102 protein-coding genes, 1 tRNA gene, 1 other RNA gene and 1 pseudogene (1 of these 105 cut by a window edge) are annotated in these 115,343 nt (G+C 65.4%); 34 read left to right on the forward strand and 71 right to left on the reverse strand.

From position 1 onward, the window contains the following. The 20 genes from trpA to fdxA form a co-directional block, all read right to left on the reverse strand. Positions 1 to 576, reverse strand: the 5' portion of a protein-coding gene (trpA, locus tag GH681_RS05200; protein ID WP_153160367.1) for a tryptophan synthase subunit alpha. 234 nt of this gene lie to the left of the window's left edge; the window shows 576 of its 810 coding nt (coding positions 1-576); it begins with the start codon at positions 574 to 576; its stop codon lies beyond the left edge, outside the window. A gap of 54 nt (positions 577 to 630) precedes the next feature. Beyond that, positions 631 to 1,842, reverse strand: coding sequence for a tryptophan synthase subunit beta (gene trpB, locus GH681_RS05205; RefSeq protein WP_153160368.1), 1,212 nt, complete (start codon positions 1,840 to 1,842; stop codon positions 631 to 633). Next, entirely contained in the window at positions 1,829 to 2,452 is a 624-nt protein-coding gene (locus GH681_RS05210) for a phosphoribosylanthranilate isomerase (RefSeq protein ID WP_153160369.1), read from the reverse strand. The genes trpB and GH681_RS05210 overlap by 14 nt, the downstream gene beginning before the upstream one ends. Before the next feature lie 2 nt (positions 2,453 to 2,454). Continuing rightward, positions 2,455 to 3,249 (reverse strand): tRNA pseudouridine(38-40) synthase TruA, encoded by a 795-nt coding sequence (gene truA, locus GH681_RS05215; RefSeq protein ID WP_153160370.1) that lies wholly within the window; start codon positions 3,247 to 3,249, stop codon positions 2,455 to 2,457. Beyond that, entirely contained in the window at positions 3,246 to 3,821 is a 576-nt protein-coding gene (locus GH681_RS05220; RefSeq protein ID WP_194271139.1) for a hypothetical protein, read from the reverse strand. Before GH681_RS05220 ends, truA begins: the two co-directional genes overlap by 4 nt. 81 nt (positions 3,822 to 3,902) lie before the next feature. Further along, entirely contained in the window at positions 3,903 to 6,809 is a 2,907-nt protein-coding gene (locus GH681_RS05225; protein WP_228111785.1) for a FimV/HubP family polar landmark protein, read from the reverse strand. 142 nt (positions 6,810 to 6,951) lie between these two features. After that, on the reverse strand, positions 6,952 to 8,076 hold the full coding sequence (asd, locus tag GH681_RS05230; RefSeq protein ID WP_153160372.1) for an aspartate-semialdehyde dehydrogenase: 1,125 nt from the start codon (positions 8,074 to 8,076) through the stop codon (positions 6,952 to 6,954). Positions 8,077 to 8,115: 39 nt separating this feature from the next. After that, entirely contained in the window at positions 8,116 to 9,177 is a 1,062-nt protein-coding gene (leuB, locus tag GH681_RS05235; RefSeq protein ID WP_153160373.1) for a 3-isopropylmalate dehydrogenase, read from the reverse strand. Positions 9,178 to 9,235: 58 nt separating this feature from the next. Beyond that, positions 9,236 to 9,874, reverse strand: coding sequence for a 3-isopropylmalate dehydratase small subunit (gene leuD / locus GH681_RS05240; protein ID WP_153160374.1), 639 nt, complete (start codon positions 9,872 to 9,874; stop codon positions 9,236 to 9,238). Continuing rightward, positions 9,875 to 9,997 carry an entericidin A/B family lipoprotein gene (locus GH681_RS05245; protein ID WP_153160375.1) on the reverse strand — a complete coding sequence of 41 codons (123 nt, stop codon included), beginning with the start codon at positions 9,995 to 9,997 and terminating at the stop codon, positions 9,875 to 9,877. A gap of 17 nt (positions 9,998 to 10,014) precedes the next feature. Next, the gene (gene leuC / locus GH681_RS05250) at positions 10,015 to 11,424 is read right to left on the reverse strand and encodes a 3-isopropylmalate dehydratase large subunit (protein WP_153160376.1); all 1,410 of its coding nucleotides are present in this window, start codon (positions 11,422 to 11,424) and stop codon (positions 10,015 to 10,017) included. A gap of 50 nt (positions 11,425 to 11,474) precedes the next feature. Beyond that, on the reverse strand, positions 11,475 to 12,317 hold the full coding sequence (locus GH681_RS05255) for a M48 family metallopeptidase (RefSeq protein WP_153160377.1): 843 nt from the start codon (positions 12,315 to 12,317) through the stop codon (positions 11,475 to 11,477). 28 nt (positions 12,318 to 12,345) lie between these two features. Continuing rightward, the gene (locus GH681_RS05260; RefSeq protein ID WP_153160378.1) at positions 12,346 to 13,491 is read right to left on the reverse strand and encodes an MFS transporter; all 1,146 of its coding nucleotides are present in this window, start codon (positions 13,489 to 13,491) and stop codon (positions 12,346 to 12,348) included. Positions 13,492 to 13,561: 70 nt separating this feature from the next. Next, the gene (locus tag GH681_RS05265; RefSeq protein ID WP_153160379.1) at positions 13,562 to 13,804 is read right to left on the reverse strand and encodes a YdcH family protein; all 243 of its coding nucleotides are present in this window, start codon (positions 13,802 to 13,804) and stop codon (positions 13,562 to 13,564) included. An 85-nt stretch (positions 13,805 to 13,889) separates the two neighbouring features. After that, positions 13,890 to 15,029: a chorismate synthase gene (aroC, locus tag GH681_RS05270; RefSeq protein WP_153160380.1), complete on the reverse strand. Its 1,140-nt coding sequence runs from the start codon at positions 15,027 to 15,029 to the stop codon at positions 13,890 to 13,892. 81 nt (positions 15,030 to 15,110) lie between these two features. Beyond that, positions 15,111 to 15,446 (reverse strand): acetolactate synthase small subunit, encoded by a 336-nt coding sequence (ilvN, locus tag GH681_RS05275; protein WP_153160381.1) that lies wholly within the window; start codon positions 15,444 to 15,446, stop codon positions 15,111 to 15,113. Positions 15,447 to 15,464: 18 nt separating this feature from the next. Beyond that, on the reverse strand, positions 15,465 to 17,129 hold the full coding sequence (gene ilvB / locus GH681_RS05280; RefSeq protein ID WP_153160382.1) for an acetolactate synthase large subunit: 1,665 nt from the start codon (positions 17,127 to 17,129) through the stop codon (positions 15,465 to 15,467). A 320-nt stretch (positions 17,130 to 17,449) separates the two neighbouring features. Then, on the reverse strand, positions 17,450 to 19,114 hold the full coding sequence (locus GH681_RS05285) for a long-chain-fatty-acid--CoA ligase (RefSeq protein WP_153160508.1): 1,665 nt from the start codon (positions 19,112 to 19,114) through the stop codon (positions 17,450 to 17,452). A gap of 220 nt (positions 19,115 to 19,334) precedes the next feature. Next, the gene (locus GH681_RS05290; protein ID WP_153160509.1) at positions 19,335 to 19,784 is read right to left on the reverse strand and encodes a CBS domain-containing protein; all 450 of its coding nucleotides are present in this window, start codon (positions 19,782 to 19,784) and stop codon (positions 19,335 to 19,337) included. 180 nt (positions 19,785 to 19,964) lie between these two features. Then, positions 19,965 to 20,288 (reverse strand): ferredoxin FdxA, encoded by a 324-nt coding sequence (fdxA, locus tag GH681_RS05295; RefSeq protein WP_153160383.1) that lies wholly within the window; start codon positions 20,286 to 20,288, stop codon positions 19,965 to 19,967. A 363-nt stretch (positions 20,289 to 20,651) separates the two neighbouring features. Here fdxA and trxA point away from each other — a divergent pair, with 363 nt between their 5' ends. Together trxA and rho are read left to right on the forward strand one after the other, a co-directional pair. Continuing rightward, positions 20,652 to 20,978: a thioredoxin TrxA gene (gene trxA, locus GH681_RS05300; protein WP_153160384.1), complete on the forward strand. Its 327-nt coding sequence runs from the start codon at positions 20,652 to 20,654 to the stop codon at positions 20,976 to 20,978. A gap of 168 nt (positions 20,979 to 21,146) precedes the next feature. After that, on the forward strand, positions 21,147 to 22,406 hold the full coding sequence (gene rho, locus GH681_RS05305; RefSeq protein ID WP_153160385.1) for a transcription termination factor Rho: 1,260 nt from the start codon (positions 21,147 to 21,149) through the stop codon (positions 22,404 to 22,406). Positions 22,407 to 22,500: 94 nt separating this feature from the next. Here the strand turns inward: rho and GH681_RS05310 are convergent, their stop codons facing one another. The 6 genes and pseudogenes from GH681_RS05310 to ccoN form a co-directional block, all read right to left on the reverse strand. Beyond that, positions 22,501 to 22,740, reverse strand: coding sequence for a hypothetical protein (locus GH681_RS05310; protein ID WP_153160386.1), 240 nt, complete (start codon positions 22,738 to 22,740; stop codon positions 22,501 to 22,503). A 106-nt stretch (positions 22,741 to 22,846) separates the two neighbouring features. After that, a complete protein-coding gene (locus GH681_RS05315) occupies positions 22,847 to 23,365 on the reverse strand; it encodes a FixH family protein (protein WP_153160387.1) in 519 nt (172 codons plus the stop codon). Between the two features lie 451 nt (positions 23,366 to 23,816). Beyond that, the gene (gene ccoP, locus GH681_RS05320) at positions 23,817 to 24,731 is read right to left on the reverse strand and encodes a cytochrome-c oxidase, cbb3-type subunit III (RefSeq protein WP_153160388.1); all 915 of its coding nucleotides are present in this window, start codon (positions 24,729 to 24,731) and stop codon (positions 23,817 to 23,819) included. Further along, entirely contained in the window at positions 24,724 to 24,915 is a 192-nt protein-coding gene (locus GH681_RS05325) for a cbb3-type cytochrome c oxidase subunit 3 (protein WP_153160389.1), read from the reverse strand. Before GH681_RS05325 ends, ccoP begins: the two co-directional genes overlap by 8 nt. A gap of 147 nt (positions 24,916 to 25,062) precedes the next feature. Next, a pseudogene (gene ccoO, locus GH681_RS05330) lies at positions 25,063 to 25,674 on the reverse strand (cytochrome-c oxidase, cbb3-type subunit II); the annotation flags it as partial. A gap of 18 nt (positions 25,675 to 25,692) precedes the next feature. Beyond that, positions 25,693 to 27,120 (reverse strand): cytochrome-c oxidase, cbb3-type subunit I, encoded by a 1,428-nt coding sequence (ccoN, locus tag GH681_RS05335; RefSeq protein WP_153160391.1) that lies wholly within the window; start codon positions 27,118 to 27,120, stop codon positions 25,693 to 25,695. A 360-nt stretch (positions 27,121 to 27,480) separates the two neighbouring features. Here ccoN and GH681_RS05340 point away from each other — a divergent pair, with 360 nt between their 5' ends. Further along, positions 27,481 to 28,389: a Tim44 domain-containing protein gene (locus GH681_RS05340; protein ID WP_153160392.1), complete on the forward strand. Its 909-nt coding sequence runs from the start codon at positions 27,481 to 27,483 to the stop codon at positions 28,387 to 28,389. A gap of 203 nt (positions 28,390 to 28,592) precedes the next feature. Here GH681_RS05340 and nhaR read toward each other — a convergent pair whose 3' ends face one another. Continuing rightward, positions 28,593 to 29,510 (reverse strand): transcriptional activator NhaR, encoded by a 918-nt coding sequence (gene nhaR / locus GH681_RS05345; protein ID WP_153160393.1) that lies wholly within the window; start codon positions 29,508 to 29,510, stop codon positions 28,593 to 28,595. 124 nt (positions 29,511 to 29,634) lie between these two features. On the opposite strand from nhaR, the gene GH681_RS05350 reads away from it, so the two are divergent. Further along, positions 29,635 to 29,958: a hypothetical protein gene (locus GH681_RS05350; protein ID WP_153160394.1), complete on the forward strand. Its 324-nt coding sequence runs from the start codon at positions 29,635 to 29,637 to the stop codon at positions 29,956 to 29,958. A 75-nt stretch (positions 29,959 to 30,033) separates the two neighbouring features. After that, entirely contained in the window at positions 30,034 to 31,638 is a 1,605-nt protein-coding gene (locus tag GH681_RS05355) for an NAD(P)/FAD-dependent oxidoreductase (protein WP_153160395.1), read from the forward strand. Between the two features lie 15 nt (positions 31,639 to 31,653). Here the strand turns inward: GH681_RS05355 and GH681_RS05360 are convergent, their stop codons facing one another. The 5 genes from GH681_RS05360 to GH681_RS05380 form a co-directional block, all read right to left on the reverse strand. Further along, on the reverse strand, positions 31,654 to 32,589 hold the full coding sequence (locus GH681_RS05360) for a hypothetical protein (RefSeq protein WP_153160396.1): 936 nt from the start codon (positions 32,587 to 32,589) through the stop codon (positions 31,654 to 31,656). A gap of 237 nt (positions 32,590 to 32,826) precedes the next feature. Further along, positions 32,827 to 34,380 (reverse strand): alkyl hydroperoxide reductase subunit F, encoded by a 1,554-nt coding sequence (gene ahpF / locus GH681_RS05365; protein WP_153160397.1) that lies wholly within the window; start codon positions 34,378 to 34,380, stop codon positions 32,827 to 32,829. Positions 34,381 to 34,529: 149 nt separating this feature from the next. Next, complete coding sequence (ahpC, locus tag GH681_RS05370; RefSeq protein ID WP_153160398.1) at positions 34,530 to 35,093, reverse strand: alkyl hydroperoxide reductase subunit C; 564 nt, start codon at positions 35,091 to 35,093, stop codon at positions 34,530 to 34,532. 133 nt (positions 35,094 to 35,226) lie between these two features. Then, on the reverse strand, positions 35,227 to 36,477 hold the full coding sequence (locus GH681_RS05375) for an ATP-binding protein (protein ID WP_153160399.1): 1,251 nt from the start codon (positions 36,475 to 36,477) through the stop codon (positions 35,227 to 35,229). Positions 36,478 to 36,547: 70 nt separating this feature from the next. After that, on the reverse strand, positions 36,548 to 39,922 hold the full coding sequence (locus GH681_RS05380) for a CHASE domain-containing protein (RefSeq protein ID WP_153160400.1): 3,375 nt from the start codon (positions 39,920 to 39,922) through the stop codon (positions 36,548 to 36,550). Positions 39,923 to 40,080: 158 nt separating this feature from the next. Here GH681_RS05380 and GH681_RS23930 point away from each other — a divergent pair, with 158 nt between their 5' ends. Then, positions 40,081 to 40,209, forward strand: a complete 129-nt coding sequence (locus tag GH681_RS23930; protein WP_255425179.1) for a hypothetical protein — start codon at positions 40,081 to 40,083, stop codon at positions 40,207 to 40,209. On the opposite strand, the gene thiC is transcribed toward GH681_RS23930, so the two are convergent. Next, on the reverse strand, positions 40,194 to 42,110 hold the full coding sequence (thiC, locus tag GH681_RS05385; protein WP_153160401.1) for a phosphomethylpyrimidine synthase ThiC: 1,917 nt from the start codon (positions 42,108 to 42,110) through the stop codon (positions 40,194 to 40,196). The genes GH681_RS23930 and thiC overlap by 16 nt on opposite strands. Before the next feature lie 343 nt (positions 42,111 to 42,453). On the opposite strand from thiC, the gene GH681_RS05390 reads away from it, so the two are divergent. The 3 genes from GH681_RS05390 (at position 42,454) to GH681_RS23585 (ending at position 46,136) form a co-directional block, all read left to right on the forward strand. Then, positions 42,454 to 43,590 (forward strand): porin, encoded by a 1,137-nt coding sequence (locus GH681_RS05390; protein WP_153160402.1) that lies wholly within the window; start codon positions 42,454 to 42,456, stop codon positions 43,588 to 43,590. Between the two features lie 98 nt (positions 43,591 to 43,688). After that, positions 43,689 to 45,353: a PQQ-binding-like beta-propeller repeat protein gene (locus tag GH681_RS05395; protein WP_153160403.1), complete on the forward strand. Its 1,665-nt coding sequence runs from the start codon at positions 43,689 to 43,691 to the stop codon at positions 45,351 to 45,353. Positions 45,354 to 45,458: 105 nt separating this feature from the next. Next, complete coding sequence (locus tag GH681_RS23585) at positions 45,459 to 46,136, forward strand: c-type cytochrome (protein WP_228111786.1); 678 nt, start codon at positions 45,459 to 45,461, stop codon at positions 46,134 to 46,136. Positions 46,137 to 46,202: 66 nt separating this feature from the next. Here GH681_RS23585 and GH681_RS05405 read toward each other — a convergent pair whose 3' ends face one another. Further along, entirely contained in the window at positions 46,203 to 48,215 is a 2,013-nt protein-coding gene (locus tag GH681_RS05405; protein WP_228111787.1) for a sigma-54-dependent Fis family transcriptional regulator, read from the reverse strand. Positions 48,216 to 48,590: 375 nt separating this feature from the next. Here GH681_RS05405 and GH681_RS05410 point away from each other — a divergent pair, with 375 nt between their 5' ends. The 7 genes from GH681_RS05410 to GH681_RS05440 all read left to right on the forward strand — a co-directional run bounded on the left by GH681_RS05410 (position 48,591) and on the right by GH681_RS05440 (position 54,913). Then, complete coding sequence (locus GH681_RS05410) at positions 48,591 to 49,649, forward strand: NAD(+)/NADH kinase (RefSeq protein ID WP_228111794.1); 1,059 nt, start codon at positions 48,591 to 48,593, stop codon at positions 49,647 to 49,649. A gap of 68 nt (positions 49,650 to 49,717) precedes the next feature. After that, entirely contained in the window at positions 49,718 to 50,692 is a 975-nt protein-coding gene (locus tag GH681_RS05415) for a thiamine pyrophosphate-dependent dehydrogenase E1 component subunit alpha (RefSeq protein WP_304951750.1), read from the forward strand. Positions 50,693 to 50,730: 38 nt separating this feature from the next. Next, positions 50,731 to 51,741 carry an alpha-ketoacid dehydrogenase subunit beta gene (locus GH681_RS05420; protein ID WP_153160405.1) on the forward strand — a complete coding sequence of 337 codons (1,011 nt, stop codon included), beginning with the start codon at positions 50,731 to 50,733 and terminating at the stop codon, positions 51,739 to 51,741. Then, positions 51,741 to 52,853 carry an acetoin dehydrogenase dihydrolipoyllysine-residue acetyltransferase subunit gene (locus tag GH681_RS05425; protein WP_153160406.1) on the forward strand — a complete coding sequence of 371 codons (1,113 nt, stop codon included), beginning with the start codon at positions 51,741 to 51,743 and terminating at the stop codon, positions 52,851 to 52,853. The genes GH681_RS05420 and GH681_RS05425 overlap by 1 nt, the downstream gene beginning before the upstream one ends. A 52-nt stretch (positions 52,854 to 52,905) precedes the next feature. Then, a complete protein-coding gene (gene lipA, locus GH681_RS05430) occupies positions 52,906 to 53,859 on the forward strand; it encodes a lipoyl synthase (protein WP_153160407.1) in 954 nt (317 codons plus the stop codon). Beyond that, complete coding sequence (thiS, locus tag GH681_RS05435) at positions 53,856 to 54,062, forward strand: sulfur carrier protein ThiS (RefSeq protein WP_153160408.1); 207 nt, start codon at positions 53,856 to 53,858, stop codon at positions 54,060 to 54,062. The genes lipA and thiS overlap by 4 nt, the downstream gene beginning before the upstream one ends. 11 nt (positions 54,063 to 54,073) lie before the next feature. Then, complete coding sequence (locus GH681_RS05440; RefSeq protein ID WP_153160513.1) at positions 54,074 to 54,913, forward strand: thiazole synthase; 840 nt, start codon at positions 54,074 to 54,076, stop codon at positions 54,911 to 54,913. Between the two features lie 106 nt (positions 54,914 to 55,019). Here GH681_RS05440 and GH681_RS05445 read toward each other — a convergent pair whose 3' ends face one another. Both GH681_RS05445 and GH681_RS05450 read right to left on the reverse strand, forming a co-directional pair. Then, entirely contained in the window at positions 55,020 to 56,327 is a 1,308-nt protein-coding gene (locus GH681_RS05445; RefSeq protein WP_153160409.1) for a homoserine dehydrogenase, read from the reverse strand. A 72-nt stretch (positions 56,328 to 56,399) separates the two neighbouring features. After that, complete coding sequence (locus GH681_RS05450) at positions 56,400 to 57,626, reverse strand: pyridoxal phosphate-dependent aminotransferase (protein ID WP_194271140.1); 1,227 nt, start codon at positions 57,624 to 57,626, stop codon at positions 56,400 to 56,402. 177 nt (positions 57,627 to 57,803) lie between these two features. Here GH681_RS05450 and GH681_RS05455 point away from each other — a divergent pair, with 177 nt between their 5' ends. From GH681_RS05455 to GH681_RS05470, 4 genes are all read left to right on the forward strand, one after another. Next, positions 57,804 to 58,181 (forward strand): Mth938-like domain-containing protein, encoded by a 378-nt coding sequence (locus GH681_RS05455; RefSeq protein ID WP_153160411.1) that lies wholly within the window; start codon positions 57,804 to 57,806, stop codon positions 58,179 to 58,181. An 85-nt stretch (positions 58,182 to 58,266) separates the two neighbouring features. Next, entirely contained in the window at positions 58,267 to 58,722 is a 456-nt protein-coding gene (locus GH681_RS05460; protein WP_153160412.1) for a peroxiredoxin, read from the forward strand. Between the two features lie 42 nt (positions 58,723 to 58,764). Then, entirely contained in the window at positions 58,765 to 60,183 is a 1,419-nt protein-coding gene (locus GH681_RS05465; RefSeq protein WP_153160413.1) for a PhoH family protein, read from the forward strand. A gap of 142 nt (positions 60,184 to 60,325) precedes the next feature. Next, positions 60,326 to 64,477: a PAS domain S-box protein gene (locus tag GH681_RS05470; protein ID WP_194271141.1), complete on the forward strand. Its 4,152-nt coding sequence runs from the start codon at positions 60,326 to 60,328 to the stop codon at positions 64,475 to 64,477. Positions 64,478 to 64,483: 6 nt separating this feature from the next. Here GH681_RS05470 and mnmH read toward each other — a convergent pair whose 3' ends face one another. Beyond that, a complete protein-coding gene (gene mnmH / locus GH681_RS05475) occupies positions 64,484 to 65,539 on the reverse strand; it encodes a tRNA 2-selenouridine(34) synthase MnmH (RefSeq protein ID WP_153160415.1) in 1,056 nt (351 codons plus the stop codon). A gap of 43 nt (positions 65,540 to 65,582) precedes the next feature. Here mnmH and selD point away from each other — a divergent pair, with 43 nt between their 5' ends. After that, positions 65,583 to 66,632 (forward strand): selenide, water dikinase SelD, encoded by a 1,050-nt coding sequence (gene selD / locus GH681_RS05480; protein WP_153160416.1) that lies wholly within the window; start codon positions 65,583 to 65,585, stop codon positions 66,630 to 66,632. Between the two features lie 631 nt (positions 66,633 to 67,263). Here the strand turns inward: selD and GH681_RS05485 are convergent. Beyond that, complete coding sequence (locus GH681_RS05485) at positions 67,264 to 68,784, reverse strand: acetyl-CoA hydrolase/transferase family protein (protein ID WP_153160417.1); 1,521 nt, start codon at positions 68,782 to 68,784, stop codon at positions 67,264 to 67,266. Positions 68,785 to 68,910: 126 nt separating this feature from the next. On the opposite strand from GH681_RS05485, the gene GH681_RS05490 reads away from it, so the two are divergent. Beyond that, on the forward strand, positions 68,911 to 69,813 hold the full coding sequence (locus GH681_RS05490) for a LysR family transcriptional regulator (RefSeq protein WP_228111788.1): 903 nt from the start codon (positions 68,911 to 68,913) through the stop codon (positions 69,811 to 69,813). A 54-nt stretch (positions 69,814 to 69,867) separates the two neighbouring features. After that, entirely contained in the window at positions 69,868 to 70,317 is a 450-nt protein-coding gene (locus tag GH681_RS05495) for a MaoC family dehydratase (RefSeq protein ID WP_153160418.1), read from the forward strand. 3 nt (positions 70,318 to 70,320) lie between these two features. On the opposite strand, the gene GH681_RS05500 is transcribed toward GH681_RS05495, so the two are convergent. Further along, positions 70,321 to 70,998 carry an alpha/beta hydrolase gene (locus GH681_RS05500; protein WP_153160419.1) on the reverse strand — a complete coding sequence of 226 codons (678 nt, stop codon included), beginning with the start codon at positions 70,996 to 70,998 and terminating at the stop codon, positions 70,321 to 70,323. Between the two features lie 159 nt (positions 70,999 to 71,157). On the opposite strand from GH681_RS05500, the gene GH681_RS05505 reads away from it, so the two are divergent. Further along, a complete protein-coding gene (locus GH681_RS05505; RefSeq protein WP_153160420.1) occupies positions 71,158 to 73,068 on the forward strand; it encodes a DUF294 nucleotidyltransferase-like domain-containing protein in 1,911 nt (636 codons plus the stop codon). Between the two features lie 2 nt (positions 73,069 to 73,070). Further along, a complete protein-coding gene (locus GH681_RS05510; protein WP_153160421.1) occupies positions 73,071 to 73,706 on the forward strand; it encodes a 3'-5' exonuclease in 636 nt (211 codons plus the stop codon). A gap of 239 nt (positions 73,707 to 73,945) precedes the next feature. On the opposite strand, the gene GH681_RS05515 is transcribed toward GH681_RS05510, so the two are convergent. Beyond that, on the reverse strand, positions 73,946 to 74,872 hold the full coding sequence (locus GH681_RS05515) for a LysR family transcriptional regulator (RefSeq protein WP_153160422.1): 927 nt from the start codon (positions 74,870 to 74,872) through the stop codon (positions 73,946 to 73,948). 94 nt (positions 74,873 to 74,966) lie between these two features. On the opposite strand from GH681_RS05515, the gene GH681_RS05520 reads away from it, so the two are divergent. Further along, entirely contained in the window at positions 74,967 to 75,767 is an 801-nt protein-coding gene (locus GH681_RS05520; protein WP_153160423.1) for a sulfite exporter TauE/SafE family protein, read from the forward strand. A gap of 91 nt (positions 75,768 to 75,858) precedes the next feature. On the opposite strand, the gene rnk is transcribed toward GH681_RS05520, so the two are convergent. From rnk to orn, 3 genes are all read right to left on the reverse strand, one after another. Then, the gene (gene rnk, locus GH681_RS05525) at positions 75,859 to 76,236 is read right to left on the reverse strand and encodes a nucleoside diphosphate kinase regulator (protein WP_153160424.1); all 378 of its coding nucleotides are present in this window, start codon (positions 76,234 to 76,236) and stop codon (positions 75,859 to 75,861) included. A 171-nt stretch (positions 76,237 to 76,407) separates the two neighbouring features. Then, the gene (locus tag GH681_RS05530) at positions 76,408 to 76,551 is read right to left on the reverse strand and encodes a hypothetical protein (RefSeq protein ID WP_153160425.1); all 144 of its coding nucleotides are present in this window, start codon (positions 76,549 to 76,551) and stop codon (positions 76,408 to 76,410) included. Positions 76,552 to 76,553: 2 nt separating this feature from the next. Then, positions 76,554 to 77,099, reverse strand: coding sequence for an oligoribonuclease (gene orn / locus GH681_RS05535; RefSeq protein ID WP_153160426.1), 546 nt, complete (start codon positions 77,097 to 77,099; stop codon positions 76,554 to 76,556). 129 nt (positions 77,100 to 77,228) lie between these two features. Between orn and GH681_RS05540 the strand changes: the two genes are divergently transcribed. Both GH681_RS05540 and rsgA read left to right on the forward strand, forming a co-directional pair. After that, positions 77,229 to 78,482, forward strand: a complete 1,254-nt coding sequence (locus GH681_RS05540) for a M48 family metallopeptidase (protein ID WP_153160427.1) — start codon at positions 77,229 to 77,231, stop codon at positions 78,480 to 78,482. Next, the gene (rsgA, locus tag GH681_RS05545) at positions 78,479 to 79,372 is read left to right on the forward strand and encodes a ribosome small subunit-dependent GTPase A (protein WP_153160428.1); all 894 of its coding nucleotides are present in this window, start codon (positions 78,479 to 78,481) and stop codon (positions 79,370 to 79,372) included. The genes GH681_RS05540 and rsgA overlap by 4 nt, the downstream gene beginning before the upstream one ends. Before the next feature lie 3 nt (positions 79,373 to 79,375). On the opposite strand, the gene GH681_RS05550 is transcribed toward rsgA, so the two are convergent. From GH681_RS05550 to gyrA, 23 genes are all read right to left on the reverse strand, one after another. Further along, positions 79,376 to 80,125 carry a proteasome-type protease gene (locus GH681_RS05550; protein WP_153160429.1) on the reverse strand — a complete coding sequence of 250 codons (750 nt, stop codon included), beginning with the start codon at positions 80,123 to 80,125 and terminating at the stop codon, positions 79,376 to 79,378. A 111-nt stretch (positions 80,126 to 80,236) separates the two neighbouring features. After that, a complete protein-coding gene (locus GH681_RS05555) occupies positions 80,237 to 80,614 on the reverse strand; it encodes a MerR family transcriptional regulator (RefSeq protein WP_153160430.1) in 378 nt (125 codons plus the stop codon). Further along, positions 80,601 to 80,906, reverse strand: coding sequence for an integration host factor subunit alpha (locus tag GH681_RS05560; protein WP_153160431.1), 306 nt, complete (start codon positions 80,904 to 80,906; stop codon positions 80,601 to 80,603). Before GH681_RS05560 ends, GH681_RS05555 begins: the two co-directional genes overlap by 14 nt. A gap of 6 nt (positions 80,907 to 80,912) precedes the next feature. Beyond that, positions 80,913 to 83,291, reverse strand: a complete 2,379-nt coding sequence (pheT, locus tag GH681_RS05565) for a phenylalanine--tRNA ligase subunit beta (protein ID WP_153160432.1) — start codon at positions 83,289 to 83,291, stop codon at positions 80,913 to 80,915. Between the two features lie 9 nt (positions 83,292 to 83,300). Next, positions 83,301 to 84,332 carry a phenylalanine--tRNA ligase subunit alpha gene (gene pheS, locus GH681_RS05570; protein WP_153160433.1) on the reverse strand — a complete coding sequence of 344 codons (1,032 nt, stop codon included), beginning with the start codon at positions 84,330 to 84,332 and terminating at the stop codon, positions 83,301 to 83,303. Positions 84,333 to 84,402: 70 nt separating this feature from the next. Continuing rightward, a complete protein-coding gene (gene rplT, locus GH681_RS05575; protein ID WP_079434014.1) occupies positions 84,403 to 84,762 on the reverse strand; it encodes a 50S ribosomal protein L20 in 360 nt (119 codons plus the stop codon). 14 nt (positions 84,763 to 84,776) lie between these two features. Then, positions 84,777 to 84,974: a 50S ribosomal protein L35 gene (rpmI, locus tag GH681_RS05580; protein WP_148581168.1), complete on the reverse strand. Its 198-nt coding sequence runs from the start codon at positions 84,972 to 84,974 to the stop codon at positions 84,777 to 84,779. Between the two features lie 149 nt (positions 84,975 to 85,123). After that, positions 85,124 to 85,645 carry a translation initiation factor IF-3 gene (infC, locus tag GH681_RS05585; RefSeq protein ID WP_153160434.1) on the reverse strand — a complete coding sequence of 174 codons (522 nt, stop codon included), beginning with the start codon at positions 85,643 to 85,645 and terminating at the stop codon, positions 85,124 to 85,126. A gap of 27 nt (positions 85,646 to 85,672) precedes the next feature. Continuing rightward, entirely contained in the window at positions 85,673 to 87,589 is a 1,917-nt protein-coding gene (gene thrS / locus GH681_RS05590) for a threonine--tRNA ligase (RefSeq protein ID WP_153160435.1), read from the reverse strand. Between the two features lie 148 nt (positions 87,590 to 87,737). Beyond that, positions 87,738 to 87,814, reverse strand: a tRNA-Val gene (locus GH681_RS05595). A gap of 52 nt (positions 87,815 to 87,866) precedes the next feature. Next, the gene (locus tag GH681_RS05600) at positions 87,867 to 88,661 is read right to left on the reverse strand and encodes a 3'-5' exonuclease (RefSeq protein ID WP_153160436.1); all 795 of its coding nucleotides are present in this window, start codon (positions 88,659 to 88,661) and stop codon (positions 87,867 to 87,869) included. Positions 88,662 to 88,669: 8 nt separating this feature from the next. Continuing rightward, positions 88,670 to 89,560 carry a cysteine synthase CysM gene (cysM, locus tag GH681_RS05605; RefSeq protein ID WP_153160437.1) on the reverse strand — a complete coding sequence of 297 codons (891 nt, stop codon included), beginning with the start codon at positions 89,558 to 89,560 and terminating at the stop codon, positions 88,670 to 88,672. A 172-nt stretch (positions 89,561 to 89,732) separates the two neighbouring features. Beyond that, a complete protein-coding gene (locus GH681_RS05610; protein WP_153160438.1) occupies positions 89,733 to 91,055 on the reverse strand; it encodes a UDP-glucose/GDP-mannose dehydrogenase family protein in 1,323 nt (440 codons plus the stop codon). A 91-nt stretch (positions 91,056 to 91,146) separates the two neighbouring features. Further along, complete coding sequence (gene lapB / locus GH681_RS05615) at positions 91,147 to 92,319, reverse strand: lipopolysaccharide assembly protein LapB (RefSeq protein WP_153160439.1); 1,173 nt, start codon at positions 92,317 to 92,319, stop codon at positions 91,147 to 91,149. Between the two features lie 3 nt (positions 92,320 to 92,322). Then, a complete protein-coding gene (locus tag GH681_RS05620; protein WP_153160440.1) occupies positions 92,323 to 92,631 on the reverse strand; it encodes a lipopolysaccharide assembly protein LapA domain-containing protein in 309 nt (102 codons plus the stop codon). A 102-nt stretch (positions 92,632 to 92,733) separates the two neighbouring features. Next, positions 92,734 to 93,018: an integration host factor subunit beta gene (locus GH681_RS05625; RefSeq protein ID WP_079434022.1), complete on the reverse strand. Its 285-nt coding sequence runs from the start codon at positions 93,016 to 93,018 to the stop codon at positions 92,734 to 92,736. Positions 93,019 to 93,029: 11 nt separating this feature from the next. Further along, positions 93,030 to 94,736, reverse strand: a complete 1,707-nt coding sequence (gene rpsA, locus GH681_RS05630) for a 30S ribosomal protein S1 (protein ID WP_153160441.1) — start codon at positions 94,734 to 94,736, stop codon at positions 93,030 to 93,032. A gap of 79 nt (positions 94,737 to 94,815) precedes the next feature. After that, positions 94,816 to 96,777 (reverse strand): bifunctional 3-phosphoshikimate 1-carboxyvinyltransferase/cytidylate kinase, encoded by a 1,962-nt coding sequence (locus GH681_RS05635; RefSeq protein ID WP_153160442.1) that lies wholly within the window; start codon positions 96,775 to 96,777, stop codon positions 94,816 to 94,818. 83 nt (positions 96,778 to 96,860) lie between these two features. Next, positions 96,861 to 97,754, reverse strand: coding sequence for a prephenate dehydrogenase/arogenate dehydrogenase family protein (locus GH681_RS05640; RefSeq protein WP_153160443.1), 894 nt, complete (start codon positions 97,752 to 97,754; stop codon positions 96,861 to 96,863). Positions 97,755 to 97,766: 12 nt separating this feature from the next. Next, positions 97,767 to 98,864, reverse strand: a complete 1,098-nt coding sequence (hisC, locus tag GH681_RS05645) for a histidinol-phosphate transaminase (protein ID WP_153160444.1) — start codon at positions 98,862 to 98,864, stop codon at positions 97,767 to 97,769. Between the two features lie 18 nt (positions 98,865 to 98,882). Continuing rightward, positions 98,883 to 99,974 (reverse strand): prephenate dehydratase, encoded by a 1,092-nt coding sequence (gene pheA / locus GH681_RS05650; protein ID WP_368666698.1) that lies wholly within the window; start codon positions 99,972 to 99,974, stop codon positions 98,883 to 98,885. A 23-nt stretch (positions 99,975 to 99,997) separates the two neighbouring features. After that, positions 99,998 to 101,080 (reverse strand): 3-phosphoserine/phosphohydroxythreonine transaminase, encoded by a 1,083-nt coding sequence (gene serC, locus GH681_RS05655; RefSeq protein WP_153160445.1) that lies wholly within the window; start codon positions 101,078 to 101,080, stop codon positions 99,998 to 100,000. Positions 101,081 to 101,122: 42 nt separating this feature from the next. Further along, positions 101,123 to 103,705: a DNA gyrase subunit A gene (gyrA, locus tag GH681_RS05660; RefSeq protein WP_153160446.1), complete on the reverse strand. Its 2,583-nt coding sequence runs from the start codon at positions 103,703 to 103,705 to the stop codon at positions 101,123 to 101,125. 226 nt (positions 103,706 to 103,931) lie between these two features. Between gyrA and GH681_RS05665 the strand changes: the two genes are divergently transcribed. From GH681_RS05665 to ssrA, 6 genes are all read left to right on the forward strand, one after another. Then, a complete protein-coding gene (locus tag GH681_RS05665; RefSeq protein WP_153160447.1) occupies positions 103,932 to 104,651 on the forward strand; it encodes an OmpA family protein in 720 nt (239 codons plus the stop codon). Between the two features lie 72 nt (positions 104,652 to 104,723). Next, positions 104,724 to 106,043, forward strand: coding sequence for a TRZ/ATZ family hydrolase (locus GH681_RS05670; protein ID WP_153160448.1), 1,320 nt, complete (start codon positions 104,724 to 104,726; stop codon positions 106,041 to 106,043). 89 nt (positions 106,044 to 106,132) lie between these two features. Then, positions 106,133 to 106,864 (forward strand): OmpA family protein, encoded by a 732-nt coding sequence (locus tag GH681_RS05675; protein ID WP_153160449.1) that lies wholly within the window; start codon positions 106,133 to 106,135, stop codon positions 106,862 to 106,864. A gap of 118 nt (positions 106,865 to 106,982) precedes the next feature. After that, on the forward strand, positions 106,983 to 107,678 hold the full coding sequence (gene ubiG / locus GH681_RS05680; protein WP_153160450.1) for a bifunctional 2-polyprenyl-6-hydroxyphenol methylase/3-demethylubiquinol 3-O-methyltransferase UbiG: 696 nt from the start codon (positions 106,983 to 106,985) through the stop codon (positions 107,676 to 107,678). Further along, the gene (gene gph / locus GH681_RS05685) at positions 107,671 to 108,321 is read left to right on the forward strand and encodes a phosphoglycolate phosphatase (protein WP_153160451.1); all 651 of its coding nucleotides are present in this window, start codon (positions 107,671 to 107,673) and stop codon (positions 108,319 to 108,321) included. The genes ubiG and gph overlap by 8 nt, the downstream gene beginning before the upstream one ends. Positions 108,322 to 108,385: 64 nt before the next feature. Next, positions 108,386 to 108,761, forward strand: a transfer-messenger RNA (tmRNA) gene (ssrA, locus tag GH681_RS05690). A gap of 469 nt (positions 108,762 to 109,230) precedes the next feature. Here ssrA and GH681_RS24100 read toward each other — a convergent pair. The 5 genes from GH681_RS24100 to GH681_RS05710 form a co-directional block, all read right to left on the reverse strand. Further along, positions 109,231 to 109,458, reverse strand: a complete 228-nt coding sequence (locus GH681_RS24100; RefSeq protein ID WP_367179904.1) for a 2-oxoacid:acceptor oxidoreductase family protein — start codon at positions 109,456 to 109,458, stop codon at positions 109,231 to 109,233. 28 nt (positions 109,459 to 109,486) lie between these two features. Then, entirely contained in the window at positions 109,487 to 109,834 is a 348-nt protein-coding gene (locus GH681_RS24105) for an indolepyruvate oxidoreductase subunit beta (protein ID WP_368666699.1), read from the reverse strand. Between the two features lie 11 nt (positions 109,835 to 109,845). Beyond that, the gene (locus tag GH681_RS05700) at positions 109,846 to 111,711 is read right to left on the reverse strand and encodes a thiamine pyrophosphate-dependent enzyme (RefSeq protein ID WP_153160452.1); all 1,866 of its coding nucleotides are present in this window, start codon (positions 111,709 to 111,711) and stop codon (positions 109,846 to 109,848) included. A 113-nt stretch (positions 111,712 to 111,824) separates the two neighbouring features. Beyond that, entirely contained in the window at positions 111,825 to 112,463 is a 639-nt protein-coding gene (locus tag GH681_RS05705; protein ID WP_153160453.1) for a response regulator transcription factor, read from the reverse strand. Next, the gene (locus GH681_RS05710; protein ID WP_153160516.1) at positions 112,438 to 115,137 is read right to left on the reverse strand and encodes a PAS domain S-box protein; all 2,700 of its coding nucleotides are present in this window, start codon (positions 115,135 to 115,137) and stop codon (positions 112,438 to 112,440) included. Before GH681_RS05710 ends, GH681_RS05705 begins: the two co-directional genes overlap by 26 nt. Positions 115,138 to 115,343 lie beyond the last annotated feature (206 nt).

Genomic DNA, 115,343 nt, shown 5'->3' on the forward strand with positions numbered 1-115,343 from the left:
CTCGTCGAGATCGAGGGTGGCCGAGCCCGTCACGCCCTTGAGCGAGACGTAATAGATGTAGCCACTGCCCACCGCCGCCACGTCGGCGAAACGCTGTTCGGTGGAGGTGGGTGCCAGCAGGAAGACCGGATCAAGCCCGGCGGCGCGGCAGACCTCGGCAAAGGTGACGCACTCCTCGGGCGGATAATCGACTACCAGCACGCCATCGACGCCGGCTTCGGATGCCGCCTTGGCAAAGGCTTCCAGGCCCATCGCCTCGATCGGGTTGGCGTAGCCCATCAGCACGATGGGGGTCTGGTCGCCGGTGGCGCGGAAGGCGCGAACCATCTCAAGCACCTTGCGGGTGCTCATGCCCGCCGCCAGGGCCCGCTCGGAGGCGCGCTGGATGGTCGGGCCGTCGGCCATCGGATCGGAGAAGGGAACACCCAGTTCGATGATGTCGGCGCCGCCGGCCACGAGGGCCTGCATCAGCGGCAAGGTCATTTCGGGTGCAGGATCGCCGGCAGTGATGAACGGGATGAGCGCCTTGCGCCCTTCGCCGGCCAACCGCTTGAAGGTTTGTTGGATTGTGGACATGGATCGTATGAATGGTCAGCGGCCCCGCCAGACCAGCTGGCGGGGCCGTGAAGATCAGAACTGGATGCCGGATTTCTCGGCGACGGTGTGCATATCCTTGTCGCCGCGGCCGGAGAGATTGACCAGCAGGACTTTGTCCTTCGGCAGGGTCGGGGCCAGCTTGGCCGCATAGGCCAGGGCGTGGGACGACTCCAGCGCCGGGATGATGCCCTCGAAACGGCAGAGATCGTGGAAGGCCTGCAGGGCTTCGGCGTCGGTGATCCCGACGTATTCGGCGCGGGCGCTGTCCTTGAGCCAGGCGTGCTCGGGGCCGACGCCCGGGTAGTCGAGGCCGGCGGAGATCGAGTGGGTCTCGATGATCTGACCGTCTTCGTTCTGCAGCAGGTAGGTGCGATTGCCGTGCAGCACGCCGGGGCGCCCGGCCGACAGGGAGGCCGCGTGCATGCCAGAATCGATGCCGCTACCAGCCGCCTCGACACCGACCAGACGCACGTCGGCGTGCTCGATGTACGGATGGAAGATCCCCATCGCGTTGGAGCCACCGCCCACGCAGGCGATCACGTAATCCGGCTGACGCCCGGCGAGCTCGGGCATCTGCTCGATGCATTCCTTGCCGATCACGGTCTGAAAATCCCGCACCATCATCGGATAGGGGTGCGGGCCCGCGACGGTGCCGATGATGTAGAAGGTGTTGCCGATGTTGGTGACCCAGTCGCGCATCGCCTCGTTGAGGGCGTCCTTGAGAGTCTTGGAACCGCTTTCGACGGGTACCACGGTGGCGCCCAGGAGCTTCATCCGATAGACGTTGGCAGCCTGGCGGCGCACGTCTTCGGAGCCCATGTACACCACGCACTCCATCCCGTAACGGGCCGCAACGGTAGCCGTGGCCACGCCGTGCTGGCCGGCGCCGGTTTCGGCGATCACCCGCGGCTTGCCCATCCGCCGGGCGAGCATGGCCTGGCCGATACAATTGTTAACCTTGTGGGCGCCGGTGTGGTTGAGGTCTTCGCGCTTGAGATAGATCTGCGCGCCCCCGAGCAGGCCCGACCAGCGCTTGGCGTGGTAGATCGGGCTCGGCCGGCCGACGTAGTGCTTGAGTTCGTATTCGAACTCGGCGACGAAGGCGGGGTCGTTCTGGGCCGCTTCGTAGGCCTGCCGAAGTTCGGTCAGCGCCGGGATCAGGGTCTCCGCGACGAACACGCCACCATAAGGGCCGAAATGGCCCCGTGCATCGGGTAGATCGTAGGGGGCATCAGCCATGTGCATTTTGGACTCCGGCAACAAATTCGGTGATACGGGCGGCATCCTTGATTCCCTTGGCCGCTTCCACGCCGCTCGAGACATCCACCGCCCACGGGCGGACACGCCGGACAGCCTCGGCCACGTTGCCGGCATTGAGGCCGCCGGAGAGGATCAGGGGCAAGGGCAGCCCGGAAGGGATGAGCGACCAATCGAAGGTTTCGCCACCACCGCCATAGCCTTCCACGAACGCATCCAGCAGCAAACCCTGGGCCTTCGGGAAGGAAGCCGCGTATTTTAACAGATCGAACCCCTGCCGCATCCGCGCCGCCTTGATGTAGGGCCGACCAAAGCCGACGCAGTCTTCCTCGCGCTCGTCGCCGTGAAACTGCAGAAGCTGGAGCGGCACGGTTTTCAACGCATTTTCGACGTAATCCCGCCCCGCATTGACGAAAAGCCCGACGATCGTCACAAAGGGCGGCACGAGGCGCGCCAGCTCGGCGGCACGCTCGAAATCCACGAAACGGGGGCTCGACGGGTAGAAAACGAAACCGATCGCATCGGCGCCGGCTTCAACGGCGGTGCGAACGTCCTCCTCGCGGGTCAGCCCGCAGATCTTGATTCGGGTTCGATGCACGTTCAGGGAAGCAGCAGTTGGGGAGCCGCGATGATACGCCCCCCGCCCGGCAGCGGCCACCGCGGCGGATACTCGACGCCGCACAGGTAGAGGCCATCCGGCGCGAAGGTCGGCGCCGCGATCGTCCGGTTGCGCGCCGCCAGGAGTTCGCTCATCCAGCCCACAGGCTTTCGCCCCATTCCCACGTAGACCAGCGACCCGACCAGATTGCGGATCATGTGATGCAGGAAGGCGTTGGCGTGGAAATCGAAGAACACCACATCACCCCGCCGCTCCACCTCGACCGAATGCATCAGGCGAACGGGTGACCTGGCCTGGCATTCCGCTGCACGGAAAGAGGTGAAATCGTGCTCACCGATCAGGCAACTCGCCGCCTCGCGCATCGCAACCACGTCGAGGTCACCGTGAGTCCAGCCGACCCGCCCACCCAGCAGGGCCGGACGCACCCGCCGATTGAGCAGCACATAGCGATACCGGCGGGATTCGGCACTGAACCGCGCATGGAAATCATCATCGACCTCTACCGCCCACAGCACCCCGATGCTTGCCGGCAGATGGCTATTCACGCCGCGAACCCAGGCCTCAAGGGGGCGACGGGCCGAGGTATCGAAGTGCGCGACCTGGGTTGTCGCATGAACGCCCGTATCGGTGCGTCCCGCGCAGACGAGTTGCACCGGCTCAAGGGCGATCTTCCGGAGCGCGATCTCGAGGGTGTCCTGCACCGTGCGTCCGTGGCGCTGAGTCTGCCAGCCCTCGAAGGCGTTGCCGGCGTATTCGATACCGATCGCGACCCTCACAGGCTCGCTCCAAAGACGATTGCCGTCGTCAGCGCGGCCATCACCAGCCAGTCGGACCAGCGCAGCGCGGCATGCTCCACCAAAAGTGGCTCGATCGCCCCATCAAACCGGGGCGCATCCAGCAAGGCCCGCCATCCGCCTTCCGGCGGCGACTCGACGTAACGAAAGACCAGCAACACCCGAACGGCCAGGCGCTCGACGGACAAACCAAGCATGGCCAGCGGTGCCGCCAGCACCATCAAACCAGACACCATTGCCCGCTCACCTGTCCGCTCCAGGAGCACCGCCACGAGCATCACGACGATCGCGAGACGAAGACAGTGCTGGACTGCCAGGGCTGCACCCTCCCAGGTGGGCCCCGCACGACCTGCCCAGGGGGCCATCGCCTCACCCGGCGTAAAGAAAGCAAAGAGAATCACGAGAACCAACATGAGAACGCGAACCCGCCGCAGCAAGCGCCGGGCCTTTGCCGGAGCAAGCCAGAGCGAAGCCACCAAAACGACAAGCCCGAAACCCCACAACGCGGGACCTCGGGCAAGCTGGGAGAACACAACCAACGAAACCCAGAACACGATTCGCGTCGCCGGGTGAAAAAGCGTATGCACCAGAGCAGATGAAAGGCCAAGGGGGCTGTCACCAGCCCCCTTTTTCAATCAGGAGAGACGGGCAAGAATCACGCGCGCCTCATCTTGCTGGCGCCCCGACCCTTCCCGAAGGACTTCCTCAACCAGTTCCCGCGCGCCGTCCTTGTCATCCATCTCTTCGTAAGCACGGGCCAGTTCGAGCTTGGTGGCAACTTCCTGCTGCAGATCGAGATCAAGAGGCGGCTCGGTCGGCGGCCCTGCATCAGGCAGCTCTGCGGGAGGCAGCTTGAAGTCGAGGTTGGTGGAGCTCATTTCAGCCGAAAGCGGCTTGCCCACGCCCTTGGTGTCGGCCTTGTCGTCGAGTTCGAAATCGAAATCGAGCAGGCTGCTATCGAAGCTGGTGCGTTCCAGATCGACCGTTGCCGAATCCACCGGCTCGCGTAGCGCATCCTCGGCCAGCGTCGCGGTGAGATCCACATCGACCGTCGAATCGCCCGATTCCGCGTTGGTTTCACCGAATTCGGAACTCAACTCGAAATCGAGATCACTCGGGTCAGGCAGGTTGAAATCGCTGGAAAGACGCTGGGGCCGCGTCGAGGTGGACTCGAGATCGCGTGCCATGGCATCGCCTGCCACCAACGTCGAGCCCATTGCGCCGACGGACTGATCGAAGCCAAGATCAAAATCCAGACCGCTGCTGGAAGTCGGGGAACTGCTGTTGAGCGCAACAGTTCGGGCGCTGTTCGCGTCGTCGCCCGAGTTCAGATCAAGATCGAAGTCCAGTACGGCCGGTTCGATACGTGCGGGCTCGGAGGGCTGATGGGTGTCACTGACAGCCCGATCGATGTCCTCCATGCTCGTATATTGATTGAGATCACCAGGCAGCGCCCAGGTATCTTTCAGCTGGGAAGGCGACTCAAGGGGATCTTCGCCAGCAGGCGCAAGCGGTAGCGGCTCATTGGCCATGAACGCCGGGGCCAGTGCCGGGGTACGGGCTGCGCCAGCCTGCACGAAACCAGTCGCGGGTGCGCTGACACCAGCAACCGTGTGCGGCCCCTGCGGTACTGGCGCGACCGGCGCCGTGCCCGGAGCGGGAATGCGGTAGAGCGGGCTGTCGGGATCAACCTTGCGCCCCAGCGCTGCTGCCTTTTCCCAATCCTGACCATTACCGCCGGTCAGCGAATACAGTTCGGTCGCCGTGGTTTCGAACTGCTTGAGGTTCTTGCGCTGGGCGTAGATCTCAAGCAGCTTGAGGTGCACGCCCGTGCGGCCCGGGTCGGTCTTCAGGGCGTCGAGCAGGATTTCTTCGGCCTGGGCATCACGGCCGTAGGCCATATATACGTCGGCTTCGGCCACCGGGTCGACACCTTCGTCGGTATCGATGGACGACAGGCCTGACTGGCTGAAATCGGTCTGAATCTGACTGCTGCTGCCGGTATCCACGCTCTGTCCACCGGCACTGCCGAAGACGGAGCTGGAGCCGTCACCAAACTCGGACAGCGCCGGCGTAGTCGTCGGTGCGCCCTGCCCATTACGGCGCTGGTAAAGCTTGTAGCCGCCCCATCCGAGGAGCAACGCCAGAACACCACCGGCACCGAGGTAGATGGACGAGTCGTCCTGCGTGGCGGCTGGCTGCACTTCCGGCGGCTTGGCCGGAGCAGGAGCCGGCTTGGGCGGTTCCGGCGGAGGCGGAGGAGCCGGCTTCGGCTCGACCGGGGGCTCGGGCTCCTTCGCAGGCACGGGGCGCTCGGGTTCGGGCGGAGGCGTCACGACGGCCGGCGCTGCAGCCGGCGCCTGCGCCACTACCGGAGGCGCCGGCTGCGTGGCTGCTGCTGCGTCCGACTGAATCTGGGCCATGCCCTGGCTCTTCAACTCGACGAGCCGCTGAAGCTCCTTGATGCTCTTTTCGAGTTCGGCCAGGCGGGTATTGGCTTCCCGCAGGGCCTTGTCGCGCGAAACGAGATCTTCCTCGAGGGCCTGCAATCGCGCGACCGACTTCTCGCCGCCCGCACCGGCGCCGCGCAAGCCCTCTTCGCTCTTGGAAACCTTGAGTTGATCTGCCGAGCCGCCAGCGGCGGGGGCACGGTCTTCAACCTTGGCACCGATCTTTCCACCGCTGCCGCGCTGGGTGGGGGCTTCCTTGGCCGGCGCAGCGGCAGCCTGCTCGGCAAGCTTCTGGCGATAACGACCGAAATCGGACGAGTGAGCGACGACCTGCTGACGCCCGGCATCCCCCGCCCCCTGACGAACACCGTCGGCATCGGGAATGCGAAGGATCTTGCCAGCCTGGAGACGGTTGATGTCATCGCCGGCAAAGGCGGAACGATTGCCCTGGAACAGCGCCATCAGCATCTGCTCCATGGAGACGCCTTCGGGGCGATTCTCCATGGCAATGCGATTGAGTGTGTCGCCGGGCTGGACCACGTACGAACGCCCCGCGCCAGGTGCGGCAACGGCGGGACGGGCTGCGCGTGCAACCGCACGGCGCGGCACGATGGGCTCGGCGCGACCGTACGGGGTCTGGCGGCCATCAGGCAGGGCCACGGCGACGGGCGCGCGATTGACGCCGGTATCCGGCGGGTCGAGCAGGAAAGTGTATTCGCGGATCAGGCGCCCGGCGGACCAGTTGAGCTCGACCAGCATGTCAACGAAGGGCTCGTTGATCGGCCGGTCGCTGCTCACCTTGACGACGGCGCCACTGCCGCGGCGCTCGACGGTCATGCGAAGCCCGCTGACCGACGGGGAATAATCGATGCCAGCCTGCCGGAACGCCTCGGCTGAAGCGAGCCGTGCCGTCATGTTCTGGATTTCTTCAGGCGCAGCCGCGATCTCCACTTCTGCGCGCAGGGGCTGACCCAGACCGCTGAGGACCGTGATGCGCCCCAGACCGGCGGCACTAGCGCTAAGCGAAAGGGCGCCGATGGAAGCGGCAAGAAGGGTACGTTTGAGCCGACTTTTCACAAGAATCTTATGCACGAAGGCTGATCATCGAAATCGAGTTATCGATGAACATAACATCATGGGTTTGGGGAGGCAAGTTCAAGCGGTGTTCGAAGTCGCCACTAAATTACGATCGGCATAAAAAAGGCGGCTTGCGCCGCCTTTCTCGTCAAACTTTTCAGGCTTCGAGCAGGATTCGCAGCATGCGGCGCAGCGGCTCGGCCGCACCCCAGAGAAGCTGATCACCCACCGTGAAGGCAGAGAGGTACTCGCCGCCCATCGCCAGCTTGCGCAGACGACCGACCGGAACGGTCAGGGTGCCGGTGACGGCGGTGGGGGTGAGATCACGCATCGACGCTTCACGCTGGTTCGGGACAACCTTCACCCAGTCGTTGGCGGAAGCCAGCATGGCTTCGATCTCGTCGATGGGGATGTCCTTCTTGAGCTTGAGCGTGAGCGCCTGGCTGTGGCAGCGCATGGCGCCGATGCGCACACACAGGCCGTCGATGGGCACCACCGGGGCGCTGAAGCCTTCGCCACGACCGAGGATCTTGTTGGTCTCGACGCCGCCCTTCCATTCTTCCTTGGACTGACCGTTACCCAGATCCTTGTCGATCCAGGGGATCAGCGAGCCGGCCAGCGGCACGCCGAAGTTGGACGACGGGAAGGCGTCATCGCGCATGGTGCCCGCGACTTCGCGGTCGATGTCGAGGATGGCGGACGCGGGATCGTCGAGCAGCTCCTTGACGGAGCGGTTGAGTTCGCCCATCTGGGACAGCAGCTCGCGCATGTTCTGCGCGCCGGCGCCGGAGGCGGCCTGGTAGGTCATGGACGTCGCCCACTCGACCAGATCGCGCTGGAACAGGCCACCGAGGGCCATCAGCATCAGCGAAACGGTGCAGTTGCCGCCGATCCAGTCACGGCCGCCCTTGGCGAGGGAATCCTTGATGACGTTCATGTTGACCGGATCGAGGATGATCACGGCCTTCGGGTCCATGCGCAGCGAAGACGCGGCATCGATCCAGTGGCCGTTCCAGCCGGCGGCGCGCAGCTTGGGATACACCTCGTTGGTGTAATCGCCGCCCTGACAGGTGATGACGATGTCCATCGCCTTCAGTTCGTCGATGTTCTTGGCGTCCTTCAGCGCAGGAGCTTCCTTGCCGAAGTTCGGCGCCTTGCCGCCGGCGTTGGAGGTGGTAAAGAACACCGGCTCGATCAAGGCGAAGTCGTTTTCCTCACGCATGCGCTGCATGAGCACGGAACCGACCATGCCACGCCAACCAACCAGACCCACTCTTTTCATTTGTATCCCCGATCAGACTTGAATGTTGTTTTGAGTTGCTTACAGCGCAGCGATGACCGCGTCGCCCATTTCCCTGGTGCCGACGCGGCGGGTGCCCGGCTCGTAGATGTCACCAGTGCGATAGCCAGCGGCCAACACCTTCTTGACGGCGGTTTCGATGCGCGCGGCCTGGGTTTCGAGATTGAAACTGTAGCGCAGCATCATCGCGGCCGACAGCATGGTGGCAAGCGGATTGGCGATGTCCTTGCCGGCGATGTCCGGCGCGGAGCCGTGGCTGGGTTCGTACATGCCCTTGCCGGCCGCGTTGAGCGAGGCCGACGGCAGCATGCCGATGGAGCCGGTGAGCATCGAGGCTTCGTCGGACAGGATGTCGCCGAACATGTTGCCGGTGACCATCACGTCGAACTGCTTGGGCGCGCGCACCAGCTGCATGGCGGCGTTATCCACCAGCATGTGGGAGAGCTCGACATCCGGATAATCGGCAGACAGCTCGATCATCACGTCGCGCCACAGCTGGGTGGTTTCGAGGACGTTCATCTTGTCCACCGAGCACAGCTTCTTGTCGCGCTTGCGGGCGGCCTCGAAGGCGACCTTGCCGATGCGACGGATCTCGGACTCGGAATAGATCATGGTGTTGAAACCGACGCGCTCGCCGTTCTCTTCACGGATGCCGCGGGGCTGGCCGAAGTAGATGTCGCCGGTGAGTTCGCGCACGATCAGGATGTCGAGGCCGGAGACGATCTCGGGCTTGAGCGACGAGGCGTTGGCAAGCTCGGGGTACAGGATGGCCGGACGCAGGTTGGCGAACAGTTCGAGCTGCTTGCGGATGCCCAGCAGGCCGCGCTCCGGGCGCTGGTCGCGGGGGTAGTTGTCCCACTTCGGGCCACCGACGGCGCCCAGCAGCAGCGCATCGGCCTCATCCGCCAGCTTGACGGTGGCTTCGGGCAGCGGGGTGCCGGTGGCGTCAACGGCGGCACCGCCGACGAGGGCGAATTCCGCTTCGAAATTGACGCCATCGCCGCGCAGCGCTTCGAGCACGCGCAGGGTCTGGTCCATGATTTCGGGACCGATGCCGTCACCCGGCAGAACACAGATCTTCATTGTTGGTTTCCGTTTTTATCGTTGGTGAGCACCGGCAGCCCGCAGGCCGCCGGCACGATCAGGCAAACAGCCAGGGCTGGTCGATGCGGCGACGGGCTTCGAAGTCGCGGATCTTGTCGGCGTGACGCAGGGTCAGGCCGATGTCGTCCCAGCCGTTGAGCAGGCACTCGCGGCGGAACGGGTCCACATCGAAGGGGATCACCTTGCCATCGGGGCGGGTGATCGTCATGGCGTCGAGATCGACGTTGAGCCGGTAGCCGATGGTGGCGTGGCACTGGGCAAACAGCGCATCCACTTCGTCGGCCGCCAGCTTGATCGGCAGGAGGCCGTTCTTGAAGCAGTTGTTGAAGAAAATGTCGGCAAAGCTCGGGCCGATCAGCACACGGAAGCCGAAGTCTTCCAGCGCCCACGGAGCGTGCTCGCGGGAGCTACCGCAACCGAAGTTGTCGCGGGTGAGCAGCACCTGCGCGCCCTGATAGCGGGGCTGATTGAGCACGAAGTCCGGGTTCTTCGGACGACCGGAGTTGTCCTCGCCGGGCTGGCCCACGTCCATGTAGCGCCACTCGTCGAACAGGTTGGGGCCGAAGCCGCTGCGCTTGATCGACTTGAGGAACTGCTTGGGGATGATCGCGTCGGTATCCACGTTGGCGCGATCCATCGGCGCCACGAGACCATCGAGTTTGGTGAACGGCTTCATTTACTTGACTGCCTTCTGGATGGCCTCGCCACCCTTTTCAATATCCTTGCCCAGACCCTGCACGGTGTTGCAACCGGCAAGCAGCCCGGCCAACACGGCGATCAGTGCGGTGAATTTGCGCATTGTCGAATCCTCCGCGATCAAGCCAGTTCGCGGACGTCGGCGAAGTGGCCGGCGATCGCGGCAGCCGCAGCCATGGCCGGGCTGACGAGGTGGGTACGGCCACCGGCGCCCTGACGGCCTTCGAAGTTGCGGTTGGAGGTGGACGCGCAGCGCTCGCCCGGCTCCAGGCGGTCGGCGTTCATGGCGAGGCACATGGAGCAACCCGGCTCGCGCCACTCGAAACCAGCGGCGACGAAGACCTTGTCGAGCCCTTCGGCTTCGGCCTGGCGCTTGACGAGACCGGAACCCGGCACCACCAGCACCAGCTTGACGTTGTCGGCCTTGCGACGGCCCTTGGCCACCGCGGCGGCAGCGCGCAGGTCTTCGATGCGCGAGTTGGTACACGAGCCGATGAACACCTTGTCGATGGCGATCTTGTTGATCGGCGTACGCGGCGTCAGGCCCATGTACTGCAGGGCGCGCTCCATGCCTTCACGCTTGACCGGATCCTTCTCGAGGGCCGGATCGGGCACGGTGCCGTCGATCGCGGCAACCATCTCGGGCGAGGTGCCCCAGGTGACCTGCGGCTTGATCTGCGCGGCGTCGAGCTCGACCACCGCATCGAAGACGGCGCCGTCGTCGGAATGCAGCGTGCGCCAGTATTCGACGGCACGATCCCAATTCTCGCCACGGGGCGAGAACGGACGATCCTTGAGATAAGCGATGGTCTGGTCATCCACGGCCACCAGACCGGCGCGGGCGCCCGCCTCGATGGCCATGTTGCAGATGGTCATGCGACCTTCCATCGACAGGCTGCGGATCGCGCTGCCGCCGAATTCCATGGCGTAGCCGGTGCCGCCGGCGGTGCCGATCTTGCCGATGATGGCGAGCACGACATCCTTGGCGGTCACGCCGGCGCCAAGCTTGCCGTCCACGCGGATCAGCATGGTCTTGGACTTCTTCTGGAGCAGGCACTGGGTCGCCATCACATGCTCGACCTCGGAGGTGCCGATGCCGTGCGCGAGGCAGGCGAAGGCGCCGTGGGTGGACGTGTGCGAGTCGCCGCAGACGACGGTCATGCCCGGCAGCGTCGCGCCGTTCTCGGGTCCGATCACATGGACGATGCCCTGACGCGCGTCCTTGAACGGGAAGTAGGCCAGCGCGCCGACTTCACGGATGTTCGAATCCAGGGTTTCCACCTGCTGGCGGGAAACCGGATCCTGGATGCCCTTATCCCAGTGGTCGGTCGGGGTGTTGTGGTCGGCCGTGGCGACGATGGAGTCCACGCGCCAGGGCTTGCGCCCGGCCAGCTTGAGACCTTCGAAGGCCTGCGGGCTGGTGACTTCGTGGACCAGGTGGCGGTCGATGTAGATCAACGCGGTGCCGTCGTCCTCGACGTGCACCACATGGCTCGACCACAGTTTTTCGTAAAGCGTCTGCGCTTGCATGGGCGATTGTTCGGTCAGGGTTGAAACCGGAGTGGGCGGAAAAACTTTTATTATTTCACAGGCCTAGTGTGCTGAGTAGCTTGCTCGTAGAGCGGCATCACGCGCTCGGCGTATACCCGTAGATCCTGCTGGCGCGTTTCGTTGGACGGGTGGGTCGAAAGCCACTGGGGTGGCGCGCCCTCCGACGCCTTGGCCATCTTCTGCCACAGCACGATGGCAGCGCGGGGATCGTAGCCCGCGCGGGCGGCGAGTTCGACGCCGATACGGTCGGCCTCGGTCTCGTGCTCCCGGCTGTTGGGCAGTTCGAAACTCACCTTGGCCACCGTTCCGATCAGATCAGACCCGGCCTGCCCAACCCCCAGCGCAGCGCCGACGATGGCAACACCCACGTTGGTCACCATCGCCCGGGAGGCGCGCTCGCGGGCGTGTTCGCGCAGCGCATGGGCGATCTCGTGGCCCATGATCGCGGCGATCTCGTCGTCGGTCAGATCAAGGCGCTCGATGATCCCGGAGTAAAACGCGATCTTGCCGCCTGCCATGCACCAGGCGTTGAGCTCGTTGGAGGTGAGCACATTGACCTCCCACTTCCAGCCCGGCGCATCCGGCCGGAACGCGCCCGTCGCGGGGATCAGCCGACGCGCCACGGCCCGCACGCGCTCGACCTGCTCCTTGTTGCGATTGAGGGCGTTCTTCTGCCCCGCCTGCTGAAGGATCTGGTGATAGCTCTGGCTGGCGGCCTGATCCATCTCTTTCGCCGACACCATCATCGACTGCCGACGCTCTATGCCGACTGCGCCGCTCTGGGTGGTCTGCACCGTCTGGCAGGCCGTCACGACGCTGGCAGCCAGCACCACCGGCAGCACGCCGCGCGCCCATTCGAATCGCTTGCTCATGTCTCTCCTGTTTGTCTTGCTGTTCAGATCAGGCCACGGACGACCGCACTCGCCACCCGGCAACCAGCACGATCAACCCTGCCAGCGCAAACACCGAGCCTGCCGTGTACGTCCAGGCGGGGCCTATCCATTCCCAAGTGTAGCCGCTAATCAGACCACCGATCATCCCGCCCGCACCGAACGAGATGCTGCCGTAAAAGGCCTGTCCCTGGGCCTGGTGACGCACGCCGAACCAGTCGTTCACCACTGCCACCGCCGCCGCGTGATACGACCCGAAAGTCGCCCCATGCAGGATCTGCGCAAACAGCAGCACCGCCAGTGATTCCGCCCCCCAGCCGATCAGCACGAAACGCAGCACCGCCACCGCAAAGCTGAACACCAGGATTCCACGCAACGAATACGCCTTGACGAGCCGAGGCATACCCATGAAGACGAGGATCTCGGCCACCACGCCCAGGGTCCACATCCACCCCACCACGGACTTGCTGTAGCCGTGCTCCACCAGATGCACCGAGTAAAAGACGTACAGCGCCCCGTGGGCGGCAGACATGAAGAAACACGCCGCCAGCAGCGCCCGCACCTCGGGCCGGCGCAGAACCGTGCGCAGCGGCACGTGCTCCTCATGGGTCGGCGGACGCTGCGCCTCGGGGATCGTCAATGCACACAGCAGGATGCCACCGAGGGTCGCCAACGCGATCCACAGCACCGCACGGATCGGCAGATCGTCGAGCAGATAGCCCAGGCCCAGCACCGCGACGATGAAGCCCACCGACCCCCACACGCGGATGTTGCCGTAGCTCCCGGCCCGGCCGGCCAGATGACTGAAGGTGAGCGTCTCCACCAGCGGCAGCGCGGCGCTCCAGAAGAAGGCCAGGAAGGCCATGCTGACGAACTGCGCGCCGTAGGCATCGCTGACCAGAAAACCGCCAAACCCCGCCACCGACAACGCCGCCGACAGCCGTACGACGGGCGTGCGCACGCCAACCCGATCAGCCAGCCAGCCCCACATGGTAGGCGCCAGCATGCGCATCACCGACATCAGTGACATCAACACCGCGATCTGCCCGGCACTGCGGCCAACCGACTGGAGGTAGAGGCTGAAATACGGGGAAAAGGCGCCGATGAAGGCAAAGTAGAAGAAGTAGTAGCCCGACAGGCGCCAGTAAGGAATCATCGCCGCGATTGTACCGCCCATAAAAAAAGAGCGCCCGAAAGCGCTCTTGCTGGCAGAAACACGCGGTCGATCAGTTGACGGCCTGGCCCTTCAGCATTTCGTAGAGCTCGTCCTTCAGCCTGAGGCGGCGCTTCTTCAGATCTTCGAGTTCGAAGTCCGTTGCCAGCTCGGCATTGACCTCCACGCGAACCACGTGACGATTGACGTCGTGGTACTCATCGAAGAGCCGGGCAAAGTGTCCGTTGGACACCTTGAGTGCGTGAATCTGGTCCCGATACTCGGGGAATTCGTGGTGAAGATCGTGTTGCTCCATGCGCTACCTCCCGGTCAATGGTCAATCTTGTATGTCTCGTGGGATTGACTCTACGCCCGCGATGCGCGCAAAAAGTTGACGACGATCAATCCTTGCGGAGCGGTGACGGGACGCACTGCACACCGCTCGGCGCCAGCCCGGCAATTTTTGGCGTGGCGCAGGCGACATCGGCGTTCTGGGCCCGATGACGCAGGGCGTGATCCATCAGCACCAGCGCCAGCATGGCTTCGGCGATGGGTGTGGCACGGATGCCGACGCACGGATCATGGCGGCCGTGGGTGTTCACGACCACCGCCTCGCCAGCCTTGTTGATGGAGCGTCGGTCCAGGCGGGTGCTGGCCGTGGGCTTGATGGCGATGCTGACGAGCACGTCCTGGCCCGACGAAATCCCACCGACCACGCCACCGGCGTTGTTGGACAGAAAACCCTCCGGGGTCATCTCGTCGTTGTGCTCTGTACCGAGCTGCGCCACGCTGGCAAAGCCGGCGCCGATCTCGACGCCCTTCACCGCGTTGATGCCCATCATCGCGTAGGCGATGTCGGCGTCGAGGCGGTCATAGACCGGCTCGCCCCAGCCGACCGGCACGCCGGTGGCCACCACGTTGATGCGCGCGCCCACCGAATCGCCGGACTTGCGCAGCTCGTCCATGTAGGCCTCGAGCTGCGGGACGATGGCCTGATTGGGCGCGAAGAAGGCGTTACCGTCGATCTCGTCCCATGACACAAAGGGGATCTCGACCGGACCCAGCTGCGCCATGTAGCCGCTGATCACGATGCCGAAGCGCTGCTCGAGCCACTTGCGGGCAATCGCCCCGGCCGCCACGCGAACGGCGGTTTCCCGCGCCGACGAGCGGCCGCCACCACGGTAGTCGCGGATGCCGTATTTCTGCCAGTAGGCGTAATCGGCATGGCCCGGACGGAATTGCTCGGCGATGTTGCCGTAGTCCTTCGAACGCTGATCCTGGTTGCGGATCAGGAGCGCGATCGGCGTGCCGGTGGTGACACCCTCGAAGACGCCCGAGAGGATCTCGACCGTATCGGGCTCGCGCCGCTGGGTGACGTGGCGTGAGGTGCCGGGCTTGCGCCGGTCGAGTTCGATCTGGATGTCGGCCTCGCTGATCGCCAGCCCCGGCGGACAGCCATCGACCACGCAGCCGATGCCAGGCCCGTGGGATTCGCCGAAGGAAGTGACGGTAAACAGCGTGCCGAAGGTATTACCAGACATGAAGCACTCTCGAAGGGAACGAAAAACCGCCGGAGTCTAGCACGCTGCCGGCACCGGGCCAGCAGCGCGAAGACCGCAGACTTACTGGAAGAACTCGTCGAGGCGCCCGAAGACCGGGTGCTCGCCGTCATGCTTGTTGACGTACAGCACGTCCTCAAGTTTCTCGACCTGCCTGATCATCTTTTCGAGGCGCTCGTCCTCGAAGATCAACAGCCAGATGCGGCTGGTCTCGCCACCACCGACCGGCATGCACAGGATGCCTTCAACGTTGAACGCGCGACGGGCAAACAGGCCGCAGATGTGGCTCATCACGCCCGGGTGGTTGGCAACGCCCAGCTCCAGCACAACCTTGTGGAAGCCGTTGTGCTCGGGAACGTCGGGGATGTACTCGGAAAGGTTGGTGTTCTGTTCGGACATCGTATTCTCTCCTCGGGCTCAGCCGATCATCTCGGAGTTGGCGGCACCCGGCGGCACCATCGGGTAGACGAATTCGTTCGGATCGATCGTCGCGTGGATCAGGCAGGGGCCCGGCGTCTGCAGGGCTTCGGCCAAGGTGGCGCGGGGGTTCGGCGACGGATCGAGATTGACCGCGCGCATGCCGAAGCCTTCGGCGATCTTCAGGAAGTCGGTCGGGCGCTCGTAGCGGGACGCCATGATGCGCTTGCCGTAGAACAGGTTCTGCTGCTGATGCACCAGGCCGAGGGACTGGTTGTTGAACAGCACGATCTTGACGTTGACGTTCTCCTGGGCGGCGGTGGCCATTTCCTGGATGTTCATCTTCAGGCTGCCGTCACCGGAGAAACACACCACGGTGCGATCCGGCTCGGCCAGCGCGGCGCCGATGGCGGCCGGGAAGCCGAAGCCCATGGTGCCGAGACCGCCCGAATTGAGCCACTGGCGCGCACGGCGGAACGGGTAGGCTTGGGCCACCCACATCTGGTGCTGGCCCACGTCGCTGGTGATGATTGCGTTGTCGTCGAGACAGTTGGCCACCGCGTGGATCAGGCCGTAGGGCGAGCGCGGGTTGTCGATGCCCGGCATGGCCAGCGGGAAGCGGCCCTTGAGGCTTTCCACGTGGGACAGCCAGCGCTTGCGCAGCTGCGGCTTGACGCGCGGCAGCAGCTCGGTGAGCACCTGACCCACGTCGCCGGCGATGGCCACATGGGCGTTCTTGACCTTGTGCAGCTCGGAGCGGTCGATGTCGATGTGGATGATCTTGGCGTTCGGACAGAACTCGGCGGTCTTGCCGATGGCGCGATCGTCGAACCGTGCGCCGACGCAGATCAGCAGATCGGCTTCTTCGAGCACGTAGTTGGTGTAACGCGCGCCGTGCATGCCCAGCATGCCGATGGACAGCGGGTGGTCCATCGGCATCGCGCCGAGGGCCATCAGGGTCATCGTGGTCGGCAGCGAGGCCTGCTCGGCCAGGGTCACGGCCATCTGGGATGCGCCGGAGTGGATCACGCCACCACCCAGGTAGAGCACCGGACGCTCGGCGGATTCGATCATCTTCGCGGCTTCTTCGATGGCGGCGATGTCGAAGCTCGGCGCCGCATCGGGCACGACCACGTCGGGGAACGCGTCGAAGCTGACCATCTGGTTCTGGACGTCCTTCGGCACGTCGATCAGCACCGGACCAGGGCGATCGGACATGGCGATGCGGAAGGCGGCCGGCACCACGTTGAGCAGATCCTTGGCCGAACGGACCAGGAAGTTGTGCTTGGTGATGGGGATCGTCAGGCCGTAGGTATCGACTTCCTGGAAGGCGTCGGTGCCAATCATCGACAGGGGCACCTGGCCGGTCAGCGCGATCATCGGGATCGAGTCGAGCTTGGCGTCGGCGATGGCGGTGATCAGGTTGGTCGCACCCGGGCCGCTGGAGGCCAGGCAGACTTCCGGCCGGCCGGACACCCGAGCCATGCCCTGGGCGATGAAGCCGGCACCCTGCTCGTGACGACACAGGACGTGGTGAATCTGCTCGCTCTTGGAAAGCGCGTCGTACATCGGCAGCGCCGCACCGCCGGGCACACCGGCGATCGTGCGGATTCCTTGCCGTTCGAGCAGCTTCACAATCAGGTCTGCTCCAGTCATTTGCATCATCGAAATTCTCCTAGTGGCTTGGGAGCCGAACCGCAATCCAGGCCGGGGGCGCAACAAAAGACAAGACCCCCGCCGGTTGCGCGCCGGCGGGGGTCTGAAATTTCCTTGGACTGCCTTGGACCCTTACGACGCGCGAACACCTACGCTTACTACGCGTACTACGGCTACGACGTCGACAGGCAGGAAAGTGGCGAAGAGGGTCACGGCAAAGTCACGAAGTCATATACAAGACTGACTCTGAATTATTCTCACAAAGCCCCGAAAACACAAGTGATTTTTTGCGACGCTTCCATCAAGGGAAGACGCATGTCACACCCGGACTAGGAATCACGCAACACCCGACGGAGGATCTTGCCGACATTGCTCTTGGGCAGCTCATCCCGGAACTCGACAAACCTGGGTACCTTGTAACCTGTCAGCCCGGCCCGGCAGTGGGCGATCAGCGCCTCGGCGTTCAGGCTGGCATCCTTGCGGACGACGAAGATCTTCACCGCCTCGCCCGAATGCTCATCCGGCACGCCCAGCGCGGCCACCTCCATCACCCCGGGATGCGAGGCAACCACATCCTCGACCTCGTTGGGATAGACGTTGAAGCCGGACACCAGGATCATGTCCTTCTTGCGATCGACGATGCGGACAAAACCCTGCTTGTCGATGGTCGCCACATCGCCGGTGCGCAGGTAACCATCATGGGTGAAGGTCCGCGCGGTTTCCTCGGGGCGGTTGTAATAACCCTTCATGACCTGCGGCCCCTTCACGCACAGCTCGCCTGGCATGCCGAGGGAAACCTCGTAGCCGTCATCGTCGCGCAGGCTCACATCGGTGGATGAGATCGGCAGACCGATGGAGTGGTTGAACTCCGGCAGATCCAGCGGATTGATGCACACCGCCGGCGAGGTCTCGGTGAGGCCATAGGCTTCGGCCAGCGTCTTGCCGGTGACCTTCTTCCAGCGCTCTGCCACCGCCTGCTGAACCGCCATGCCACCACCCAGCGCCACCTTGAGCGAGGAAAAGTTGAGCTTCTCGAACTCGGGATTGTTGAGCAGCGCGTTGAACAGGGTATTCACGCCGGTGATCACGGTAAACGGATACTTGCCCAGCTCAGCCACGAAGCCCGGGATGTCCCGCGGATTGGTGATCAGGATGTTCGTCGCGCCGATCTTGAAGAAAGTCAGGCAGTTCGCGGTAAGCGAGAAGATGTGATACAGCGGCAAGGCGGTGATGATGATCTCCTCGCCTTCCTTCACGTATGGGCTGATCCAGGCGTGGGCCTGCTGCAGATTGGCCACGATGTTGCCATGGGTCAGCATCGCCCCCTTGGCAACGCCGGTGGTGCCACCCGTGTATTGCAGATAGGCGAGATCATCATGGCCGATCTGTACCGGCTGGAACGGATGGGCAGCCCCCTGACCCAGCGCATCCCGAAATGCGACACACCCCGGCAGGCTCCACGGCGGCACCATCTTCTTTACATGGCGGACCACGAAGTTGACCAGCAGCGACTTCGGAAAACCCAGCATGTCGCCAAGGCCGGTGACCACAACGTGCCGCAGGGCCTTGGTGTTGCCGATGACCTCCTGCAGCGTGTGGGCGAAGTTCTCGACGATGACAATCGCCTCGCACCCGGCGTCATTGAGCTGATGCTCAAGCTCGCGCGCGGTATACAGCGGATTGACGTTCACGACGGTGAAGCCCGCCCGCAGAATGCCAAACATCGCCACGGGATATTGCAGGCAGTTGGGCATCATCAGCGCGACCCGGGCACCCTTGGCAAGCTTCAACTCGCCCTGAAGGTAGCCGGCAAACTGCCGCGACAGCAATTCGAGATCACTGTAGCTGATGGACTTGCCCATGCAGACATAGGCGGTCCGATCGGCAAACTTCCGGACGCCCTTGTCAAAAAGATCGGCCAGCGAAGAAAACTCGCCAACATTGATTTCGGCGGGCACGCCAGGGGGATAGCTTTGCAGCCAGATCTTGTTCATTTTGTCTCCTTTGTAGTTGGTGATCGAGCCCGAGCGGAGCCATGCGCCAAAGCGCAACCCCATCGGAATCCCGCCCTCCCCAGGCGGCCCTGGCGCCCCGTGGCGCCAGCTTCCAACATACCTTTCGACAGGCGTTCAAACGCCTTGTTTTGTGGGCTGCCCACCCCCTGTGCGAGCAGCCCTGTTTCGTGCAGAACCTAGTTCAAAAAGCAGGTGCCGATCAGGCCTGATCTTCCTCGGCCGGCCAGTTCCGGATGTAGTTCTTGAGCATCCGGTTTTCGAAACTCTGCTCTTCGAGCACAGCCTTGGCCACATCGTGAAAGGACACTACGCCCATGAGCGTCGTCTCGTCCATCACCGGCAGGTAGCGCTGATGGTGTTCGACCATCTGACGACGGAGCTCGTCCATTTCCATGTTAACCGAAGCAGCGACAGGATTCTTGAGCATTGCCTGCTCGACAGGCAGAGTCTGCCACTCGGCGCCCGCCTTCTGGGTAGCGACAAGCACCTCCCGGAAGGTCAGCAAACCGACCATCGCGCCCTTGTCAAAAACGACGAGAGAACCGACATCCTGCTCAGTCATGATCGCAACAGCCTCGGAGAGGGGCTTGGCAGGCGAGACCGTAAAAAGAACCTTGCCCTTGATCGCCAGAATTTCGCTAACCAGCATTTTCTTTCCTCTGAACGGCGCGCTTACGCCTAAAACCATACTGATCCGCATGGTATTCGATTGCATGATCCTGGAAAAGCTTTCCCGGATCAGGGCTTACCCTGAGCCCGCGCTCATATTTCACGCCACGCGGAACTCAGGCAGCGCCACCCTTTCGCAGGCCGAGCCCCTGAGAAGCAATCAGCGCTCCAGGAACTTCAGCTTATCCTTCACGCCACGCCATTCATCGGCATCTGCAGGCGGCTCCTTGCGCTCGACGATAGGCGTCCAGGTCTTGGCGAGTTCGGCGTTGAGCGCGATGTAGCCCTGCTGATCCGCAGGCACATCATCCTCTGCAAAAATCGCCTCGGCCGGACATTCGGCAACGCACAGGGTGCAATCGATGCACTCATCGGGATCGATCACCAGGAAGTTGGGCCCCTCCCGGAAACAATCCACCGGACACACATCGACGCAGTCGGTGTATTTGCAGCGAATGCAATTTTCAGTAACGACATAGGTCATGGGGAACTCCTGATCTGATGGCGGTGCCAGAGATCGGCACCGACAAAAACTTGCGAAACAAGCGGTGAAAGGGTGAGGAATATACCCCATTACCTCCGCTGGTGAGACCCGCCCTCCCTCACCTCAGGCATGGCAACCGGCGGCCTGTGCTTAAATGAGACAGTGCGCACTGGCGATTGTTCGCCGGCACTGGCGGACTAACACAGAATCCCGCTGGCGGCGAGAAAAGCGCTTTTCTTGGCGAAGAATATTCGCTAGCATCCCCCTGTCCACGTGTGTTGCTAGGGCGAACCGGTCGGATTTCATCCCGGGGCGCCCCTTCCCCCCTTGCAACATCAACAACTCCCCCTATCGAGAGGAATCATGAGCGAACATATTCATTACGTCACCGATGCAAACTTCGAAGCAGAAGTTCTGCAGTCCTCCACCCCGGTGCTGGTTGACTACTGGGCCGAGTGGTGTGGCCCGTGCAAGATGATCGCGCCGATCCTGGATGACGTGGCGAAGGAATATAACGGCAAGCTCAAGGTTGCCAAGCTGAACATCGACGAAAACCAGGAAACCCCGGCCAAGTACGGTATTCGCGGCATCCCGACCCTGATGCTGTTCAAGGGCGGCAACATCGAAGCCACCAAGGTCGGCGCGCTGTCCAAGTCGCAGCTCGCGGCTTTCATTGACAGCCACCTCTAAGCAGGTTAGATTCTCTAAGTAGTCATTGACGGCACCGTCGGGGTTATTCACAGATAACCCCGGTGCCTCGTACAGTCCGAGCACTTCTGCTGCTGTACGCGTCGCGGCCACCTCGCCGCCGCCTTCTTACATCTCTTCCTTTCCCCCTCTCCCCCACCGCTGCCAGCCATGCAACTCTCGGAGCTCAAGTCTCTCCACGTCGGCCAATTGCTCGAAATGGCCATCGCCAACGAAATCGAAGGTGCCAATCGCCTGCGCAAGCAGGAGCTCGTCTTTGCGCTGCTCAAGAACCGCGCCAAGAAGGGTGAGCCGATCTACGGCGATGGGGTCATGGAGATTCTGCCGGACGGCTTTGGCTTCCTGCGATCGCCGGATACTTCGTATCTCGCGGGCACGGATGACATCTATGTCTCGCCGAGCCAGATCCGCCGGTTCAACCTGCATACCGGCGACACGGTCGAAGGGGAGATCCGCACCCCGAAAGAAGGCGAGCGCTACTTTGCGCTGGTAAAGGTCGACAAGGTCAACTTCGAGCCGCCCGAGGCTGCCAAGCACAAGATCCTGTTCGAGAACCTGACGCCACTGCATCCGAACCAGTGCCTCAAGCTCGAACGAGACATCCGGGGCGAAGAAAACATCACGTCCCGCGTGATCGACATGATCTCGCCGATCGGCAAGGGTCAACGTGGCCTTCTGGTCGCACCGCCCAAGAGCGGCAAGACCGTGATGCTGCAGCACATCGCCCATTCGATCACCTCCAACCACCCGGATGTCGTCGTAATCGTCCTGCTGATCGACGAACGCCCCGAAGAAGTGACCGAAATGCAACGCTCGGTCAAAGGTGAGGTCGTCGCCTCGACTTTCGATGAGCCCGCCATCCGGCACGTCCAGGTTGCCGAGATGGTCATCGAAAAAGCCAAGCGGCTGGTCGAGCACAAGAAGGATGTGGTCATCCTTCTCGACTCCCTCACCCGCCTGGCCCGCGCATACAACACGGTCGTGCCTGCATCCGGCAAAGTTCTGACGGGCGGCGTGGACGCAAACGCACTGCAAAAACCGAAGCGTTTCTTCGGTGCCGCACGGAACATCGAAGAAGGTGGCTCGCTCACCATCATCGCGACCGCCCTCATCGACACCGGCAGCCGCATGGATGACGTGATCTATGAGGAGTTCAAGGGCACCGGCAACATGGAAATCCACCTTGACCGCCGCATGGCCGAAAAGCGCGTCTATCCGGCAATCAACGTGAACCGCTCCGGCACTCGTCGTGAAGAGCTGCTGCTCAAGTCCGACATCCTTCAGAAGGTCTGGGTGCTGCGCAAACTTCTTTACGGCATGGACGACATCGATGCGATGGAGTTCCTCCTTGACAAGATCAAGGCGACCAAGAACAACGGCGAGTTTTTCGACGCCATGCGCCGGGGCTGATCAAGCTCTCGACCGGTCGCCCCAAACGACAAGGCCTCGCAAATCGCGAGGCCTTGTCGTTTTATCTTCTGCAAATCAGTTCAGCACCAGTTAGTCAGGCTTCCATCCTGTTGATTTCATCCGACGTACGCTGAAAGAACAGCGTAGACAGACTCGATGCGGCACAGACCAGCCAGAACCCGAAGAAGCCGATGGAGTAGGTCGCCACCCCCGAAAAATGTACTGGCGCACCAAACAGGTATAGCTCCTGCGGATTGATTACCGTGAAGAAAATGACCTCGGCGACACCTGCAACGAGGAACGACGGCCACAAGACCTGAATCACTTTCAACATACAAACCTCCTGACGGCAGACCTGCACTGACACCACAACATCACGAAGACGATGCGGCCTGAAAGACCGAAGTAAAAAAATCCTTCAAACCGCAGTACCGCAAAAATCAGTCAACCGGCTTGAGATCAGCAGAATCCAGCCGAACTTCGGTCTCCGTCGGCAAAAATGCGGAGCCGGACAAACGCCAAGTGCGGGACTCATCCTCAAGCAGCACCTTCCAGTGAGCGCTGGTGATGGCGGTATCGACAACGCCACTGTATCTCCCATCGCGACGCTCAAGAACGAATTTCTGATCCATCCCGCTCTTGGTAGGGTGAGCCAATGTCAAGAAAAGCCTCTCGGGCAACGCAACACCGGCCTTCGACTCAAGCACGACACCAACTTCTTCCGAGCTGAACTTGACCGTACCGACGAGCCCGCTATCGCGCGCGGCCACAACCTTGGCCAAGGTCTGGTTGATGGCCAGACCTTGCTTGTAATAGTCGTCTGCCACCAGGCCATCAAACGACGTAATGGCCAGCCAGAGCGTGATGAACCCTGCGACAACGGCCGTGGCCGGCATCAACATCAGTAACCACGTCCAACGTTCCTTGTACCAGGGCTTTGATTGCTGCGCTGCTTGCATAGTACTCACATTCAGATAGTTCTAAAGGTTCTTGCCCCACAGGGACGAAAGCGGGCTCATGAACGCCAGCACTCAGATCCGACGCTTCAATATAACCGGAATTCGAATCTCGGGAGCGCTGAAACGAAAACAGCAACGATCAACCGAGTCGAGAAAAATTGAACCGAGATCTCCGACGCGGTTCGGGCCACCCGCGCAGTTACGACGGAGATGACTCCGCACGACACATTCAAAATCGAGGTCAGCCCCACCAAGTCACCAAGCGTGGCTGTCAGGATAGAGCAGCTCCATTATCGACGTCTGAACACCTCTGCCTGTTGAGATGATGAAACCAACCTGGGGCCTTTACGCAACCAAACCCAAGGCGCCACATTTTGGTCTGGTCCAAATTGAAAAAGCCCCCCGGGAGAACCCGGGGAGCTTTTGATCAGCATACCGTCTGCAGATGTGATTACTTCGCTTCTGCCGGCGCAGCCTTCGAGAGACTCATCACGTAAGCGGCAAGCAGATGCACTTTGTCTTCACCCAAGAAGTCCTTGAATGCAGGCATCTGATTGGAACGACCATTAGTGACGGTCTCGATGATCGTTGCTTCAGCAGAACCGTACAGCCAGGTCTTGTCGGTCAGGTTCGGTGCGCCAAGAGCAGGCGTACCCTTGGCGTCAGCACCGTGACAGGCGGCGCAGTTCTGAGCAAAAAGCTCCTTGCCCTGCTGAGCGCGCAGCGAGTCGTGGGCCAGACCAGACAGCGAACGGACGTAGTTGGCGACGTTCTTGACACCATCAGCACCGAGCGCCGGACCAAACGGGGGCATCATGCCCTGACGGCCGCCGAGGATCGTGGTGCGGATGGTTTCCGGCTCACCACCATACAGCCAGTCGCTGTCAGTGAGGTTCGGGAAGCCCTTGGCACCCTTGGCATCAGCACCGTGACACTGAGCGCAATAGGTCAGGAACAGACGCTGCCCCATCGCATTGGCTTCCTTGTCACCAGCAACCGCGTTCAGATCCATGCTGCGGAACTTCGCAAAGATCGGCCCGTACTTTTCGGCAGCAGCTTTTTGCTCATCAGCCCACTGCTTGCCGGAAGACCAGCCGAACTTGCCCTGATTGTTGCCAAAACCCGGGTACATGGCCAGATAGACGATCGCGAAAACGATCGTGATCCAGAACATGTACATCCACCAACGCGGCAGCGGGTTGTTGTACTCCTGAAGGGTTTCATCCCAAATGTGGTCGTGCAGCCCCACGGGGCCGGACGTACGCTTGGTGGTGTTCGAAAGCAGCACGAACACACAGAACCCGATGCTCAGGAACACCAACACCATAACGTAGGCGTTCCAGAAACCGCTAACAAAGTCAGCCATTTTTATTTCCTTCCTTGGTTTGCCGTGCCCCTTCGGGAGCAGGCAAGTCGTCCTCGCTGAACGGCAGGAGTGCCGCCTCGTCAAACCCCTTGCGCGCACGACTGCTATATGCCCAAAGCGTGATCCCGATGAAGCAAACCAACGCCAGAACCGTTACAACTGCACGTGCGTCATTGATATCCAAGGTCAGACTCCTGCGTTCTCAGAATGGTTACCTGGCGGTTCAGCTACCCGCCTTGCCGGACGCCTCAGCCGCACCTTGAGCCGGAGCAGCCGGCTCAGCAGCAGGTGCAGGCTCGGCCGCAGCAGCCGGCGCAGGCGCCGGTGCAGCCTTCCCAGCGCTCAGCGCGGTGCCGAGACCCTGAAGGTAAGCGATGACGGCCTCCAGTTCGGTCTTGCCTTCGAGGGCCTTGCGGGCACCCTGGATGTCCTCGTCGCTGTAGGGCACACCCAGCTTGCGCAACGTCGCCATCTTGTCTTCGATGTCGTCGATCTTGGCCGGGCGGTCAAGCCACGGGAAAGCCGGCATGTTGGACTCGGGCACCACGTCGCGCGGGTTCAGCAGGTGGATACGATGCCACTGGTCCGAGTAACGGCCGCCGACCCGGTGCAGATCCGGGCCGGTACGCTTGGAGCCCCACTGGAACGGCCGGTCGTAAACATATTCGCCTGCGACGGAGTAGTGGCCATAACGCTCGGTCTCGGCGCGGAAGGGGCGGATCATCTGCGAATGGCAGTTGTAGCAGCCTTCACGAACGTAAATATCGCGCCCCACCAGGCGGACGGGGTCATAGGGCTTGAGCCCTTCGACCGGGGTGGTGGTCGAGTGCTGGAAGAACAGCGGAACGATCTCCACCAGGCCACCCACGCTCACGGTGAGCAGCGTGAGGACCATGAGCAGGCCGACCTTGCGTTCGATGATGTCGTGATTCGATTGAGCCATGATTATTTTTCCTCCCGATCAGGCGTGCGCGCCGGCAGGTGCCAGCACCGGAGCGTTGTAGGCCTTCTGACCGGCGATCGTCTTCACCATGTTGTAGAACATGATCAGCATGCCGGTCAGGAACAGCACGCCGCCCACGACACGGATGGTCCAGAACGGGTAGCTGGCCTTGACGGACTCGACGAAGGAGTAGGTCAGGGTGCCGTCCGGGTTGGTGGCACGCCACATCAGGCCCTGCATCACGCCGGAGATCCACATGGAAGCGATGTAGAGCACGACACCGATGGTCGCGACCCAGAAGTGGGTGGTCACCAGCTTCATGGAGTACATCTCGGTCTTGCCGTACATGCGCGGGATCAGGTAGTACATGGAGCCGATGGACACCATCGCAACCCAGCCCAGCGCACCGGAGTGCACGTGGCCGACGGTCCAGTCAGTGTAGTGGGACAGGGCGTTGACCGTCTTGATGGACATCATCGGACCTTCGAAGGTCGACATGCCGTAGAAGGACAGCGAGGTGATCAGGAACTTCAGGATCGGGTCGGTGCGCAGCTTATGCCAGGCGCCGGACAGGGTCATGATGCCGTTGATCATGCCGCCCCAGGACGGTGCAAGCAGGATCAGGGAGAAGACCATGCCCACGGACTGGGTCCAGTCGGGCAGCGCGGTGTAGTGGAGGTGGTGCGGGCCCGCCCACATGTAGGTGAAGATCAGCGCCCAGAAGTGCACCACCGACAGACGGTAGGAGTACACCGGACGACCCGCCTGCTTCGGCACGAAGTAGTACATCATACCGAGGAAGCCGGCGGTCAGGAAGAAGCCCACGGCGTTGTGGCCGTACCACCACTGGACCATCGCATCCTGCACGCCCGCGTAGGCGGAGTAGGACTTCATGCTGGACAAAGAGATCGGCAGTGCTGCGCTATTAACCAGGTGCAGCAGGGCGACGGTGATGATGAAGGCGCCGTAGAACCAGTTCGCCACGTAGATGTGGGTGGTCTTGCGGATGCCGATGGTGCCGAAGAACACGATGGCGTAGGAGACCCACACCACGGTGATCAGGATGTCGATCGGCCACTCGAGCTCGGCATACTCCTTGGATGAGGTGTAACCGAGCGGCAGGGTAATCGCCGCAAGCAGGATGACCAGCTGCCAGCCCCAGAAGGTGAAGGCAGCAAGGCCCGGGGCGAACAGCGTGGTGTGGCAGGTGCGCTGGACGCAGTAGTACGACGTTGCAAAGAGAGCACAGCCACCGAACGCAAAGATCACCGCGTTGGTGTGGAGCGGGCGGAGCCGTCCGAAGTGCAGCCATTCGGCAACGTTCAATTCGGGCCACACGAGCTGTGCTGCGGCGATGACGCCGACCAGCATGCCCACGATACCCCATACCACCGTCATGATGGCGAACTGCCGCACGACTTTATAGTTGTAAGTCTGCGATTGCATGTGAGTCACCTCAAGAAAAGAAAACAAAACCCCCCATCCCCACCGGAAAGACGGAGCACCGGCAGGCTTCGCGGAAGGATACCCCGCGATTAGGGCGACATTTTGACACAGATCAACTTCATTGCAGCGCGGCACGGCGAATCTCTTTGTGGCGTGAGGCTTTCCGCCTGATTTCAGCGCTCTGAAAAATGGTGTTTCGGGGAAAATCTGGATGCACGTCATTGACGGATCCCGATGCGCCGTGCTGCCACCCATAACCGACCATCAGTTTTTTACGAACAATATTTGCTGACAATGTTGATTTTATTTATCCAGCGATCGCGCTAAGCTTCAACGGAGTCACCCACAACAGGAGCTTCCATGAAATCCCTCGCCCTTCTGACTGCCACGCTGGCCCTCGGTCTCACCCTGATCTCCGGCGATGCAGACGCAGCCAAACGTTTTGGCGGCGGAAAATCTTCTGGTATGCAGCGCCAGGAAATGAACCAACCCCACGCGACCAACGCGACGCCCGCCACGCCGGCCCAGGCCCCGGGCGCAGCTGCTGCCCCGGCCCGCACCCAGCAGGCTGGCGCACCTGCCGCCCCCCAGGCCCAGCCCAAGCGCTCCTGGATGGGCCCGCTAGCCGGGCTCGCCGCAGGCATCGGTCTCGCGGCCCTTGCCTCGCACTTCGGCTTTGGTGAAGAACTCGCGTCCATGATGACGATGGCCCTGATCGCGTTTGCGGTCATCGCGCTCATCGGGTTCTTCATGCGCAAGCGTGCCCAGCCTCAGCAGCCGGCACTGGCAGGTGCAGGCGGGATGCAATACACCGGCCACAACGCCGAGCAGCCTGCGATTCAGCCGGCGCCTGTTGCCGGTGGTAGCGCCGCGGCGGCTGCCGTTGCCAGCACCCTGCCGGCCGACTTCGACGCCGAAGGCTTCGCCCGCAACGCCAAGGTCAACTTCATCCGGCTGCAGGCTGCCAACGATTCACGCAATCTCGAGGACATCCGCGAGTACACCACGCCGGAACTGTTCGCCGAGATCAAGATGAACTGGATGGAGCAAGGCAGTGCGCCGCAGAAGACCGATGTGGTCTCGCTGAACGCCGAGGTGATCGACGTCACCGAGGAAGCCGGCCGCTACATCGTCAGCGTGCGCTTCACTGGCCTGCTGCGCGAAGAAGCGAACGCAGCGCCGGAACCCATCGACGAGATCTGGCACCTCACCAAGCCCCTTACCGGCGACGCTGGCTGGGTTGTTGCCGGCATCCAGCAAGCCCACTAAGAGCCACGCCCCCGCCGACGTCAAAAGCGCCGCGCGGGGGCGCATCCGGCCTCGTTAAAGCTCGCTACAAATTCAGAAGTTGCGGCGCGGCCCTGGTGGATCGCCGTACGCACCGCCCTCTCCCAAGAGCCCGCCCCACCTGACCGACCTCCCGACGCGGGGCCCTCTTACATATATATATGTAGAGAGACGATCGCCCCGCCCTACTCCGGATCCATGATCCCGGTTTCCAGCGATTCAAAACCCGTCTTCGCAGCCTCCGAGATGGCCAGCACGCAGGGATGCGTGAGGCGTCGCTCGACCGAAATCGCGTAGTACTCCACCCTAACCTCTGACGCCCGGCCTAGCAGCACAAGATCGCCGTCGGCAAGCGTCTCCTGTTCGATCGCCGTTGGCACCGCGAACGCGCCCACCCCGGCGCGCCCGAAGGCTGTCATCAACGCGGTGTCGTCAAATTCGCCAACGATGCGCGGACGAAGGCGCTTGCGATCGAGCCATTCGAGCAGCTTCCGCCGGATGGCCGAATCGTCGCCGGGCAGCAGGGCCGGCAGATCAGCGATGCATTCGGGAAAGGTCCACGACGCATCGCCCACCAGCGCGCGCGCAGCAAAAAAGCTCAGGCCGGAATCGCCAAGCCGGTGGTTGTAGGCCCGCACATCGACGGAAGGCGGGATCGGCGAGTCGGCGATCACCAGATCCAGGCGGTGAATGGCGAGCTCCGCCAGCAGGCGGTCGAGACGCCACTCGCGGCAGATGATGCGCACCGGATCAGCGGGATTCACCGCCGGGCGCAACAGCCGGTACGCCAGTGACTTGGGCACCGCGTCGGACACCCCGACACGGAACTCCGCCGGCCGACCCTTGGGGTAGTGGCGCAGTGCCTGCTCGAGCTCTGCGCCCAAAGTGAATATCTCGTCGGCGTACTCCATCGCCAGCCGCCCGGCCGGGGTGAGTTCCAGCGAGCGGCCATCGCGGGAGAACAGCTGGGTGTCGAGGCTTTCCTCCAGCAGCCGGATCTGCCCGCTGATGGTCTGCGGGGTGATGTGCAGGGCCTCGCCCGCCTTGACGACGCCGCCACTGCGGGCGGTCTTCCAGAAGTAGAACAAGTGTTTCAGATTCATGCCGGGCTCCGTGCTGGCGCAAACGATTCGGGATTCTCGAATCATTCCTTCTCATATTGCGACTTTATTTTACGCCTTGACGAACCTAGAGTTAAATCCTGATCCAGATCACCGGAGCCATCCCATGGAAATCCATATCAAGACTATCGGCCTGCCCGGCGCCAAGAAGCTCCGGAGCATCGCCACCGCGCGCATCGGCGCGGCCCTCGGCCGCGTCGGCCATGCCGTCCAGTCCGTCACCATCCGCCTGAGCGGCATGCACAAGCCACTGGGCGTCGCCGACAAGCTGTGCCGGGTCGTCATCCAGATGAAAGGACGCTTCGTCGTGTTCGAAGAACTGGGTCCGGACGCGGGGCGTGTCATCGAGCGGGCTGCGGCCCGAGTCCAGTCGGCCATCGCCAGCCAGGCAGGCGCCCACGAAGCAGGCCGTACCGCACTGCCCGCCTGACGCCAGACGCCGGCATTTCCGGATAAAATCGCGGGCCGAACGCCATCTGCGGGACACGACGCCCGCCATGCCTCCATGCTCAGAATCTCCGAACTCCGGCTCCCCCTCGATCATGCGGCCGAGGCCCTGCCCGCCGCCATCGTCCAGCGCCTTGGCATCAAGCCCGCCGACCTCCTCGACTTCAAGGTGTTCAAGCGCAGCTACGATGCGCGCAAGAACCAGTCGCTGTCCTTCATCTACATCATCGACGCCGAAGTGCAGAACGAAGCGGCGCTGCTGAAGAAGTTCGCTGGCGACCTCCATGTCAAGCCGTCGCCCGACACCGAGTACCACTTCGTCGGCCATGCCCCGGCCAACTTTACCAACCGCCCGGTGGTGATCGGGTTTGGCCCGTGCGGGATCTTCGCCGCGCTGGTGCTGGCCCAGATGGGTTTCCGGCCGATCGTGCTGGAGCGCGGCAAGGCCGTGCGTGAGCGCACCCAGGACACCTGGGGCCTGTGGCGCAAGAACAACCTCAACCCCGAATCCAACGTGCAGTTTGGTGAGGGCGGCGCTGGCACCTTCTCGGACGGAAAGCTCTACAGCCAGATCAAGGACCCGCGCCACCTGGGCCGCAAGGTGCTCACCGAATTCGTGAAGGCCGGCGCGCCCCCCGAGATCCTCTACGTGGCGAAGCCCCACATCGGCACATTCCGGCTGGTGGGCATGGTCGAGACCATGCGTGCCGAGATCATCGCCCTGGGCGGCGAGATCCGCTTCCAGCAGCGCGTGACCGACATCGTCATCGAAGACGGTCAGGTGCGAGGCGTGAAGACAGCCGCCGGCGACGAGATCCTGGCCGACCACGTGGTGCTGGCCCTCGGCCACTCGGCGCGGGACACCTTCGAGATGCTCCACGACAAGGGCGTGTTCATGGAAGCCAAGCCCTTCTCGGTGGGCTTCCGGATCGAGCACCCCCAGTCGCTCATCGACAAGGCCCGCCTCGGCCCCCACGCCGGCCATCCGCTGCTCGGCGCAGCCGACTACAAACTGGTGCACCACGCCTCCAACGGCCGGGCGGTGTACAGCTTCTGCATGTGCCCGGGCGGCACGGTGGTGGCCGCCACGTCGGAGCCCAACCGGGTCGTCACCAACGGGATGAGCCAGTATTCCCGCAACGAGCGCAACGCCAACGCGGGCATCGTCGTCGGGATCACGCCCGAGGATTACCCGGGCGGCCCGCTGGCCGGCATCGAATTCCAGCGCAAGCTGGAGAGCCGCGCCTTCGAACTGGGCGGCGGCACCTACGAGGCGCCGGCCCAGCTTGTCGGCGATTTCCTGCAGGGCAAGCCATCCACCAAGCTGGGCAGCGTCGAGCCCTCGTACAAGCCGGGCGTGCATCTTGGCGACCTCGCCAGCGCCCTGCCCGACTACGCGATCCAGGCGATCCGCGAGGCCATCCCGGCCTTCGACCGCCAGATCCGCGGCTTCGACCTCTACGACGCGGTGCTCACCGGCGTCGAGACGCGCACCTCGTCGCCGCTGCGCATCACCCGCGGCGAAAACCTGCAGAGCCTGAACGTGAAAGGTCTTTACCCGGCCGGCGAAGGCGCGGGCTACGCGGGGGGGATTCTGTCGGCGGGGGTGGACGGCATACGGGTTGCCGAAGCCGTGGCCGAGGATCTGCTCAAGCCGGCCTGAGCGGCCAGCCGCGGATCAGCGGTTGACGAAACTACGGAAGGTGTTCGGGCGACCGAGCACCAGCCGGCCGAATTCGTCGAGCATCGCCGGGCCGATGGATTCGGGCAGCAGGGCACAGGTGGCAAAACCGAGGCGCTCGAGGTTGCGCGACTCCATGACCACCTGCTGACGCTCGAAATCGGCCCGCCACACCACCCGCACCGTGATCTCGTCCGGGATGCGGAAGCTGGCGTACTCGAGTTCGCGCTGACTATTGCGGCGCTCGGTGCATTCAAAACGCAGCCCCAGATCGAAGAGCACCTGCCGGAGCCGCTCGATGCCGCTGCCGGAGCGATCCAGCGTCCGCTCGCCGGGGCCTTTCAGGGTGAAGCCCAGGGTGACCCGCTCGATGCGGCCGCCATCGCTTTCGGACTGGGTGCGGAAATCGGCGAAGCCTTCGAGCCAGGTGAGATCGCGGAAGGCGTCGTCGGCACCCAGGAAGTAATAGTCGCGCCCGATGCGGGGCTTGAGGTAATTCAGCTGCGTTGTCAGATCGTGGAAGTAGTCGAACATCGAGCGCAGACGGCGATCCAGGCTGTCCCGCGCGGCGTCGACGCGACGAGTCAGGTCATCGGCCCGGCGCTGGCTGATGACCACTTCATCCTTGATCTGTTCGAGAAGCCCGCCGCCCAGGGGGCGATGCGCCGGGGGCGGCGCCTCGACGGGTGCAGCCGGCAACGGCTGGCTGCAGGACGACGCCTCGACGGAAACCCGCGGCGCAGGCGTGGATTCGGCCTCGAAACACACCTGCGGCAGCGCCTCCGGAAACTGGGTGGTGGACACCCGCAACCCGTTGGCCCTGGCGTCGATTTCCTGCACCCGCTGGCGTGCCGCTTCTATGTCGAACGAAGCGATATCGGCCAGCAGCGCCTCAGCCTCGGCGTCCAGCTGATCGGCATTGCCATGAACCACGCGGAGATTCGATTGCTTTCGGCGCACAGGCGACGATCCGACATGTAACAAAGGATGACATTATCCTTCGCCACCTTCCCGGCCGGCAAGTACCCCGATCAACAACTCGCAAAATATGACGCAAGCCCGGTGACAACCGCTGGCTGACGCCCGATTCCTCCACCGCAACCACCACATCGCGACCAGGCCGGCAAGCCGCATGGCGACTCGCCGGCCGTCACGTTCAGGCCTTCATCATCAGGCCGGCACGGAGCTCCGGATGAGGTGATCGAAGGCACCCAGCGACGCCTTCGCGCCCTCGCCCATGGCGATGATGATCTGCTTGTAGGGCACGGTGGTGCAGTCGCCCGCCGCGAAGACGCCCGGCACCGAGGTCTGGCCCTTGGCATCGACGATGATCTCGCCGCGGTCCGACAGCTCGACCACGCCCTTCAGCCAGTCGGTGTTGGGCAGGAGGCCGATCTGCACGAAGATGCCTTCGAGCTCGACGAGGTGCTCGCTGCCGCTCACCCGGTCCTTGTAGCGGATGCCGTTCACCTTCTGACCGTCTCCGGTCACTTCGGTGGTCTGGGCGGACTTGATCACCGTGACGTTGGGAAGGCTGTAGAGCTTGGTCTGGAGCACCGCGTCGGCGCGCAGGGTGTCGGCAAACTCGAGCAGCGTCACATGGGAGACGATGCCGGCCAGGTCGATGGCCGCCTCGACACCCGAGTTGCCGCCGCCGATCACTGCCACGCGCTTGCCCTTGAAGAGCGGGCCGTCACAGTGGGGGCAGAAGCACACGCCCTTGGCCTTGTACTCCTTCTCGCCCGGCACGTTCATCTCGCGCCAGCGGGCGCCGGTGGAGAGGATCACCGACTTGCTCCTGAGGGTCGCGCCGTTTTCCAGTTCAATCTCGATGAGCGAGCCCGGAACGAGCTTCTTCGCCTTCTGCAGATTCATCAGATCCACGTCGTACTGTTTGACGTGCTGCTCCAGCGCCGCCGCGAGCTTGGGCCCTTCGGTTTCCTTCACGGAGATGAAGTTCTCGATGCCGAGGGTGTCCATCACCTGACCGCCGAAGCGCTCGGCCACCACGCCGGTGCGGATGCCCTTGCGGGCCGCGTAGATGGCCGCAGCCGCGCCGGCCGGGCCGCCGCCGATCACCAGCACGTCGTACGCTGCCTTGGCGGAGAGCTCTTCGGCGGCGCGGGCGGACGCGCCGGTATCCACCTTGGCGAGGATTTCCTCGACGGTCATGCGGCCCTGACCGAAGTTCTGGCCGTTGAGGAACACCGTGGGCACCGCCATGATCTGGCGCTCATTGACGAGATCCTGGAACAGCGCGCCGTCGATCATCGTGCTGGTGACGCCGGGGTTGAGCACGGCCATCAGGTTGAGGGCCTGCACCACGTCCGGGCAGTTGTGGCACGACAGGGAGATGAAGGTCTCGAACTCGAACTTGCCGGGCAGCGCCTTGATCTGGTCGATCACCGCCTGCTCCACCTTGGGCGGATGGCCGCCAGTCTGCAGCAGCGCGAGGATCAGCGAGGTGAACTCGTGGCCCATCGGGATGCCGGCGAAGTGGATGCGCGGCGCCTGGCCGGGTTCGGCCACGCCGAAGGACGGGCGCAGGGCGTGCTGGCCGTCCTCACGCAGCGTGACCCGGTTGGAGAGCTCGGCGATATCGACGAGCAGGCCGCGCAGCTCCTGGGCCTTGGCGCTGTCGTCGAGCGAGGCGACCAGCTCGATCGGGCGCTGCAGTTTTTCGAGGTAGGCCTTGAGTTGGGTCTTGATGTTGGCGTCGAGCATGATGCGTCCTTTCGTGCGTTGCTTTCGGTGTGTTCGTTGATTCCAGGGAATCCCATCGCCAAACACTACCCCGGCGGGGCAATGCTTGACGCTGGAATCCGCACCGGGGCGGGCTTCCGCCCGGCGGGAGGGGTTTCAGCGATGATCGATCAGATCTTGCCGACCAGATCGAGGGACGGCGCCAGGGTGGCTTCGCCCTCCTTCCACTTGGCGGGGCAGACTTCGCCCGGATGGGTCGCCACGTACTGGGCGGCCTTCACCTTGCGGAGCAGCTCGGAAGCGTCGCGGCCGATGCCCAGGTCGTGGATCTCGGCGACCTTGATCTCACCTTCCGGATTGACCACGAAGGTGCCGCGGAGCGCCAGGCCGGCGTCGGCGATCAGCACATCGAAGTTCCTGGCGATGGCGTGGGTCGGGTCGCCGATCATCGGGTAGTTGATCTTCTTGATCGTCTCCGACGCGTCGTGCCAGGCCTTGTGGGTGAAGTGGGTGTCGGTGGAAACCGAGTACACCTCGACGCCGAGCTTCTGGAATTCCGGGTACAGATCGGCCACGTCGCCGAGCTCGGTCGGGCAGACAAAGGTGAAGTCGGCGGGGTAGAAGAAGAAGATCGACCACTTGCCCTTCACCGTCTCGTCGGTGACGGTGACGAACTTGCCATTGTGGTAGGCCTCGGCCTTGAAGGGTTTGATCTGGGTGTTGATGATTGCCATTTCGTTAGCTCCTGTGCGTTCAAAAAGAGGACAGGACGAATGGTAGAGATACGCGAACGATTGTTCTAATTGATTATAGAAATCAAGTCGATTGTTACTATCTATCCATCAACACCAACGGAGCCGCAGCACCTCAGCCCCCCGTCGGGCCGTCGATGGGCAGCCGCACGTTGAAGGTGGTGCCCTTGCCTGGCTCGCTGAGCACCTTGATCGAGCCCCCATGCCGCTGGACGATTCCCCACGACAGCGACAGGCCGAGGCCCGTGCCCTTGCCCACCGGCTTGGTGGTGTAGAAGGGCTCGAAGATCTGCGACAGCTTGTCGGGCTCGATGCCCGAGCCGGTGTCCGTCACGCTGATCTGCACGCCATTGTCGCTGGTGCACTCGGTGCGCACGGTGATCTGCCCCTCGCCCTCGATGGCCTGGGCGGCGTTGACCACCAGGTTCATGAACACCTGGTTGAGCTGGGACGGGATGCAGCGGATGTGGGGCAGCTCGCCGTATTCCTTGACCAGCTTGCAGTGATACTTGAACTCGTTGCGGGCGATGTTGAGGGTCGAGTCCAGCCCCGCATGCACGTCGGCCCACACCCATTCTGAATCGCCGGAGTGGGAGAAGCCCTTCAGGTCGGCCACGATCTGGCGCACCCGATCCACCCCGTCCCGGGTCTCGGCGACGAGGCCGGAGACATCCTCCCGCAGAAAGTCGAAATCGATGCGCCGCAGGTGGGCCCGCACATCGGCCAGAATGGCCTCGGCGTCGCGCCCGCCCGGGTTTTCGGCGCACAGGGTCGCAACGGCCAGCAGATCCTGCAGATAGCGCGCCAGGGCGCTGAGGTTGGACGCCACAAAGCCGATCGGGTTGTTGATCTCGTGGGCGATGCCCGCCGAGAGCTGGCCGATAGAGGCCATCTTCTCGGACTGCAGCAGCTGCATCTGGGCCACCTCCAGCTGTCGGGCGCCCTCCTCCATCTGGCTGACCATCGTGCGGTTGGTGACGCGCAGGCTGTCGCGCACCTCCTTGGCGTCGAGCTGGGCGCGGATGCGCGACAGGGCGATCGCCGAGCGCACCGGCTTGTGCAGGAAATCCGCCGCGCCCAGCTCGAAGCCGCGCAGCTCGCTGTCCTCGTCGTGGAGCGCGGTGACGAAGATCACCGGGATGTAGCGCGTCGCCTCGTCGGCCTGGAGCTGGCGCAGCACCTCGTAGCCATCCATGCCGGGCATCATCACGTCTAGCAGGATCAGATCGGGCTGAGGCCGGCTGCCGGCAATCCGCAGCGCCTCCGCGCCGCTGTCCGCCAGACGGATCCGGTAGAAAGGCCGCAGCATTTCACCCAGCGTGCGCAGGTTGGTCGAGTTGTCATCGACGATCAGAATGACTTTCATGGTCCGGATCAGGCCTGTTTCGGTACGTCAAGAAGCGCGGGCAGTACGTTGATTTTCACTCGGTCACTCCCTAGATTTGGGCGAACACCTGTCGCAGGCACTCGCGAGCTGCCGAGAACCGAAGCTCACCGACCAGCCGGCCCACCTCGTCGAAATCTGACTCCATAACGGTTCCGGCGACCAAAGTCTTCAGTTCACGAAACCGTTCGATGGCATCGAAATCGCTCGACTGGAGCAGATGGTCGAGTTCGTCCACCACCACGCCCAGCCGGTCGCCGTCCAGGGTGCGCAGCGTTTCGTCGGGTTCGGCGGGCCCGGACTCGACCGGGGCGGGCGGCAGCCAGCGCTGCAGCACGCCCACCAGCGCCTCCAGCATCACCGGCTTGGTGACGAAATCGTCCATCCCGGCGGCCATGCAGGCTGCCCGGCTCTCGGCAAATGCGTCGGCGGTGAGCGCCACAATCGGCAGGCGGCGGCCGGTTCCGGCCTCGCGGCGGCGGATCTCGGCGGTCGTCGCCAGGCCATCCATCACCGGCATCTGCACGTCCATCAGCACCAGATCGGGGGATGCACCCTGGGCGAGCAGATCGAGGCACTCCTGGCCGTTGGCCGCCGTAACCACCCCGACGCCGCGGGAGGCGAGCTGCGAGCGGACCACCCGGCGGTTGGTGGCGTTGTCTTCCACCAGCAGCACCTGCCCCCCCATGCTGACCGGCGCCCGCTGCACCGGTGCATGCTGGACGACCGGCGCCGCAGGCGCGTCGCCCACCGCCGCGCGGATGCGGAACCAGAAGCGCGCGCCTTCACCGGCGCGGCTGGACAGGCCCACCGAACCGCCCATCAGTTCGGCAAGGCTGCTGACGATGGACAGCCCCAGCCCGGTGCCGCCGTGCTGGCGGGTCGCCGAGCTGTCGGCCTGGGAGAAGGGGTGGAACATCAGGTGCTGCTTGTCCTCCGGCACCCCGATGCCGGTGTCGGTCACCGCGAACTCGAGGGTCGCCTCGTCGCCGAGCGCCTCCACCTGAAACGCTTCGACACGCACGCTGCCGGCATCGGTGAACTTGACGGCGTTGCCCACCAGATTGGCCAGCATCTGCACCAGCCGCTGGCGATCGGCCACGTAGGCGCCGGCCTCAGGCCCGCCCCACTGCACGCTGAGCACAAGCCCCTTGCGCCGGGCAGGCTCGGCGAACAGGCTCATCACCTCCTGGAGCACGCCGGCCACTTCGAGCCGTGCCGGGTTGAGCCTGAGCTTGCCCGCCTCGATCTTCGAGAAATCCAGGATGTCGTTGAGCAGGCCGAGCAGCACATGCCCGGAGCTCATGATGACCTGGGCGTAATCCTGCCTTTCCGGCTCGCTCACCCCCTGACGCATCAAGAGCTGCGCCATGCCGAGAATGCCGTTCATGGGGGTGCGCAGTTCATGGCTCACGGTGGCCAGGAAGCGGCTCTTGGTCATGCTCGACTGCTCGGCCGTCTCCCGCGCCGCAATCAGCTGGATCTGCTGGGTGATGTCCTGGATCACCTGCACATAGGCGTCCTCGTCGCCCCACGACACCATCGAGGCCGAGACGATGACCTCGATCTCCGAACCATCCCTGCGGCGATGACGGCAACGGGGCAGGTCGTCGCCCGCTCCGTGCCCGGCCTTTGGCTCGCGGCACGAAACGGCGTCGCCATCGGCCAGGATGTCGTCCAGGGTCATCGCGAGGAAAGCCTCCCTCGACCAGCCGTAGTGCTCCACCGCCTTGTCGTTCACCATCAGGAAGCGCCGGCTGCCCGCGGCGATCTGCCACATGGGCAGCGGACTGTCATTGAACAGCCGCTGGTAGCGGTCCTCGCTGGCCTGGAGCGCCGCGTTCTTGCGCTGGATGAGCGCCGAGCGGCCCGTCATGCCCAGCATGAGCACCTGCATCAGGAAGGCAAAGGTGAGCCCCACCACCCCCATCGCCCACACCATGAGCGGCCGGTTGTGCTGGAAGTAACCCCGGCCCGGATACACCGACAGCTGCCACTTGCGATCGCCCACAGGCAGCATTGCCGACCAGCGGCTCGCCCGCTCGGGCACCACCTCGTCGTCGACGATCTGGTCGGAACTGAACAGCACTCCCTGTCCGGCCGGCATGCCCGCATCCGTGAGCTGCAGTGCGATTCCGTCGGGGATGTGGTCGCGGGTCGCAATGTCCACCATCTCGTCGGCCTTGATCACCGCCACCGCAAACCCGCTCGGCCGGGCAACACCGCCGACCGCCAGCGGATTCTCCATGTTGCGCACTGGCAGCAGTTCGAGCACGCTGGCGCGACGCTGCTGTTCCTGGACGAGCTTGAGCGGCTTCGTCACCGCCATCCCGCCAAGCGCCAGCGCCCGGTTGATCGCCTCCCGACGGGTCGGCTCCGAATAGATGTCGAAACCCAGCGCGGGCCGATTGGTGGCCAGGGGCACGATGTAGCGCACGGCCACGTAGTCGGGCCGCTCCCCGGCACGGCGCAGCGCGCCTGCCCCATCCTTCTCGGTGATCTGGAACGCGTTGTTCATCGACAGCGCGGCCACCGCCTTCTCGTAGGCCACGCGATGCTCATGGGGGACAAAATCGTTGAAGCTCAGGGCGTGGATGTCCTGGTGGCCCTCCAGGGTGATCCGGGTGAACTGCTCGAACTGCCGAAACGTGAAGGCCGGCGTCGCCTCGATGAAATTGCGCAGCGAGGCCAGCACCTCCCGGTGGGCCACCACCCGGTCGGCGATGCGCTTGGCAATCGCCTGGCCGTCGGCCTGAAGCTGGTTCTGCTGGGCCTGCCGCTCCCACTGGGCAACGCCGTAGAAAGCCAGCGCCACCAGGCCGCCGGTGAGCAGGGTCGGCCCGATGATCCGGCGACGCCGATCCCGCCACGGCCCTTCGTGCCTGTTGAAGTAGCACAGGAACAGCGGCGCAAAGACGATCACGCCAACCGAATCGCCCACGTACCAGTTCCACCACGCAAACAGGTAATCGGAGTAGTTGATCACCCCCAGCCCGTAAAGCCCTGTCACGCACAGGGACGAGGAGATCAGGGTGCTGATCACTCCCCCGAGGAGGAGGAAACGCACCACATCCCGTTCCGACTCCAGCTCCCGCCAGTGCTCGCCCATCACGCGGGAGATCAGCCATGCACCGGCGCCAGCCTGCATCGCCGCGCCGGTACCGATCAGCGCGGCGATGGACAGGGACAACGAATCCGGCTTGCCGCTCAGCCAGGCATTGATCAGGTTGAGCAGCGCCGAACCGAACCACACCGCCACCAGCGCCGGCCGGCCCAGGTGGAGCATTCCCGCCAGCGCCAGCCCAGCCGACGGAAACATCGGGCTGGCGTACCCGGGCGCGACCGCAAGCAGCAGGCTGAAGCCTCCGAGCCCCACATAGGCCAGGGCCATCAGGGCAGTACGGCGCAAGACATCGGCAACGCGCATGGGGCGAACGCTCTCGATTTTATTGATTTTGTTATTTTATAATAATTTTTAACAAAATAGATGATTTGTTTCGCATGACCTTTACGGCAGCCCTGTGGAATAAGTCACACAAACGGCCGCCCCGCCCCGGCGTTTCATCACCGAAGGCAGGACGGCGCATGCAGGAGCCAGCCCTGTTCAACGGCACACCAGCCGTAAATCCTGAGTCCACCATCGACCAGCCCCGCGCCGATGGGGATTTCGAGGACGCGCGGATGAATCCCGACGGCTGTCAGACCCGGCTGTAGATTTCCGCGCCCTTCTTCACAAACTCCACCGCCTTGGTCTCCATACCCTTCTCCAGCGCCTCGGCTTCGGCGATGCCCTGGGCGGCGGCGAAGTCGCGCACGTCCTGGGTGATCTTCATGGAGCAGAAGTGCGGGCCGCACATGGAGCAGAAGTGGGCGACCTTGGCCGATTCCTTGGGCAGGGTCTCGTCGTGGAAAGATTTCGCCTTGTCCGGGTCGAGCCCCAGGTTGAACTGGTCGTCCCAGCGGAACTCGTAGCGGGCTTTACTGAGCGCGTTGTCGCGGATCTGCGCGCCCGGGTGGCCCTTGGCCAGATCCGCCGCGTGGGCGGCCAGCTTGTAGGTGATGATGCCTTCCTTCACGTCGTTCTTGTCCGGCAGGCCCAGGTGCTCCTTGGGGGTGACGTAGCAGAGCATCGCGGTGCCGTACCAGCCGATCATCGCGGCGCCGATGCCGCTGGTGATGTGGTCGTAACCGGGGGCGATGTCGGTGGTCAGCGGGCCGAGGGTGTAGAACGGGGCTTCCTTGCAGTGCTTGAGCTGCAGGTCCATGTTCTCCTTGATCATGTGCATCGGCACATGGCCCGGGCCTTCGATGATGGTCTGCACGTCGTGCTTCCAGGCGATGTCGGTGAGCTCACCCAGGGTTTCGAGTTCGCCCAGCTGCGCGTCGTCGTTGGCGTCGTAGATGGAGCCCGGGCGCAGGCCGTCACCGAGGCTGAAGGCCACGTCGTAGGCCTTCATGATTTCGCAGATGTCCTCGAAGTGGGTGTAGAGGAAGCTCTCCTTGTGATGGGCGAGGCACCACTTGGCCATGATCGAGCCGCCGCGGCTGACGATGCCGGTCATGCGGTTGGCGGTCATGGGGATGTAGCGCAAGAGCACACCGGCGTGGATGGTGAAGTAGTCCACGCCCTGTTCGGCCTGCTCGATGAGGGTGTCCCGGAAGATCTCCCAGGTGAGCTCCTCGGCCTTGCCGTTCACCTTCTCGAGCGCCTGGTAGATGGGCACGGTGCCGATGGGCACGGGCGAGTTGCGGATGATCCACTCGCGGGTTTCGTGGATGTTCTTGCCGGTGGACAGATCCATCACCGTGTCGCCACCCCAGCGGGTGGCCCAGGTCATCTTGTCCACTTCCTCGTTGATGGACGAGCCGAGCGCCGAGTTGCCGATGTTGGCGTTGATCTTCACCAGGAAGTTGCGGCCGATGATCATCGGCTCGGACTCGGGGTGGTTGATGTTGTTGGGGATGATGGCGCGGCCGCGGGCCACTTCGGAGCGCACGAACTCGGGGGTGATCTCGGCGGGGATGGCCGCGCCGAAGTCCTGGCCCTTGTGCTGGCGGCCCAGCAGCTTGACCATTTTCTCGCCCATCGGGCCGGTATTGCGGAGGTTCTCGAGGTAGGCGGCGCGGTTGAGGTTCTCGCGGATCGCCACGTATTCCATCTCGGGGGTGATGATGCCCTGACGGGCGTAGTGCATCTGCGAGACGTTGGCACCGGCCTTGGCGCGACGGGGCTTGCGGTGCAGGCCGGGGAAGCGGAGTTCATCCAGGGCCGGGTCGGCGGCGCGGGCGCGGCCGTATTCGGAGGTGAGATCCGGCAGCACCTCGGTGTCGCCACGCTCTTCGATCCAGCCCTGGCGGAGCGCCGGCAGGCCGGAGCGGATGTCGATCCTGGCGGCCGGGTCGGTGTAGGGGCCGGAGCAGTCGTAGACGTAGATCGGCGGGTTCTTCTCGCCACCAAAGCCGGTCGGGGTGTCGGCCTGGCTGACTTCGCGCATCGGCACGCGGATGTCCGGGCGCGAGCCTTCGACGTAGATCTTGCGGGAGTTGGGCAGCGGGGCAACGGCAGCCTCGTCCACGTGGGCAGACGCGGCGAGGAATTTATCGTGGGCGTTCATGAAAGTCTCCGTGGGTGTTAAGCGGTCGGGGAAGGTAACCGCCGGCCTTGTGGGGGCGAGGACGACCAGCAAATATCAGACCACGCCAATCCACCGCCCAAAACCGCAATTGGCTGGGGCATCTGTCTCATTTGCCGAACAGGCGTCTCCATTTGACGAAGAGAATTGAGACAGGTGTCTCCTTATTCGCCCGTGAATTGACCCCAATTCACCATCCGGCGCGAATTTCATTTGCTGGCAAAGAAATTGCAATGAGTCTCCCGTGCCCGGCCCGCCCAGGGAAAAAGGCATCCGTTGCTTCGGCGAGGTATTCCGGAGCCACCAATTAAAAGAGGAGACAACCATGAAACCGATTTCTTCCACCCGCCGTGGTCGAATCGACGGCCGACTTGCTGCCGCCGTCGTTCTGCCCGTTCTTGCATTTCCGGCGTTTGCCGAAACCAATGTCGAGATCTACGGGATCATCGACGCAGGCCTGCTGTACCAGAGTCGCACCGACCCGGACGGCAAGAGCAAGACGTCCATGGAAACCAGCGGCCTGCGCCAGTCGATCCTGGGCTTCAAGGGCGACCGCGACCTGGGGCGCGGCCTCGAAGGCTTCTTCAATCTGGAGATCCACTACGACACCAACAACGGCCGCTTTCATGGCACGGGCGACGCGGAAGGCACCGGCACCCCGTTCTTCCGGCGTCAGGCCAACCTCGGCCTGAAGGGCGACTGGGGCAGCGTGACCCTGGGCCGCCAATATGGCCCGGCGCTGCTCGCCCATATCGGCACCGAGCCCCGCGCCTTCAAGGAGCAATTCTCCAACCTTTATGCCTGGGCCTATAACCAATACCAGGCCACTGCCGGCGCGCCGGGCACCGACCGCAATACCAATAACGACGTGGGGATCTTCTTCAGCAACGCGATCCAGTACCGCAATACCGTCGGGCCCTTCAGCTTCGGCGTGCTGTGGTCGGCCGGCGGGCAGTCGGGCAGCACCCAGAAGAACAGCGCCTGGGCCCTGGGCGGCACCTATACCGGCCCGGTGATCCTGTCGGCCTCGTATCAGGTCATCAAGGACGAGCAGACCGCCAACGACAACGTGCGCCACGGCGGCCTGGGCATTGCGGTGCCCTTTGGCGATTTCACTTTCAAGGCCAATTACCTCAACGCCCGCAACAACCACTCGAACGGCCTCAACGTGTCGAACGTGAACGCCATCGGCGTGGGCGTCGACTGGAAATGGCGCGCCGACAACACCGCGACCCTCGCCTACTACGACAACAAGGACCGCCTCAATTCGGGCGATCACACCCGCAACGTCGTGATCTCCAACGATTTCGCGCTGCGCAAGGACACGACGCTCTACGTCCAGACGGCCTTCGTCGATGCGGATTCGGCGGCGACGATCAAGACCAGCATCGTCGCGGCGGGCATTCCCAGCGTGGGCCATCGCTCGACGCTGCTGAACGCCGGCATCAACTTCACTTTCTGAGACCGCCCGCGCCCGGACACCGGAGGCGGGCCTCCCCCGCCCTCCCCGCCCCGCTGCCGGACCGCCGATCCGCACCCTATTCCACGAGGAACCCCATCATGAAACGTGTCCTGTCCCCCGTCTTTGCCGCCGCCTCGCTGCTCGTCGCCGGCGCCTGTGTGGCTGCCGATGCGCGCCCCGGCTACGCCGACCCCGACAACTGGCCGCAGTACCACCGCAGCTCCAACGCCTGGCGCTTCAGCCCGCTCACCCAGATCAACAAGCAGAACGTGAAGAAGCTGAAGGTGGCCTGGGTGCACCAGCCGGGCAACATCGCCCACGGCCTGCAAGCCACCCCCATCGTGCTGGACGGCGTGCTGTATTACATCTCGGCCGACAACAACGTGTGGGCCGTGGATGCCGCCACCGGCAAGACGATCTGGCACTACACCACCAAGCTCAACCCCATCGCCAAGCAGGCCTTCTACGCCTCGGCCAGCCGCGGCGTGACGGTCGGCCGCGGCAAGGTCTTCGTTGGCACTCTCGACGGGCGCTTCCTGGCCCTCGACCAGAAGACCGGCAAGGAGCTGTGGTCCACTCAGCTCACCGATCCCAAGACCCAGTACGGCGCGCTGTTCTCGTCGCCGCCCCAGCTGGCTGGCGACGTGCTCTTCGGCGGCACCACCGGCGGCGACCAGCCCATCGCCGGCAAGATCTACGCAGTGAATGCCGACACCGGCAAGCCGGCCTGGAACTTCGAGATCATCAAGGATGACCCGGCAAGCTGGCCGGGCGAGAGCGGCAAGGTGGGCGGCGGCTCGGCGTGGATGCCGGGCACCTACGACGAAGCCTCCGACACCATCTATATCGGCACCTCCAACGCCGCGCCGGATTACTACACCCTGGGCCGCGAGGGCGACAACAAGTACACCTCGACCCTGCTCGCCATCGACCCCAAGACCGGCAAGCTCAAGTGGCACCGCCAGGAGATCCCCCACGACAGCTGGGATTTCGACGCGGCCTACGAGGCGCTGGTGGTCAAGAAGGGTGGCAAGGACGTGATCGTCCACCTCAACAAGAGCGGTTTCGTGTTCGTGATGGACAAGCAGGACGGCAGCCTGGAAAACGTCTGGCAGTTTGCCGAGAACATGAACTGGGCCAAGGGCATCGACCCGAAGACGGGCGCCCTGATCGAGCCGCGCCGCCCCCAGCCGGGCAAGCGTGAACTGCTGTGCCCCAACCTGCTCGGCGCCCGCAGCTGGAACCACGGCGCCTACAACCCGGGCACCGGGCTCTGGTACACCCACGCGATGGAAGTGTGCAACGAGGTCGTCGCCGGCAAGGACGACCCGGCCAACCTCACCGCCATCTCGGCCCTGTCGCTGGGCATCGACGAGATCAAGCTGGTGCCGCCGCCTTCCGGCAAGAAGCCCGATGGCCGGCTGGATGCCCGCGACCCGCTCACCGGCAAGATCAAGTGGAGCATCCGCTACCCGCTGCCCCCGCTCGCCAGCGTGCTCACCACCGGCGGCGGGCTGGTGTTCACCGGCGACATGGAAGGCCACCTGTTTGCCTACGACGCCGACAACGGCAAGGAGCTGTGGCGCTTCAACGCCGGCTCCGGCGTGCGCGGCGGCCCGGTGAGCTACTCCGTCAAGGGCAAGCAGTACATCGTGATCCCCACCGGCCTCGGCTCCCACGCGCCGGGCTTCCTGGCCGGCGCCTTCCCGCAGATCAAGGATCTGCCCGGTGGCGCGGCCCTGATGGCCTTCACCCTCGAGTAAGCGGCTCCGCAGCACGGCCACGCCGGACGCGGCTGCCGTGCTGTTCCGGGGTGCGGCGTCGAGACCTCCCCTCGCCGCACCCCATTTTTTTGGATGAGCACAACAATGAAAACTTCGATCCGTCTCCGCCCGACGCTGCTGCGCGGGCTTGCCCTCCTGTCGATCGCCACCGCCGCCGTCGCGGTCGCGCCACCAGCCGACGACGCCAAGGCCCGCGTAGCCGCCGGCAAGAATCGTTTCGACGCCCTGTGCGTGAGCTGCCACGGCGCAGCCGGCACCGGCGTCGCCCCTGGCAGCAGCGCCGCCAGCTATGGCCCGCGCCTCGCCGGACGTACCGATCTCGACCCTACGCTGATCCACGAACGCATCGTGCGCGGCAAGCATGGCGACAAGGCCATGCCGCCCTGGGGCACGGTGCTCGACGAGGAGGCCATCGAGCAGCTGACCGCCTACGTCAAACTGATCGCCGCCACCCAGCCAAAGGCCGCCACCCACCTGACGCTGGCGCCCTTCGATCTGGATGACCCGGCCCGCGTGGAGGCCGGTCGCCGTCGCTTTGCCAAGACCTGCGCCGGCTACTGCCACGGCCACGAGGGCACCGGCGGACGGGCGCCGGACTTCAAGGGCCGCGGCGACGACCTTCCGCCCGAGCTGGCCTTCGAAACCATCAGCAAGGGCCGCCAGGGCGCCGAGGTGATGCCTCCCTGGGGCGCCGCCTTCACGCCAGACCAGATCTGGGAGCTGGTGGCCTATCTCAAGCATCTGGGGCGCCAGCAGCCGTAGCGCCCGCAGCGTCAGCCACAAGAAAAAGGGGCCACGAGGCCCCTTTTTCGTTAGCGCTGGAAGTCGTCACCACGCCTGACGATTGGGCGCGACGATCTGCAGCTTGGCGAGTTTGCGGTAGAAGGTGGCCCGCGACAGCCCCAGCTCCCTGGCCGACACCGTCACCTGCCACTGGTTACGGCGCAGGGTTTCGAGCATGCGTTCGCGCAGCGCCAGATCCTTGGGCTTGAGGGCAGGCGCCGGGGCTTCCGTCTCCGCAACCAGCGGCGGCAGTGCCGGCTGGGCCGCCGCCCGCATCAAGGTCGACGGCGCGGCGTTGAAGAGATCCGGCGGGAACGACTGGGGCATCAGCAGCGGCCCGTCGCTGATCGCGCAGGCGTAGCGCATCGCATGGCGCAGCTGGCGGATGTTGCCCGGCCACGGGTGGCGCAGCAGGGCGTCGCGGGTTTCGTCGGCAAGGCGCAGCTCGCGGCTCATGGCCTGGGCTTCCTCGTGCAGCACCCGGTCGATCACCGTGCCGATGTCCTCCCGCTCCCGCAGCGGCGGCAGCAGGAAGACCGCGCCGTTGAGCCGGTAGTACAGATCCTCCCGGAAACGCCCTTCGGCCACCAGCCGCGGCAGATCCTGGTGGGTGGCGCAGACGATGTGCAGGCGCACCGGAATCGGCTGCTCGGCGCCCAGCGGCAGCACCTCGCCCTCGGCCAGCACCCGCAGCAGACGGCTCTGCAGCACCAGCGGCATGTCACCGATCTCGTCGAGGAACAGCGTGCCGCCGTCGGACTGGATGATCTTGCCCCGCGCGCCCTTGCTGCGGGCGCCGGTGAAGGCGCCGTCCCGGTAACCGAAGAGCTCGCTCTCGATCAGGCTTTCCGGGATCGCCGCACAGTTGAGGGCCACGAAGGGCTGTTTGTGGCGGTCGCTAGCGTCGTGGATGGCCTTGGCGAAGGCCTCCTTGCCGGTGCCCGTCTCGCCCAGCAGCATCACCGGGATGTCGCGATTGACCACCTTGAGGGCGCGCTGCACGTTGTTGCGCACCCGTGGGTCGTCGGTGGCCAGGTGGCCGAAGCCCCGCGCCTCGGCAGTGCTGACGGCCTCGCCGCCGGATGCCACCGGATGCGCCGGCGCGGAGCGGGGTCGGGCGTCGGGGGCGCGGAGCAGCCCGAAGATGCGCGCGCCACTACCCTGGATGCGCAGCGGGATCGCCTGCCCCGGGCGGGCGTGGGACGCAGAGAGCAGATCTGCCGCCGAACACTCGAAGAGATCGCCGATGTATTCCGGCGCCGGCCCGCGGCGCTGCAGCAGCTCCTGCCGGGCGCGCCGGTTGCCACCCACGATGCGGCCGCCGTCATCGAAGGCAACCAGGTAATCGGTATGCACGTGCATCAGCTCGGGGCTGCGGCCCAGCTGGAGGATCCAGTAGCTGCGCAGGCTGTGGAAGGCGAAGGCGTCCTCGATCAGGCGCGCCTTCTCCACCACCATCTGGAAGACCAGCACCTGGCTCTCGCGGTGCTCGGGCGAATTGAGGGCCGAGGCATCGAGGACCGCCAGCGGCTCGTCGTCGATGCCGAAGATCGGCGCCGAGCTGCAGGTGAAGGCGATGTTATGGGAGCGGAAGTGCTCGTCCCGATGCACGAGGATCGGCTGGCGATCGACAAGGCTGGTGCCGACGCCGCAGGTGCCCTCTTCCATCTCGGACCAGCGGGTGCCATCGCGAAAGCCTTCGGCGCGGAATTCGCGCTCCAGCTCGGGCACGGTGCGCAGGTCGACGGTGACGCCGGCTGCGTCGGTGAGCAGCACGCAGTATTTGGCCGGCCGCAGCGAATCGTAAAGGCGGTCGACGCCCTCCCGCGCGATGCGCATGAAGGTATCGAGCCGCTCCCGGTGCTCGCGCAGCTCGCGGGCCGTGACCACCTGCGGCAGGCTGGCCTGCCCCGGGTCGACACGATAGTTGCTGAGGGAGCGCTCCCACGACCGTGCCAGCCTGTCGTGCACCGGCTGGCGGCTTGCGATGCTGCCGCGCTCCACCACATCGACCACCCGCGCCACATGGCGGGCGATCTCTCCATGACCCCGAATCATTGTTTTTTCCCCTTTGTTTATTAATAGGTAGGGATTTTTATGTATTGCTTCCTTTGGTAGCGCGAAGCGTATTCCGTTACGTCAATTAAATCAATGCCGCGACACCACCGAGAAAATGAGACAGGTGTCTAATTTTCCTGGTTATTTTCGGTCGCCTGTATCAACTTATGGCTCACGTCATTTTATTGCGCCGCCGCAATAGCCAGCCCAATAACGCCAATCACACTGATTGCCCTGGCTATTTCCACTAATGCGCCGCAATATGAAAAATACGGGCAATTGCTGGCACGCGAACTGCTAAATGGATTGGACCTGAATCCAAATAGCGGAGCCATCGTGAGACAAATATCGGAAGCCCCTCCTGTGATTGGCATCGTGGCCAATCCTGCGTCCGGGCACGATATCCGGCGATTGACCAGCGGGGCCTCGGTTTATTCCGCCGCCGACAAGGTCAATTGTGTCGAACGGTTGCTCGGCGCCCTCGGCGCGACGGGGGTGACCCGCGTACTGATGATGCCCGACCGGGCCGGCATCGCCGTCCGCCTCCGCAAGGCGGTCGAGCTCAATCGCCGTCGCGGCAACGCCCGCTGGCCGCGGGTGGATTTCATCGACATGCCGGTGCTGGAGGACGACCGCGACACCGTCCGGGCCGTGCGCGAGATGCGCGCAGCCGGGGTGGCGATGATCGTCGTGCTCGGCGGTGATGGCACCCACCGGGCGGTGGCGCTGGCGTCGGGCGACATTCCGCTGGCGACGCTCTCCACCGGCACCAACAACGCCTTTCCGGCCCTGGGCGAAGCGACCGTCGTCGGGCTGGCGGCTGGGCTCGCAGCCACCGGGCGCGTGATGCCCGCCTGCATCCACAACAAGTGCCTGCGCATCACGCACCCCGGCGGCGAATCCATGGCCCTGGTGGATGTGGGCGTGATGCCGGCCGAGCACATCGGCGCCCGGGCGGTGTATGCCGCCGATGCCGTCGAGGCCGTGTTTGCGGCCTTCGCCGAGCCCGACGCGATCGGACTTTCCGCCATCGCCGCCGCCTGCGGCCCGATCGCCCGCACCGCGCCGTTCGGACGCTGGGTGCGCCAGGGCGCCGGCACGGCCCGCCTCGCGGCGATTTCGCCCGGGCTCGTGCAGGCGGTGGAGATTGCCGCCAGCGGCCTGATGCAGCCCAGCATCGCCTTCGAGCTCGGCACCCAGCCCGCCATCCTGGCCCTCGACGGCGAGCCCGAGATCGTGCTCGACGGCCGTGGCCCGGCGAGCGTGCGGCTCGCCCTCGATGGCCCGATCACCCTCGACGTGGCGGCCACGCTGGCCGCCGCCCATGCGGCAGACGCCCTCGTGGTGACTGCCAGACAAGAACCCGCCCTGCGCGACGGCCCGCCCGCCGCGCCGGGGCAAACGGGCGCCGATCACACGATCGCCCCGGCCTGAATCCGGGCGGCGGACTCACCGGGCCGCCGCTGGATGCCCTCAACACTTCCAACAAACTGGAGACAACCGTGACCAAGAAACTCGAACGCGAAGACCTGCTGAAGGCCTATCGCACCATGCGCACCATCCGTGAGTTCGAAGAACGCCTGCACACCGATTTCGCCACCGGCGAGATCCCGGGCTTCGTGCATCTTTACGCCGGCGAGGAGGCGTCGGCCACCGGCGTGTGCATGAACCTCACCGCCGAAGACCACATCGCCAGCACCCACCGGGGCCACGGCCACTGCATCGCCAAGGGCGTCGACCCGGTGGGGATGATGGCGGAGATCTGGGGCCGCACCACCGGCACCTGCAAGGGCAAGGGCGGCTCGATGCACATCGCCGACCTGTCGGTGGGCATGCTGGGCGCCAACGGCATCGTCGGCGGCGGCGGCCCGCTGGTGTGCGGCACCGCGCTCGCCGCCAAGCTGCGCGGCCAGCCCTTCGTGAGCGTGTGCTTCTTCGGCGACGGCGCGTCCAACCAGGGCACGATCTTCGAGGCGATGAACCTGGCCTCGGTGTGGAACCTGCCGGTGATCTTCCTGGCCGAGAACAACGGCTACGCCGAAGCCACCTCGTCCAAGTTCTCGGTGGCCTGCGAAAACATCGCCGACCGCGCCTCGGCCTTCGGCATGCCCGGCGTGACCGTGGATGGCTTCGACTTCTTCGCGGTATACGAGGCCGCCGGCGAGGCCATCGAGCGCGCCAGGAACGGCGGCGGCCCGTCGCTGGTGGAGGTGAAGCTGTCCCGCTACTACGGGCACTTCGAGGGCGATCAGCAGACCTACCGCGCCCCGGGCGAAGTGCAGGCCCTGCGCGACAACAAGGACTGCCTGATGCAGTTCGCCCGCCGCGTCACCCAGAGCGGCGCCCTCACCCAGGCCGACCTCGACACCATCGACGCCGAGGTGAAGGCCCTCATCGACGGTTCGGTCGTCAAGGCCAAATCCGATCCCAAGCCGAGCGAAGCCGACCTGCTCACCGACGTGTACGTGAGCTACTGAGCCGCCACCCCAAGGAATTCAAAGGAGACAAACCCATCATGGCAAGAAAAATCACCTACCAGCAGGCCATCAACGAGGCCCTCGACCAGGAAATGTCCCGCGACCAGAACGTCATCGTCATGGGCGAGGACGTGGCCGGTGGCGAGGGCTCGCCCGGCGAGCAGGACGCCTGGGGCGGCGTGCTGGGCGTCACCCGCGGCCTCTACCACAAGCACCCGGGCCGCGTGATCGACACCCCGATCTCCGAATCCGGCTACGTGGGCGCGGCGGTCGGCGCGGCCTGCTGCGGCATGCGCCCGGTGGCCGAACTGATGTTCGTGGATTTCCTCGGCGTGTGCTTCGACCAGATCTTCAACCAGGCCGCCAAGTTCCGCTACATGTTCGGCGGCAAGGCCGAGACACCGGTGGTCATCCGCGCCATGTACGGCGCCGGCTTCCGCGCCGCGGCCCAGCACTCCCAGTGCCTCTACAACATCTTCACCCACATCCCGGGCCTGAAGGTGGTGGTGCCGTCCAACCCCTACGACGCCAAGGGCCTGCTGATCCAGTCGATCCGCGACAACGACCCGGTGATCTTCCTGGAGCACAAGGCGCTCTACACCATGGAAGGCGAGGTGCCGGAAGAGCTCTACACCGTGCCCTTCGGCGAAGCCGCCGTGGTGCGCGAAGGCAACGACGTGACCATCGTCGCCATCGGCCGCATGGTCCAGAAGGCCCAGGAGGCCGCCGCCGAGCTGCAGAAGGCCGGCGTGCAGTGCGAGATCATCGACCCGCGCACCACCTCGCCCCTCGACACCGACACCATCCTCGAAAGCGTCGAGAAGACCGGCCGCCTGATCGTGGTGGATGAATCCCATCCCCGCTGCTCCATGGCCTCCGACATCGCCGGCCTCGTCGCCGAAAACGCCTTCGCCAGCCTCAAGGCGCCGATCCGCCAGATCACCGGCCCCCACTCTCCCGTGCCCTTCAGCGATTCGCTCGAAGAGCTCTACATCCCCAGCGCCGCCAAGATCGTCGCTGCCGCCAAGTCCCTCAAGGAGTACCGCTGATGTCCGCCATCCATCCCGTCACCATGCCCAAGTGGGGCCTTTCCATGCAGGAGGGGAAGGTCAACGGCTGGCTCAAGCAGGTGGGTGATGCCATCGAGAAGGGCCAGGAGATCGTCGAGGTCGAGAGCGAGAAGATCGCCGGCGCCATCGAGGCGGCCGAGAGTGGCCTGCTGCGCCGCACCCTCGCCAACGAGGAAGACGTGCTGCCGGTGGGCGGCCTGCTGGGCGTGATCGCCGACGCGGGCGTGTCGGATGCCGACATCGACGCCTTCGTGGCCGACTACCTGTCCAACTTCAAACCCGCCGACGGCGAAGCCGAGGACCAGGGCCCCACGCCCCAGAAGATCGACGTGAATGGCCACCGCCTGCGCTACCTCAAGCGCGGCGAAGGCGGCGAGCCGATGCTGCTGATCCACGGCTTCGGCGGCGACCTCAACAACTGGCTGTTCAACCATGAGGCCCTCGCCGCCGACCGGGAGGTGTACGCCCTCGACCTGCCCGGCCACGGCGAATCCACCAAGGACGTGGGCGAAGGCACCCTGGAGAGCCTCGCCGACACCGTGGCGGCCTTCATGGAGGTGGTGGGTGTCGATGCCGCCCACCTGGTCGGGCATTCGATGGGCGGCGCGGTGTCGCTGATGGTCGCCAAGCGCCACCCGGCGCGGGTGCGTTCCCTGTCGCTGGTGTGCTCGGCGGGCCTCGGCAGCGAGATCAACAGCGGCTACATCGACGGCTTCGTCGCCGCCGGCAGCCGCAACGCCCTCAAGCCTGTGCTGGCCGATCTCTTCGCCGACAGCGGGCTGGTCACCCGCCAGCTGGTGGACGACCTGCTCAAGTACAAGCGCCTCGAAGGCGTCGGCAGCGCGCTCACCACCCTCTCCGGCAAGCTCTTCGCCGGTGGCCAGCAGGCCGTGGTGCTGGCCGACGCGCTGCCGGAGATCGCCAAGCCGGTGCTGCTGGTGTGGGGCGAGGAAGACCGCATCATCCCGGTCGCCCACGCCAACGCGCTGTCCGGCCGCTACCAGGTGGAAGTGCTGCCCAACCGCGGCCACATGGTGCAGATGGAGGCCGCCAACGAGGTGAACCGGGCCATCGCCCGCTTCGTCGGCTGATCGTCCCAACCCGCGCGGGGCCCTCCGGCCCCGCGCCCATCGGAGAGACTCCATGACCCAAGCCATCGACGGGCACGTCGGCCTGCGCGGCGCCGACAAGCTCGCCCGCATCCCGGTCAAGGTCGACAGCGCCCGCGCCTCGCCCCCCAAGCCGCCCTGGCTGCGCGCCCGCGACCCGGGCACCGCGGTGGTCAGCGCCCTGCGCGAGCGCCTGCGCAGCCACACCCTGCACACCGTCTGCGAAGAGGCCGACTGCCCCAACATCGGCGAATGCTTCACCCGCGGCACCGCCACCTTCATGATCATGGGCGGCATCTGCACCCGGCGCTGCCCCTATTGCGACGTGGCCCACGGCCGCCCGGCCGCGCTGGATGCGGACGAGCCACGCCGCCTCGCCGACGCCGTGCGCGAGATGCGACTGCGTTACGTGGTCATCACCTCGGTGGATCGCGACGACCTGCGCGACGGCGGTGGCGCCCACTTCGCCGCCTGCATCGACGCGGTGCGCGGCGCCGTGCCGGGCATCCGCATCGAGGTGCTGACGCCGGACTTCCGCGGCCGCGAGGCGCTGGCGCTCGACCGTCTGGCCGCCACGCCGCCCGACGTCTTCAACCACAACATCGAGACCGTCGAGCGCCTGTACCGGGCCGTGCGCCCCGGCGCCGATTACCACGGCTCGCTCGCCCTCATCGCGCGGGTCAAGCGCCTGCTGCCGACGGTGCCCACCAAGTCCGGCCTGATGCTGGGCCTGGGCGAGACGGACGAGGAAATCCTCGCCACCCTGCGCGACCTGCGCGCCCACGGATGCGACATCCTCACCCTCGGCCAGTACCTGCGTCCGTCGCCATCCCACCTGCCGGTGGATCGCTACGTGACGCCGGAGTCCTTCGACGCGTGGCGGCACGTCGCCCTTGGGATGGGCTTTTCCGAAGTGGCCGCCGGGCCGCTGGTGCGCTCGTCCTATCGCGCGGATGAGCTCGCCCCCGGCGTGCAGGAGGCGCGATGAACACGGTCATCTGCGTAAACGGGCGAGCGGCCGACGTGCCATCCGGCTGGAAAGTGACCGATCTGGTGGATTCGCTCGGCTACACCGGCAAGCGGATCGCGGTGGAAGTGAACGGGCAGATCGTCCCCAAGGGGCGCTACGCCGAGACCGGGCTCTCAGGCCAGGACCGGGTCGAGATCGTCGTGGCCGTGGGAGGAGGCTAGTCATGGGCAACATGGAACCAAACTTCAGCACCACCGCCGGGCCGCTGGATACGCCCTTCGTGCTGGGCGGCCAGGTCTTCGGCTCGCGCCTGCTGGTGGGCACTGGCAAGTACCGGGATTTCGCCCAGACTCGCGACGCCATCGACGCCAGCGGGGCGGAGATCGTCACCGTGGCGATCCGCCGGGTGAACATCGGCCAGGACCCGTCCGCCCCGAGCCTGCTCGACGCCCTCGACCCCAAGCGTCACACCCTGCTCCCCAACAGCGCCGGCTGCTACACCGCAGACGACGCCGTGCGCACCCTGCGCCTCGCCCGCGAGCTGCTGGACGGCCACGATCTCGTCAAGCTCGAGGTGCTGGGCAGCCCCGAGACGCTCTTCCCAAACATGCCCGAAACCCTGCGTGCCGCCGAGACGCTGGTGCGCGACGGCTTCCGGGTGATGGTGTATTGCTCCGACGATCCGGTTCAGGCGCGCATGCTCGAAGCCATCGGCTGCGTGGCGATCATGCCGCTGGCGAGCCTCATCGGCTCGGGCATGGGCATCCTCAACCCGTGGAACCTGCGCATCATCATCGACGAATCCCGCGTGCCGGTGATCGTGGATGCTGGCGTCGGCACCGCGTCGGACGCCGCCATCGCGATGGAGCTGGGCTGCGACGGCGTGCTGATGAACACCGCCATCGCCGCCGCCGGCGACCCGGTGCGCATGGCGCTGGCGATGCGGCAAGGGGTCAGCGCCGGCCGCCACGCTTTTCTTGCCGGCCGCATGCCCCGGCGCGAATACCAGGGCAGCCCGAGCTCGCCGGTGGAAGGCGTGATCGGCCAGCGCCCGGGAAGGCGAGTGGCCTGACAGGCCGAAACTGCAAACGCGACTTCGGGCGTAATGCCGTTCAGCGCTACATGAACGGCATTACGCCCGAAGGCGTCTTCTTGCTGGAACCGGGAATCCGGACGGATTACAGGTTCTCGAGGCGCAGGCGGGTCACCTTGCCGGTCACCGAATCCAGGCCCTCAATCTTGGCGATCGCCGCGACCATGTTCTTCTCGATGGTCAGGTGGGTCAGGATGATGATGTCGGTCTGGGATTCACCCTCTTCCGGCTCGCGCTGGAGCATGGCGTCGATGGAGATCGACTGGTCGGCCAGAATGCGGGTGATGTCGGCCAGCACGCCCGGCTTGTCGAGCACGCGCAGGCGCAGGTAGTAGCTGGTTTCCACCTCGTCGATGGGCAGCACCGGCAGCTCGGTGATCTGATCGGGCTGGAAGGCCAGGTGCGGCACGCGGTGCTCGGGGTCGGCGGTGTGCAGGCGGGTGACATCCACCAGATCGGCGATCACGGCGGAGGCGGTCGGCTCGGCGCCGGCGCCCTTGCCGTAGTACAGCGTGGCGCCCACGGCGTCGCCCTGCACCAGCACGGCGTTCATCGCGCCTTCAACGTTGGCGATCAGGCGCTTTTCGGGGATGAGCGTGGGATGCACGCGCAGCTCGATGCCGGAATCGCGACGGCGCGCGATGCCCAGCAGCTTGATGCGGTAGCCCAGCTGCTCGGCGTACTTGATGTCCACGCCGTCGAGCTTGCTGATGCCTTCCACGTAGGCCTTGTCGAACTGCACCGGCACGCCGAAGGCGATGGAGGCCATCAGCGTGGCCTTGTGGGCGGCATCGACGCCTTCGATGTCGAAGGTCGGGTCGGCTTCGGCGTAACCCAGGCGCTGGGCTTCGGCCAGCACTTCGGCGAAGGACAGGCCCTTGTCGCGCATCTCGGACAGGATGAAGTTGGTGGTGCCGTTGATGATGCCGGCGAGCCACTGGATGCGGTTGGCGGAGAGGCCTTCGCGCAGCGCCTTGATGATGGGGATGCCACCGGCGACGGCGGCTTCAAACGCCACCATCACGCCCTTTTTCTGGGCGGCGGCGAAGATCTCGTTGCCATGCACGGCGAGCAGCGCCTTGTTGGCGGTGACCACGTGCTTGCCGTTCTCGATGGCCTTCAGCACGAGTTCCTTGGCGATGCCGTAGCCGCCGATGAGCTCGACGACGATGTCGATCTCGGGATCGGTGACGACCGAGAAGGCGTCGTCGGTCAGCTTGACACCGTCACCGGCAACCTTCTTCGCCAGCTCCAGGTTCTTGTCGGCCACGGTGGTGATGCGGATCGGCCGGCCGGCGCGGCGGGTGATTTCTTCTTCGTTGCGCTTGAGGACGGTGAAGGTGCCACCGCCGACGGTGCCGATGCCCAGGAGGCCAACATTGATGGGTTTCATGGTTCTGGTGGAGTGAAGAGTTAGGGTGAAGGATGAAAAAACGGCCGGCGCAGACTGCTGCCGGCCGGGATGTCAGGTGCCGTGCCGCTTGCGGTAGCTCGCCAGGAAGCGGGCGATACGGCCGATGGCGTCACGCAGGTCGTCCTCGTGAGGAAGGAAGACCAGCCGGAAGTGGTCGGGGCTCGGCCAGTTGAAGCCGGTGCCCTGCACCAGCAGCACGCGCTCGGCCTCGAGCAGCTCGGCGATGAACTGCTGGTCGTCCTCGATGGGATACATCTTGGGGTCGAGCTTCGGGAACATGTACAGCGTGGCCTTGGGCTTGACGCAGGTGACGCCGGGGATCGCGGTGATCAGCTCGTGGGCCAGATCGCGCTGGCGACGCATGCGGCCGCCGGGAGCGACGAGGTCGTCGATGCTCTGGTAACCGCCGAGGGCCGTCTGGATCGCGTACTGGCCGGGCACGTTGGCGCACAGGCGCATCGAGGCCAGCATGTTGAGGCCTTCGATGTAGTCGGCCGCCGGACGCTTGTCGCCGGACACCACCATCCAGCCGGCGCGGTAGCCACAGGAACGGTAGTTCTTGGACAGGCCGTTGAAGGTGACGGTGAGGACATCTTCGGACAGCGAGGCGATGGAGGTGTGCGAGATGCCCTCGTACAGCACCTTGTCGTAGACCTCGTCGGCGTAGATGATCAGGCCGTGCTCACGGGCGATCGAGACGATGGCCTTGAGGGTTTCGTCGGGATAGACGGCGCCGGTCGGGTTGTTCGGGTTGATGATGACGATGGCGCGGGTGTGCGGGGTGATCTTGGCGCGGATGTCGTCCAGATCAGGCTGCCAGTCGTTGGCCTCGTCGCAGATGTAATGGCGCGGGGTGCCGCCGGAGAGACTCACGGCGGCGGTCCACAGGGGGTAGTCGGGCGCCGGCACCAGCACTTCGTCGCCGGTGTTGAGCAGCGCGTTCATCGCCATCACGATGAGTTCGGACACGCCGTTGCCCACGTAGATGTCTTCCAGCGTCACACCCTTGATGTGCTTCTGCTGGGTGTAATGCATGATCGCCTTGCGGGCCGCGAAGATCCCCTTCGAATCCGAGTAGCCAGCCGCGTTGGGCAGGTTGCGGATCATGTCGAGCTGGATTTCTTCCGGCGAATCGAAGCCGAAGGCGGCCAGATTGCCGATGTTCAGCTTGATGATCTTGTGACCCTCGTCCTCCATCTTCTTCGCCTTCTGCAGCACGGGGCCGCGGATGTCGTAGCAGACGTTGGCGAGTTTGTCGGACTTGCGGATTGGTTGCACGGCGGTTTCCGTTTCCTGGAGAGTGGGCGCGGGCTCGGTGGCGACACGCAATTTGGCTTGGCGACTCATTGTTCCACGCGTGGTCGGCACATGAGTGCGGAACGACGCAAAGCTATAATGTTACCCAAGCCACCCTGACCGGGCAAATCAGCCCCCGTCCCTGGACCCATAAAAATCATGAAACTCCACCTCGACAAGAGCGACCAGTACTACACCATCGCCCGTTACGACGCGCGCCACGTGATGATCGGGCCCGAGCGCCACGAATCGAACCTCATCGTCATGCCCGAACGCCTCGACACCAACTGGCACCCCGGCAGCTTCGAGACCCTCGACGAAGCCGCCTTCGCCCACCTGGCCGGGCTGGGCTGCGAGATCGTGATCCTCGGCACCGGCATGCGCCAGCGCTTTCCGGCCCCCAAGCTGATGAAGGCCCTCATCGATGCCCGCATCGGGCTGGAGGTGATGGACCTGGGCTCCGCCTGCCGGACCTACAACATCCTGGTGGCCGAGCACCGCAACGTGGCCGCGGCGCTGCTCTTCGACCCGGCCTGACGGGCAATCTTCACGCCGGGCCGATTGTCAGCCCGGCGCGTTTCGGATTAGGCTGGCGGCGCACCCAACCGAATCCGGAGACATCATGCTCGACCAGGCAGCGCCCGACTTCAGCCTTCCCGCCACCGGCAACCCCGACTTCAGCCTGTCGTCCCTCAAGGGCAGCAAAGTGGTGCTCTACTTCTACCCGAAGGACAGCACCCCCGGCTGCACCACCGAAAGCCAGAACTTTCGCGACCTGCACGACGAGTTCGTCGCTGCTGGCGCGGTCGTGCTGGGCATCTCCCGCGACAGCATCAAATCCCACGACAACTTCCGCGCCAAGCAGGCGCTGCCCTTCGCGCTGGTCTCCGACCCGGACGAGACCGCCTGCACGCTGTATGGCGTGATGAAGATGAAGAACATGTACGGCAAGCAGGTGCGCGGCATCGAGCGCAGCACCTTCGTGATCGACGCCGATGGCGTGCTGCGGCGTGAATGGCGCGGCGTGAAGGTGCCCGGTCACGCCCAGGAAGTGCTGGATTACATCAAGACCCTGTAAACCCCCGCCCCCCGACAGACAGCCCCGGAAGACGAGACCACCATGGCCACCCGACGCCCCGCGAAGTCCAAAGCCCCCGCCACCAAGCTGTTCGTCCTCGACACCAACGTGCTGATGCACGACCCCACCAGCCTCTACCGCTTCGAAGAGCACGACATCTTCGTGCCGATGATGACGCTGGAAGAACTCGACTCCAACAAGAAGGGCATGTCGGAAGTCGCCCGCAACGCCCGCCAGGCAAGCCGCTCCCTCGACGAGATCGTCGGCTCCTGCCCGGACGGCATCGAGGCCGGGATCAGCCTCGCCGGCCCGTCCTCCGAACTCGCCAGCGGCCGGCTGTTCCTCCAGACCGAGGCGATCGACGTCAAGCTGCCAGCCGCGTTGCCCACCGCCAAGGGCGACAACCAGATCCTCGCGGTGGTGATGTACCTCTACGAGAAGTTCGACAAGAAGCGCCCGGTGATCCTGGTGTCGAAGGACATCAACATGCGCATCAAGGCCCGCGCGCTGGGGCTCGCCGCGCAGGATTACTTCAACGACAAGGTCCTCGAAGACACCGACCTGCTCTACACCGGCACCAAGGAGATCGACGCCGCCTTCTGGGAGGCCAACGGCAAGGACATCGAATCCTGGAAGCAGGATTCCCACACCTACTACAAACTCAAGGGCCCGGACACCGCCGACCTGCTCATCAACGAGTTCGTCTACCAGGAGGGCGAGCAGCCGCTGCAGGCCTGGGTGTGCGAGAAGAACGGGCGCAGCGTCACCCTCGAGACCTTGGTGGATTACTCCCACCAGAAGAACAACGTGTGGGGCATCACCGCCCGCAACCGCGAGCAGAACTTCGCCCTCAACCTTCTGATGAACCCGGAGATCGACTTCGTCACCCTCCTCGGCCAGGCCGGCACCGGCAAGACGCTGCTCACGCTGGCCGCCAGCCTCACCCAGGTGCTCGAGACCAAGCGCTACTCCGAGATCATCATGACCCGCGTCACCGTGCCGGTGGGCGAGGACATCGGCTTCCTGCCCGGCACCGAGGAAGAAAAGATGGCCCCGTGGATGGGCGCGCTCGAAGACAACCTCGACGTGCTCAACGGCACCACCGGCGAGGGCGGCGAATGGGGCCGCGCCGCCACGCGGGATTTGATCCGCAGCCGCATCAAGATCAAGTCGCTCAACTTCATGCGCGGGCGCACCTTCATCAACAAGTTCCTCATCATCGACGAAGCCCAGAACCTCACCCCCAAGCAGATGAAGACCCTCATCACCCGCGCCGGCCCCGGCACCAAGGTGGTGTGCCTGGGCAACATCGCGCAGATCGACACGCCCTACCTCACCGAAGGCTCGTCCGGCCTCACCTACGTGGTGGACCGCTTCAAGGGCTGGCCCCACTCCGGCCACATCACCCTGCAGCGGGGCGAGCGCTCGCGGCTGGCCGACCACGCCGCAGAGGTGCTGTAAACCCTCCAGGCACCGGGGCGTCAAGCTTTCGCCCTGGCCGCCGATAAGCGATACAGGGCAGCTGGCGGGGAGCAATCCCCGCCAGCACGTTTTTGTGCAGATTCCGTGATCCACCGGAAACCCGGATGGAAGAGAGGGCGTGGTGGGAGATTTCAGTCAGATCGAGAAGCGCCCCCTGCGGCTGGCGTACTGGGGGCAGCTTGCCGCCCTGCTGACCACCGCACTGGTCCTCGCCTACCTGTCGTGGTCCAGCTATCACGACACGATCACCAAGGCTGAAACCACCTCGAGCGGCATCGCCCGGGTCAACGCCTTTGCCCTCGACACCACCCTCAACACCGCCGACATGCTGCTGGCCGAGACGGCAGCCATCGTCGCGCCCCACATGGCCGACCGCGCCGCCCTCGACGCTGCCTGGCGCGAAGAATCGCGCCGCCTGCGCCTGTACCTCTCGCGCATTCCCCAGCTCAACAGCGTGCGCATCTTCAACGCCGCCGGCGAGCAGATCCTCACCACCGACAGCGCCGCCGCCAACCGGCAGGTGAACGTGGCCGACCGCGCCCATTTCCAGGCTGCCCGCGACAACCCGGCGAGCGGGCTGGTCATCTCGGATGTGGTCGTCTCGCGCACCACCAACCGCAACGCCATCGTGCTGCTGCGGGGCATCCGCGACGCCCAGGGGCGCTTTCTCGGCGTGGTCAGCACGCCCCTCGACCTCGCCTACTTCGAGCGCCTGCTGGCCGACGCCCAGCTCGGCCCCGAAGGCGCGGCCGCCGTCCGGCGCGTGGATTCCAGCAAGATCGTCGCCAGCCACCCCTACAGCCCCGGCATCATCAACAAGATCGACCCCGACCACCCGGCCCACCGGCAGATCGCAGCCGGCGCCGTCTCGGGCTCGGTGCAGAGCACCGGCCAGTACGACGGCGTGCAGCGCATCGTAAGCTTCCAGCGCCTGGAGCACTTTCCCCTCTACGTGGTCGTCGGCATCTCCCGGGCCAGCGTGCTGGAAGCCTGGCAATGGCGCGCCCTTGCTGCGGCGGTGCTGGTCGCCCTCGCCCTGCTGTCGGTCAGCCTGTTCTACCGCCGGCTGGCGAGCACCAACCGGCTGCTGGGCGGGGTGCTCGACGCGGCCTCGGAGGTGGCGATCATCGCCACCGACCACCGGGGCCTGATCACCCTGTTCAACCAGGGCGCCGAGAACCTCTTCGGCTACCCGGCCCATGAAGTCGTCGGCAAGTGCCGCCTCGACGAACTCCAGTCCGACCCGCCCCCCGCCGACCCCGACACCTCGCCGGCGGAAGCCCCCCTGGCCCGCCAGGCCCGCGCCGGACGCACCGAACGATCCTACCGCCGCAAGAACGGCAGCCCGATCCAGGTTTCCCAGATCATCACCCCCCTCGCCAGCGGCCGCAACGGCGCGTCCGGCTACCTCTGCGTGGCCCACGACGTGGCCGAAAGCCGGCGGGCCACGGGCCTGCAGGCGGCCCAGAACCATGTCCTCGAGATGATCGCCAGCGGCGCCCCGCTGCCCCGCGTGCTCGACGAACTGGTGCGCGGCGTCGAAGCCCAGGCCGGCGGCCTGCGCTGCACCGTCCTGCTCTTCGACGCCAGCACCGGCACCCTGCGCCACGGCGCCGCCCCCAGCCTGCCCGACACCTTCAACCGTGCCGTGGATGGCCTGCCCATCGGCCTCAACCGGAACGCCGGCACCAGCGCCAGCTTCCTCCACGACGCCGTGCTCCTCGACGACATCCGCACCGATGCGCGCTGGTCGGCGCTCCACGCGGCGGCCCTCGACGCCGGGCTCCAGGCCATCTGGTCCACCCCGATCCTCGACGCCGGCGGGCGCCTGCTGGGCACCTTCGCCGTCCTCAACACCGACGTCGGCATCGACGTCGCTGCGGCCGAAAAGATCGTGGACGTGGCCACCCACACCGCCGCCATCGGCATCGCCAGCGCCCTCTCGGCAGCCGCCCAGGAAGCCGGCGAGAAGCGCATGCGGCTGGCGCTCCACGCCGCCAACATGGGCGCCTACGAATACGTGCCATCCACCGACCGCGTGCATCGCAGCGGCGACGTTCCCCGCGCCTGGGGCCTCGACACCGAAGGCACGGGCCAGCACTACCTCGCCCTGGTCCACCCAGAAGATCAGGAGGGCATCGCCAACGCCCTCGCCGGCCTCACCCCCGACACCCCTGACTACGCCGTCGAATACCGCCTGCGCAAGCGTGACGGCAGTTACATCTGGGTGGCCGACTGGGCCAGCGCGGTGTTCGACGACGACGGCCGGATCGACCGGGTCTTCGGCGTATGCCGCGACGTCACCGGCCGCCGGGCCCTCGAGGACGAGCTCCAGCAGCACCAGCAGCACCTCGAAAGACTGGTTGCCGAACGCGCCGCGCAGCTCTCCAGCTCCGAAGCCAACCTGCGGCTGATCCTCGAATCCACCGCCGACGGCGTGTATGGCGTCGACAACCACGGCCGCGTCACCTTCATCAACCCGTCGGCCTGCCGGATGCTCGGGCTCGACCAGGAAGCCGTCATCGGCACCCATATCCACGCACTGATCCACCACAGCCACCCGAACGGCAGCCCCTACCCCGCCATCAACTGCCCCACCAACCAGGCCCTCCAGCACGGCGAGGGAATGACCATCACCGACGAGGTCTACTGGCACACCGACGGCCACCCGGTGCCGGTGATCTACTCCACCCACCCGATGGTCCGCGACGGCCGCATCGTCGGCGCGGTGGTCAGCTTCATGGACGCGACCGAACGGCGCGCCCTCGAAGAAGAACGCGAGCAGGCCCGCCTCGCCGCCGAGCGGCTGGCCCGGGTGAAGAGCGAGTTCCTCGCCAACATGAGCCACGAGATCCGCACCCCGCTCAACGGCATCCTCGGCTTCGCCCACATCGGCTACCGCGACAGCACCGACCCCCAGCAACGCAGCGCCTTCGCCCACATCCTCGATTCGGGCAAGCTGCTGCTGGGCGTGGTCAATGACATCCTCGACTTCTCGAAGATCGAAGCCGGCAAGCTCCACATCGAAGCCGTCCCCGTGGACCTGCCGGCCCTGCTCGAGACCATCACCACCGCCTTCGACGAACGGGCCGAGAGCCGCGGCCTTGCCCTGCGCCTCGTGCGGGCGCCCGACCTGCCCGAAAGCTGCCTCGCCGACCCCCTGCGCCTGGGCCAGATCCTCACCAACCTGCTCTCCAACGGCCTCAAGTTCACCGAGAAGGGCGAGGTCTCGCTCAGCGCCGCCCTTGATGGCGACAGCCTGGTGTTCCGCATCGCCGACACCGGCATCGGCATCGCCGAGGCCCAGCTCGCCCAGCTCTTCAACGCCTTCGAGCAGGCCGACAGCTCCACCACCCGCCGCTTCGGCGGCACCGGGCTGGGGCTGGCGATCACCAAGCGCATCGTCGATCTTCTGGGCGGCACCATCAGCGCCACCAGCACCGAAGGCCAGGGCAGCGTGTTCGAGGTCCGCGTGCCCTACATCCCCGCCCCGCGCCCGGCCCTGCCCGCGCCGCCCGCCGCCGACAACGCCGCGCAGCCCGAACGCCTCGCCGGCATCCGCGTGCTCGCCGCCGAGGACAACGAGGTCAACCAGATGGTGCTCGAGGACATGCTGCTCTCCGAAGGCGCCATCCTGACCATGGTGGATAACGGCCGCCAGGCGGTGGATGCGGTTGCGAGCCACGGCGCCGATGCCTTCCAGGTGGTGCTGATGGACATCCAGATGCCCGAGATGGACGGCTACGAAGCCACCCGCCGGATCGCCGAGCTGGCGCCGGGCCTGCCGGTGATCGGCCAGACCGCCCACGCCCTGGCCGAGGAGCGCGCCAGATGCCTCGAGGCCGGCATGGTCGCCCACATCGCCAAACCCCTCGATCTCGACATCCTCGTGGAGACCCTCCTCCGCCACGTCGGCAAGCCGCCGGCCCCGGCGCCTGATCCGATGATCGACCGCGCCGCCCTCGCCGCCCGTTATCCGGGGCGGCCCGAGTTCGTTGCGCGCCTGCTGGGGATCTTTGCCGGCACCGCCGCCGAACGGCAGGCCGGGCTGGACGAAGCCATCGCCGCCGGCGATCTGCGCCGGATCGTCGAGGTGGCCCACGCCCTCAAGAGCTCGGCCGCCAACATCATGGCCTCACGCCTCGCCGAGCTCGCCCGCCAGACCGAGCACGCCGCCCGCGACGGCCGGCCCGAAGCCCTGACCCTGGCTGCCGGCCTTAAGGCCGCCATCGCCGACACCGCCGCCGAGATCGAAAGACCGGAACACGCCTGAGGGCGCTCAGCGCCCGGCGAGCCCCCGGGCCACCTCGGCCAGCGTGGCGGCATCCAGGCTCGGCACGGCCAGCGTCTGCCCCTCGGCCAGGCGCCGGTACAGCCCCTCGCCGCCGCGGCGATAGGCCGGGTCGTAATGCCGGGTGACCAGCTCGGCGGCCAGCTGCGGCCAGGCCTTCGCCTCGACCAGCGCCTTCCAGGCCGCCACCTGCTCGTGGCCGTGCTGGGGCACCAGCCGGTCGAGCTTGCTGCAGAAATCCGCCGGATCGGCGATGAGATCGGTGTAACGCGCCAGCAGATGCTCCACCCGGGCCGCCAGCGGCGCGTCGATGCGTACGCAGTCGGCGCTGCGCAGGCATTCGAAGAGCGCACCGGGCACGTGCAGGCGGCCGATGCGCCGGCTCTCGGATTCGGTCCACACCGGCCGCGCCGGATCGACCCCGCGCAGCACCGACCACAGGCGCGTCTCGAAGGCCTTCTGCCCCGGCTGGGGCGTGCTCGCCTCGCCGCCGAGCACCGACCCCCGGTGGCTGGCCAGGCCTTCCAGATCCAGCACCTGCTCGCCCGCTTCGGCCAGTGCCCCCAGCAGCGCCGTCTTGGCGCTGCCGGTGGGCCCGCACAGCACCCGGAAAGCCAGGCCTGCCGGCAGGGTTTCGAGGTCGTCGAGCACCCGCTGGCGGAAAACCTTGTAGCCGCCTTCGAGCCGCTGGGCCGCCCAGCCCACCTGACGCAGCACGATGGTCATCGCCCCGCTGCGCTGGCCGCCGCGCCAGCAGTAGATCAGCGGTTTCCAGCCCTTCGGCTTGCTGAGAAAATGCGTCTCGATGGCGCGGGCGATGTTGCGCGACACCAGCGCCGCCCCCAGCTTGCGGGCCTCGAAGGGCGACACCTGCTTGTACAGCGTGCCCACCCGCGCCCGCTCCTCATCGTCGAGCACCGGACAGTTGATGGCGCCGGGGATATGATCCTCGGCGAACTCGGCGGGCGAGCGTACATCGACGATCGAATCGAAGCTGTCGAGCCGGTCGAGGCTCGCGGAAAGATAATCTGGCTGGGAAGACACGAGAAGAATGAACCTGATGAATCAACTGGAACCAAAAAACGCCATGACTGAAGCGCCCCTGCGACTGACCGAATTGTCTCACGGTGGCGGATGCGGCTGTAAGATCGCCCCCGCCGTGCTCTCCGAGATGCTCGCCCACATGCCGGCGGCCCAGCCCTTCGCCAACCTGATGGTGGGCACCGAGACCGCCGACGACGCTGCGGTGTGGCGCCTCAACGACGAGCAGGCGCTGATCGCCACCACCGACTTCTTCATGCCGATCGTCGACGACCCCTTCGACTTCGGCCGCATCGCCGCCACCAACGCCCTCTCCGACGTCTACGCCATGGGCGGCACACCGATCATGGCGCTGGCCATCGTCGGCATGCCGGTGAACAAACTGCCGCTGGACGCCATCGGCCGCATCCTTGAAGGCGGCGCCAGCGTGTGCGCCCAGGCCGGCATCCCGGTTGCCGGCGGCCACAGCATCGATTCGCCCGAGCCCATCTACGGCCTCGTGGCCCTGGGCATCGCCCACCCGGATGTGATCAAGCGCAATCGCGATGCGAAGGACGGCGACGTGCTGATCCTCGGCAAGCCCCTGGGCGTGGGCATCCTCGGCTCGGCCATGAAGAAGGGCGTGCTGGATGCCGACGGCTACGCCCAGATGATCGCCACCACCACCAAGCTCAACACCGTGGGCCCGGCGCTTGCCAAGCTGCCCGGCGTGCATGCGCTCACCGACGTCACCGGCTTTGGCCTGCTGGGCCATCTGCTGGAGGTGTGCCGCGGCGCCAGCCTGGGGGCCACGGTGCAGGTGGCCGACGTGCCGATGATGCCGGCCGCCGTGCCTTTTGCGAAACAGGGCATCGGCCCCGGCGCCATCGCCCGCAACCTGGCCAGCTGCGGCGACGCGGTGCGCTTTGACGAGGGCGTGGCCGAATGGCAGCGCAGCGTGCTGGCCGACGCCCAGACCAGCGGCGGCCTGCTGGTGGCCTGCGACGCCGCCAGCGCCGACACCGTGCTGGAGACCTTCCGCGCCGGCGGCTTTGGCGATGCGGCAGTGATCGGCCGCATCCACAGCGGCCCCGCCGAGGTGCGCATCACCGGCTGAGCAGCCGGCCGCGGGGTGATCGGCGGGGCTTCGCCCTGCAAACCCGCAGTTTTCTTGTAGGTCGGACTTCAGTCCGACACTGCCGTCATTGCAAAAAGCCTTGCCCGCAAGGCTTTTTGCTTTGGGGGGCGAGCTTCAAAGCCTTGCGACCGAAGCAGAAAGCCTCGATCGCAACGCTGCGGGCCTTGGGCGTCGAGCAGAAAGCCTTACGGCCAAGGCAACAGGCTTTGCGCGCAAGGCAGATAACTTGAAGATGCAAAGCGCCAAGCCTTGCGGGCAACGCAATTTGCCTTGGGGTCGCGGCTCGAGGCCTTGCGGCACGAGCTTTGAAGTGGGCGCGCAGAGGGCCGAGCCCGGAACAACGAGCGGATCAGCTTGCGGCCAAAGCTCAGGCCTGCGTCCAGGGGGTCGGGATCAGATCAGGAGTGCTGCGGAAGGAAGAACGCAAACCAGCACCGCGTTCCGCCGGGAGGAGTAGCGGAACGCGGGTGGCTTTCAGGGAGACGCAGGCAGTAAGGCACGACTCCGCATCGAAGGGCACTTTCGAAGGGGAGCCGCCGGCGCGCGGCCTGCGCACGCACCGGCAGGTCTGGTTGGGGTTGAGGGTCGCCGGCTTGGCCGGTCTTCGGGCTTAGGCCGGTTCGCAGAGGGCTTCGGGTTTGCTTTCGAGCATCGAGCCATTCTCTTCGGCGCGCAGGTGCCAGGCAAAGGCCTCGCGCAGCAGCTGCGGAGTGTGGCCGCCCCGGCGGCAGGCGCGCTGGTAGTAATCCCGCAGCATGTCCCGGTAGAGCGGATCGGTGCAGTGGTCGATGATCTGGTGGGCGCGCTCGCGGGGGGCGAGGCCACGCAGGTCGGCCAGGCCGTGCTCGGTGACGATGATGTCGGTGTCGTGCTCGGTGTGATCCACGTGGGGCACCATCGGCACGATGCTGGAGATCGCCCCGCCCTTGGCGATGGACTTGGTGACGAACACCGACAGGTGGGCATTGCGGGCGAAGTCGCCCGAACCGCCGATGCCGTTCATCATGTGGGTGCCGCCCACGTGGGTGGAGTTCACGTTGCCGTAGATGTCGCACTCCAGCGCGGTGTTGATGGTGATGAGGCCGAGCCGGCGGATCACCTCCGGGTGGTTGCTGATCTCCTGCGGGCGCAGCACCAGGCGCGACTTGTAGTGCTCGATGTTGCCCAGCACGCGCTCGTAGGTGTGCTTCGACAGGGTGATCGACGAAGCCGACGCAAAACTCAGGCGGCCGTCGTCGAGCAGCTCGACGGTGGAATCCTGCAGCACCTCGGAATACATCTTCAGGTCGCGGAAGGGCGAATCCAGCATGCCGTGGAGCACCGCGTTGGCGATGGTGCCAATGCCGGCCTGCAGGGGCTGGAGGCTGGGCGACAGGCGGCCGGCCTTCACCTCGTGGGCCAGGAAGTCATTGAGATGGCCGGCGATGGCCTTGGTGTCGTCGTCCGGCGGCAGCACGTTGGACGGGCTGTCGGCCTTCTCGGTGATGACGATGGCGACGATCTTCTCCGGGTCAACGGGGATGAACGGCAGGCCGATGCGCTGCTCCGGCGAGATCAGCGGAATCGGCAGGCGGTGCGGGCGGTAGGTGGGGATGTAGATGTCGTGCAGGCCTTCGAGGCCGTGGGGCATCGTCAGGTTGATCTCGACGATGATCTTCTTGGCAAGCACCGCAAAGCTCGCCGAGTTGCCCACCGAGGTGGTCGGCACGATGCCGCCGTTCTCGGTGATGGCAGTGGCCTCGACCACCGCGATGTCCACCGGCGCGATCTGGCCGGAGCGCAGCTGCTCGACGGTTTCAGACAAGTGCTGGTCGATGAACATCACCTCGCCGGCGTTGATCTTGCGGCGCAGGGTCGGGTCGGACTGGAAGGGGATGCGGCGGCTGATCACGTTGGCGTCGGTCAGCACCTTGTCGATGTCGTTGCCCAGGGACGCGCCGGTCATCAGGGTGATCTGCAGGTGCTCGTTCGCGGCCCGCTCGGCCAGCGCAAAGGGCACCGCCTTGCAGTCGCCGGCGCGGGTGAAGCCGCTCATCCCGACGGTCATCCCGTCGGCAAACAGCGCGGCGGCGGCCTCCGGCGACATGATGCGATCCCGCAGGCGGGCAAGGCGAATACGGTCCATGGGCATTGCTGTTTTCTCCGGTCCTCGATTTTCGGGGGGCCCCGCCTCGTTCGGACGGGATCGCGGCGGAGTATAGGGGCGCATCGCCAGTCACGCTATGACTTAAAATCCTGCTATCCAGTCGTTTTTTTCATGACCAGAATGGACCTGCGCGCCCTCCGCTACTTCGTCGAGACCGTCCGCCAGCAGAGCTTCACCCTTGCCGCCGAGCGCCTCAACGTCACCCAATCCACGGTGAGCAAGATGATCCGCCAGCTGGAGGACGAGATCGGCCAGCCGCTGCTGATCCGCGACGGCCGCCAGCTCCACCTCACCGACGTGGGCCGGGTGGTGCTGGAGCGCGGGCAGGAAGCCCTGGGCGTGATGCACAACCTCACCCGCGAGGTGGCCGATCTGGCCGACCTGACCCGCGGCGAGCTGACGGTGGGCATTCCGCCGATGGTGAACCTGCTCTTTGCCCCGGCGGTGAAGGCCTTCCGGGCCCGCTATCCCGCCCTCGCCCTGCACCTGCGGGAGCTGGGCGGGCAGCTGATCGAGCAGCAGGTGACGGCCGGCGAGCTGGAGGTGGGCGCCACCCTGCTGCCCACCGAGCCCGGCCTCGGGCTCGCGTCCCGCAGCGTCGGCCACTACCCGCTCCATGTGGTGGGACCGCTGCAGGCGAGCTGGACGCATCACGCGCAGGTGCCCCTGGAGGCCCTGCGCGACACCCCGCTGCTCCTGCCCGGCGACGATTTCTCGCTCACCCGGCGGGTGCGAGAGGTCACCGCCGCGTCAGGCTTCGAGGCCCGCATTGCGGCCCAGAGCGGCCAGTGGGATTTCCTCATCGCGCTGGCCGCCGCCGGGCTTGGCACCACGCTCATCCCCGCCCCGCTGCTGGCCCGCCTCAACCTGGGCGCCGAACTGGCCGTCCGCCCCCTCGCCGAACCCCGGCTCGACTGGCACGTGGCGGTGATCTGGAAGCCCGGCGGCTACATGTCCCGGGCCGCCCAGGCGTGGCTGGCAGTGTGCGAGGAGAACCTGCTGGCGACCGGCTGAGGGGCGGTCGCGTTACCATCCGGCCTACAACGCCCACACTACCGGAGACAGCCCATGGACACCCGCTACCTCGACGACCTCACCCCCGGCGACCGCTTCGTGAGCGGCGGCTTCACCTTCACCGAAGCGGCCATCATCGACTTCGCCTTCCAGTTCGACCCGCAGTCCTTCCATCTCGACGCCAACGCCGCGGCGGATTCGCCCTACGGCGGGCTGATCGCCAGCGGCTTCCACACCATTGCGGTGTGCTTCCGGCTGTTCATCCAGAACGGCATCTTCGCCCAGTCGAGCATCGGCTCGCCGGGCCTCGACGAGCTGCGCTGGCTGGCGCCGGTGCGCCCGGGCGACACCCTGCACAGCGTGGTCGAGGTGCTCGAGGTGCGCCCGTCGTCGTCCAAGCCCGACCGGGGCATCGCCCGCATGCGCTACACGGCGGTCAACCAGCGCGGCGAGACGGTGCTCTCGTTCATCGGCAACAACCTGCTCAAGCGCCGCCCCGCATAAGCCTCAGGCCGCCAGCACGGTGGCCAGCCAGTCCTCGATGTCGCGCACTTCCTCCAAGCACAGGCTGTGCTCCATGCGATAGCTCTTCCAGGCCAACGGATAGCCGGCAGCGGTGAGCTGATCGGCCGAATGCCGGGCAAAGTCGTGGGGGATCACCGGATCGGCAACGCCGTGGGCCATGAAGATCGGCACATCGCGGTTGGCCTCGCTGGCCTCGCCCGCCAGGGTGTCGGCCAGCGGCAGATAGGTGGACAGCGCCAGCACGCCGGCCAGCCGGTTGGAGTGGCGCAGCGCCGTGTGCAGCGCGATCGCCCCGCCTTGCGAAAAACCCGCCAGCACGATGCGGCTGTCGGGAATGCCGCGGGCGTTCTCGCGGGCGATCAGCGCCTCGACCTGCGCGGCCGATTCGATCACACCGGCGGCATCCTCGCGCCGGCCGCTGAAATCCTGCGACAGGATGTCGTACCAGGCCCGCATGATGTAGCCGCCGTTGATCGTCACCGGCCGCTGGGGCGCGTGGGGAAACACGAAGCGCGTCGGCGGCAGGCGGTCGATGTCGAGTTCATCGACCACCGGCTCGAAATCGTGGCCGTCGGCCCCCAGCCCGTGCATCCAGATGACCGCATGGGTGGGCGTCGGGGCGGTGGTGATCTCGACGGCGGGCAGAAGATTGGCGCTCATGGCGATTCCTGAAAAAGTGATTCCCCGATTCTAACTGCGGCAGATGTCACACCGCCCCACGGCCCCCAGCGCGGAGGACGCATTTTTTTGCGCCAGATCATGACGCCCGGGCATTGGCGGAGTAAATTTGCAAGCTTTACCCGACGCCGCGCAGAGCCCATGGAAAACACCGCCGCCGACACCCTGATCCGAACCAACCTGGAGTTCCTGCGCCGTCACGCGCCCTTCGACCGGATGGAGGCGGAAGCCCTGCGCTTTCTCGGTGAACGGCTGGCCACCGCCTTCTACCCGGCGGAATCCGAAATCCTGATGCCCGAAGACGGCCCGCCGCGCTTCTTCTACATCGTCTATCGCGGCAAGGTGCAGGCGCGCCAGATGGGCGGCGTCGCCGTCACCGAATACGCCACCCTCACCCTGGGCCCCGGCGAAGGCTTCCCGATCGGGGCGATCTCGGCCGAGCGCCGCTCCACCAACAGCTACATCGCCGTCGAAGACAGCTACTGTTTCCAGCTCCCGGCCGCCGATTTCCTGCGCCTCCAGGAGCTCTCGCCCAGCTTCCAGATCTTCTGCACCCGCTACATCGCCAGCCTGATGAGCCAGTCGCGGGAGCAGCTCCAGGCCCAGTTCTCCCAGCGCGCCGCCGAACAGCAGACGATGACCACGTCGCTCGCCAATCTGGTCAAGAAGGCGCCGATCTTCGTCAGCCCCGATGTGGCCACCCGTGGCGCGCTCGAGAAGATGGCCGAGGCCGGCGTCGGCTGCCTGGCCGTGGCCGGCGAAGACGAGAAGCCCGTCGGCGTGCTCACCCAGAGCGACATCCTCAAGCGCATCGTGCTCACCGGCTTCGATCTCACCCGGCCCATCGCCGACGTGATGACCACCCCGCCCCACACCCTCCACGCCAACGCCAGCGCCTACGACGCCGCCCTCGAGATGGCCACCCACGGCGTGCGCCACATCCTGGTGGTGGATGCCGAAGACAAGCTCAAGGGTGTGATCTCCGAGCGCGACCTCTTCGCCCTGCAGCGCATCGGCCTGCGCCAGATCCGCGCCGGCATCGAGAGCGCCGCCGACGTGCAGGCCCTGCAGCGCGCCAGCCGCGACATCCGCCAGCTGGCCCTCAACCTGCTCGCCCAGGGCATCGGCGCCGAGCAGCTCACCCAGTTCATCTCGGCCCTCAACGACGCCCTCACCCGCCGCATCCTCGAACTCAACCTCGACCGCCACGACCTGCACGGGGTCGAATACGCCTGGCTCGCCTTCGGCTCCGAAGGCCGCCATGAGCAGACCCTCTCCACCGACCAGGACAACGGGATCATCTACGTGCTGCCCGAATGGGCCGACAAGGAACCCCTCAAGCTGCGCCTGCTCGAGTTTGCCAAGGATGTGAACAACGACCTTGCCACCTGCGGCTTCCCGCTGTGCGAGGGCAACATCATGGCCAGCAACCCCGAGCTGTGCCTCACCTTCGACGAATGGCGCGAGAAGTTCGGCCAGTGGATCCGCGAACCCCACCCCGAAGCCCTCCTCAACGCCACCATCTTCTTTGATTTCCGGGTGCTCTACGGCGACGAGAAGGTCGCCCACAAGCTGCGCCACTGGCTGCTCTCCATGACCGGCGGCCACCCCGCCTTCCTCAAGGCGATGGCCACCAACGCGCTGGATGTGTCGCCGCCGCTGGGCAAGATCCGCGATTTCGTCACCGACGACGACCCCAAGCACCCCGGCACCATCGACCTCAAGAAGTTTGGCGCCCGCCTCTTCGTGGATGCTGCCCGGGTGCTCGCGCTGCGCACCGGCGTCGAGGCCACCAGCACCGCCCAGCGCCTGCGCCAGGGCGGCAGCCGCATCGGCATGCCCGCCGAAGAGCTCTCAGCGATGGCCGACGGTTTCCACTTCATCCAGCTCCTGCGCCTGCGCCACCAGCACCTCGACACCGACCACGGCGCCCCGGGCGACAACCGCGTCAAGCCCGACGACCTCAACGAGCTCGACCGGCGCATCCTCAAGGAAGCCTTCCGCCAGGCCCGCAAGATCCAACTCCGACTCAAGCTGGACTACCAAATCTGACCATGAACTGGCTCTCCCGATTCCTGCCCGGCGGCGGCCCGGCCGTCAGCCCCGCCCTGCAGGGCGAGCTCGACGCCGTGGCGGCCCTGCCCGCCCCCGAGCTCACCCGCGCCCACTACGAAACCCGCTACGTCATCGTCAATGCCGAAGTCGCCGCCGACGGCAGCGGCGGGCAACGCCTCTCCGGCGTCGGCGCAGTGGCGATCAACCAGGGCCTGCTGCGCCCGGGCGACGCCTTCTACGCCCAGCTCGGCAGCAACCCGGCCGAAGCCCTCGTCGCCCTGCTCCGCTTCATCGCCCGCGCGCCGGTGGTGGTCTTCAACGCACCGTTCAACCAGGGCATCGTCGAACGGGCGCTCGAACAACACCTGGGCAGCGTGCCCGAGCTCGACTGGATCGACCTGATGGTGCTGATGCCCAGCCTCTACCCCGAGCGCAGCGCCGGCCTTGCCCGCATGGACGTGTGGCTGGCCGCCTTCGGCATCGAACGCCTCGACCAGCGCAGCGCCCTCCTCGAAGCCTGCGCCGTGGCCCAGCTGCATCAGGTCGCCCTGGCCGGCGCCGGCGTACAAGGCCTCGCCACCCCGCGGGATCTGCTGGAAACCCAGAGCAGCCGCAAGTGGCTGCGGGGGAGCTGACCGCTTTTGTAGCCCCTGCCGCCACCCCAACGCAGCCGTCCGAACCCAACCTGCAGGTCGGACTTCAGTCCGACACCACACGCTCCAAATGCGGCACCAGATGTCGGACTAAAGTCCGACCTACAACGGCATGCATCAATCCACGGAGACGCGGCCATCCGGGCCCAACCTGTAGGTCGGACTTCAGTCCGACACCGCGCGCTCCAAATGCAACACCGGATGGCAGACCGAAGCCCGACCTACGGATTCCCCACATCGGGGGTGCGCGCCTCGCCGGCGGCCCACGTCGCCCGGCAGATCTCGGCAAACCGCGCCGCCAGCGGTGACGGCTGGCGCGGCAGCAGGATCGCCGCCGCCGCTGTCGCATCCTCGTCGGCCAGCGACACCAGCCGCACTCCGCCGCCCGCCAGCCCGGCCATCCCAGCCGGGATCACCGCCACCCCGAAGCCCGCCCCCACCAGGGTCAGCATCGACGTCTTGCGGGAGATCACCGGCGCCATCCGCGGCACAAAGCCCCGCGCGAGGCACAGATCCGTCACCCGCCGCGCCAACCCGCCCCGCTCCCGATGCACCGCCGACACGAAGGCCTCACAGGCCAGATCGGCCAGCTGCAGCGCCGGCCGACCTTCGAAGCGATGCCCGGCCGGCACCGCCACCAGCAGCCGCTCATCCGGCAGCGGCACGAACGCCACCTCCGGATCGCGCCGCAACACCGGCAGCCGCGCCACCCCCACGTCAGCCCGGCCCGCCGCCACCTCGGCCACCTGGGTTTCGGAGGCCACCCGATCCAGATCCACCCGCGCTGCGGGCACATCCCGATGGAAGCGCCCGAGGGCTGCCAGCAGCGGCCCCGCCAGCGGCACCGAGCTCGAATGGAGCAGGCGCAGCACGCCCGCCTCGCCCCGCGCCAGCGCCCGGGTGTCGTCCGCCGCGCTGGCCAGCTCCGCATCCATCCCCGCCACCCGCGCCCGGAACAGCTCGCCCCCCGGCGTGAGACGCACGCCCCGCGCCTCGCGCACGAAGAGCGTCACCCCCAGCTCCTCCTCCAGCGCGGCGATCTGCCGGCTCAGGGCCGGCTGCGCCACAAACAGCCCGGCCGCCGCCAGAGAGAAATTGCCGGCCTCCGCCACGGCCAGGAAATAACGGATCTGCCTGAAGCTAATCATTCTTTAATGTAATAGATAAGCGATTGATTCGATATTGGCGTTATAGCACGACCATCGCCACACTCGGGGTGTCGTTCAACACCGGATCGCCCCCATGCCTGCCACGCCGCTGCTCACCCTCGACGCCCTGCTCAACACCAGCCCCCTCACGCTGCTCGGCGTGTTCGCTGTGCTCACGGTGGCCTACGCCATCTTCTCGCTGGTCGGCTTCGGCACTGGCCTCATCGCCTCCACGCCCCTCGCCTGGGCCATGCCCGTGACGCGCATCGTGCCGCTGCTGGCCCTGCTGGACGCCACCAGCGCGATCCAGCGGGGCCACGCCCTGCGCCGTCAGGTGGACCGCCCCGCCCTGCTGCGCCTCGTGCCCGGCATGGCCGTCGGCCAGGCCATCGGGGTGGCGCTGCTCAGCGTGCTGCCGGTACCACTGATGGCCGCCCTGCTCGGCGGTTTCGTGATGGCCTACGGCGCCTGGAGCCTGCGCAGCAGCGCCCCCCGCACCCAGCCGCCAGCCGGCGCCGCCTGGGCCTGGGGCATCGGCGGTGGGGTGCTGGGCGGGCTGTTCGGCAGTGGCGGCTTCGTCTATGCCGCCTACCTCCAGCCCCGCCTGCCCGACCGCAACGCCTTTCGCACCACCCAGGCCGTGCTGGTGTCCATCTCCACCCTGTGGCGCGTCGCCCTGTGCGCCGCCACCGGCCTCATCGACGGCCCGCTGCTGCTCACCGCGCTCGTCCTGCTGCCCGCCACCCATCTGGGCAACCGGCTCGCCGGGCTGGTGGACAAGCGCCTGTCGGTCGAGGGCTTCCGGCGGGTGCTCAACGGGCTGCTGATCGCCTCCGGGCTGGCGCTCGTGGCTCGGGCAAAAGGTGCGGCGCTGATCGAGCAGCTCCTAGGCTGACGCGAGGAGCGACAGCGTGGGGCTACGGGCAGAAGGTGGGCCGCAAAAAGGCGGCCCATGGATGGGTCTGCGCTGGGCAGCTCAGCGGGCTTCAACCGGCCGGCGAGACGGCCAGGACGGTGAGGCGGATGGCGTGGCCTTCGGGGGTCTGCCAGTCGATCTGCTGGCCGATAGAGAGGCCGAGCAGCGCGCTGCCGGCGGGCGAGAAGATCGAGACCTTGCCTTCGGCGGCGCTGGCTTCGTGGGGCCAGGCGAGGGTGAGTTCGTATTCGCGGCCGGAGGTTTCCTCGCGGAAGCGGGCGCGGCGGCTGAGGGTGATGAGGTGGTCGGGGGCGGTGTCGACGACGGTGGCCCGGGCGAGCTCGTCGCGCAGGCCGTCCAGATCGCTGCGGCCGCGGTTCGGCGGCATGGCGAGCAGCATTTCGAGGCGGTCCAGGTCGCAGGCGGTGATGGTGATCTCGGGTTTCATGAGGCTTCCTCTTACGGATGGTGGCCGGCACGTCGTGGATAGACGCGCCAAAGAAAATGGCCGAATCGTCGCGGGGCGATTCGACCACCAGGAAACCAGCCGTCGGGGCGGGATGTTCGCCCCTTCACGGTCAGTCCGATAAGACAGACCACGCCGGGCGCGGACGGTTCCTCAACCGTAGATCTTGCACATCAGGGGCGACACGGTGTTCTGGCTGAAACGCCCGAGCAGAAAGAAGAACGCGCAGACAAGCAGAAGGCCGATGACCCGGCGGCGGTTGCGCAGCCACCAGGCACGCAGGGCGTCCCGGTCCACGCTCACACCTTCAGGAAGTGTTCGCGGTAGTAGCGCAGTTCGGCGATGGATTCGAGGATGTCGTCCAGGGCCTTGTGGGCACCCTTCTTCTCGAGGCCCTTGTAAACATCCGGGCGCCAGCGGCGGCAGAGCTCCTTGAGGGTGGAGACATCCAGGTTGCGGTAGTGGAAGTAGCCTTCCAGGGTGGGCATGTAGCGGGCCATGAAGCGGCGGTCCTGGCCGATGGAGTTGCCGCACATGGGGGTGGTGCGCGAGGGCACGTACTGCTTCATGAACTCAAGGTAGGTGGCTTCGGCCTCGGCTTCGCTGATGGTGGAGGCCTTGACCCGCTCGATGAGGCCGGAGCGGCCGTGGGTGTTCTTGTTCCACTCGTCCATGCCATCAAGCACCGCGTCGGATTGATGCACGGCGATCACCGGGCCTTCGGCCACCACGTCGAGGTTGCTGTTGGTGACGACCATCGCCATTTCGATGATGCGGTCGCTGTCGGGTTCGAGGCCGGTCATTTCCATGTCCAGCCAGATGAGGTGATTCTGGTCCTGTGCCATAATCGGCTCGCTTTTTTGGTAAAGGCGCGATTCTACGCCCTGCCCGCCGATTTCCACTGCCTTGCAGGCCCTCTGCCCTCCCCGCCGAGCCCGGCTTGCAACCCCACTTCCGACACCCGTTTTTGCCTGATGAACGCCAGCAGCTTTTCCGCCCTGTTCCTTTTTGCCCTCGGCGCCGGCCTGCTCGTGCGCCTGTGGCTGGCCACGCGCCAGATGCGCCACGTGGCCGCCCACCGGGGCGCGGTGCCGGCGCCGTTCGCGGCCCGCATCACCCCGGATGCCCACACCAAGGCGGCCGATTACACCGTGGCGCGGGTGCGCCTGGGGGTGGTGGATCTGCTCATCTCGGCGGCGTTGATGGTGGTGCTCACGGTAGGGGGCGGGCTGCAGGCGCTGCATGATCTGGCCGGGCGCTTCTTCGAGGCCGGCGGGCTGGCCCACGGCGTGGCCTTCGTCGCGCTGGTGGCGGTGCTGTCGTGGCTGGTGGACCTGCCGCTGACCATCTACCGCAGCTTCGGGCTGGAGGCGCGCTTCGGTTTCAACCGGCTCACGCCGGGGCTGTTCGTGGCCGACACGCTCAAGGGCGCGGCCCTGTCGGCCGTCATCGGCCTGCCGCTGATCGCCTTCGTGCTGTGGCTGATGACGGCCATGGGCAGCCTGTGGTGGTTTTACGTGTGGGCGTTCTGGCTGGTGTTCAACCTGCTGGTGATGCTGATCTACCCGACCTTCATCGCGCCGCTGTTCAACAAGTTCAAGCCCCTGGACGACGGCGCCCTGAAAACCCGCATCGAGGCGCTCCTCACCCGCTGCGGCTTCCGCCTGTCGGGCCTGTTCGTGATGGACGGCTCCAAGCGCTCGGCCCACGGCAATGCCTACTTCACCGGCTTTGGCGCCTCCAAGCGCATCGTGTTCTTCGACACCCTGCTCGACAAGCTCGCCCCGGCCGAGGTCGAGGCGGTGCTGGCCCACGAGCTCGGCCATTATCACCATCACCACATCTGGAAGCGCCTCGCGGTGATTGGCGCCGGCAGCCTGGCCTTCTTCGCGCTGCTGGGCCATCTGGCCGGGCAGGCGTGGTTCTTTGAAGGGCTGGGGATGCAGGCCAGCGGCACCGCGCCGACCCTGGTGCTGTTTGCGCTGGTGCTGCCGGTGTTCACCTTTCCCCTCACCCCGCTGATGAGCCGCTGGTCCCGCAAGCACGAGTTCGAGGCCGACGCCTACGCCGCCAGCCACGCACCGGCCGCCGAGCTGGTGAGCGCGCTGGTCAAGCTCTACCGGGACAACGCCTCCACGCTCACTCCCGACCCGGTGTATTCCAGCGTGTACGACTCCCACCCCCCCGCGGCGATCCGCATCGCCCGTCTGCAGGAACTTGCCCGTTGAAAACCACCGGCACCCTCATCGCCGCCTTCGGGCGCCAGTACGAAGTGAAGACCGACGACGGCGAAATCCTGCTGTGCGTGCCCCGGGGCAAGAAGAGCGTGTTCGCCTGTGGCGACCGGGTTCAGGTGGCCGGCACCGGCCCCGGCCAGGGCGTCATCGACAAGCTGATCGAGCGCACCAGCCTGCTCTACCGCTCGGACGCCTGGCGCCAGAAGCTGATCGCCGCCAACGCCACCCAGGTGGTGATGGTGGTGGCCACCGAGCCGAGCTTTTCGGATGAGTTTGTGTCGCGCTGCGTGTGCGCCGCCGAAGACCAGCACGTGAAGGTGCTGATCGTCCTCAACAAGACCGACCTGCCCGCCGGGCTGGCCGACGCCCGGGCGCGCCTTGCGACCTTTGCGGCGCTGGGCTACCCGGTGCTGGAGCTATCCGCGCTGGATGACGTGGAGGCGCTGCGGGCCCGCCTTATCGGCGAGACCAGCCTGCTGGTGGGGCAGTCGGGGATGGGTAAATCGACCCTCACCAACGCCCTGATCCCGGAAGCCCGGGCCGAGACGCGGGAGATCTCGGAAGTGCTGGATACCGGCAAGCACACCACCACCTTCGCCCGGCTGTATCCGCTGCCCGAAGGCGGCGGCATCATCGACAGCCCGGGGATGCAGACCTTCGGGCTGGTCCATCTGAGCTCCGAAGCGCTCGAGGCGAGCTTTCCGGAATTCCGCCCGTATTCGGGGCAGTGCCGTTTCCGCGATTGCCGCCACGACACCGAGCCGGGCTGCGCCCTGCGCGAGGCGGCCGAGGCCGGCAAGATCAACGACCACCGGCTGAGGCAGTTTCTGGAGTTCCGCGCCGAGTGCGAGAGCGCCCGGCGCCAGGCCCAGGGCTGGTAAGGCTTACGACTGCTCGCCCGAATCCAGCCAGTCGGGGTTGGGCAGCTCGTCGAAGGCGTGGCCGAGGGCCTCGCTCCAGCGGTTGCGGATCATTGCGAAGTATTCGTTCTTCGCGTCGATGCTGATGTGCGAAGCGATCTTCAGCTCGTTGGTCTTGAGGATGGTCAGATCCAGCGGGACGCCCACCGACAGGTTGGAGCGGATCGTCGAATCCATCGAGATCAGCGCCAGCTTGGCGGCTTCGTCGAGGCTGGTGTAACGCTTCACCACGCGGTCGATGATGGGCTTGCCGTACTTGGATTCGCCGATCTGGAAGTACGGGGTGTCGGGCGTCGCCTCGATGAAGTTGCCGGCGGCGTAGATATGGAACAGGCGCGGCTGCTCGGTGCCGATCTGGCCACCGAGGATCAGCGCCGCGGTGAAGTCGATGCCGAAGTTCTTCAGCGCCTCGGCGTCACGGCGATGCACTTCGCGCAGCATCTCACCCACATGGCGGGCGGCCTCGAACATGTTGGGCACCGACCAGAGGTTCTCGCGCCCGTCCTGGGCGGCCATGGCTTCCCGCAGCATCGACACGAGCTGCTGGGTGATCGCGAGGTTGCCGGAGCTCATCAGCACCAGCACGCGCTCGCCAGGGCGCTGGAAAATGCTCGTCTTGCGGAAGGTGTTGATGTGGTCGACGCCGGCGTTGGTACGGGAGTCCGACAGGAACACCATACCCGCGTCGAGCAGCATGCTGACACAGTAGGTCATGGGAAGCCTCGGGGGGAAATCGGGTCGTGAAGATGAGTGGCGGTGCAGGAACGCACCGCCGGCGTGTGTTGCATGCCTGGCCGGTCGGAGGCGCGGACGCCTCCGGCGGCTTCAGCCCTGCAGGAGCTGCAGGATGGACTTGATCTCGGAGCGGACGGACACCAGCTGCTCGCGCAGGCTGACGGATTCTTCCGCATCCTCGCGCTTGCGGGCCGCCACCTCGTCGAGGCGGTTGCGCGCCCCGGAGATGGTGAAGCCGTCCTGATACAACAATTCACGGATCCGGCGGATCAGCAGCACCTCGTGGTGCTGGTAATAACGCCGGTTTCCGCCGCGCTTGACGGGGCGCAGCTGGGTGAATTCCTGCTCCCAGTAGCGCAGCACATGGGGTTTGACCCCGCACAGGTCGCTCACCTCACCGATGGTGAAGTAACGCTTGGCGGGGATGGGCGGCAGTTCTATGGCTGCCGGGGCATCACTTTGCAACATCGCTCAGTTGCTCCACATTGGCCTTCAGCTTCTGGCTGGCGTGGAAAGTCACCACGCGCCGGGCCGTGATCGGAATCTCTTCGCCGGTTTTGGGATTGCGACCCGGTCGCTGGGGCTTCTCGCGCAACTGGAAGTTGCCAAAGCCCGAGAGCTTGACGCAATCGCCCCGCTCCAGCGCCAGCCGGATCTCCTCGAAGAAGCACTCCACCATATCCTTGGCTTCGCGCTTGTTGAGGCCAACCTGTTCAAAAAGCATGTCGGCGAGTTCCGCCTTGGTCAGAGTTGCTGCCATGACGCGTCAACCCCTGAGTTTCGCGCCGAGATTTTCCTCGGCATGACGGGTCAACAAAACCATCGCGGCATCCACTTCTGCATCCTCCAGGGTTCGCTGAGTTTCTTGCATAACTACGCGGAAAGCAAGGCTTTTCCGGCCGGGCTCGATACCTTTACCCTGGTACTGGTCGAACAGTTCGACCCGCTGGACGATGGCCGGCGCGACCGCCTCGAGGCCTTCCAGCAGGCTCGCCGATGCCACCGCCTGATCGACCACCAGGGCCAGATCGCGGGTGACCGCCGGGAAGCGCGAGACCTCGCGATAAGCCGGCATCACGGTACCCAGCATTGCGTCGAGTTCGATCTCGAAGACCACCGGCGCAGTGCCCAGCTCGTAGCGCTGGACCCAGATCGGGTGGAGTTCGCCGATGAAGCCGATCTCCCGGCCGTCGAGCACCACGCGGGCCGAACGCCCCGGATGGAGCGCCGGATGGGTGGCGCGCTCGAACTTGGCGACGCGCGGCAGCAGCAGCGCTTCGAGATCCGCCTTGGCGTCGAAGAAATCCACGTTGCGGTTGGCCTCGCCCCATTGCTCGGGCTTGGCAAAGCCGGCGGCCAGGGCCGCCAGGCGGATCGGCTGATGGAAACCCTCAACTGGCTGACCGGCCGGATCGCGACGGAAGCAGCGACCGATCTCGAACACGCGGACGCGGTTGGTCTGGCGCTTGCGGTTGGTGACCACATTGGCCACCAGGCCGCCGATCAGGCTGGAGCGCATCACGCTCATCTGGCTGGCGATCGGGTTGGCGAGGCGCACCGGATCGGTATTGCCGGCGAAATCCTTCTCCCAGGCTTCTTCGACGAAGGCGAAGTTGATGACTTCCTGGTATTCACGGCCAGCCACCAGACGGCGCACCGACATGGTGTCGCGCCTGGCTTCGGGCCGCGGCAGCATGGTGATCGGGCCGCGCGGAGCGTGGGTCGGGATGTTGTCGTAGCCGTGCAGACGGGCGATCTCTTCGATCAGGTCTTCCTCGATCTCCACGTCGAAACGGTAGGACGGCGGGGTGACGATGAAGTCGTCGCCGTCGCGCACCACGTCGAGCTCGAGGCGCCGGAACATCTCGGCCACGTCGTCGGCGCCGAGCTGGATGCCCAGCACACGGCGCACGCGGCTGGCGCGCAGACGGATCGGCGCGCGCTGGGGCAGCTTGTCAGTCGCCACGGCCTCGACCACCGGGCCGGGCTGGCCGCCGCAGATGTCGAGGATCAGGCGGGTGGCGCGCTCGATAGCCTTCGGCGCGAGGGCGAAATCGACGCCACGCTCGAAGCGATAGGACGCATCCGACGAGAAGCCGTAGGCGCGGGCCCGGCCGGCGATGGCGTCGGGCGCGAAGAAGGCGCTCTCGAGGAACAGATCGGTGGTGTCGAGGGTGATCCCGCTCTCCTCGCCACCCATCACGCCGGCCATGGCCAGCGCACGGCTGTCGTCGGCGATCAGCAGGGTGTCGGCGGCGGGTGTGATGGTCTGGCCGTTGAGGAGCAGCAACTGCTCGCCGGCCTTGGGCAGCCGGGCGTGGATCGCGCCGGACAGCTTGGCATCGTCAAAGGCGTGCAGCGGCTGGCCGATCTCGAGCATCACATAGTTGGTGACATCCACCAGCGCGCTGATCGAACGGATGCCGCTCCGCGCAAGGCGCTGCTTCATCCATTCGGGCGTCGGGGCCTTGGCGTCGACGCCGCGGATCACCCGGCCGCAGTAGCGCGGGCAGGCTTCGGGGGCGTCGAGCACCACGGCGCGGGTCGCGTCGATGGTCGGGGCAACGGGCTCGCACGCCGGCAGGCTGAGGGCCGCGCCGGTGAGGCCGGCCACTTCGCGGGCGATGCCGGAGAGGCTCAGGCAGTCGGCCCGGTTCGGGGTCAGCTTGATGGTGAACAGGGTGTCGTTGAGGGCGAGGTATTCGCGCAGATCGTTGCCGACCGGGGCATCCTCGGGCAGCACCAGGAGGCCGCTGCTCTCTTCCGAGATGCCCAGCTCCTTGGCCGAACACAGCATGCCGAAGGACTCGACGCCGCGCAGCTTGGCCGCCTTGATGCCGAAACCGGCCAGATCGGCGCCCACCAGCGCGCACGGGATCTTGATGCCAGCCGCCGCGTTGGGCGCGCCGCAGACGATCTGCAAGAGCTCGCCCTGCCCCGCGTCCACCTTGCAGACGCGCAGCTTGTCGGCGTTGGGGTGCTTCTCGGCTTCGACGATCTGGGCAACCACGACTTTGGAGAACACCGCGGCGACGCCGTCCTGTTCTTCCACTTCCAGCCCCGCCATGGTGAGCAAATGCCCGAGCTGGTCCGAATCCAGCGCCGGACTGACGAAACTGCGCAACCAGAGTTCTGAGAATTGCATGGCTTGGGCTTACCTGAATTGACCGAGGAAACGAAGATCGCCTTCGAAGAAAAGGCGCAGGTCATTGACGCCGTAACGGAGCATCGTGAGACGGTCCGGCCCCATGCCGAAGGCAAAGCCGGTGTAACGCTCGGGGTCGATGCCGCCGTAGCGCAGCACATTGGGGTGGACCATCCCGCATCCGGCGATCTCCAGCCAGCGGCCCTTCATCGCACCGCTCATGAAGGCCACGTCGATCTCGGCCGAGGGTTCGGTGAACGGGAAGAAGGACGGACGGAAGCGCACCTGCAGGTCGTCGCTCTCGAAGAAGCTGCGCAGGAAATCCGCGACCACGCCCTTGAGATCGGCAAAGCTGACGGTCTCGCCAACCCACAGGCCTTCGACCTGATGGAACATCGGCGAGTGGGTGGCGTCGGAGTCGACGCGATAGACGCGGCCCGGCGCGATCACACGCAGCTCGGGCATCGTCGGCTTGTCTTTATGGGCGGCCACGTGGGCCTGCATCGCGCGGATCTGCACCGGGCTGGTGTGCGTACGCAGCAGCACGCCTTCACCGTTTTCCAGGTAGAAGGTGTCGTGCATCGACCGGGCCGGGTGATTGGCCGGGGTGTTCAGCGCGGTGAAGTTGTAGAAATCGGTCTCGATCTCGGGGCCTTCGGCCACATCGAAACCGATGGAGCGGAACAACTGCTCGACACGCTCGAGGGTCCGCACGACCGGATGCAGACCACCCAGCCCGGCACCACGGCCCGGCAGGGTCACGTCCAGCGCCTCCGCGGCAAGCTGGGCTTCGAGGGCGGCCTGTTGGAGGGCATCGCGGCGCGCATTCAGCAGCGCTTCGATGGCCGTCTTGGCCTTGTTGATCTCGGCACCGGCGGCCTTGCGGGCTTCCGGATCGAGCTTGCCGAGGCCCTTGAGGAGTTCGGTGAGCGAGCCGCCCTTGCCGAAATAGCGCGCCTTCGCGGCTTCGAGGGAAGCGCTGTCAGCGACCGCGGCGAAAGCGGCGCCGGCTTCCTCGACGAGTTGATCGAGTTGATCCATTTTTCAGTCTTATCCCGGGTTCAGGACAAAAAAAAGGAGGCCAGGCCTCCTTTTTTCGTGCTGCGGAAACTTACGCAGCGAGCTTGGCCTTGGCTTGTTCGGCGAGCGCCGCAAAAGCGGGCTTGTCAAACACGGCCAGATCGGCCAGAACCTTGCGGTCCACTTCGATGGAAGCCTTCTTCAGGCCGTTCATGAAGCGGCTGTAGGTCAGACCGACTTCACGCGCAGCGGCGTTGATACGGGCGATCCACAGGGCACGGAACTGACGCTTGCGCTGACGACGGTCACGGTAGGCATATTGCCCAGCCTTCATCACCGCCTGCTTGGCGATCCGGTATACGTTCTTGCGACGGCCGCGGTAACCCTTGGCTTGGTCGAGGACTTTTTTGTGACGGGCACGTGCGGTTACACCGCGCTTAACTCGGGGCATTGCGTTCTCCTAGATCAGGCGTAGGGCATCATGGCGCGGATGGACTTTTCGTCCGCAGCGTGAACGGCAGTCATGCCGCGCAGCTGGCGCTTGCTCTTGGTCGTCTTCTTGGTCAGGATGTGGCGCTTGAACGCCTGCGAACGCTTGATGCTACCGCTAGAGCGGATCTTGAACCGCTTGGCGGCCCCGCTCTTGGTCTTCATCTTGGGCATGAAGTACTCCAGCTTATGTCATGGCCCCGGGTGGTTTTCGACTTCCGAAAACGCTTCAACAACCCGTCACCACTTGTTTCCGGCGGACTATCCTGTCCGCCGTATTCCGGCACCTGACAAACGCCAGGGCACCGGGAATTCCTTGAAGCTCAGTGCTTCTTCTTCGGCGCGATGACCATGATCATCTGGCGCCCTTCCATCTTCGGCATCTGCTCGACCTGACCGATCTCTTCCAGATCGTTCTTGACGCGCTCGAGCTGACGCATGCCGAATTCCTGGTGAGCCATTTCACGGCCACGGAAGCGGAGGGTCACCTTCGCCTTGTCGCCTTCGTTCAGGAACTTGATGAGGTTACGCAGCTTGATCTGGTAGTCGTTCTCGTCCGTACCCGGACGGAGCTTCACTTCCTTGACCTGGATCTGCTTCTGCTTCTGCTTGGCTTCGTGGGCCCGCTTGGCTTCTTCGTACTTGTACTTGCCGAAGTCCATCAAGCGGCACACGGGCGGCTTGGCCATCGGTGCGATCTCGACGAGATCCACACCGGCTTCATCCGCTGCTTCCAGGGCAGCACGCAAAGTGACGATGCCGATCTGCTCACCGTCCTCACCTGTCAAACGCACCTCCGGCGCATTGATTTCGCCGTTGACGCGCAGCTTCTTATCCTGAGCGATGGTTTAATTCTCCAAAAAAACAAAAAGTTAGGCCGTGCCAGCGAACGTGGAAATTTCACGCTGCCAACGCTCGACAACCGTATCGAGGGACAATTGGCCGAGGTCTTGATTACCCCGGGCGCGCACGGCCACCACACCAGCTGCCTTTTCCTTGTCACCAACAACAAGCAGATAAGGCAGCTTACGTACGCTATGTTCGCGTATTTTATAAGTAATTTTCTCGTTGCGCAAATCGGCCTCGACGCGGAAGCCCTTGGCGCGCAGCGCCTTGACAACATCCGTGACGTAATCGGCCTGCGCCTCGGAGATGTTCAGCACCACAGCCTGCACCGGCGACAGCCACAGAGGCAGCGCACCGGCGTGGTTTTCGATCAGGATGCCGATGAAGCGCTCCAGCGAACCGAGGATCGCCCGGTGCAGCATGACGGGGCGGCGACGGCCATTATCTTCAGTCACGTACTCCGCATCGAGGCGCTCCGGCAGCACGAAGTCGAGCTGCATGGTGCCGCACTGCCACGAGCGCCCGAGGGCGTCCTTCACGTGATATTCGATCTTCGGGCCGTAGAAGGCACCCTCGCCCGGCAGCTCTTCCCACTGGTGACCGGAGGCCGCCAGCGCTTCGCGCAGGCCGGATTCGGCCTTGTCCCAGATCTCGTCGCTGCCGGCACGCTTTTCAGGGCGCAGGGACAGCTTGACCGCCACATCGGTGAAGCCGAAATCGCGATACACGCGGGAGAGCAGCTCATTGAAGGCGGTGACCTCGGACACGATCTGGTCTTCGGTGCAGAAAATGTGGGCATCATCCTGCACAAAACCGCGCACACGCATCAGGCCGTGCAGCGCGCCGGACGGCTCGTTGCGATGGCAGGAGCCGAATTCGGCAAGACGCAGCGGCAGATCGCGGTAGGAATGCAGGCCGTGGTTGTAGATCTGGACGTGGCCCGGGCAGTTCATCGGCTTGATCGCGTAATCGCGCTTTTCCGATTCGGTGGTGAACATGTTGTCCCGGTAGTTATCCCAGTGGCCGGACCGCTCCCACAGCTGGCGATCCATCACCAGCGGGGTCTTCACCTCCTGGTAGCCGGCGTCGGTGAGCACGCGGCGCATGTACTGCTCGATCTGCTGCCAGAGCGTCCAGCCGTGGGGATGCCAGAACACCATGCCCGGCGCCTCATCCTGCAGATGGAAGAGATCAAGCTGCTTGCCGAGGCGACGGTGATCGCGCTTCTCGGCTTCTTCCAGCATGTGCAGGTAGGCTTCCTGGTCTTCCTTCTTCGCCCAGGCGGTGCCGTAGATGCGCTGCAGCATCTCGTTCTTCGAGTCGCCACGCCAGTAGGCGCCCGCGACCTTCATCAGCTTGAAGACCTTCAGCTTGCCGGTGGACGGCACGTGGGGGCCGCGGCACAGGTCGGTGAAGTCGCCCTCGCGGTACAGCGAGACATCCTGATCCGCAGGAATCGAGGCGATGATCTCGGCCTTGTAGTGCTCGCCGAGCGACTTGAAGTAGGCCACCGCCTCGTCGCGCGGCAGCACGCTACGCTCGACCGGAATGTCGCGCTTGGCGAGCTCCTGCATGCGCGCTTCGATCTTCTCGAGATCTTCGGGCGTGAACGGGCGCTTGTAGGAGAAGTCGTAGTAGAAGCCGTTCTCGATCACCGGGCCGATGGTCACCTGAGCGTCCGGGAACAGTTCCTTCACCGCATAGGCCAGCAGGTGGGCGGTGGAGTGCCGGATGATCTCGAGGCCGTCCGCATCCTTGTCGGTCACGATCGCGAGAGCGGTATCGTTTTCGATGAGGTGGGAGGTATCGACGAGCCGGCCGTCGATCTTGCCGGCCAGTGCGGCGCGGGCCAGGCCGGTACCGATGGAGGCGGCAACCTGGGCAATCGTCACGGGCTGCTCGAAACTGCGTACGGAACCGTCGGGCAAGGTGATGTTGGGCATGATGGCTCGCTCCGGGAAAATTCAGGGCAAAAAAAAAGTGCGGACGAGCCGCACTTTTTCTTTTTTGGAAAACGCCTTACAGCAGACTCGGTATTACTTAGTCCTGCTTGCTGCAAGTTCGAGACATTCGTTTTCCTTCTTAGGTGTCTGGTAGGCGCGATTGGACTCGAACCAACGACCCCCACCATGTCAAGGTGGTGCTCTAACCAGCTGAGCTACGCGCCTAAGAAGCCCGCATTATAGACGAGCCCTGAAAGTTGTCAACCTTTCGTTGAGATTATCTGGATTCAGGCCACGCGGCAAGAAAACGCTCCCAGTGCGTGCCGGCCAGCCTGCCGAGGGATTCACGCACGAAGGCGATCTCGGTGTTGTACTGAGCCTTGTCGAAAACGCCGCGCATCAGCTGGAAGCGCAGGAAAACCAGATAGGTGTTCACCACGTCGGTCTCGCAGTAATCGCGGATCTCGGCGATCCTCCCTTCCCGATAGCCCTGCCACACGGCCGAGCCGTCCATCCCCAGCTTGCCCGGAAAACCCATCAGCTTGGCGAGATCATCCAGCGGCGCGTTGGCTCGCGGCTGGTAGAGGGCCAGCAGATCCATCAGATCCAGGTGCCGGGTGTGATAGCGGCCGATGTAGTTGTTCCACTTGAAATCGCGGGAGTCGGTGTAGTCGCCATCCCCCAGATCCCAGTAGCGCGGCGCACTGACGCCATGGAGCATGCCCCGGTAGTGCAGCACGGGCAGATCGAAGCCGCCGCCGTTCCACGAGACGATCTGCGGAGTGAACTTTTCGACGCCATCGAAGAAGCGCTGGATGAGTTCGCCCTCGGTGCATTCCGGCTCGGAGAGCGAGAACACCCGAAACTGGCTCATGTCCCGCAGGGCGCAAGAGATCGTCACCACCCGCTGGAGGTGGTGCGGCAGGAAATCCGTGCCGTTGCTGGCGCGACGCTGCTGGAACGCGAACTCCGCAACCTCGTCCGCCCCCAGATCAGCCGGCAGGCCGTGGAGCTGGCGGATGCCCTCCACGTCGGGGATCGTCTCGATATCAAAAACAAGCGTGCTGGCCATACCGATCTTCAGGCGGGAAAGACACCAGTGGAAAGATAGCGGTCGCCGCGGTCGCAGACGATGGAAACGATCACCGCGTTCTCGAGCTGCTCGGCCAGGCGCAGGGCCACGGCCAGCGCGCCGCCGGATGAAATCCCGGCAAAGATGCCCTCCTCCCGCGCGAGGCGACGGGTCATCTCTTCGGCGTCCGCCTGGGAGACGTATTCGAGCTGATCGACCCGGGCCTTATCGTAGATGCGCGGCAGATAGGCTTCCGGCCACTTGCGGATGCCGGGAATCTGCGCTCCGTCCGCCGGCTGGCAGCCGACGACACGAACCGCCGGGTTCTGCGACTTGAGGTAGGTGGACACGCCCATGATCGTGCCGGTGGTGCCCATGCTGCTCACGAAGTGGGTGATCGTCCCGCCGGTCTGTGCCCAGATCTCGGGGCCGGTGCCGTCGATGTGGGCCTGGGGGTTGTCCGGGTTGGCGAACTGGTCGAGGATCACCCCACGGCCTTCGTCACGCATCCGCTCGGCCACGTCACGGGCGAGCTCCATGCCCCCCTCCTTGGGCGTCAACACCAGCTCGGCGCCGAAGGCACGCATGGTCTGGCGGCGCTCGATGCTCTGGTTCTCAGGCATCACGAGGATCATGCCGTAGCCGCGGATCGCCGCCGCCATCGCCAGCGCGATGCCGGTATTGCCGCTGGTGGCTTCGATCAGGGTCTGGCCGGGCTGGATGTCGCCGCGAGCCTCGGCCCGCAGGATCATCGACAGCGCCGGGCGATCCTTCACCGACCCAGCCGGATTATTGCCCTCGAGCTTGGCAAGGATGACGTTGTTGCGGCCCGCGGTGATGCGCTTGAGCCGGACCAGCGGGGTCTGGCCCACGTAGTCTTCGAGAGTCTTGAATTCCATGGTTCGATTCTGTCCGATGTCGGGTGAAACGATGATAGCGAATGCCGCTCACTGACACGCAAAGCAAGTGACGCGCCATCGCGCACCACATTGCCCCGGCCTGCATCTGCAAGCAAAAAGGGGCTTCCAGCGGAAGCCCCCCGGGACGCTTTGTCGGCTTTGCGCCAGCCTTTTACGGACGGCCGATGCTCAGGTAGGTAAGGCCGGCCTGACGCGGCAGCGCCGGATCGAAGATGTTGCGACCGTCGAAGATCAGCGGGCTCTTGAGCTTGGCCTTGATGGCGTCGAAATCCGGGCTGCGGAATTCCTTCCACTCGGTGACGATCACCAGCGCGTCGGCGCCGTCGAGGGCCTGCATCGGCCGGTCGGCGTAGGTGAGGCGCGCTTCATCGCCAAAGATGCGGCGGCTCTCGTCCATCGCCACCGGATCGTAGGCCGTGACCGTTGCGCCGCGGCGGAACAGCTCGGCAATGATCACCCGGCTGGGCGCCTCGCGCATGTCGTCGGTGTTCGGCTTGAAGGCCAGGCCCCACAGGGCGAAGTGCTTGCCGGAGAGATCCTCGCCGAAGCGCGAGACGATCTTGTCCACCAGCACCAGCTTCTGGGCGTCGTTGGCATCCTCGACGGCGTTGAGCACATGCAGCGCATGGCCCGCGTCGGCGCCGGTCTTGATGAGCGCCTTCACGTCCTTCGGGAAACACGAACCGCCGTAGCCGCAACCGGCGTACAGGAAGTGATAGCCGATCCGCGGATCGCTGCCGATGCCCTGGCGCACCAGTTCGATGTCGGCACCCAGGCTCTCGGCCAGCAGCGCCAGCTCGTTCATGAAGCTGATCCGGGTGGCGAGCATGGCGTTGGCGGCGTACTTGGTCAGCTCGGCGCTGCGCAGATCCATGATCAGCAGCTTTTCGTGGTTGCGCTGGAAGGGCGCGTACAGGGCCTTCATCAGGAAGATCGCCTGGTCGTCCTCGGCGCCGACGACGATGCGGTCGGGACGCATGAAGTCGTCCACCGCCGCGCCTTCCTTCAGGAACTCGGGGTTGGACACCACGCTGTAGGGAATCGATTCGCCACGGGCATCGAGTTCGGCCCGGACGGCGGCCTTGACCTTGTCGGCGGTGCCCACCGGCACGGTGCTCTTGTCGACGATCACCTTGTAGTCGGTCATGTGGCGGCCGATGGAACGGGCGGCAGCCAGCACGTACTTGAGGTCGGCCGAGCCGTCTTCATCGGGCGGCGTGCCAACGGCGATGAACTGGATGGTGCCGAACTGCACGGCTTCCTGGACGTCGGTGGTGAAGTGCAGCCGGCCGGCCGCCACGTTGCGGGCGACGACATGATCGAGACCCGGCTCGTGGATGGGGATGCCACCTTCCTTCAGGATGCGGATCTTCTCCGGATCCAGATCGAGGCACAGCACGTCGTTGCCCATCTCAGCAAGACAGGCCCCGGACACGAGACCCACATAACCGGTACCGACCACGGTGATTTTCATGTTTTGATTCCCGAGACGAAACTAGATAAACCGAACTGGAAACTGGCATCCGGGCGGACTGCGCCGCCTGCCAGACAACCCGCCGCAAAGGCTAGGGCGAGAGATCGAATTCTTCGGTGCGTTTGGGCGGATAGGTTTCCCAGCCGCCGCAGGCCGGACATCGCCAGTAGAACTGACGCGCCTTGAAACCACAGGCGTCGCAGCGATAGCGCGCTACCCGCCGGGTGTGGCCATGCACCAGGCCCTTCACGAGCTCGATGTCGGTACGCTGCTCGACCGGTGCGGTGAGCAGGGCCGCTTCGAGGAGCTTGTCGAGGCCCAGCAGGGTGGGGTTGCGACGCAGTTCGTCGCGCACCAGTTGATACGCCGCCTGCGGGCCTTCCTTCTGCAACTCCCACTGGAACAGCGCGTCGAGCAGATCCAGCGACGGGTATTGATCGAGGAAGCTGCGCAGCAGCTGCATGCCCTGCTCCAGCTGCCCGAGGCGCCGGTAGGCATCCATCAGACGCTCGGCCACCAGCGCGAGGTAGACCGGATTCTGGCTCTCGATCTTCTTCCAGGCCTCGAGCGCCGCCGCGTCGTCGCCCCGCGCCGCGTGCAGGTCGCCCAGCAACATGCTGGCCCGCACCGACTTGCGGTTCATCTCGAGGGCGCGACCAAGACTTGCAAGGCCTTCATCGAAGCGCGAATTGGCAATATCTGCGCTCGCCAGCTCACAGTGGAAATTGGAGACTTCCTTCTCCCACAGCACGCCTTCGTGGGGCAGCGCCTCGGCGATCTCGATGGCCTTGCGCCAGTCTTTTTCCTGCTGGTAGATGTCGAGCAGGTTCTTCAGGGCGAAATCGTTCAGGCGCGTGCCACGCAGCTTGACGAAGATCGCTTCGGCGCGATCGAGCAGGCCGGCTTTCAGGAAATCCAGCCCCAGCTCGGATAGCGCCTGCTGACGCTGCTCGTCGGAGAGGTCGTCCCGATCCACGAGGTTCTGATGCATCCGGATCGCACGATCCGTCTCGCCGCGGCGGCGGAACAGGCTACCGAGGGCGAAATGCAGCTCGACGGTCTGATTGTCGATCTTGACGGCCTCGATGAAGGCGTCGATCGCCTTGTCAGGCTGTTCGTTGAGCAGGAAATTGAGGCCGGTCAGGTAAGTGCGCGGCAGCGCGCGGGATTCCCGGACCAGGTGTTTGATGTCGATCCGCGCCGCCAGCCAGCCCAGCGCAAAGAACAGCGGGAAGGCGAGAAGCCACCAGAGTTCGAATTCCATGAATCAGTAGCTCTCGGGGAGATCGGGCCCGTGGGCCAGGGGGAGCGTGTTCCGTCCTTCGGCCGGCGTCGGGCTGCCCTGCCTGCCGCGCAGGTGACCGATTTCCCGGTGCTGGCGGTAAAGCGTGGCCACCGTGGCCGTCACGCCGATCAGCACACCGATCACGACGAACAGGAGGATCACCAGCACCAGCGGCACATGCCACTCGGCGCCAAAGAAAAAGCGCAGCACGACCACGTCGTCGTTCTTGACGGCGAAGCCGAACAGCAGGAGGAACAGAAACAACCGGAAAAGCCAGATGAGAGCGCGCATCGCGGAATTATCCCTGACGCGGGCAAAAAAAAGAAGGCGGCCTGAGCCGCCTTCCTGATCGAGCCTGGGACCTCACGGACCCCGGCGCCGGGCGTCGACGGGTTACCCCATCATGTCGACGCGTTCGCGCAATTCCTTGCCTGCCTTGAAATGCGGAACATACTTCTCCGGCACCTGTACCTTCTCCCCCGACTTGGGATTACGCCCGACACGGGGAGGACGGTAGTTCAAGGCAAAGCTGCCAAATCCGCGGATCTCGATGCGATCACCCCGCGACAGGGCGTCGGTCATCGCATCGAGAATCATCTTGACCGCGAACTCGGCGTCCTTCGCGACCAGCTGGGGAAAACGCTCCGCCAGCCGGGCGATGAGCTCCGACTTGGTCATGCCCGAACCGCTTACTTCTGCTCGTTGAGCTTGGCCTTCAGCAGCGCACCGAGGTTGGTGGTGCCGCTGGCAGCGGAGCCGCTGTCAGACGCCAGCTTGCTCATGGCTTCGTTCTGCTCGACCTGATCCTTGGCACGGATCGACAGGTTGATGCCGCGGGTCTTGCGGTCAACGTTGACGATCAGGGCTTCGACGGAGTCACCAACCTTCAGCAGCTGGGACAGGTCATCCACGCGGTCGCGGGAGAACTCGGACGCACGCAGGTAGCCTTCGACATCGCTGTTCAGGGCGATCACGGCGCCACGGGCATCCACGGTCTTCACGGTGCCGGTCACGAGGGTGTTCTTGTCGTGGGTGGCGATGAAGTTGGTGAACGGATCCCCATCGAGCTGCTTGATGCCGAGGGAGATGCGCTCCTTCTCGACGTCGATGTTCAGCACCACGGCCTCGACTTCGTCGCCCTTCTTGTACTGGCGGACAGCTTCTTCGCCAGACAGGGACCACGACAGGTCGGACAGGTGAACCAGACCGTCGATGCCGCCTTCCAGGCCGATGAACACGCCGAAGTCGGTCAGGGACTTGATCTGACCACGGACCTTGTCGCCCTTCTTGTGGTTGATCGCGAAATCGTCCCACGGGTTGGACATGCACTGCTTCATGCCCAGGGAGATACGGCGACGGTCTTCGTCGATCTCGAGGATCATCACTTCGACTTCGTCGCCCAGCTGGACAACCTTGGTCGGGTGGATGTTCTTGTTGGTCCAGTCCATTTCGGACACGTGAACCAGGCCTTCGATGCCCTGCTCGACTTCAACGAACGCACCGTAGTCGGTGATGTTGGTGACCTTGCCGAACAGACGGGTGCCCTGCGGGTAACGACGGGAGATGCCGACCCACGGATCTTCGCCCAGCTGCTTGAGACCCAGGGAGACGCGGTTCTTCTCCTGGTCGAACTTGAGCACCTTGGCTTCGAGTTCGTCGCCCACGGAGAGGACTTCCGACGGGTGACGCACACGGCGCCAGGCCAGATCGGTGATGTGCAGCAGGCCGTCGATGCCACCCAGATCCACGAACGCGCCGTAGTCGGTGATGTTCTTGACGATACCCTTGACGACAGTGCCTTCCTTGAGGGTTTCGAGGAGCTTCTGACGCTCTTCACCCATGGAAGCTTCGAGGACGGCGCGACGGGAAACGACAACGTTGTTGCGCTTGCGGTCGAGCTTGATGACGCGGAATTCGAATTCCTTGCCTTCGAACGGGGTGGTGTCCTTGACCGGACGCATGTCGACCAGGGAACCCGGGAGGAAGGCGCGAATGCCATTGACCATGACGGTCAGGCCACCCTTCACCTTGCCGGTGATCATGCCCTTGACGAGGATCGCGTCGTTCAGGGCCTTGTCGAGGTCGTTCCAGGCGGCGATGCGCTTGGCCTTGTCGCGGGAAAGGCGGGTCTCGCCGTAGCCGTCTTCGAGCTGCTCGATGGCAACCTGGACGTAGTCGCCGACTTGGGCGGCAAGCTCACCGCGGTCGGTGCGGAATTCGTCGAGGGGGATGTAGCTCTCGGACTTCAGGCCGGCGTTGACGACCACGAAGTTCTGGTCGATACGCACGACTTCGGCGGTGATGACTTCACCGGCGCGCATTTCCTGGCGATTGAGGGACTCCTCAAACAGCGCGGCAAAACTTTCCTCGAAGGAAGCAGGGGTGGCAGTGGACATAGAAAAAAAGAACCTTACAACCGTTGTGACACGGCGGTTGGTTGAAAAACTTCCGCGCCCGGGCGGGCTGCGGAAGACGTCAGCTACGAAGTGCCGCGGCCTGCTGAAGCACGAAATCGACCGCCTGTTGAATGGTCATTTCCGATGTATCGAGCAGCGCTGCATCCTCGCTTCTTTTCAGTGGCGCAACGGCGCGCTGGGAATCCCTGGCGTCGCGTTCACGCAAGTCACTGAGCAGATCGTCCATGTTAGCAGGCATTCCTTTATCGATCAACTGCTTATATCGACGTTCGGCGCGCGCTTCGGCAGACGCGGTAAGGAAGATCTTGACCGGGGCATCAGGGAAGATCACCGAGCCGATGTCGCGCCCTTCGGCCACCAGCCCGGGGGCACGACGGTAGGCACGCTGGCGCCAGAAAAGGGCCTCGCGAACCGCCGGCAGGACAGCCACCTTGGAGGCGCCCACCGAGCAGGCTTCGCTGCGGATGGCGTTGGTCACATCGTCGCCGGCGAGGAACACCGTGTCGCCTTCGAAGCTCGCCGGCAGCGCAGCGGCGATGCGGGCGAGCGCGGCTTCGTCGTCCAGGGCCACGCCTTCGCGCATCCCGGCGAGGGCGACCAGGCGGTACAGCGAGCCGCTGTCCAGATGCTGGAAACCCAGGGCCTCGGCTACCCGGGCGCCGACGGTGCCCTTGCCGGACGCCGACGGGCCGTCGATGCCGATCACCGGCACCGGCGTGGCGATGCCGGCAAAGGTGGTGAAGTATTCCGGGAAGGTCTTGTTCACGCACTTCGGGTCATTGATGCGCACGTACGGGCCGCCCAGGGTGGCGAGGGAGAAGCACATCGCAACCCGGTGATCCTCGTAGGTGTCGATCACCGCCCGCTGCAGCTGGGCAGGCGGGGTGATGCGGATGCTCTCGGAGAACTCCTCGACCTCCGCGCCGAGCTTGCGCAGCTCGGTGGCCATGGCGGCGATGCGATCGGTTTCCTTGACCCGCCAGCTACCGATGTTGCGCAGGTGGGTGGTGCCGTCGGCGAAGAGCGCCGCGACGGCCAGGGTCATCGCGGCATCCGGGATGTGGTTGAGGTCCAGGTCGATGGCCTTGAGCTTGCCGGAGGCCGGGCCGCGCGCTTCGATCCAGTCGTCACCCCAGGTGATTTCGGCGCCCATCTCGGCCAGCGCATCGGCAAACTTCACGTCGCCCTGAATGCTGCGCTTGCCGGCACCGACCACCCGCACGGGGCCACCACCCAGCGCGCCGGCGGCAAGGAAGTAGCTGGCGGTGGAGGCATCGCCCTCAACGGCGATCCGCCCCGGCGACACGTAGCGCTGGCCGGCTGGCACGATGAAGCGGCTCCAGCCGTCCCGCTGGACGATCACGCCGAAGCGCTCCATCAGGTTGAGGGTGATCTCGACGTAGGGCCGGCTGATGAGCTCACCTTCCACGTCGATGATGAGGGGCTTGTCGCGGGCCACCAGCGGCGCCGCCTGCAGCAGCCCGGTGAGGAACTGGCTGGACACGTTGCCGCGCACGCTGACGCGCTCGGCGCCCAGCTGCGCCGGCTTGAGCGCCAGGGGCGGATAGCCCTCCTGCCCCAGCCATTCGACGCACGCGCCGAGCTGCTTGAGGCCGTCCACCAGATCGCCGATGGGGCGCTCGTGCATGCGCGGCACGCCCGACAGGCTCACAACCGCATCCGCATCGCTGCAGCCCGACAGGCTGGCGACGATGGCCGGCACCAGGGTGCGGATGCTGAGGCCGGAGTTGCCCACAAAAAGATCGGCCTTGAGCTGGCCAAAGCGGCCGCCGCAGCCCGTCACCCGCAGGGCGTCGCCCTCCTCCGCCACCGGCACGCCCAGCGCGACGATGGCGTTGCGCATCACGCGCGTGTCGTCGGAATCGAGCAGCGCCTCGACGACAGTCTCGCCCTCGGCCAGCGCCGCCAGCAGCAGCACGCGGTTGGAGATGCTCTTCGAGCCGGGCAGGTGCACGGTGCCGGCGGCCTTCAGCATCGGCGGCAGATCGATGAATTCCATTGGGACTCCTATTTCAGGGGGTGGCGCTTCCGCCCGCAGCCGACGGTGGCAGCCGGACGGAAGGCTCGACAATCGGAACGGGCTCACTCGCCCGAAGGCGTGGCCGGAAAGGCCTTGTCGGCCCAGGTGTTGCGGGCGCGGCTGGCTTCGTCGAAGACCGCTTCCAGCGCCGGGCCATCGCCCGCCACCAGCAGGGCGCGCAGATAGGCCAGTTCGGAAAGATAGGCGTCGAGCTCGGCGAGCAGCGAATGACGGTTGGCCACGCAGATGTCCCGCCACATCTCGGGATGGCTGCCGGCCACCCGGGTGAAATCCCGGAAGCCGCTGGCGGCGTAGCTGAAGAGCTGCTCGGCGTTGGCGCGGCCAGCAAGATCGTGGACCAGACCGAAGGCCAGCAGATGCGGCAGGTGGCTGACGGCGGCAAAGACGCGGTCGTGTTCCTGGGGGCTCATCTCGTGAAGCACGGCGCCGCAGGCCGCCCAGACATCCCGCACCCGGGCGATGGCCTCGGGGCGGTTCTCGGGCAGCGGCGTGACGACCACCTTGCGGCCGGCGTAGAGCTCGGCGCGGGCCGCCACCGGACCGCTCTTCTCGGCGCCGGCGATGGGGTGCGCGGGCACCACGTTGGGCAGGCGATGGCCCAGATGACGGTAGATGGCCTCGATCACGTCGCGCTTGGTGCTGCCGGCGTCGGTGACGATGGTGTCAGGACCCAGATGCGGCGCAATGGCCGCGGCCACGGCGTCCATCTGGCCGACCGGCATCGCCAGCAGGACCAGATCAGCGCCCTGCAAGGCCGTTGCCCAGTCGGTGGAGATTTCGTCGATGAGGCCGAGTTCGCGGGCCTTGGCCAGAGGCTCGGGGCGACGCCCCACGCCGACGATGCGATTGACGAGGCCCGCCTTGCGCAGCGCGAGCGCGAAGGAGCCACCGATCAGGCCGACGCCACAGACGACCAGCTTGTCGATCTTCTTCACGCCGGGCACCGTTCAGGCCAGGGCTGCGGGCAGGACTTCGAGGAAGCGGGCGTTCTCGCTCTCGAGGCCGATGGAGACGCGCAGCCATTCGGGCATGCCGTAGCCGCCGATGGGGCGGACGATCACGCCCTGACGCAGCAGGCGCTGATTGACGCCAGCGCCATCGCCTACCTTGAAGGTGACGAAGTTGCCGTAGGACGGAATCCATTCGAGCCCGAGGCGCTTGAAACCGTCGCACAACTGCTTCATGCCGGCAGCGTTGAGTTCGAAGCTGCGCTGGAGGAATTCGTCGTCGAACAGCGCCGCGGCCGCGGCGGCGAGGCCCGGAATGCACACGTTGAAAGGCTGCCGCACCCGGTTGAGCAGATCGATCACCGCCGGGTTGCCGATGCCGTAGCCCACGCGCAGGCCGGCGAGCCCGTACGCCTTCGAGAAGGTGCGGCTGACCAGCAGGTTGGGGAAGCGGGCGACCCAGGCGATGGCATCGTAGCGGTCGGCCGGAGCGAGGTATTCGGTGTAGGCCTCGTCCAGCACCACCAGCACATCCTGCGGCACGCGGGCAAGGAAGGCCTCGAGCTCGGCGCCGGGCACGAAGGTGCCGGTGGGGTTGTTGGGGTTGGCGATGAAAATGACGCGGGTGGTCGGCGTGATCGCCGCCAGCATGGCGTCGAGATCGTGGCCGAACGCCTTGGCCGGCACTTCGATGCCGCGGGCGCCGGCCGCCTGGGTGGCGAGCGGATAGACGGCGAAGGCGTGCTGGGCGTAGATCGCGTCGCGGTCGGGGCCGAGGAAGGCACCGGCGACCATCTCGAGGATGTCGTTGGAGCCGTTGCCGAGGACGATCTGGTTCATCGCCACACCGTAGCGGCGGCACAGGGCGTCCTTCAGCTCGAAGCCGTTGCCGTCCGGGTAGCGGGCGATGTCGGCGAGCGACGCCTGCATCGCGGCGCGGGCCTTCTCGCCGACACCGAGAGGGTTCTCGTTGGAGGCGAGCTTGACGATGGATTCCTCGGCCAGCCCCATCTCGCGGGCCAGTTCGGAAATCGGCTTGCCAGGCTGATAGGGAGAGATCGCCCGGATGTGGGCGGGCGCCAGATCACACAAACGCATCGGAGACTCCAGGAGAAATCAGTACACAGCCTGGGGGTAGGAACCCAGGACTTTCAGACACGCAGCCCGATCGGCCAGGGCATCGAGGGCAGCCTTGACCGCCGGATCGTCGCGATGGCCTTCCACGTCCACGTAGAACACGTATTCCCACAGGGCCGAGCGGGCCGGGCGCGATTCGAGGCGGCTCATGGACACGCCCGCATCGGCCAGCGGGGCGAGCAGTTCGTGCATCGCGCCGGGGCGGTTGCTGGCGGACATGATCAGCGAGGTCTTGTCGGCGCCGGAGCGGCCGGCGTCGTGGCGACCGAGCACGAAGAAGCGGGTGGTGTTGTTGGGCTCGTCCTCGATGCTCTCGACCAGCCGCGGCAGGTCATAGCGCTCGGAGGCGGCCTCGCCGGCGATCGCCGCGGCGCCCGGCTCGAGGGATGCCAGCCGGGCCGCTTCGGCGTTGCTGCCGACGGGAATCCGCGGTACGCCGGGCAGCGAGCGGTTGAGCCACTCGTGGCACTGAGCCAGGGACTGGGCGTGGGAATACACCTTGCGGATGCTGCCAAGGCTGGTCTCGCGGGTCATCAGGTGCTGATGGATGCGCACGACCACCTCGCCGCAGATCTTGAGCGAGGTGCCGAAGAGCAGATCGAGGGTGCGACCGACGGCGCCTTCGGTGGAATTCTCGACCGGCACCACACCATACTGGGCATGGCCAGCCTCGACCTCGCGGAACACGTCGTCGATGCTGCCCTGGGGCGCCAGCCGCGCGGCGTGGCCGAAGTGCTTGACCGCAGCGCTCTCGGAAAAGGTGCCCAGCGGGCCGAGGAAGGCGACGCCGAGGGGATTCTCGAGGGACAGGCAGGCCGACATCACCTCCCGGAAGAAGAAGGTGACGCTCTCGTCGGGCAGCGGCCCGGCGTTGAGATCCTGGATGCGGCGCAGCACCTGGGCTTCGCGCTCGGGGCGGTAAACCTGCCCGAACTCGCCATACTTGGCCTTGATTTCACCCACGTGCTGGGCGCATCTGGCGCGCTCGTTGAGCAGCGCCAGGATCTGTGCGTCGATGGCGTCGATCTGGGCGCGAACAACACCCAGCTCCTGCAGCATCCCCTCGTTCATGCCCTCTCCTGAAAATGCGCCGCTCACGCCCGGCGCGCAGCGAAATCCTGCATCAGCTCGACCAGCGCGTCGACACCTTCGAGCGACATGGCGTTGTAGATCGACGCCCGCATGCCCCCCACCGACTTGTGGCCCTTGAGCCCTTCCAGCCGGCGCTCGGCGGCAGCCGCCAGGAATGCGGCATCCAGCGCGCCATCGGCCAGGGTGAAGGGCACGTTCATGCGCGAGCGGCAATCGACCGCCACCGGGTTGCGGTAGAAGCCGCCGCTGCCATCGATGGCGTCGTAGAGCCGCCTGGCCTTGGCGATGTTGGCCGCCTCGACCGCAGCCACGCCCCCCTCGGCGAGCAGATGCTTGAAGATCAGCCCCGCCAGATAGATGCTGAAGGTGGGCGGGGTGTTGAGCATCGAGCCGTTCTCGGCCATCACTGCAAAATCCATCACGGTGGGCGTGGTGGGCGCAGCCTTGCCCAGCAGGTCTTCGCGGACGATCACGATGACGAGGCCAGCCGGGCCGATGTTCTTTTGCGCGCCGGCGTAGATCAGCCCGTACTTCGAGACATCCATCGGGCGCGACAGGATGTGCGAGCTCATGTCCGCCACCACCGGCACGCCTGCCGGCGTCTCCGGCAGGTCGAACATCTCGACGCCGTGGATGGTTTCGTTGGTGCACAGATGCACGTAGGCAGCCGAAGGATCGAAGCTCAGCTCACCGGCGCCCGGCAGGCGGGTGAAGGCATCGGCCTCGGTGGAGCCCGCCAGACGCGCCTTGCCGACGCGCTGGGCTTCCTTGATGGCCTTCTTCGACCACGAACCAGTGACCACGTAATCCGCCGAGCCGCCGGCCAGCAGATTCATCGGGATCTGCGCGAACATCTGGGTGGCGCCGCCCTGCAGGAACAGCACCTTGTAGTTGGACGGGATGCCCATCAGCGTGCGCAGGTCGGCCTCGGCCGATTCGATCACGCCGGTGAAATCCTTGCCCCGGTGGGACATCTCCATGATGCTCATGCCGCGACCATGCCAGTCGAGGAGTTCGTCGCGGGCCTTTTCGAGGACCGGAGTCGGCAGCACTGCCGGCCCCGCCGAGAAATTGAAGATACGCATCGTCTGAATCCTGAATTACGGGTTGCTCTTGCTGCTCAAGCCTCAGGCTTCCGGGGCGCCTTCGCCGCCGACTTCCTGCTCGTCGTCGTCGCCTTCGAGGATCTTCTGCACGCCGGAGAGGGTGCTGCCCTCATCCACCGAGATCAGCGTCACGCCCTGGGTGGCGCGGCCCATCTCGCGGATCTCGGAGACGCGGGTGCGCACCAGCACGCCGCCGGTGGTGATCAGCATCAGCTGATCCTTCTCGGTAACCAGCGTGGCGGCGACGACCTTGCCGTTACGGTCGGAGGTCTGGATCGCGATCATGCCCTTGGTGCCGCGGCCGTGGCGGGTGTATTCGGCGATCGGGGTGCGCTTGCCGAAGCCGTTCTCGGTGGCGGTGAGCACGCTCGGCGACTCGTCGCCGGACACCACCATCGCGATCACGCTCTGGCCTTCCTCGAGCATCATGCCGCGCACGCCGCGGGCCTGACGGCCCATCGGACGCACGTCGTTCTCGGAGAAGCGCACCGCCTTGCCGGCGTCGGAGAACATCATCACGTCGTGCTTGCCGTCGGTGATCGCCACGCCGACCAGGAAGTCGCCCTCATCCAGCCCCACGGCGATGATGCCGGCCTTGCGGGGGTTGGAGAAGTCGGTGAGCGGGGTCTTCTTGACGGTGCCCTGGGCGGTGGCCATGAAGATGAAGTGACCTTCGTCGAACTCCTTGACCGGCAGCACGGCGGTGATCTTCTCGCCCTCCAGCAGCGGGAAGAGGTTGACGATGGGCTTGCCGCGGGAATTGCGATTGCCTTCCGGCACCTCATACACCTTGAGCCAGTACAGCCGGCCACGGTTCGAGAAGCACAGGATGTGGTCGTGGGTGTTGGCCACGAAGAGCTGGTCGACGAAGTCGTCGTCCTTGACCGCCGCCGCCTGCTTGCCGCGGCCGCCGCGCTTCTGGGCGCGGTAGTCGGTGAGCGGCTGGCGCTTGAAGTAGCCGGTGTGGGACAGGGTGACGACCATGTCCTGGGGCGCGATCAGATCCTCGATATTGATGTCGGCGGTGTTCATCACCACCTCGGAGCGCCGCGGGTCGCCGAACTGCTGCTTGATGAGCGCAAGTTCGTCGCCGATGATCGCGGTGATCCGCTCCGGCCGGGCCAGGATGTCCAGCAGGTCGGCGATGGTGTCCATCACCTCGCGGTATTCCGCGACGATCTTGTCCTGTTCGAGGCCGGTCAGGCGCTGCAGGCGCAGCTCGAGGATGGCTTGCGCCTGGGCGTCGGAGAGGCGGTAGCCCTGCTCCGAGAGGCCGAACTCGGGCGCGAGGCCTTCGGGGCGGAAGGCGGCGGCGTCGGCAACGGCGCGGTGGAGCATCTCCTCGACCAGCGCCGAGCGCCACTGGCGGCCCATCAGCGCACGCTTGGCTTCCGGCGGCGTGGGTGCGGCCTTGATGAGGGCGATGATCTCGTCAACGTTCGAGAGCGCAACCGCCAGGCCTTCGAGGATGTGGCCGCGCTCGCGGGCCTTGCGCAGTTCGAAGATGGTGCGACGGGTGACCACCTCGCGCCGGTGGGCGAGGAAGCAGTCGATCATCTGGCGCAGGTTGAGCAGGCGCGGCTTGCCATCCACCAGCGCCACCATGTTCATGCCGAAGGTGTCCTGAAGCTGGGTCTGCTTGAACAGATTGTTCAGCACCACGTCGGGCATCTCGTTGCGCTTGAGCTCGATGACCACGCGCATGCCCGACTTGTCGGATTCGTCGCGGATCTCGCTGATGCCCTCGATCCGCTTTTCGTTCACCAGTTCGGCGATCTTCTCGAGCAGGGTCTTCTTGTTAACCTGGTACGGAATCTCGTCGACGATGATCGCCTGACGGTCGCCCTTGCCGATGTCCTCGAAGTGGGTGCGCGCGCGCATCACCACCCGGCCGCGACCAGTACGGTAGCCTTCGTGCACGCCGGAGAGGCCGTAGATCAGCGCGGCAGTCGGGAAATCCGGTGCCGGGACGATCTTGATGAGCTCGTCGATGGAAACATCCGGCTCCTGCAGCAGGCGCAGACAGGCATCGACCACTTCGGTGAGGTTGTGGGGCGGAATGTTGGTCGCCATGCCCACCGCGATACCGCCCGAGCCGTTGATCAGCAGGTTCGGGATGCGCGCCGGCAGCACCAGCGGCTCTTTCTCGGAGCCATCATAGTTGGGGCCGAAGTCGACGGTTTCCTTGTCGATGTCGGCCAGCAGTTCGTGGCCGATCTTGGCCATGCGGATTTCGGTGTAACGCATGGCCGCCGCGCTGTCGCCATCCACCGAACCGAAGTTGCCCTGGCCATCCACCAGCATGTAGCGCAGGGAGAAATCCTGGGCCATCCGCACGATGGTGTCGTACACCGACTGGTCGCCGTGGGGGTGATACTTACCGATCACGTCACCGACGATACGGGCCGACTTCTTGTAAGCCTTGTTCCAGTCGTTGCCCAGTTCGTGCATGGCGAACAGCACGCGCCGATGCACGGGCTTCAGGCCATCGCGTACATCCGGCAGGGCCCGCCCGACGATCACGCTCATCGCGTAATCCAGGTAGGCGTGACGCATCTCGTCTTCGAGGCTGATGGGTAAGGTTTCTTTGGCGAACGGGATCATGGCACCGCGAGAATCGACTATTCGTCGAAGAGACGAAAAACGGTAAGTTTAGCACGCCGCCGCAAGCCGCTTTCGGCTCGCGTCACCCACCAAGCCCCGACCTGCCCATCCGCGCGCGCTCGTTGTTCGTTGTGACGGCCCGGCTTCATATGCTCTAATCGGCAGGTCAGTCACCATCACGAGACGGGTGCCCCGAGCGCCCCATCCAACCTGAGGAGGAAACCCTATGAACGCAGCCAAGTTTCGCCTGGCATCCGCCACCGTCCTGATGCTCGCCAGCCTGTCGGCCATGGCGCAATCCAAGGACATCGTCGTCGACCCGAAGGGCGAAGTCCCCTACGCCATCGACCAGCGCAACGCTGTCGTCAAGAGCGGCACCGATCTGTGCTGGCGCACCGGCTACTGGACGCCCGCGGCCGCTGGCGAGGTGAAGGCAGGCGAACTGCCCGTGGGCTGCGAATGCGACAAGGACGTCGTCGGCGCCGAGAAGTGTGCGCCCGCCGCCCGCGCCGCCGCACCGGCAGCGCCCGCAGCCCCGGCCGCACCGGCCGTCGCGCCCAAGTGTGATTTCACCAGCCACCTGGCTGCCGACACCGGCTTCGCCTTCAACAAGGCCACGCTCACCCCGGCAGCCAAGGCCCATCTCGACAGCGCGATCATCGGCAAGCTCTCCAGCTGCGCCCAAGTCACCGCCGTCATCGTCACCGGCCACACCGACCGCCTCGGGTCCCAGAGCTACAACCAGAAGCTCTCCGACAAGCGCGCAGATGCCGTCCGCGCCTACCTCGTCAGCCGCGGCATGAACGCCGACGTGATCGACACCATGGGCGCCGGCAAGACCCAGCCGATCAAGAGCTGCGACGACAAGCTCGGCCGCAAGAAGCTGATCGAGTGCCTCGCCCCCAACCGCCGCGTCACCGTGGACGTCAAGGGCACCGCCAAGTAACGATCGGCCTGCCTCCGTTTCACGCAGACCCCGCCCCGCGCGGGGTTTTTTCCGCCCACGCCGAGAACCACCATGACACGGACGCCGGTAGACCTGCTCATCGAAGCCCGCTGGATCATTCCCGTGGAGCCGGACAACACCACCTTCGAGCACCACGCGATCGCGGTGCGCGATGGGCGCATCATCGCCGTCGTGCCGATTGACGAGGCGCGAACCCGGTTTGCAGCCACCGAAACCGTCAGCCTGCCCGACCACATCGTCACCCCCGGCTTCGTCAATCTCCACTGCCATGCCGCCATGACCCTCATGCGCGGCCTGGCCGACGACCTCCCGCTGATGCGCTGGCTGCAGGAGGCGATCTGGCCCGCCGAATCCCGCCACGCCTCCCACGCCTTCGTGCGGGATGGCAGCCTGCTCGCCGCCGCCGAGATGCTCCGGGGCGGCATCACCACCTGCAACGACATGTACTTCTTCCCGGAGGCCACCGCCGAAGCCTTCGCACGCCTCGGGCTACGCGGCGTGCTCGGGATCACCGTCATCGAATTCCCCTCCCAGTACGCCGCCGACGCCGACGACTACCTGCGCAAGGGCCTCGAAGCCCGCGACGCCTGGCGCGACAACCCGCTGATCCGCTTCGCCCTCGCACCCCACGCGCCCTACACCGTCTCCAACAAGAGCTTCGAACGCATCGGCGCCCTGGCCGGCGAACTCGAACTGCCCATCCATATACATATCCACGAAACCGCCGGTGAAGTCGCCGACAGCGTGCGCGAGTTCGGCCAGCGCCCCATCGCCCGGCTCGAATCCCTCGGACTGCTCGGCCCCAGCCTCATCGGCGTCCACGCTGTCCATCTCGACACCGAGGACATCGAACGACTGACGATCCACCAGTGCGCCATCGCCCATTGCCCCACATCCAACATGAAGCTCGCCAGCGGCGCCGCGCCAGTCGCGTCCCTGCTTGATCGCCAGCTGGCGGTCGGGCTGGGCAGCGACGGCGCAGCGAGCAACAACCGCCTCGACCTGCTGCGCGAGATGCGCCAGGCGAGCCTCCTTGCAAAGCTCCAGACCAGCGACGCCGCCGCCCTGCCCGCCCACCAGGCCCTGCGGATGGCCACCCTGGACGGCGCCCGCGCCCTCGGGCTCGACGCGGAGATCGGCTCGATCGAACCCGGCAAGGCCGCCGACATCGCCGCCCTCAGGATCGACGACCCGGATGAGCTACCCTGTTACCATCCGGCATCCCACCTCATCCACGTGCTGGACCGCCGCGCAGTGTCGGACGTGTGGGTCGGTGGACAACGGCGAGTAAAGCATGGGAAACTGTTGCAAATAACCAACACGGAGCTATTGGGCATCGCCCGCCTATGGCAGAATAAGCTCCGCCAATGAATTGGATATGCTGCCTGAGTTCGTAATGCGCTCAAGCGGCATGGATGAATTTTCCGGTTCTATCCCTTTGCCTTGCGACGAGGAAAACGATGATCAAACAAGCCAAAAAACAACTGCTGATGGCCGCCGCACTTGCCGCTCTCGGCCTGTCCGCTTCCGCCAGCTTCGCCAAAGACGTCGTTGTCGATACGAAAGGCGAAGTGCCTTACGTGATCGATGGCCGCAATGTCGTTGCTCGCAGCGGTTTCGACCTCTGCTGGCGCACTGGCTACTGGACCCCGGCCGCCGCCACCAACACCCTGCAGGCTGACAACAACCTGCCGGTTGGCTGCGAATGCGACAAGGATGTCGTCCCGGCTGACAAGTGCGTTGTTGCTGCCGCTCCGGCTGCTGGCGCCAAGGCTGCTGCTCCGGCTGCTGTCGCTCCGGTTTCCGACAAGGTCAAGCTGGCTGCCGACGCCCTCTTTGAATTCGACAAGGCCGTCCTGCTGCCCGCCGGCAAGGCCAAGCTTGACGATCTGGCCGCCAAGGCCAAGACCGTGAAGCTGGAAGTGATCCTGGCCGTTGGCCACACCGACCGCATCGGTGGCGACGCCTACAACCAGAAGCTGTCCGAGAAGCGTGCTGCCGCCGTCAAGACCTACCTGGTCGGCAAGGGCGTTGAAGCCAACCGTGTTTACACTGAAGGCAAGGGCGAGAAGCAGCCCGTTACCGCCGGCAAGTGCAACAACCTCGGCAAGGAAAGCGGCAAGAACAAGAAGCTGGTTGATTGCCTGCAGCCGGATCGTCGCGTCGAAATCGAAGTCATCGGCACCAAGTAATCCGTCGATCTTCAGACTTCACGTCGTACTCAAAAAGCCCTGCCCTGCAGGGCTTTTTGTTTTTCAGCCGGGCGCAATACAATCGCACCCTGTCATTTCGATTCAAAGCCAACTCACGATGAACGCCGATCCCGCCGAACTGCAGAAATTCAGTGACCTCGCCCACCGCTGGTGGGATCCCGAATCCGAATTCAAACCGCTTCACCAGATCAACCCCTTGCGGCTCGACTGGATCGACGGCGCCGCCCAGATCGCCGGCAAGAAAGTCGTCGATATCGGCTGTGGCGGCGGCATCCTCGCCGAGTCCATGGCTGCCCGAGGGGCACAGGTCACCGGGGTCGACCTTTCGGAGAAAGCCCTCGGCGTGGCCCGACTGCATCTCTACGAAAGCGGCCAGACCGTCGATTACCGGCACATCTCAGCCGAAGACATCGCCCGGGAATGCCCCGGCAGCTTTGACGTCGTCACCTGCATGGAAATGCTCGAGCACGTCCCGGACCCGGCCAGCACCATCAGGGCCTGCGCCGCGCTCGTGAAACCCGGTGGGCACGTCTTCTTCTCCACGCTCAACCGGAACCTCAAGTCTTACCTGATGGCGGTGGTCGGCGCCGAATACGTGCTCAAGATGCTGCCGATGGGCACCCACGAGTACGCCAAGTTCATCAAGCCCTCCGAGCTGGCCCGCTACGTGCGTGAGGCGGGCCTGGATGTCGAGGAGCTCATCGGCATGTCCTACAACCCGATCAGCAAGGTCTATTCGCTCGGGCGCGACACCGACGTCAATTACCTGATGCGCACCACCCGGCATGACTGACGCCGTCTTCTTCGATCTCGATGGAACCCTGGCGGACACCGCGCCCGATTTCGCGCGGATCCTTCACCGCATGCAGATCGAACACGGACTTGCCCCCACCCCGTTTGAAGCCGTGCGCGCCCAGGTCTCCCACGGGGTGCGCGGCATGCTCGGCGTCGGCTTCGGCATCTTGCCGGATGCCGACACCTACCCCGGGCTGGCGGCGCGCTTTCTCGAGCTTTACGCTGAGGGGCTATGTATCAGGACCTGCCTGTTCCCGGGCATGGCCGAACTGCTTGCTCACCTTGAAAGCCACGGCGTGCCCTGGGGTATCGTCACCAACAAGCCCGAGCGTTACACCCACCCGCTGATCGCCGCGCTCGGTCTCACGGCGCGAAGCGCGTGCATCGTGGGTGGCGATACCGCCGCCCGCGCCAAACCCCATCCCGATCCGCTCCTGCACGCCTGCGCCGCGATAGACGTCGAGCCGACCCGCTGCCTGTATGTCGGCGACGACATCCGTGACATCACAGCCGGCAAGGCGGCCGGAATGAAAACCCTGGCCGCCGCATACGGCTACCTCGGCACGGACGATCCAATCCACACCTGGGGCGCCCATTCGATCATCGCCCACCCCATGGATGTCCTGCCCCATCTCGCCTGAGCGAAAGACATGTTATGATCGGGAACTTTCCAGCTACCGCTGGAGACTAAACATTGCATCACAAGGGGCTGACCTGGCTTCGACGTGGGTGCGGAGTTAATGTAGGGCATGCCGAGCACTCCAGTTCGCTCGTAAATCTGTCTGGAAATCAATTAAACGCCAACGACGAAAAGTTCGCGCTCGCCGCTTAAACCCGGCGAACCGCTCACCGGATGGCCGATGGTCCGGGTTGAGGGTCGCAAGATCTAAGACAGAGCGGTCATTTACATTGGCTGGTTCGATATAGGGTCACTATGTATCGAATAAGACTAAGTGACTGGCGGCCTGCGTAGCGTGCTCCTGCGCGACGAAGGCAGCGAGATTCAAATCAGGCGGCTACGCATGTAGAACTACTTAATGAAGGCTTGCGGACGGGGGTTCGATTCCCCCCAGCTCCACCAGAATCGAGTCCGGGATGTTCCGGAGAAGGCCGAGAAACCTGGCAAGATCAGGGTTCTCGGCCTTTTTTACGTCCAAGGCAGTCCGAGCAGGGTTATTGCATTCCGGGAGCAAGCTGGGGCAACAACTACCCTGCCCGCCGGCGCTGCCCCCCCCAAAGGCTCCTCGCCCAAGCCTCCGTCCTGCCCACGGACGGGTGGAAACGGCCCGCCGCGCCGTTCAGAGGGGAAGAAAGGTTTTTGCGCCACCTCGTAGCGATCGGACACACAGAACGCGCTCCGGCGGGAGATTGCACGGCGCCCCCCCCCAAGCCACTGAAAAGCACATCGCCGCCTTGGCCAATCCGACCGAGGTCGGCACCCTGCTCCACGCCGTCGATGTCTTCCGGGGTACGCTGATGCTGCAATCAACCTTGAAGCCGTCCGCTGGAGTTCGTCCGGCCCGGCGATAGTGACGCCCTGGGCTGACTATCTAAACCACCAGCGCCGCCGCCCGCTCCCGGCCGGCGTCGAAGGCGCGCAGATTCACGTCGCGCTTCCCGGGCTTGCGCTGGGCGAAGCGGGCCTCGACCGCATCCCGCAGCACCTCGGCGGGAAACGGCAGGTGATCCGACATGGCGCCCAGCATCACCGTGTTGCCCAGGCGGATGTCGCCGAACTCCAGCGCGATCTCGGCCGCATCGAAGGCCTGCAGCGGCACACCCAGGGCGCGCAGCTGGCCGACCGGATCATCCGGGTAATTCGAACACGCCGCACTCCACCACCGGCGGCGACAGGCGCGAGGTGTTGGTGAGCACCGGCGCACCCGGGCGCAGCATGTGGGCCCAGCGCAGCGTCTCGGCAGCCTCGAAGCCCACCAGCAGGTCGGCCTCGCCCTGGGCGATCTGGGGCGACAGCACCCGCTTGCCAAAGCGCAGGTGCGACACCACCACCCCGCCCCGCTGGCTCATGCCGGCCACTTCGGTTTTCTTGGCGTCGAAGCCGAGGGCCAGCGCCGCTTCGGCGAGGATCTCGGTGGCGGTCATCACGCCCTGGCCGCCAATGCCGCACACAAGGATGTTGGTGTTCTTCTGCATTGCCCTACTCCTCAGCCACGGCTCATGAAGCGCACCGGCACCACCGGCGCGGCGTGAACAATCGCCTTTGGCGCGCACGGCTGGACGCACAGCCCACAACCCGTGCAGGCGCTGGTCTCGATGCGCACGAAGGCGAGGTCGACCTCCTTGCCCGACGGCTTGATGGCCTTGTCGCGGCGCGTCACGTGGATCGCCGGGCAGCCCACCTCAAGGCAGTTGCCGCAGCCGGTGCAGGTGTCGTCGATCACCGCGTAGGGCGGCGTCTTCTTGTAGTCGTCGATGAGCACGCAGGGCCGGTCAGTGATGATCACCGAGGGCTCGTCGATCTTGGTCTCCTCCCGCAGCGTCTTGAAGAGCACCGGCAGCTGGTAGGGATCGACCACCCGGATGCGCTCCTTCTTCACCCCGAGCGCCTCGCACATGCGCGGAAAATCCACCCGCGGCGCTTCGGCGCCATGGATGTCGCGGCCGGTGGCCGGGTTGTCCTGGCCGCCGGTCATGCCCACGGCGCGGTTGTCGAGCAGCAGCACCGTCACGTTGCCGCCGTTGTAGGTGATGTCGAGCAGGCCCTGCATGCCCATGTGCATGAAGGTCGAGTCGCCGATCACCGCGACGATCTTCTTGTTGCGGTCGGAGTCGCCACGCCCCTTGTCCATGCCCAGCGCCATGCCCATCGAGGCGCCCATCGAGATGCAGGTATCCAGCGCGTTCCACGGGTGGCCGGCGCCCAGGGTGTAGCAGCCGATGTCACCGGAGATGATGATGTTCTTGAGCTGGGACAGCGTGTAGTAGATGCCCAGATGCGGACAGGCCACACACATGGTGGGCTGCCGCGGGAAGACCTGCTGGGCCGGCAGCGCGTCGACTTCGGGCGGGGCCTCGCCGCGCAGGCGGGCCACGCCTCGGCGCAGCACCTCGGGCGACAGCTCGCCCAGGCGCGGCAGCACGTCCTTGCCCACGCAGGCGATGCCGGCGGCCTTGATCTCCGCTTCGACGAGCGGTTCGGTCTCCTCCACCACCAGCAAGGTTTCAACCCCGGCAGCCAGTTCGCGCACCAGATCGAGGGGCAGCGGGTAGCTCATCCCGAGCTTGAGCACCGGCGCATCGGGGAAGGCCTCGCGCACATGCATGTAGGCCGGACCGAAGGTGACGAAGCCGATCCGCCGGTCGGGGCCGGATTCGATGCGATTGAGCGGCGACGCCGACGCCTCGGCGCGCAGGGCCGCCTCGCGCTCGAACATCAGCGGCAGGCGCGGCTTGGCATTGCCCGGCACCATCACCCAGCGTCGCGGGTCCTTCACGAATCCTGTCGGCTCGTGGGTTTCGGCCGGCGACAGCTCGACGCGGCCCTTCACGTGGCAGATGCGGGTGGTGAGGCGCAGGATCACCGGCACGCAGAACTGCTCGGACAGCCGGAAGGCCGCCCGGGTCATGTCGTAGGCCTCTTGTGAATCGGCCGGTTCCAGCACCGGCACGTGGGCAAAGCGGCCCCAGAAGCGCGAATCCTGCTCGTTCTGCGACGAGGACATGCCCACGTCGTCGGCCACGGCGATCACCAGACCACCCTCGACGCCGGTGACGGTCATGGTCATCAGTGCGTCGGAGGCCACGTTGAGGCCCACGTGCTTCATCGCCGAGAACGCCCGCGCGCCCATCATCGAGGCGCCGAGCGCCACTTCGAGGGCGACCTTCTCGTTGGGCGACCACTCAGCGTAAAGGCCGGGAAAACGCGCCAGCACTTCGAGGATCTCGGTGCTCGGCGTGCCCGGATAGGCGGCCGCGACACGCACGCCCGCATCCCGCGCGGCATGGGCGACGGCGTCGTTACCGGACAGGAACAGGCGGTTTGCCGCAGTGGCGGCCAGGGCGTTTCCCATGAAGCGACTCTCCGACAGGATGAAGCCGGAGAGTGTAGGAAGCGCCGCCGCGGACGAGCTTGAGACAGGTCAACTAAAGATACATTTTTCCTACAACTGACTTGAAATATGTATCACGATCGACCTGCAACCCCTTCGATCGCCATGACGTTCTGAACGAGCTCGGCCAGGGATTGCGCGCCCATTTTCTCCATCACGCGGGCGCGATGGACTTCCACCGTCTTGATACTGATTCCGAGCACATCGGCGATCTGTTTGTTCAGCTTTCCGAGGATGATGAGGTCCAGCACCTCACGCTCGCGCTGGGTGAGCTGGTCGAGCCGGCGGGAGACTTCGGCGTCCTGGCGGCGGCGGTCGCGGCTCTCGCGCTCCTTGGCCAAGCACTGGCTCACCAGGTGCAGCAGGTCGTTATCGTTGAAGGGCTTCTCGATGAAATCCACCGCGCCCTTCTTGAGCGCCGCCACCGCCATCGGCACGTCACCGTGGCCGGTGATGAAGATGACCGGCAGGGTGCAGTACTGGGCACGCAGGCGCTCGTGGAGCTCCAGCCCGCTCATGCCGGGCATGCGCACGTCCAGCAACAGGCAGCCGTTGAACTCCGGTCGCCAGCGGCGCAGGAAATCCTCGGCCGAGGCAAACGCGGCCACCTTGAAACCCTGGGATTCGAGCAGCCAGACGAGGGAATCCCGCAGGGCTTCATCGTCATCCACCAGGTAGATGATTTGTTCAGGCGTCGATTCGGGCGCTTTCAAGGGGAGTCTCCAAAGGCAGGGTGAAGCGGAAGATACATCCTCCGGCGGGGTTCGCGTCCACCCACAGGCGGCCGTTGTGGAATTCGACGATCGAGCGGCAGATGTTGAGGCCCATGCCCATGCCCTCCGCCTTGGTGGTGTAGAAGGGCGAGAACAGTTTTTCGCGGGCTTCGTCGGAGAGGCCGTGACCCCGGTCGGCCACCGACACCTCGACCAGATTATGCTCGGCGATCCGCGCCGACACCGTGAGGACGCGCTCCTCGGCGGGCGTCTCGCGCATGGCCTCGATGCCGTTCTTGACGAGGTTGAGCACCACCTGCTCGATCATCACGGAGTCGGCAAACACCGGCGGCAGGTCGGCGGGGATCTGGCTGACGACCTGGGCAACGTGGCGGCGGGCGTCGATCTCGACAAAGCCGATGGCGTCCTCGACGATGCCCGACAGGGCCACCAGCTGGCGCCGCGGCTCGCTCTTCTTCACGAACTCGCGCACCCGCCGGATGATCCGCCCGGCGCGCTCGGCCTGGGCGCTGGCCTTCTGCATCGCGGTGAGGATGTCCTCCTGGCGATATTCGCCCGACTGCAGGCGATTGACGCAGCCCATCGAGTAATTGGCGATCGCCGCCAGCGGCTGGTTGAGCTCGTGGGCCAAAGTTGAGGCCATCTCGCCCATGGTGATGAGGCGCGAGGTGCGCTGCAGGCGTTCCTGCTGGGCGCGGTTTTCTTCTTCGACGCGCTTCTTGTCGGTGATGTCGGTGGCGATCGCCATCCGCACCACGCGGCCATCCACCCAGCGGGTGGCACGCTCGCGGATGTGATACCAGCGGCCGGAGAGCCCGTTCTGAAGCTCGCCGTCGTAGAGCTCGCGGGGCACCTGCTGGGGCGACAGGCGGCGCGGGTCCACGTCGTACCAGTTGGTGTCGGGCGGCGTGGGCAGGCCGTAGATGCCGACCCGCTGGCCCACCGCATCGAAGCCGTAGATGCTCTTGAAGGCGCGGTTGGCGAAGAGGATCTCGTCGTTGGCGGCGTCGGCCACGTACACCGCCGCGTCGAGCCCGTCGAGGATCGCCACGAAGCGCTCGTGGGCGGCTTCCAGCTGGGCGCGCACGCGCTTGGGCTCGGTGATGTCGGTGATCGAGGCCATCCAGCCGGTCTGTCGGCCGTCCCCGTCGATCAGCGGCGACAGGTAGAAACGCGCATCCATGCTCTCGCCGTTCTTGCGTTGCACGCGCATCTCGAAGCCGGTGGAAGGCGCGTTGCCGCTGAGGGTGAGTTCCAGGTTGTGCTGCAGGGCCTCGATCTCGTCCGGCGGCCAGTAGGGGAAAGGCGGTGCCGAACCCACCAGATCCTCCCGCGACCAGCCGGTCATGCGGCAGAAGGCCGGGTTCACGTAGGTGATGCGGCCGGTCAGGTCGATGGCCCGCAGGCCGGTGATGAGGGATTCCTCCATCGACTGGCGGAAGGCGTATTCGTGGTGGAGCGCCTCCTCTGCCGCCTTGCGCCCGGTGATGTCGTGGGCGACGGCGTACATCAGCTTCTCCTCGGGCACCGAGTTGATGCTCCAGGCCAGCCAGCGGTAGCTGCCATCGGCGCAGCGGCAGCGGTTCTCGAAGGCCTCCGGCGTGCCGGCCGCCAGGCTGCGCAGGCGCACCACCGAGTCGGCCACGTCGTCCGGGTGGATGTAATCGAGGAGCGAACTACCCGGCATCGCCTCGGGCGAATACCCCAGGATGCGCTCGAAGGCCGGGTTGCAGCGCCGGAACAGCCCGTCGTGGGCCATCACCGCCAGCATGTCGAGGGACAGGTTGAACAGCCGGTCACGCTCCTTCTCCACCCGCACCCGACGCAGCATGTGGGCCCGCAGCGCCCACAGGCTCCACAGCACGAAGAACGACAGCCCGACGATCACCGCAATCGGAAAGCCCTTCGGCAGCTCGCTGTCCACGTGATAGGCGGTGGCTTCGAGCGCCAGCCCGTTGCCGGGCGGGTCGAGCGGCACCGAGAACTCGAGGCTCTCGTCCAGCGCCCGCAGCGTGGAATTGGCCGCCAGCAGCTCACCCTTGCCGTTGGTGAAGGACAGCCGGTATTTCTCGCCGAACCAGCTCGGCACCAGATGCGCCACCATCCGCTCGATGGAATACACCGCGACGATCGCCCCCAGCGGCTGGCGCCCCTGCTGCACCGGCAGGTACACCTCCAGCACTGCCATGTTGCGGCCATTCACGTAGGCCTCGCCATACACCGGCCGGCCCAGCTCGCGGGATCGGGCGAGCACCGCCACCTGCACCTGCGACAACCCGTCGCCCACCAGCCAGTCGGTGGTGTCGAAGGGGGCCGTCCACTTCACCCGTTGATCGCCGGTCACCCACACGATGTTCACCAGCTCGGGGTTGTTGGCGATGTGCTGATTGGCCCGCACCTGAAAACCGTCGCCATCCAGCGTGCCGGCGGCCAGCTCCCGCGCCAGCTGGCCCAGAAACTCCTCGGTGCCCTGCATGTGCAGGCGCATGGTCTGCTCGGCCCACTGCACGTCCCGCGCCATCGCCGCCCGGGCGGTCTCGCTCTCCTGGCGCTGGAGCACCCACACCAGCACCAGCATCGCCAGCGCAAAGATCAGGACGGCAAAGTTGGGCGCCGACCAGTACCAGCTGGCTGGCACCCGGGTCGGCGGCATCTTGGGAGAAGGATTCGTATTCGACATGTCCCGCGCATCGTCGCCGCGGAGGCGGAAAAGGCGCATCGGGGGTTTCCCTAATCAGGACGGATGAAGGCGGCCGCGCAGGCCCGGTCTGGCGTGCCATGCCGCAGCGCAGCTAGGGGTTCTCCCGCATATGACCGGCAGAGTCGCGGGCGTAGCGTTGAACGCTGCCTGCGAAGGAA

It is taken from the genome of Zoogloea sp. 1C4, from assembly GCF_009469605.1.
Lineage (GTDB): Bacteria > Pseudomonadota > Gammaproteobacteria > Burkholderiales > Rhodocyclaceae > Zoogloea > Zoogloea oryzae.

Excerpts from the sequence above, each read along its gene's own strand:
- GH681_RS05620 (WP_153160440.1), bottom strand. The coding sequence starts at position 92,631 with ATGCGCGCTCTCATCTGGCTTTTCCGGTTGTTTCTGTTCCTCCTGCTG.
- GH681_RS05255 (WP_153160377.1), bottom strand. The coding sequence starts at position 12,317 with ATGAGCAAGCGATTCGAATGGGCGCGCGGCGTGCTGCCGGTGGTGCTG.
- thiC (WP_153160401.1), bottom strand. The coding sequence starts at position 42,110 with ATGAACGCCCACGATAAATTCCTCGCCGCGTCTGCCCACGTGGACGAG.
- asd (WP_153160372.1), bottom strand. The coding sequence starts at position 8,076 with ATGAAAAGAGTGGGTCTGGTTGGTTGGCGTGGCATGGTCGGTTCCGTG.
- GH681_RS05310 (WP_153160386.1), bottom strand. The coding sequence starts at position 22,740 with ATGTTGAAAGTGATTCAGGTCTTGTGGCCGTCGTTCCTCGTTGCAGGT.
- GH681_RS05375 (WP_153160399.1), bottom strand. The coding sequence starts at position 36,477 with ATGAAAGTCATTCTGATCGTCGATGACAACTCGACCAACCTGCGCACG.
- leuC (WP_153160376.1), bottom strand. The coding sequence starts at position 11,424 with ATGCAAGCGCAGACGCTTTACGAAAAACTGTGGTCGAGCCATGTGGTG.
- ubiG (WP_153160450.1), top strand. The coding sequence starts at position 106,983 with ATGAACGCCGATCCCGCCGAACTGCAGAAATTCAGTGACCTCGCCCAC.
- ahpC (WP_153160398.1), bottom strand. The coding sequence starts at position 35,093 with ATGGCAATCATCAACACCCAGATCAAACCCTTCAAGGCCGAGGCCTAC.
- GH681_RS05290 (WP_153160509.1), bottom strand. The coding sequence starts at position 19,784 with ATGCTGGTTAGCGAAATTCTGGCGATCAAGGGCAAGGTTCTTTTTACG.
- pheA (WP_368666698.1), bottom strand. The coding sequence starts at position 99,974 with ATGAACGAGGGGATGCTGCAGGAGCTGGGTGTTGTTCGCGCCCAGATC.
- GH681_RS05485 (WP_153160417.1), bottom strand. The coding sequence starts at position 68,784 with ATGCCCATGGACCGTATTCGCCTTGCCCGCCTGCGGGATCGCATCATG.
- aroC (WP_153160380.1), bottom strand. The coding sequence starts at position 15,029 with ATGTCTGGTAATACCTTCGGCACGCTGTTTACCGTCACTTCCTTCGGC.
- thrS (WP_153160435.1), bottom strand. The coding sequence starts at position 87,589 with ATGCCCAACATCACCTTGCCCGACGGTTCCGTACGCAGTTTCGAGCAG.
- GH681_RS05245 (WP_153160375.1), bottom strand. The coding sequence starts at position 9,997 with ATGCGCAAATTCACCGCACTGATCGCCGTGTTGGCCGGGCTGCTTGCC.
- GH681_RS05635 (WP_153160442.1), bottom strand. The coding sequence starts at position 96,777 with ATGGAATTCATCGATCTGCCGCCGATGCTGAAGGCCGCCGGCACCGTG.
- GH681_RS05425 (WP_153160406.1), top strand. The coding sequence starts at position 51,741 with ATGTCCGCCATCCATCCCGTCACCATGCCCAAGTGGGGCCTTTCCATG.
- GH681_RS05550 (WP_153160429.1), bottom strand. The coding sequence starts at position 80,125 with ATGACCTACTGTGTCAGCATGCTGCTCGACGCGGGTATGGTGTTCCTG.
- GH681_RS23585 (WP_228111786.1), top strand. The coding sequence starts at position 45,459 with ATGAAAACTTCGATCCGTCTCCGCCCGACGCTGCTGCGCGGGCTTGCC.
- trpB (WP_153160368.1), bottom strand. The coding sequence starts at position 1,842 with ATGCACATGGCTGATGCCCCCTACGATCTACCCGATGCACGGGGCCAT.
- GH681_RS05600 (WP_153160436.1), bottom strand. The coding sequence starts at position 88,661 with ATGGCCAGCACGCTTGTTTTTGATATCGAGACGATCCCCGACGTGGAG.
- GH681_RS05460 (WP_153160412.1), top strand. The coding sequence starts at position 58,267 with ATGCTCGACCAGGCAGCGCCCGACTTCAGCCTTCCCGCCACCGGCAAC.
- GH681_RS05625 (WP_079434022.1), bottom strand. The coding sequence starts at position 93,018 with ATGACCAAGTCGGAGCTCATCGCCCGGCTGGCGGAGCGTTTTCCCCAG.
- rho (WP_153160385.1), top strand. The coding sequence starts at position 21,147 with ATGCAACTCTCGGAGCTCAAGTCTCTCCACGTCGGCCAATTGCTCGAA.
- GH681_RS05560 (WP_153160431.1), bottom strand. The coding sequence starts at position 80,906 with ATGGCAGCAACTCTGACCAAGGCGGAACTCGCCGACATGCTTTTTGAA.
- GH681_RS05500 (WP_153160419.1), bottom strand. The coding sequence starts at position 70,998 with ATGAGCGCCAATCTTCTGCCCGCCGTCGAGATCACCACCGCCCCGACG.
- GH681_RS05515 (WP_153160422.1), bottom strand. The coding sequence starts at position 74,872 with ATGATTAGCTTCAGGCAGATCCGTTATTTCCTGGCCGTGGCGGAGGCC.
- GH681_RS05455 (WP_153160411.1), top strand. The coding sequence starts at position 57,804 with ATGAAACTCCACCTCGACAAGAGCGACCAGTACTACACCATCGCCCGT.
- rplT (WP_079434014.1), bottom strand. The coding sequence starts at position 84,762 with ATGCCCCGAGTTAAGCGCGGTGTAACCGCACGTGCCCGTCACAAAAAA.
- GH681_RS05505 (WP_153160420.1), top strand. The coding sequence starts at position 71,158 with ATGGAAAACACCGCCGCCGACACCCTGATCCGAACCAACCTGGAGTTC.
- GH681_RS05390 (WP_153160402.1), top strand. The coding sequence starts at position 42,454 with ATGAAACCGATTTCTTCCACCCGCCGTGGTCGAATCGACGGCCGACTT.
- GH681_RS05355 (WP_153160395.1), top strand. The coding sequence starts at position 30,034 with ATGCTCAGAATCTCCGAACTCCGGCTCCCCCTCGATCATGCGGCCGAG.
- ilvB (WP_153160382.1), bottom strand. The coding sequence starts at position 17,129 with ATGATGCAAATGACTGGAGCAGACCTGATTGTGAAGCTGCTCGAACGG.
- GH681_RS05265 (WP_153160379.1), bottom strand. The coding sequence starts at position 13,804 with ATGGAGCAACACGATCTTCACCACGAATTCCCCGAGTATCGGGACCAG.
- trxA (WP_153160384.1), top strand. The coding sequence starts at position 20,652 with ATGAGCGAACATATTCATTACGTCACCGATGCAAACTTCGAAGCAGAA.
- GH681_RS05420 (WP_153160405.1), top strand. The coding sequence starts at position 50,731 with ATGGCAAGAAAAATCACCTACCAGCAGGCCATCAACGAGGCCCTCGAC.
- pheT (WP_153160432.1), bottom strand. The coding sequence starts at position 83,291 with ATGCAATTCTCAGAACTCTGGTTGCGCAGTTTCGTCAGTCCGGCGCTG.
- GH681_RS05675 (WP_153160449.1), top strand. The coding sequence starts at position 106,133 with ATGATCAAACAAGCCAAAAAACAACTGCTGATGGCCGCCGCACTTGCC.
- lapB (WP_153160439.1), bottom strand. The coding sequence starts at position 92,319 with ATGGAATTCGAACTCTGGTGGCTTCTCGCCTTCCCGCTGTTCTTTGCG.
- cysM (WP_153160437.1), bottom strand. The coding sequence starts at position 89,560 with ATGGAATTCAAGACTCTCGAAGACTACGTGGGCCAGACCCCGCTGGTC.
- ccoP (WP_153160388.1), bottom strand. The coding sequence starts at position 24,731 with ATGGCTGACTTTGTTAGCGGTTTCTGGAACGCCTACGTTATGGTGTTG.
- fdxA (WP_153160383.1), bottom strand. The coding sequence starts at position 20,288 with ATGACCTATGTCGTTACTGAAAATTGCATTCGCTGCAAATACACCGAC.
- hisC (WP_153160444.1), bottom strand. The coding sequence starts at position 98,864 with ATGCGTTTGTGTGATCTGGCGCCCGCCCACATCCGGGCGATCTCTCCC.
- GH681_RS05700 (WP_153160452.1), bottom strand. The coding sequence starts at position 111,711 with ATGGGAAACGCCCTGGCCGCCACTGCGGCAAACCGCCTGTTCCTGTCC.
- GH681_RS05350 (WP_153160394.1), top strand. The coding sequence starts at position 29,635 with ATGGAAATCCATATCAAGACTATCGGCCTGCCCGGCGCCAAGAAGCTC.
- rnk (WP_153160424.1), bottom strand. The coding sequence starts at position 76,236 with ATGAAACCCGAGATCACCATCACCGCCTGCGACCTGGACCGCCTCGAA.
- serC (WP_153160445.1), bottom strand. The coding sequence starts at position 101,080 with ATGCGTATCTTCAATTTCTCGGCGGGGCCGGCAGTGCTGCCGACTCCG.
- GH681_RS05445 (WP_153160409.1), bottom strand. The coding sequence starts at position 56,327 with ATGAAACCCATCAATGTTGGCCTCCTGGGCATCGGCACCGTCGGCGGT.
- gph (WP_153160451.1), top strand. The coding sequence starts at position 107,671 with ATGACTGACGCCGTCTTCTTCGATCTCGATGGAACCCTGGCGGACACC.
- gyrA (WP_153160446.1), bottom strand. The coding sequence starts at position 103,705 with ATGATCCCGTTCGCCAAAGAAACCTTACCCATCAGCCTCGAAGACGAG.
- GH681_RS05285 (WP_153160508.1), bottom strand. The coding sequence starts at position 19,114 with ATGAACAAGATCTGGCTGCAAAGCTATCCCCCTGGCGTGCCCGCCGAA.
- GH681_RS05315 (WP_153160387.1), bottom strand. The coding sequence starts at position 23,365 with ATGCAAGCAGCGCAGCAATCAAAGCCCTGGTACAAGGAACGTTGGACG.
- ilvN (WP_153160381.1), bottom strand. The coding sequence starts at position 15,446 with ATGTCCGAACAGAACACCAACCTTTCCGAGTACATCCCCGACGTTCCC.
- GH681_RS05380 (WP_153160400.1), bottom strand. The coding sequence starts at position 39,922 with ATGCGCGTTGCCGATGTCTTGCGCCGTACTGCCCTGATGGCCCTGGCC.
- GH681_RS05610 (WP_153160438.1), bottom strand. The coding sequence starts at position 91,055 with ATGAAAATCACCGTGGTCGGTACCGGTTATGTGGGTCTCGTGTCCGGG.
- ccoN (WP_153160391.1), bottom strand. The coding sequence starts at position 27,120 with ATGCAATCGCAGACTTACAACTATAAAGTCGTGCGGCAGTTCGCCATC.
- GH681_RS05340 (WP_153160392.1), top strand. The coding sequence starts at position 27,481 with ATGAAATCCCTCGCCCTTCTGACTGCCACGCTGGCCCTCGGTCTCACC.
- GH681_RS05405 (WP_228111787.1), bottom strand. The coding sequence starts at position 48,215 with ATGATTCGGGGTCATGGAGAGATCGCCCGCCATGTGGCGCGGGTGGTC.
- pheS (WP_153160433.1), bottom strand. The coding sequence starts at position 84,332 with ATGGATCAACTCGATCAACTCGTCGAGGAAGCCGGCGCCGCTTTCGCC.
- ahpF (WP_153160397.1), bottom strand. The coding sequence starts at position 34,380 with ATGCTCGACGCCAACATCAAGACCCAACTCAAGGCCTACCTCGAAAAA.
- selD (WP_153160416.1), top strand. The coding sequence starts at position 65,583 with ATGACTGAAGCGCCCCTGCGACTGACCGAATTGTCTCACGGTGGCGGA.
- GH681_RS05555 (WP_153160430.1), bottom strand. The coding sequence starts at position 80,614 with ATGTTGCAAAGTGATGCCCCGGCAGCCATAGAACTGCCGCCCATCCCC.
- thiS (WP_153160408.1), top strand. The coding sequence starts at position 53,856 with ATGAACACGGTCATCTGCGTAAACGGGCGAGCGGCCGACGTGCCATCC.
- GH681_RS05465 (WP_153160413.1), top strand. The coding sequence starts at position 58,765 with ATGGCCACCCGACGCCCCGCGAAGTCCAAAGCCCCCGCCACCAAGCTG.
- GH681_RS05495 (WP_153160418.1), top strand. The coding sequence starts at position 69,868 with ATGGACACCCGCTACCTCGACGACCTCACCCCCGGCGACCGCTTCGTG.
- GH681_RS05395 (WP_153160403.1), top strand. The coding sequence starts at position 43,689 with ATGAAACGTGTCCTGTCCCCCGTCTTTGCCGCCGCCTCGCTGCTCGTC.
- leuD (WP_153160374.1), bottom strand. The coding sequence starts at position 9,874 with ATGAAGCCGTTCACCAAACTCGATGGTCTCGTGGCGCCGATGGATCGC.
- orn (WP_153160426.1), bottom strand. The coding sequence starts at position 77,099 with ATGGCACAGGACCAGAATCACCTCATCTGGCTGGACATGGAAATGACC.
- GH681_RS05710 (WP_153160516.1), bottom strand. The coding sequence starts at position 115,137 with ATGCCGCCGACCCGGGTGCCAGCCAGCTGGTACTGGTCGGCGCCCAAC.
- nhaR (WP_153160393.1), bottom strand. The coding sequence starts at position 29,510 with ATGAATCTGAAACACTTGTTCTACTTCTGGAAGACCGCCCGCAGTGGC.
- rpsA (WP_153160441.1), bottom strand. The coding sequence starts at position 94,736 with ATGTCCACTGCCACCCCTGCTTCCTTCGAGGAAAGTTTTGCCGCGCTG.
- rpmI (WP_148581168.1), bottom strand. The coding sequence starts at position 84,974 with ATGCCCAAGATGAAGACCAAGAGCGGGGCCGCCAAGCGGTTCAAGATC.
- GH681_RS05670 (WP_153160448.1), top strand. The coding sequence starts at position 104,724 with ATGACACGGACGCCGGTAGACCTGCTCATCGAAGCCCGCTGGATCATT.
- GH681_RS05490 (WP_228111788.1), top strand. The coding sequence starts at position 68,911 with ATGACCAGAATGGACCTGCGCGCCCTCCGCTACTTCGTCGAGACCGTC.
- GH681_RS05260 (WP_153160378.1), bottom strand. The coding sequence starts at position 13,491 with ATGATTCCTTACTGGCGCCTGTCGGGCTACTACTTCTTCTACTTTGCC.
- lipA (WP_153160407.1), top strand. The coding sequence starts at position 52,906 with ATGACCCAAGCCATCGACGGGCACGTCGGCCTGCGCGGCGCCGACAAG.
- GH681_RS05510 (WP_153160421.1), top strand. The coding sequence starts at position 73,071 with ATGAACTGGCTCTCCCGATTCCTGCCCGGCGGCGGCCCGGCCGTCAGC.
- GH681_RS05520 (WP_153160423.1), top strand. The coding sequence starts at position 74,967 with ATGCCTGCCACGCCGCTGCTCACCCTCGACGCCCTGCTCAACACCAGC.
- GH681_RS23930 (WP_255425179.1), top strand. The coding sequence starts at position 40,081 with ATGCAGGAGCCAGCCCTGTTCAACGGCACACCAGCCGTAAATCCTGAG.
- GH681_RS24105 (WP_368666699.1), bottom strand. The coding sequence starts at position 109,834 with ATGCAGAAGAACACCAACATCCTTGTGTGCGGCATTGGCGGCCAGGGC.
- GH681_RS05440 (WP_153160513.1), top strand. The coding sequence starts at position 54,074 with ATGGAACCAAACTTCAGCACCACCGCCGGGCCGCTGGATACGCCCTTC.
- GH681_RS05665 (WP_153160447.1), top strand. The coding sequence starts at position 103,932 with ATGAACGCAGCCAAGTTTCGCCTGGCATCCGCCACCGTCCTGATGCTC.
- leuB (WP_153160373.1), bottom strand. The coding sequence starts at position 9,177 with ATGAAGATCTGTGTTCTGCCGGGTGACGGCATCGGTCCCGAAATCATG.
- GH681_RS05540 (WP_153160427.1), top strand. The coding sequence starts at position 77,229 with ATGAACGCCAGCAGCTTTTCCGCCCTGTTCCTTTTTGCCCTCGGCGCC.